This is a genomic window from Microbacterium sp. TPU 3598 (assembly GCF_002356155.1).
In the GTDB taxonomy this organism is placed as follows: domain Bacteria; phylum Actinomycetota; class Actinomycetes; order Actinomycetales; family Microbacteriaceae; genus Microbacterium; species Microbacterium maritypicum_A.
On sequence record NZ_AP017975.1, the window covers coordinates 1,759,963 to 1,875,305 of the forward strand.

The following is a 115,343-nucleotide window of genomic DNA, read 5'->3' on the forward strand; positions in this document are numbered from 1 at the left end:
TCGCGTGCGATGCCCTTGCGGCTGAGCAGCTCGGCGAAGCCCTCGCCGTCGACGTAGTCGCGCACGACCGGGTCGTTGAGTTCGGTGTGCCAGTCGACCTTCACCGCGCCCGGGATGTGGCCGGTTTCGTAGAGGAGCACGTCTTCGTCGGACTCGACGACCACGAGTCCAGGAGTCCCCAGCCGTTCCGCGAGCCACTCGGTGGTGACGAGCCGGCCGGGTTCGGCGTACTCGGCGAACTTGGGGGAGGAGGAATCGAACTCGATGGCCATGGGATCTCCGAAGCGTTTGAGCGGACGAGGGTGCGGCTGCAGACGGCGTAGTGTTGATCCGTCCCTTCGACGATAGATCCCCGCCGAGCACCCTGCGCCCGATTCGTAAGACTTCGACACAGGTGAGCACCTGATTCAGGACCGTGATGACCGACCCGACCAGCCGCACGGGAATCGTGCACCTCACCGAGCGCCAGCCGACCGTCAGCGGACCCGAGATGCTGGCGAGCCTGGTGCCGCCGCCGCAGTTCGACACCGCGACGTTCGACAGCTATCGCGCCGATCCCGCATATCCCTCGCAGGAGGAGGCGAAGGAGACGCTGATGCGCTTCGCCGGGCGCGGCACCCCCGCGAAGCGCGGAGGGCTGTTCAGCCGGGCGAAGAAGGAGCCCGAGCTGAAGCCCGGCGTCTACCTCGACGGTGGTTTCGGCGTCGGGAAGACGCACCTGCTCGCCTCGATCTATCACGCGATGCCCGCCCGCCGTAAGTACTTCGGCTCGTTCATCGAGTACACCGCCCTGGTCGGCGCACTCGGCTACAAGAACACCGTCGATCTGCTCAAAGGCGCCGACCTGCTGTGCATCGACGAGTTCGAGCTCGACGACCCGGGCGACACGATGGTGATGACCCGCCTTCTGGGAGAGCTCGTGCCGACGGGGACCCGGCTCGCCGCGACCTCGAACACCCCGCCGAACGCGCTCGGCGAGGGGCGCTTCGCCGCACAGGACTTCCTGCGCGAGATCCATGCGATGTCCGACAGCTTCCAGACGCTGCGCATCGATGGCGTCGACTTCCGCCAGCGCGCCCTCGACGGACACGCGGTGGTGCTCGACGACGACGCGTACGAGACGGCGATCGAAAGGGCCGGCGCTGCGGGCGCAGCGTCGGACGACCGGTTCGACGACCTGATCCGTCATCTCGCGCAGGTGCACCCCTCGCGCTACATCAGGCTGATCGACGGACTGGGAAGCGTGGGCCTGCGCGGCGTGCGCCAGCTCACCGATCAGTCGGAGGCGCTGCGCTTCGTCGCGTTCGTCGATCGTGTGTACGACGCGCAGATCCCGATCGTGGCCACCGGGCTCGGCCTCGACGCGGTCTTCTCCGACGAGATGCTCGCCGGCGGGTACCGCAAGAAGTACCTCCGCGCCATCTCCCGACTCAATGCCCTGACACATTCTGCGTAAGCCTGCAGGCGCGCGTAACGCGATGTTCACGGGCGGAGCCGCGCTGTAACAGCGGGGAAACAAACCTCACGCATTGATGAAACCGCAGGTCGTCACACTGAAGCTCTCAATTACTTCGGATGTGAGGTTTTCCTATGGATGCTCCCGGCAACATCTCGTGGGCGATCACCGCGACAGCGCTGGTGCTGCTCATGACGCCCGGCGTCGCCTTCTTCTATGGCGGTCTCGTCAAGGCGAAGAGCGTCGTCAGCATGATGATGATGAGCTTCGGCTCCATCGGACTCGTCGCCGTGCTCTGGATTCTCTTCGGTTTCTCGATGAGCGCGGTCGACAGCCCGACCGCCTTCGCTGGCAACCCCTTCGCGGACTTCGGGCTGTCGAGCCTGGCGGCCGGTGAGGGCTCGAACGTCGCGCTCCTGGGGGTGGCCTACGGTGCCACATTCGCGATCATCACGGTCGCGCTGATCTCCGGAGCGATCGCGGATCGTGCGAAGTTCGGCAGCTGGCTCATCTTCGCCGGCATCTTCGCGACCGTCGGCTACTTCCCGGTCGCCGCGTGGGTCTGGGGCGGTGGCTGGATCATGAACCTCGGCACCACGCTCTTCGGCGAGGACAGCGGCATCGGCGTGATCGACTACGCCGGCGGTACCGCCGTGCACATCAACGCGGGCGCCGCGGCTCTGGCACTCGCCCTGGTCCTCGGCAAGCGCATCGGGTTCCAGAAGGGCATCCTGAAGCCGCACAACGTGCCGCTCACGCTCCTCGGGGCCGCCCTGCTGTGGTTCGGCTGGTTCGGTTTCAACGCGGGAGCGGAATGGCTGGCCGAAGACATGGGCGGCGTCGGACTCATCGGTCTGAACACCCTGGGCGCCACGGCGGCCGCCATCCTCGGCTGGATCCTCGTCGAGAAGATCAAGGACGGCAAGCCCACCTCGGTCGGTGCAGCGTCCGGTGCCGTCGCCGGTCTGGTCGCGATCACCCCGGCCTGCGCCAACCTGACGCCGGGTTGGGCTCTGCTTCTCGGCGCACTCGCCGGTGTCGTGTGCGCCCTCGCGATCGAGTTGAAGTTCCGCCTCGGATTCGACGACTCGCTCGACGTGGTCGGCATCCACCTCGTCGGCGGTCTCATCGGAACGCTGTACCTCGGCTTCTTCGCCACCGAGACGGGACTGTTCGTCGGCGGCGACGCCCGCCAGCTCGCCGTACAGCTGATCGCGGCGCTCGGAGTGCTGATCTACTCCTTCATCGTCGCGTTCATCATCGGCTTCGCGATCGAGAAGACCATCGGCTTCCGCGTCACGAACGAAGACGAGATCGCCGGTGTCGACCAGGTCGTGCACGGCGAGGAGGGCTACGCACTCGCAGACGCGTGATCAGCGGTTAGGGTGACCGTGTGAGCAAGACCAACGGCATCCTGGCAACACTCGCGGAGATCCTGCTCAAGGCAGTGGGCTCCGGCCGGGCGTCTCGGACATCAGATCCGAGACGCCCGGACGCGCGTCTACGGACCCCACAGGAGCGCCCGACGCCCGCGGGTGGCGGCACCGACCCGGGACGGGCGCGCGGCACCGACACCGTCCGCATCGATCCGGATCGGATCACGCACCTGCAGGTCGGCTACGCACCGCAGCGGGACGGCGCACCGGACGCGGGAGAGATCGTCTGGACCTGGGTTCCCTACGAGGAGAACGACGGTCGCGGGAAGGATCGTCCCGTGCTCGTCATCGGACGGGAGTCCGCAGAGCGCGTGTACGCGGTGCGGATGACGAGCAAGCCCCATGACGGTGACCGCGACTATCTGTCGATCGGTACGGGCGACTGGGACTCTCAGGGTCGAGAGTCCTGGGTGGATGTCGAGCAGCTGTACAGCGTGCACGAGCGCGGGTTGCGGCGAGAGGCCGCCGTTCTCGATCGGGGGCGCTATGACCGGGTCGGAGCGGCTCTCACGCGGCGCTACGGGTGGTCCGTCGCGGGCTGAGCGTCGGGAACGCCTGCAGCACCATCTCCACGAGCTCCGCCAGCGGTCGGGTCAGCGGGTCGGTGGCGGGGAGTCCGGTGTCGAGCTCGATCTCGTCGATGGCGGCGGCGAGCTGCTCCGCCGTGAGGTTCTCATGGTTCACTGTGACGCCGATGACCTTCGTGTCGGCGAAAGCCTCGATCAGGGCGATCTCACTCGTGACCGTCGGCATCGCGACCATCGGGAAATCGCCCAGGACCGTCCGGCCCGGGGCGTGCTGCACGATGACCCCCGCAGGCTGACTGCCGCGGAGGATGTGCGCCGAGGTGATGTATGCGGGGTGGCTGAGCGCGCCCTGGCCCTCCACGATGATGACGTCCGGGTCTTCGCCTTCGAACGCCGCGACCACCTGGTTCTCGACCTCACCCGAGCAGAACTGGGGCACGAGGGCGTCGAGCGCGACGCCGTAGCGGCCGCCCTGGATGATCGTGGTCTGTCCGGTGCCGACCATCACGGCGTGGACGCCACGATCGTTGAGGGCCTTCACGAGGATCGTCGCGGTGGTGCGCTTGCCGATCGCGCCGTCGGTCCCGAGGATGGTGATGCGCGGACAGGTCACGTCGAAGATGCGGCCGGAGAACAGATGGAGATCCTTCTTGTCCCGGGGGCGACGGATATCGGTGATCGTGACCTGGGCGAGAAGGGCAGCCGCGACGAACTCGGCATCGTCGGTGAGGAACTCGTGCAGGCCGTTGATGATGTGCATCCCGCGGGCGATGCCGTCCAGCAGCACGGTGCGCTGGTCGGCGGAGAGCAGCCCATCAGCCGGTGCGACACCGCAGATCAGGTAGTCCGGCACGTGACCTGCATGAGCGATCGCCGTCGGGAGTCCGTCGAGGATCGGGATGTCGTTCGCGAGACCGTCCAGGAGCACCCCGGCGTCCGCACCCGCGTGGGTGCTGTCGATGACGCTGAGGATCTCGTACTTCTCCGAGTGTCGGACCAGACCGTTCGCGGTCTTGCCGTCCTGCTCGCCGAACTGGCCCTCGCAATACACGATGGCCGTGGTGCCGACGGGGAGGGCGGTGGGCGCCGCCCAGGCGTGCGCAGGGTCGAGAAAAGAGGGGACTGACGGGGTGGGCATGATGCTCCTCGGGCTCACACAGAGGAGGCGACGGAGAACGAAATGACCCAGGAGGCCCGTTGGTCGACGAGAAGTCTTCCCTGATGCCGGCGAGATACCGGCATGCTCAACGTAGCAGGGCTGCCTGGGACCGGGCCGCGAGTGCGCCGTCGAGAGACTCGAGTCGAGCTCCCCGGCCCGCAGGTCGATCGTCCTCTGAGGCGGGGAGGCAATCCGATCCGTGGCGGGCTTCGAACCAGTGGTGAGTCGCGGAAGCGGCGCCACACAAGGAGGAATCATGCGTTTCATCCCCACCAAGGTCCACGGAATTCTCGACTACATCGTCGGCGTCGCGTTGATCGCCGCTCCCTGGCTGTTCGGCTTCGCGAACGTGGGCGGAGCGGCGGTCATCATCCCGATCGTCCTCGGTGTCGGGCTGATCGTGTACAGCCTCTTCACGAAGTACGAATGGGGTCCCTTCGGTTTCATCCCGATGCCCGTCCACCTGGTGTTCGACATCGTCGCCAGCCTCTTCCTCGCCCTCTCGCCGTGGATCTTCGGGTTCGCGGGCGAGGCGCTGAACGTCTGGCTCCCGCACGTCGTCGTCGGCGTCGCCGTGATCGTCGTGGTGCTGTTCTCGCAGCCGCAGCCGGCGACCACCAGGGGGCATGCGGCCACGGCCTGATCCCCGCAGAGACGCGGTGCCGGGCGACTGGACTTCCCGAAGCGGTCGCCCGGCATCGTCATGTCCTGGCGCAGGTCACGAGGCATCGAGACCGCGGAGCGCGTTGCTCAGCCATCGCCCGTAGAGCAGCCACGGCTCACCCTCGCGGCGGAGGGCGTCGACGTGCGTCCGCAGATCGTCCGTCAACGTGAACCACTCTCCGCCTTCGCGGACCGAGGCGAACTCGCGGTGTCGCTGCTGCTCGACCGGGCGTCCGCCTCGCTCGAAGGCGAGGAGCTCGTCGTGTCGGATGCTCGCCAGCCGTTGTCGCGGTCGTCGGCTCGTGCCGATCTTCGCCCGACGGTCGAAACGGATGTAGTAGACGACGTCGATTCGGGGGAGCGGGAGATCGGCGTCGGGGACGTCCCCGTAGCGCCATCCGCAGGAGGCGCAGCGCCAGGAGTCGTCACCCCGGGCACCGCGCGTTCCTCCGCAGAGGGTGCACGGGCCCGGGAGAGCTTGTTCCTTCGACACCGTGGCAGGCTACGCGCCCCCTCGGACACCTGCCTCTTCTGCGGTGCGCGCCGCTCGCCTACTCTCGAACGGAGGACGAAGGGATCGGCGATGACGACGACGCGGAGGGCGCAGAGGACGCCGGCCGATCCGCGTGTCGCCGCGGTCGCTCGCGGGGCGGGCGCTCTCGTCTCGACTGCTCTCATCGCGATCGCTCTCGCCGCGTGCGCTCCGACGTCCCCCGCCTCGTCCTCTCCCGCGCCGCTCGCACCCTCGCCGTCCGCCGGATCGGGAAGCATCGTTCCGGGGCGCGCGTCCACGGTCGCGGCTGGACTGGAGGCCCCATGGTCCATCGCCTTCTTCGGGAGCACGGCGCTGATCAGCGAACGGGACACCGCCCGCATCGTCGAGGTTTCCGGCGACGGGAGGCTTCGCGAGCTCGGGATGATCGACGGCGTCGCGCCTCGAGGAGAGGGGGACTGCTCGGTATCGCGCTGCGGGACGATTGGCTGTACGCGTACTCGACGGCTGTCGGCGAGAACAGGGTGCAGCGCTTCGCGTTGTCGGGGGCGCCGGGTTCGTTCGAGCTCGGCGAATCCGAGACGATCCTCTCCGGGATCCCCGCCGCCGGGAATCACAACGGCGGACGCATCGCGTTCGGCCCCGACGACATGCTCTACGTGACGGTCGGCGACGCGGGCGACCGTGAGGGGGCTCAGGATCGGGACTCGCTGGCCGGGAAGATCCTCCGCATCACACCGGACGGGGACGTGCCGGAGGACAACCCCTTCCCGGGATCACCCGTCTACAGCCTGGGCCACCGCAATCCTCAGGGCCTGGCGTGGGACGACGAAGGCACGCTCTACGTGAGCGAGTTCGGCCAGGACACCTGGGACGAACTGAACGTGATCGAGGCCGGTGGGAACTACGGGTGGCCGACGGTCGAGGGCATCGCGGATCGTGACGGGTTCGTCGATCCGGTCCAGCAGTGGTCGCCGGACACCGCCAGTCCGAGCGGCATCACGATCGCGTCGGGATCGATCTTCATCGCGAATCTCCGTGGAGAGCGGCTCAGGGAGGTGCCGCTCTCCGACGTGCGCACCGCCGGAGAATACTTCGTCGAATCGCTCGGGAGGCTTCGCGACGTCGTGGTCGCGCCAGACGGGGCACTCTGGGTTCTCACGAACAACACGGACGGGCGGGGCGATCCCCGCGAGGGCGACGACCGAGTCCTGCGTATTCCGATCGAGTAGCGCCACGGAGGGCGGCGACGCGCGACGACGGGCGGCATCGAGACAATCCTCTTCGTCCGAGCGGGAGAGGTGCAGGCGCGGGGGCAGTGCGCCGATGGCTCCGCACACGCCTTGTCGACATCTGTGCGGAGCCATCGATGATCAGATGATGTCGCGCCCTTCGCGTTTCGCCTCCTTGGCGTCCTTCACGAAAGCCCGAATCACGACGGTGAGCACCCCGACGACGATGATCGGCCACACCAGTACGTACGCGGTCAACAGAATGGTCTCCATCAGGCGTCCTTCCCGGCGAGCGTGGCGTCGCCCTTCACATCGGCGCTTCGTGTGATATCCCCGGTGTCGAAGCTGCCGGTGCGCTCCTTGATCAGGTCGAAGTCGAATCTCCGCGTCCTGTTCATCATCGTGAGGGCGACGCAGACCAACGTGCTCACCGCGTATGCGACCAGCGACCCCGACAACACCGGGTACTGGTGCAGGAAGCCGATCGCGAACGGCGCCGACACCAGCGTGGCCAGCGTCCCGACCACAAGCGCCACCCGCAGACCGAAGAAGCCGAACGACATCAGGGCCAGGACCACCCCGATCCCGACGACGGAGAGGACGTCACTCGCGAGACCCCAGCCCCCCGACAGGGAGATCCACTCGAAACGCACGGGCAGGAACGCGGCGAGCGCGGCGATCACGGCGATGCTGAACGCGGAGTTCGTCACGCGGTCCCAGTAGAAGCTCGCGATGACCGGGAACACGAGCGCTCCCCACAGTGCACCGACGAACACCAGGAGGTCGAGGATGTTGAACTGCATCGATGCGAAGCCGAGTGCCGCTGCGGTTGCGCCGATCATGGTGAGTCTGCCGATGAGCAGCATCGTCTTCGGGTTGGCGTTCTTCTTGCCCGCGATGTTCTGCCCGTAGATGTCAGCCATCATGATCGACGAGAGAGCCGTCATGTCGGCATCCGCGGTCGACGACAACGAGCCGATGATCATGACGAAGAACACGCAGATCAGCAACGGGGGCAGGTATGTCGAGGCCATCTGCGGGATCAGATTGTTGACGTCGCCGTCCATCGGCTGGATCCCTGCGTACAGGGCGAGCACTCCCAGCATGCCGATCCCGATGATCGACGCGCCGTACCCGAATGTCGCGGTGACGAATGTCTTCTTGATGAGGTCCTCTCGCACGGCGAACAGTCGCTGCGCGATGGTCTGGTTGCCGATCGCGTAGGCGAGCACCGCGGCGATGTAGGGAGCGCCCTGGTTGAAGAACGCGTCGGAAGAGAAGAAGTCGCCCTGCTGCGGGGTGAGGTTCGCTGCGCCGGTGACGAACAGCTCGGGGCCGCCCGCGGCGAAGAAGATCACCGGAACGATGATCGCGACGGCGCCCAGCATGGCGATGACCTGCGCGAAGTCGGTGAGCACCGACGCCCTGAAGCCCGACCACAGCGTGTAGGCGAGCACGCCGATCGCGATGGCGACGATGCCCTGTGTGAAGGTGAACGGCGACAGCATCGAGACGAGCGCGCCTCCGGCGATCAGATTCGACGTGAGGCTGATCAGGCTGCCGAGCACATTGGAGCCGGCGAGCATGAGCTGGCTCGAACGTCCGTGGCGGGCGAACATGACCTCGGCGATGGTGTGCGCGTGGGGTGCGACCGTGCGGATGCGGCGCCCGAACGGATAGATGAGGAGGATCATCAGTGCACCCCAGAGGCCGTAGTGAATGGGGCCGGAGATGCCGTAGGTGTATCCGGATGTCGCGGAGGCGTACATCGAGGATGCCCAGATCCAGGTAGCGGTCATCGAGGCGGCGGAGATGCCGAACCCGATCTTGCCGCCACCGGTCATGTATCCGTCGGCGTTCTCCTTTCTGCGGGAGATGCGGATGGACATGTAGAGGCTGCCGCCGAAGAACAGCAGCATGAGCAGGATCACGACCGGTCCTGACAGTGTGTGGAAGTCTTCCACCGGGTACTCGCTTTCTCGTCTTGGTGCGGCGATGCCGCCTGTCGATGGAGAAGGAGTCCCGCTAAGTGGGGGAGTAGTGCGTCGTCTGGTGTTGAGGGTTCTGCGGGGAGTGGAGAAGGGTCGGCATGGCGAGAACGAACCTGGACCACTGAGGCGCATCACAGCACACAGACGAGTAGCCCGGGGTGCGGCTCCTTTCGAGGACGTCCGTTTCCGGGCGCACCGAACAGCGGTGCATCCTCGAACGGGATTCGGTGATCGCGTGGTCGCCGGTCGGCGTCTGACGCGTGAGATCGCGGCGAAGCCACGACCATCGCTCAGGGGGGGGTGAGAGCGTCTCTCGACCATAGCAAGTTCCCAGGAACGCCGCCGGGGGAGCGGGCAGGGGACGAAAAAGCCCCCGGGAGAACCGGGGGCGATGTGGTGGGCGATACCGGACTCGAACCGATGACCTCTTCCGTGTGAAGGAAGCGCGCTACCAACTGCGCCAATCGCCCATACCCGTGGGGTACGTCAACCGATACTACCGGACGCTCGGAGGCCTCGCGGACCACTCGGCGAGACACGCGCGAGATTCGCTGCCGGTTTGGCGGAGTGCGGATCTTCGGCTAATGTTTCATGAGTGCCCGGGACAACCGGGAACGAAATGCGGATGTAGCGCAGTTGGTAGCGCACAACCTTGCCAAGGTTGGGGTCGCGAGTTCGAGTCTCGTCATCCGCTCGAGTGCAGTAGGTCTTCTTCGGAAGGTCTGCCGCACGTGGGGTCAATCCACACGGTGGCGTGGCCGAGCGGCTAGGCACCGGCCTGCAAAGCCGTTTACACGGGTTCGAATCCCGTCGCCACCTCACGGAAAACTGAAAAGCCCCAACGGGCGCGATTGGCGCAGCGGTAGCGCGCTTCCCTGACACGGAAGAGGTCACTGGTTCGATCCCAGTATCGCGCACACTGAAACCCCCGGATCTCCGGGGGTTTTTTCGTGTCTCGAGAGTCTCTCGTACTCCGAGGATGTCGCGCCCATCGGTTTCCGAAGCAGGCCGTTCCTCGTCGGGGGAGTGCCGCCCGCCGCTGCGGGCGTGCCCGGATGGGCCCGGGCACGCCCGCAGCCGATCACGCCAGAAGCGTGTCGCCGATGAATCCGTCTTCCGCGCATCCGGGCGGGATCGCGAACACGGCTGAGCCGATCGGGACCGTCCACTCGTTGAGCAGGTCGAGCTCGTCGAGTCTGCGCTGCATCGGGATGAACTGCCGCGCGATGTCGGCCTGGAAGGAGACGAAGATCAGCCCCGACTCGGAGACCTCGGCGCCGATCGGACGCTCGTCGTAGTTGTACGCGCGCCGGAAGATGCGCTCCTCCCCGTCGCCGCGCGCCCGCCGGATATGTGCGAACTGCGGGATCACGGGGAACCCTATCGACGTCTTCGCCTCGAAGTCGGGTTCGTCGAACTCGTCCGTCCCAGTCAACGGCGCCCCGTTGGCGAGTGTTCGCCCCACAGAGGCATCGCGGCCGCCGCGGTCCAGGCGGTCCCACTTGTCGAGGTCCATGCGGATGCGACGGATCACCATCCCGGTACCGCCTGTCAGCCAGCCGTCCGCATTCCATACGACCTCGTCGAAGTCCGAGGTGCCCGGTTCGGGGTTGGTCGTGCCGTCCACCTGTCCGAAGAGGTTGCGCATCGTGGTCCCGGGGCGTTCCGTGCCGTACGCGCGCCGGAACCCCTGCTGCGTCCATCGGATGCTCGCGAAGCCGCGGGCGTCCTTCAGGAGCATCCGTGTCGCGTGGGCAACCGTCAACGGATCGTCCCCGGCGATCTGCAACAGCAGGTCTCCATCCGAGAATTCAGGTCGCAGTTGATCCACCCCGAAAGCCGGGAGCGGTGCGAGCCACGCAGGGCCGGAGCCCGCGGCGCGCGCGACGAGACCGGGTCCGAAGCCGAAGGTGATCGTGAGCCGCGCCGGCGAGAGCGCGAGCTCCGGCTCGGAATCGGCGAGGGCGGGGAGCCCCTGCGTCAGACGAGCCGCGTCGTCCGTCAGGATCCGCATCAGGCGAGTGAGCCCGTCGCGGTCCACATCCTCGCGGAGATCGAGCCCGAGGAAGACACCGTGGGCTTGCGCCGCGGTGTCGACACCGGCTTGGTGGGTGCCGAAGAACGGAACGGTCTGCTCGCCGTTCATCGGCGTGGAGACCGGCTTCGCACCGTTCTCCTGACTGTTCAGGGCGAGATCCACTCCGACAGCCGCGACCGCGCCGACGCCGGCGACGGCTCCCCCGAGGAGGAACTGTCGCCGGGTCGACCCGGCGCGGCGGGAGCGGGCGCCCTCGGCGGGCGCCGACATCACTGCCCCGAGCCGTCTTGCTCTTCGCCGCCCTCGTAGTTCTCGTTCGCGCCGGAGTAGTCCTTGACGGGAGCGGTGAACTCATACGTGGAGTCGTCGGAGAACGTGAGGGTGAAGGTCACGTCGCTGCCTGCCGTGAGAGGACCGGTCAGGTCCATCATCATGATGTGGTTGCCTCCCGGCTCCAGGGCGAGCTTCCCGCCGGCGGGAATGACGAACCCGCCGTCCTTCTCGCGCATCACCATCTCACCGGCCTCGTTCTCGACCGTCTCGTGCAGCTCGAGCATCTTCGACGCCTCGGATGTGACGGAGACGACGGTCACGTCGTCGTCACCGCTGTTGACGAGGGTGCCGAAACCGGCGGACATGCCCTCTTCCGCCGACTTCACCCACGCATCCTCGATCGTGACGGCGTCACCCGCGGGGCGGGATGCGGATTCGGTCGGGGAGCTCTCCGGGGTGCACCCGGTGAGCGCGAGGAGGGAGACCGCGATCACGGCCGCGAGGCGGGGAAGATTCTTGCTGGTGTTCACAGTGGTGCCTTTCACAGGTCATCTGCCGCGGAGCCGCCGTCTTCCGGCGGAGCGGCTGCCGTCCGAGGACGGCGGAGGAATCGGATGAGGACGAGGACGAAGACGGCTGCTGCCGCCCCGCCTGCGCCGATGAGCAGCACCCTGACGATGCCGCTGGAATCTGCTGCGTTCTGATCCGGCTGTTCTGCGGATGCCGCCGGGGTCTCCGCCGCGCCGCCGGATGCGGGGGCTGCCATCGGCTCGGCATCGCCCACGGTGAACGGGACGACGCCGGCGATCGGATGGCCGTCTTCCGACACGACCTGCCACCGCACCTGGTAGCCGGCGGTCGGCATGCCCGGCTCGAGCGGGGCTGTCACCGTGCGGCCGGCGACCGTGACGTCACCGGAGACCCAGTCCTTCCCCGAGGCGTCGACGACCAGGACGACAGCCCCGGTCAGTGACTCGTCGAGCACCAGGAGCTCACCGGAGAAGGTCATCGTGATGCTCTCCGGCGCGACCGCCAACTGCTCGTCGGCGGCCGGGGAGCTGGAGATCAATTGGTCGTGGGCAGACGCGGGCGTGGCGATCGCGAGGGTCGCGACCGTCGCCAACGCCAGCCCGGCCGCAATCCTGCGGACAGGGGACATGGGAATGGCCTCTCATCAGACGTCGCGTGAGCGACGTGCATGCATGCGTTCAGAACCCGTGCGCGACGAAAGGCGCACGGAGGTGACGCACCACAGGACCGGCGAAAGCCCAGGGCGCGGATCAGATCGCTGCGGAGAGGGGAGGAGCGCGGCCTCTGAGGGTCGCGAGGAGAACGAGATCGCCCGTGCGTGCGACGTCGAAGATGCCGCGGAGAGCGCGCGGGAGGCGGAGAGCCGGGAGGACCAGCACGTGATCGACCCGGCGGCGCAGCCATCGCCCCAGCTGCACGGCGAGGTTGCGTGCGGCGGTGATCAACCGCTCGCCTCGATACAGCGCGGACACTGTCAGCAGCGCCGCGAGCGCGTGGCCCAGCCACATCGATGCGTCGGCGGTGACAGCCTCAGGGAGGCCGGGCGTCGCGGGGATCACGAGAGGCGCACCGTGCACGTGCGGGACGGAGACACCGGAGGGCGTGACGGTTCCGAGCACGAAGAGGGTGTGGAACAGGAACTGGCTCACCGCGACCGAGAACGTCAAGCGGATGGGCGACAGTGAGCGGCCGGCGAGCAGCACGCAGATCATGAAGGAGAACACCCACGGCACCACGATGCCGAGCGCACCGGGCATCTGTCCGCCACCCGACACGTGCCCTGCGAGTGCGACGAAGATCGCCAGCGACGAGGCAGCGAAGCCGCGGATGACGGCTGGCTTCCTGGACTCGGTCACGGCTCCAGTCTGGCATGGACGGCGCGCGCGTCCTTCTCCGACCATCAGGTGACGGGCCCTCCGGTCACTCGCGGCGAGAGCGTGGGGTGCGCTTGACGACGTCGTACGCGGCGAGTGCCGCCTTGCGTGTGTCACCCAGGTCGACGATCGGCTCGGCGGGGGCGTCTGCGGCCCAGCGCGAGATGTAGAGGTTCTGTGGGTCGAACTTCTTTGCCTGGAGTTCGGGGTTGAACACACGGAAGTACGGAGCGGCGTCGGCGCCGGATCCGGCGACCCACTGCCAATTGAAGGGATTGCTGGCTTCATCGGCGTCGACGAGCGTGTCCCAGAACCACTCTTCACCCCGGCGCCAGTCGATGAGCAGGTTCTTCACGAGGAAGGAAGCCACGACCATCCGCACCCGGTTGTGCATGTAGCCGGTGTGCCAGAGCTCTCGCATGCCGGCGTCGACCAGAGGCACGCCGGTCTCACCGTGCTGCCAGGCATCGAGGTGGGTGGGGTCCAGCGGCGGCCAGGGGAAGGCGTCGAACTCCGGTCGAAGGTTCTCGCTCGCGAGGTCGGGGGAGTGGTACAACGTGTGCCAGGCGAACTCGCGCCAGCCCAGTTCGGAGAGGAAACCTCCCGCACCGTCGACACCCACTGCCTCGTGCCAGACCGTGAACGGGCTGATCTCGCCCCAGCGGAGGTGCGGTGACAACCGCGACGTGGCACCGGAAGCGGGTTCATCGCGTGCGCGGTCGTAGTGCCCCAGGTCTTCGTCGAGAAAATGGCGTAGACGCCGTCGCGCGGCGGGTTCACCGGGCTCCCAGGTCTCGCGCAGGCCGTCGGCCCAGTCGGGGGCGGTGGGCAGCAGGCTCCAGTCCTCGAGGGCCTCGGTTGCCGGAGTGCGTTGCGAGCCCTCGACCGTTCGCGGCTCCGGGAGCGGAGCGCGGGGCGCGGGGAGCGCGAGGCACGCCCGCCAGAAGGGAGTGAAGACGGAGTAGTGCGTGCCGCTGCCCGTCGTGACCGTCCACGGCTCATGCAGCAGAGAGCCGGCGAAGGAGGTGACCTCGAGTCCCTCGGCCCGGAGGGAGGCCTTCAGCGCGGAGTCGATCGCGCGCTCGGCACCTCCGTAACGGCGATTCCAGTAGACGGCACCCGCTCCGACCTCCGCAACAGTGTCACGCACGATGCGCTCGGCCGGGCCGCGACGGAGCACGAGTGCGCCACCGCGCTCGCGGAGCCGCTCGTCCAGCGACGCCAGAGAGTGGTGCAGCCACCAGCGCGCAGCGCCACCGAGCGCACGGATGCCCGGTGACTCCTCGTCGAGCACATACAGCGCGATGACCGCTTCGCCTCGTTCGATCGCGGCCCGCAGCGCAAGGTTGTCGGCGAGTCGGAGATCGTCGCGGAACCACACGATGGAGGGGGACGTCATGGGGACAATTCTCCTGGATGTCGGGCTCGGTCGTTCAACGACGACGGCGGTCGCGGCGGCGCGGGTTCTCGTCTCCGGTCGCCCACAGCGCCCACAGAACGAGAAGCGGCTGCAGGAAGAGCCTGCCGAATCGGCGAGCATCCGTGTCGAGTCCCGGGGTCGAGCGCTTCGTGCGCCACTGGTGGATGTTCCCCGGCAGCACGGCGACGAAGAACGCGGCGGTCGCCCAGCCGATGCGGCGCCGCTCTTTCGGCAGCGTGAGCAGGCCGGTGGCGAGAGCGACCTCCGTGGCACCGGAGGCGATCACGATCGTGTCCTTGTCCAGCTTGGTCAGGCGGGTCGCCCAGTCCGGCACCACCACCCGGAATCCGCGGGTGCTGAGGAAGTGGCCGACCCCGATCGCGCCGAGCGCGATCGCGAGGATCCATCGTGCGACTGCTCTGTCCATCCGTTCACGTTACGTGATGCTCGCGAGGCGGCGCGGACGTCGTGCGGCGCGGACGAGGACGGTCAGGAGGACCGGGTCATGCGAGTAACCTGGGTATCGACCCAGATGGAGAGTTTCTGTGCCTGAAAACGCCCGGCCGAATGACGGCTTCGCCCTGTTCACTGACCGAAACGTCGTCGCGATGCGCGTCAACGGCGACCTCAAGGATCTCGCCACGACCGTGACCGACACCGATGTGGTCGAAGCGGTCACGATCGACAGTGCGGACGGGCTGAACATCCTCCGTCACTCGGCAGCCCATGTGCTGGCGCAGGCGGTGCAGCGCATCAACCCGCAGGCGAACCTCGGCATCGGCCCGCCCGTCACCGACGGCTTCTACTACGACTTCGGGGTCGAGACCCCGTTCACGCCGGAGGACATCAAGGCGATCTCCAAGGAGATGCAGCGCATCGTCCGCGAGGGACAGCGCTTCGTCCGCCGTGTCGTGACCGACGACGAGGCCAGGGCCGAGCTCGCGGACGAGCCGTTCAAGCTCGAGCTCATCGGTCTCAAGGGCGGGAAGGAAGCCGCAGAGGGCGCCTCCGTCGAGGTCGGCGAAGGCGAGCTGACGATCTACGACAACACCACCCGTGATGGCGAGGTCGTCTGGAAGGACCTCTGCCGCGGCCCGCACCTGCCCAACACGCGCATGATCGGCAACGGTTGGGACCTCACGCGCATCGCAGCCGCGTATTGGCGCGGCAGCGAGAAGAACCCGCAGCTGCAGCGCATCTACGGCACGGCATGGCCGACCAAGGACGAGCTGCGTGCCTATCAGGAGCGCATCGCCGAGGCGGAGCGCCGCGACCACCGCAAGCTCGGTGCGGAGATGGACCTGTTCTCCTTCCCCGACGAGATCGGCTCGGGACTCGCGGTGTTCCATCCCAAGGGCGGCATCATCCGCTACGAGATCGAGGAGAATCTGCGCAAGCACCTGCTGCGCAACGGGTACGACCTCGTGAACAGCCCGCACATCACGAAGAAGGATCTCTTCATGACGTCGGGTCACCTGCAGACCTATGCCGACGGCATGTTCCCGCCGATGCACCTCGACGAGATCGTCGACGAGGAGGGGAACATCACCCGCCAGGGTCAGGACTACTACCTGAAGCCGATGAACTGCCCGTTCCACAACCTCGTCTTCCGTTCGCGCGGGCGCTCCTACCGCGAGCTGCCGCTGCGTCTGGCCGAGTTCGGGACGGTCTACCGCTACGAGAAGAGCGGCACGCTGTCGGGACTGACCCGAGTGCGCGGTCTGACGCAGGACGACGCCCACATCTACGTCGCGCAGGACCAGGTCAAGGAAGAACTCACCACCAACCTGAACCTCGTCCTCGACCTGCTCCGCGACTACGGCCTCAATGACTTCTACCTCGAGCTGTCGACGAACGAGGAGGGGAACCCGAAGTTCCTCGGCGAGCCGGAGCAGTGGTCGACGGCGATCGACACGCTGCGTGAGGTCGCGATCGAGTCCGGCCTCGAATTGGTCGCCGACCCCGGCGGCGCGGCCTTCTACGGGCCGAAGATCTCCGTCCAGGCGCGTGACGCGATCGGCCGCACCTGGCAGATGTCGACCATCCAGCTCGACTTCAACCAGCCGGAGCGCTTCGAACTGGAGTACACCGGACCCGACGGGCAGAAGCACCGGCCGGTGATGATCCATCGCGCACTCCTCGGCTCCGTCGAGCGCTTCTTCGCGATCCTCCTCGAGCACTATGCCGGCGACTTCCCGCTCTGGCTCGCACCCAGCCAGGTGGTCGGCGTCCCGGTCGCCGAGCAGTACGGCGACTACCTGGACGACGTCATCGGGCAGTTGCGCGCTGCGGGCGTCCGGGCAGACGTCGACCACTCGGATGACCGTATGCAGAAGAAGATCCGCACCCACACGACGGCGAAGGTGCCCGTCATCCTCATCGTCGGCGAACAGGATCGTGCCGCGGGGACGGTGTCGTTCCGCTTCCGCGACGGCACGCAGGAGAACGGCGTCCCGGTCGCGGACGCGGTGCGCCGGATCAACGCCGCCATCGCTTCGCACGCGCTCGTGCTGAAGGCAGGGGACCTGGCGTGACCGAAGGGGAGCAGCCGCTGGAGGACGCCGGACGTCTCGCCGGCGTACCGGACGAGTTCCAGCGGCTGTGGACCCCGCACCGGATGGCGTACATCCAGGCGGGGCCGGAGCCTCTGCGCGAGGAGTGCCCGTTCTGCGAGGCCCCGAAGTTCCCGGATGCCGAGCGGTTGGTCGTCGCCCGGGGCGAGACGGCCTACGTGCTGCTGAACCTCTTCCCCTACAACTCGGGACATCTCCTGGTCTGCCCCTACCGCCACATCGGCACCTACGACCAGGCGACGCCGGAAGAGGTCGCCGAGATCGGAGCGCTGACGCAGACGGCCATGCGGGTTCTCCGTGAGGTGTCCCGATGCGACGGCTTCAACCTGGGCATGAACCAGGGCGCGGTCGCCGGCGCCGGCGTCGACGCCCACCTGCACCAGCATGTGGTGCCGCGTTGGACGTCGGACGCGAACTTCTTCCCGATCATCGCGAAGACCAAGGCGCTTCCCCAGCTCCTCGGAGAGGTGCGCGAGGCTGTGGCAGCGGCCTGGCCGGAATCCGACCACTGAGGCCGACGGCTTCGTCCCTCACCGCCCACCCGTCCGGCGGGCATCCGTCGAGCGGGGGAGCGGCGAGAGCGAGTACGGGCCTCAGCGCACCTGGCGGGCGGTGAACTGCATCTGCGGGTTCGCGTAGAACTCCTGTGCCTCGACGAGCTGCAGCTCGCGCTCACCGGATTCGAGCGTGGCCTTGAGCAGGTCGTACACGCTCGATGCCGTGCGCTCGAGCGCGATCCTCGCGCTGCCCGTCTCGACGTAGTGGGCGGTGAACAGTGCCGCGGTCACATCTCCTGAGCCGTTCGCCTTCATCGGGAGGTGCGGGGTCTGCACGAGCCAGGCGCCCTCCCCGTCGGCGGCGAGCATCTCAATCGTGCCCTCTTCGCGGTCGGGGCGCTCGACACTCGTCACGAGCACGGTGCGCGGACCCATCGCGTGCGCGAGATCGACCGAGGCGAGCGTGGACTCGAGCGTGTCGGGCTCGGTGTCGGTGAGGAAGCCGAGCTCGAACTGGTTCGGCGTGATGATGTCGGCGACCGGAACGACGCGCTCGCGCAGCAGCACCGGGATGGCCGGCGCCACGAAGCAACCCGACTTCGCGTTGCCCATGACCGGGTCGCAGGCGTACACGGCGTTCGGGTTCGCGGACTTGACGCGCGCGACGGCGTCGATGATCACGTCGCCGATGCCCTCTCCGCCCTGGTAGCCGCTGAGGACGGCGTCGATCTGGCCGAAGACGCCGCGTTCCTCGATGCCCGTGATGACCTCGCGCACATCGTCGGGAGCGATCATCGGTCCGCGCCAGGCGCCGTAGCCGGTGTGATTCGAGAAGTTCACGGTGTAGACCGGGAGAACTTCGACGCCGATGCGCTGCAGAGGGAACACGGCGGCGGAGTTCCCCACGTGTCCGAAGGCCACGGCTGACTGGATGGAGAGGATCTTCATTCTCCGACTCTTTCGTTCAGGGCGGGCCGGTGCCCGCGACGGATGGTCATCGCCCGGCGGCGACGAGGTCTGCGACCAGTGATTCGGCCTCGTCGTCCGAGAGGTCGTGCACCGTCAGGCGCAGGTGATGCGACGGCCCGGCCTTCTCATCGAGCGCGAAGTCGTCTCCGGTGCGGGCGAGCCAACCGCGGCGCATGAGCCGGTCGGCGACGGTTCGCGCGGGCTGGCGGAACTCGATCCACAGGCTCATGCCGTCGGACACCGTCGCATCGACGCCGCTCTCACGCAGTCGCGCGGCGAACGCCGCGTTGCGCTGGGCGTAGTGCGCGGCGGCGGCGGCGACCTCGGCCATCACCGCATCGTCGGTCAACTGTGTGAGGGCGAGTCGCTGAAGGAGATGGCTCACCCAGGTGGTGCCGGGGCTCAGCCGCATCGCGAGGCGTTCCGCGGTCTCCAGATCGGTGGCGGCGATGGCCAGGCACATGTCCGGTCCCAGGAACTTCGACACCGAGCGCACGAGGGCGAAACGGCGGTGGTCGGGGCCGATGAGGGACTCGTAGGGTCGCTGCGACAGCATCGAGAAATGGTCGTCTTCGATGATCAGCACGTACGGGTGGTCGGCGAGCACGGCACGAAGGTCGGCGGCACGCGACGCGGTGAGGCTCGCGCCGGTCGGATTCTGAGCGCGCGGGGTGCAGATGATGGCGCGGACACCGGCCTCCAGCGCGGAACGCAGGCCGTCGACCGTCATCCCCTCGGCATCGACAGGCACGGGGACGGCCCGGTATCCGCCCAGGCGCACGGTGTGGATGCTCGCCAGGAAGCACGGGTCTTCCAGAGCCACCGCGTCGTCACGCATGAGCGCCTGGGCGAGCAGCCTCTCGACGGCGTCGACGGCGCCGCTGGTCACGGTGATGCGGAAGTCGACGTCGTCGAGGTCGGTCGAGATCCAGTGCCGGGACCACTCTTCGAGACCGCGGTCGATCACGGGCTCGCCGTAGAGGACGGAACGGGACGCGATGGTCATGAGCGCCGGCGCCGGGTCGGGGATGAGGCGCGGATCGGGGTTCCCCGTGCCGATGTCGCGGAGCACGGTATCGGGGCATAGCCCTCCTGAGCCACGGCCTCGATCCCGGCGACGACGGTTCCGGCGCGCCCACGGGAGATCACGAGGCCCGCCTGCGCGAGCTGTCGATAGGCGGCGACGGCAGTATTCCGATTGACGCCCAGGGTCGCAGCCAGCTCCCGCACCGGGGGGAGCACCGCGCCGGCCTGGAGGATTCCGCGGTCGCGCAGGGAACGCACGCTGTCGGCGATGTCCGATGCGGTGGTGCCTGTGATCTGGTCGCTCATGGTCCTCCTCAGCGATTCTAGGTCGAATCGGACAGTGCTATGTTTGATCTAGATCAAAACCGACTTCGGTGCATCCGACAGGAGTTCCCCATGGCAGAGCAGACAACCACCGGATCCGCGCGCGTCAAGCGCGGCCTCGCCGAGATGCTCAAGGGCGGCGTCATCATGGACGTCGTCACGGCAGAGCAGGCGAAGATCGCCGAAGACGCCGGCGCGGTCGCCGTGATGGCGCTCGAGCGCGTCCCGGCCGACATCCGCGCGCAGGGTGGGGTCTCCCGCATGAGCGACCCCGACATGATCGACAGCATCATCGATGCCGTCTCCATCCCCGTGATGGCGAAGGCGCGCATCGGTCACTTCGTCGAGGCGCAGGTGCTGCAGGAGCTCGGTGTCGACTACATCGACGAGTCCGAGGTGCTCTCGCCGGCCGACTACGTGAACCACATCGACAAGTACGGCTTCACGGTTCCGTTCGTGTGCGGAGCGACCAACCTCGGCGAGGCATTGCGTCGCATCAACGAGGGGGCGGCGATGATCCGCTCCAAGGGCGAGGCCGGCACCGGCGACGTCTCCGAGGCGATGAAGCACATCCGCAAGATCCGCGGCGAGATCGCCGCGCTCACGGCGCTGCCCAAGGACGAGCTCTTCGTCGCCGCGAAGGAGCTGCAGGCGCCGTACGAGCTCGTGGCGGAGATCGCCGAGACGGGCAAGCTCCCCGTCGTGCTGTTCGTCGCCGGCGGGGTCGCGACCCCGGCGGATGCCGCGATGATGATGCAGCTCGGTGCCGACGGCGTGTTCGTCGGATCGGGCATCTTCAAGTCGGGCAACCCGGCTGAGCGCGCGAAGGCGATCGTCAAGGCGACGACCTTCTTCGACGACGCCAAGGTCATCGCCGAGGTCTCGCGCGGACTGGGCGAGGCCATGGTCGGCATCAACGTCAGCGATCTCCCGGCCCCGCACCGCCTCGCCGAGCGTGGCTGGTAAGACCCGCGTCGGCGTCCTCGCGCTGCAGGGCGACGTGCGAGAGCACGCCGCCCTGCTCGCGCAGTTGGGTGCCGATGCGGTCCTGGTCCGTCGACCCGACGAGCTCTCCTCCGTCGATGGACTCGTGATCCCGGGCGGCGAGTCGAGCGTGATCGACAAGCTCTCCCGCATCTTCGGCATGCAGCAGCCGATCCGTGACGCGATCGCGGCGGGGATGCCGGTGTTGGGAACATGCGCGGGACTGATCATGCTCGCCGATGACGTCGTCGACGCGATCGACGGCCAGGAGTCATTCGGCGGACTCGACGTCGTCGTGCGCCGGAACGCCTTCGGCCGTCAGGTCGAGTCGTTCGAGGCTGTGCTCGATGTTCCCGCCTTCGAGGGCGAACCCGTTTCCGCGGTATTCATCCGCGGTCCCGTGGTCGAATCGGTCGGCCCGGGTGCAGAGGTGCTGGCTGAGCTGGACGACGGCCGCGTGGTCGCGGTGGAGCAGGGAAATCTGCTCGGGCTGAGCTTCCACCCCGAGATCACGGGGGAGAAGCGCTTTCACCAGCGCTTCCTCGCACGGGTGGAAGCACGTCGAGGAGTGACGGCACCGCCGCAGGTGTGATCAGATCAGTGTGGCGAGCCAGCGCAGAGCCGGATCCGCCTGTGCGCGCTGAAACTCGCGGAGGCCCGGAAGCTGAGGGATCTCGGGCTGCGCCTGCTGATACCAGAGGAACGACGCGAACGCCGAGATGACGGGGAGCAGTGCAGCCTGAGGTGGCGCGCCGTGCTCTTCGAAGATGGCCCAGGCCTCTTCGCAGGACGGCCCCCCGGACGCCTCGACGCTCGGCAGCAGACAGGGGAGATCGATCCACGCGGCACCTCGTCGCGCGTGTGGCCAGTCCAGGAGATGGGCGCGCCCGTCGCTGATCAGGATGTTGTCCGATCGCACGTCGTCGTGCACGATGACGTCGCCGTGCAGCGCGTCCTGGAAGCAGTCCTCCATCGAGAGGAGCGCGCGCACGCGGCTGGACAGGCCGTGGGGGAGAGCCTCCAGGAGCGGTGGATCCGCTGCGATCTCGTGCCATCGTGTGAAACCCGGGATCATGCCGTCCTCCGCGCGGGGCATCGCCGATGGCGCGGGGGTGGTCGACAGGGTGCGGAGGGCCCGTGCCACGGAATGCAGGTCCTTGGTCGTCCAGGGTCGGCCGGGATGGCGTCCGTCGATGGCCTCGATCACGAGCGCGGTACCGACGGCGGCGTCGATGGCGCCACGGAGACGCGGGGCGACAGATGGCGGCAGATGTGCGAGCGTGCGCAACTCCTCGCGAAGGAAGTGCAGAGAGTCCGCGTGCCAGTCTGCGCCGCAGGCCTTGACGAAAGCGTGACCGGCGGTGGTCGTCACGACGCCCGCATAGGACGCGCTGAAGCCGCCATGAGCGGGTTCGTCCCCACGAAGTCGCCACCGATCACACCGACGATCTGCGTGCGCAGCGAAGCGGGGAGGGCACTCCAGGCTGGTCGGAGGCGGTCCGCTCCCGGTTTCATGGTGCCGCCCGCTCCGTGTCGTGATCGTTCTGCCGGTGGGAGAGCAGCCAGCTGTAGAGCTCGGGGTTCGCGTACGTCTCGGTCCAGGAATCGTGACCGACGCCCGCATAGCGCGTGAACCGCACGTCGGCGTCGAGCGATCTGAGCTCCGCCACGATCTGCTCCGTCGCGGAGATCGGCACGACGTCGTCGGCGTCGCCGTGGAACGCCCACGTGGGCAGGGCGCGGATAGGGGCAGCGCTCTGCATCCACAGTCCTCCGCAGATCGGGGCGATCGCCGCGAACCGATCGGGGTAGCGCACGGCGAGGCTCCAGGTCCCGAACCCGCCCATGCTGAGTCCGGTCACGGCTACGCGGGCGGGATCGATGCGGTGCGCCGCGGCGACCTCGTCGAGCAGCACGGACAACGTCGTGAGCTCGGCGACCCACTGACTCGATTCGGGGCACTGCGGTGTGACGAGGATGAAGGGGAACTCGTGGCCGGCATCTGCCAGCCTCGGCGGCCCGTGCACCGCGGCGAGATCGACGTCGGATCCTCGTTCGCCCGCACCGTGCAGGAACAGCACGAGGGGCCAGAGCCTGTCCGGATCCGTTTCGTAGTCGTTCGGCAGATGCACCAGATACCGCAAGGAGTCGGCCGGTGACGGCTCGCCGTCATGCACGTCCGACGAATGGGATGCAGGGGTGATGTGTCGCGATCGGCGCATGCATCCATCCTGCTCCACTTGCGCGGTTCGTTAGACTGGACGACGCGCTGAGTGCGAGCTCACGCGGATACGACGAGCGGAGACTTATGTCCGGGCATTCCAAGTGGGCGACCACGAAGCACAAGAAGGCCATCATCGACTCCAGGCGCGCGAAGTCCTGGGCCAAGCTCATCAAGAACATCGAGGTCGCCGCGAAGCTCGGCGGGCCCGACCTTGCGGGCAACCCGACGCTCTTCGACGCGGTGCAGAAGGCCAAGAAGACCTCCGTCCCCAAGGACAACATCGACCGCGCGGTGAAGCGCGGTGCGGGCATCGGCGGCGAGGCCGTCGAGTACCTCTCGATCATGTATGAAGGCTACGGACCCAATGGTGTCGCTCTCATGATCGAGTGTCTGACCGACAACAAGAACCGCGCGGCCGCAGAGGTGCGCACGGCTCTCAGCCGCAACGGCGGCACGCTGGCGGACCCGGGCAGCGTCGCCTACAACTTCAGCCGCAAGGGCGTCATCGTCGTCGGCTCCGAGGGCACCACCGAGGACGACGTCATGATGGCGGCACTCGAGGCCGGCGCCGAGGAGATCGAGCCGCATGCCGAGGGTTTCGAGGTCATCACCGAAGCCACCGACCTGGTGGCCGTGCGCACCGCGCTCCAGGAGGCGGGTATCGACTACGAATCCGCCGACGTCGAGTTCGTTCCGAACCTCAAGGTCGAGATCGACGCCGACACCGCTCGCAAGATCTTCCGTCTGATCGACGCTCTGGAAGACAGCGAAGACGTGCAGAACGTGTTCACGAACTTCGACCTCACCCCCGAGGTGCAGGCCGAGCTGGAGAACGACGAGGCGTAGGCGCGCCGGACGGTCCATGTCGGTGCCGCGGCCTAGCCTGGGGAAGTGACCTCCTCTCTGCGCGTGCTCGGCATCGACCCCGGGCTCACCCGGTGCGGTGTCGGCGTCGTCGACGTCGACGGCTCGCGTCGAGGAACGCTGGTGCACGTGGGGGTGATCCGCTCGTCCCCGGATGCCGAGCCCGGCGATCGCCTCGCGATCGTCGCCGCCGGGATCCGTGCCGTGATTGCCGAGCATCGCCCGGATGCGGTGGCCGTCGAGCGTGTGTTCGCTCAGCAGAACACGCACTCGGTGATGGGCACGGCGCAGGCCAGCGGCGTCGCGCTGCTGATCGCCTCCGAGTCCGGGCTCCCCGCGGCGACGCACACCCCCAGCGAGGTGAAGGCGGCCGTCACCGGATACGGCGCGGCGGACAAGCGGCAGGTGCAGACGATGATCGCCCGCATCCTGCGGCTGGACGCGCTCCCGCAGCCGGCCGACGCGGCCGACGCCCTGGCGATCGCCCTGTGCCACGCCTGGCGACGCGGAGGCGCTGCATCCCCCGGCCAGGGAGCGCTGACTCCGGCGCAACAGGCCTGGGCCGATGCCGAGAAGCGTGTCGGTCGAACATACCTACGAGCGACGCCGTAGGCTGAGGGGATGATCTCCTCTCTGCACGGTGTCGTCCTGCACGCGACATCCGATCAGGTCGTCATCGACGTGGGCGGAGTCGGATTCGCCGTCGCCGTCCCCACTGATGTGGCGCACACGGCCGTGGTGGGGGAGAAGCTCCTGCTGCACACCAGTCTCATCGTCCGCGAGGACTCGCTGTCGCTGTTCGGCTTCGCCGACCGGGGTGAGCTGGAGATCTTCGGTCTGCTGATCGGTGTGACCGGCGTCGGTCCGAAGTCGGCGCTCGGTGTGCTCTCGCACCTCACGGGTGATCAGATCGCCGAAGCCGTCACGGCCGAAGACGACGCCCCGTTCCGGCGGGTGTCCGGGATCGGTCCCAAGACCGCCAAGCTCATCGTGCTGCAGCTCGCCGGCAAGGTGCAGGCCTTCGCCGCGCCGTCGAGGCCGGCCGCCACGGGAGGCACGGACGTCGTGACGCAGGTGGCCGCAGCGCTCGTCGGCCTCGGCTGGTCGGAGAAGGTGGCCGCGGAAGCCGCAGCCCAGACCGCGGCAGAGGCTACCGAGGCGGAGAGTGCATCGGTCGCCGCGCTGCTCCGACGCACTCTCGCCCTTCTCGGGCCGGCTCAGGGAGGCCAGGCGCGTGTCTGATCCGTTCGACGCCAGTGAGCCGTCCGACGAGACCGAACTCGCGATCGAGGGCGCCCTGCGCCCGACGAGCCTGGGGGAGTTCGTCGGACAGCAGAAGGTCCGCGGTCAGCTGCAGCTGCTCCTGGAAGCGGCCCGCATCCAGAGCCGTCCCGCTGATCACATCCTCCTGGCGGGCCCCCCGGGACTCGGCAAGACGACGCTCGCGATGATCGTGGCGCACGAGAGCGAGCGTCCGCTGCGTCTCTCGAGCGGCCCGGCGATCCAGCATGCCGGTGACCTCGCCGCCCTGCTGTCGAGCCTGGTCCCCGGCGAGGTCCTCTTCATCGATGAGATCCACCGCATGGCGCGCTCCGCAGAAGAGATGCTCTACCTCGCGATGGAGGATTACCGCATCGACATCATGGTGGGAAAGGGCGCGGGGGCCACGAGTATCCCGCTCGAGCTCTCGCCGTTCACCCTGGTCGGCGCGACGACGCGCTCCGGGCTGCTGCCCAACCCGCTCCGCGACCGCTTCGGATTCACCGGGCACCTCGAGTTCTACGAGGAGTCGGAGCTGGAGCAGGTGATCGCCCGGTCGGCTGCGGTCCTCGGTGTGGATCTGCCGACCGACTCGCTCTCCGAGATCGCCCGCCGTTCGCGGGGCACACCACGCATCGCGAACCGCCTGCTCCGCCGCGTGCGCGACTACGCCCTGGTGCACACGGGGGGAGTGGCCACGATCCGTGAGGTGCGCGCGGCTCTGGAGCTGTACGACGTCGACCCGATCGGTCTGGACCGCCTGGACCGCGCGGTCCTGGAAGCGCTCGTCCGGCGGTTCCGTGGCGGCCCGGTCGGGCTCAGCACGCTCGCGGTGGCCGTCGGCGAGGAGGCGGAGACCGTGGAGAGCGTGGTGGAGCCGTATCTCGTGCGGATCGGCTTCCTCGGGCGCACTCCTCGGGGCCGCGTGGCTATGCCCGAGGCGTACTCGCATCTGGGCGTCCCGCATCCGGACGGGATGCTTAAGTTGGATGACCTATAATCACTGAAGACTTCCCGGTTACCTTCGCGCGCCCAAAGGCTGGAGCGTGCACCTGAGAAAGGCGCTTCCCCCATGCCCATGGAATTCCTGCTCTTCGGCCTTCTCGCCGTCCTCCTCGTCTTCATGATCTTCAACACGCGCAAGCGCACGAAGCAGATGAAGGCCGAGCAGGAGGAGAAGGCCACCAAGACCGTTCCGGGCGCCAAGGTGCTCCTTCAGGGAGGCATCTACGGGACGATCGTCTCCTACGACCCCGAGGACCTCGACACGCCGGCACTCGTCGAGATCGCTCCCGGCACCATCATCGACGTCCACAGCCAGGCCATCCTGCGCGTCGTCGAGCCCAAGGACGCCATCGTCGACGCTCCGGCCGATGAGGTCGTCGACCCGTCGGTCGCCGACGAGTCGATCGCTCCGGCCGTCGAGACCCCCGAGGAGACCCGCGCCCGCCTCGAGCGCGACGCCGACGACAAGTAAGCCCGAGGCCGACACGGCCGCTCGGATCTCCGTCCTTCCAGAAAGCTGAACACACGTGGCTTCATCCTCTCCCGTCCGTCACGCCTGGCGGGTCCTTCTCGGCCTGCTCCTCGTGACGGGCGTGCTCTTCGGCATCAATGCGCTGGGCGTCTACGTCTTCAAGGACAGCAACGGGGAGGCTGCGAGCTCGTGGTCGCCTGAGCTCGCCCTCGACCTGCAGGGCGGCACGCAGATCGTTCTGAGCGCGGAGACCGAGGACGGCGCGGCGCCGTCCTCCGAGCAGCTCGACCAGGCGGCGGCGATCATCCGTCAGCGCGTCGACGCTTCCGGTGTCGCCGAGGCGGACATCACCACCGAGGGCGGCCAGAACATCGTCGTCCAGATCCCTGGCGAGGCGGACGCGCAGACCCGGGAGCGGATCCAGTCCAGTGCGCAGCTCGAGTTCCGGCCCGTGCTGTACACGACGGCGGCGACCAACGAGTTCGTCGGCGAGGACGGGAACTCCACGCCGTACCCCAGCCCGGACCCGGGACTCAACTCGACGCCGACGGCTGAGCCGACCGACGCGAGCGACCTCTCCTGGGTGACGGACAAGCTGGCAGCGGAGTTCCAGGCGTACGACTGCGCGAACCCCGACAACGACGCCGCGAAGGCGCCGAAGGACGAGCCGCTCATCGCGTGCTCGGCCGACGGGTCAGCGAAGTACCTCCTCGGACCGGCCGAGCTCGACGGCACTGCGATCACCGATGCCGCAGCCGGCCGCGACCCGAAGTCGGGTGCATGGCTCGTGCAGCTCACGATGAACGCCGATGGTGCCGATGCGTTCGGCAAGGTGAGCACGCGGCTGAACCAGAACCGCATCGACGGTCTCACCCCGCGTGACCAGTTCGCGTTCGTGCTCGACGGCAACGTGATCAGCGCCCCGCGCATGAACGGGCAGATCCTCGACGGGCGCCCCAGCATCTCGGGCAGCTTCACGCAGGAGTCGGCGACCACCCTGGCCGACCAGCTCAAGTTCGGTGCCCTTCCGCTCAGCTTCACGGTCCAGAGCTCGGACACGATCTCGGCGACGCTGGGCACCCAGCAGCTGCAGATCGGTCTGATCGCCGGGCTCATCGGTCTCGCGCTGGTGGCGATCTACTCCCTGATCGTCTATCGAGCGCTCGGGTCGGTGATCATCGCGTCGATCGCAGTGATGGCGATCCTGACCTACATCATCATCTGCATCCTGGCGTGGCGCATCGGCTTCCGGCTCTCGCTCGCGGGAGTCGCCGGTCTGATCGTCTCCATCGGCTTCACGGCCGACTCGTTCATCGTGTACTTCGAGCGAATACGAGACGAGCTCCGTGACGGCAAGTCCATCACCGCCGCGGTGGAGGACGGCTGGGGCCGCGCGAAGCGGACGATCTACATCTCCAAGTCGATCAACATCCTGGCCGCGCTCGTGCTCTACATCCTTGCCGACGCCACGGTGAAGGGATTCGCGTTCACGCTCGGACTCACGACGCTCATCGACGTGTTCATCTTCGTGATCTTCACGCACCCGGTCATGCAGCTGCTCGCTCGCACGCGTTTCTTCGGCGGCGGACACAAGCTCTCCGGTCTCGACCCCGAAGCGCTCGGTGCCGTGTACCGCAGCCGGTCGCAGTACCGCGAGGTCACCACTGCATCCGCAGGTCGGGGTGCGAAGAACGCCCGCTCGCGCGGTGAGGCGGATCGTCGACAGACCATCGCCGAACGTAAACGTGCCGAGGCCCTCGCGGGCGACAAACCCACCAACGCCGGAAGTGAGGGAGACGCCTGATGCCTTCCATGAATGAGTTCGGCAACAACCTCTATTCGGGCAAGACGTCTTTCCCGTTCGTCGGCAAGCGCCGGCTGTGGTTCATCATCGCGATCGCCCTCGTCGTCGGTTCGGCACTCGTACCGCTCATCCGTCCGATCCAGTTCTCGATCGAGTTCACCGGCGGATCGCAGTTCACGGTGCAGGCACCGGACAGCCTCGACCAGGAGACCGCCACCACCGCCGTGCAGTCGGTCGTACCGGGGGCCGCCACCAAGGTCGTCGTCGTCAGCGGCAAGGACGTGCGCGTCCAGACCGACCAGATGAGTGCGGCCGAGACCCAGCAGGTCGGCGAGGCTCTGGCAGAGGCCTATGGTGTGGATCCTTCCGACGTCACGTCGTCGTTCATCGGACCCGCGTGGGGTGAGAACGTCACGAAGCAGTCCCTGTGGGGCCTCGCGATCTTCCTGGCCCTCACGTTCCTGATCCTCGCGATCTACTTCCGCACGTGGAAGATGTCGGCCGCCGCCATCATCGGTCTTCTCGACGTGCTGGTGATCACGGTGGGCGTTTATGCGCTGGCCGGCTTCGAGATCTCGCCCGCGGCGGTGATCGGCTTCCTGACGATCCTGGCGTACTCGCTGTACGACACCACGGTCGTGTTCGACAAGATCCGGGAGAACACCACGGAAGACGGGGAGAAGTCCGCCCGGCTGTTCGGGGAGTCGGTGAACCTCGCGGTGAACCAGACGCTCGTGCGTTCCATCAACACCTCTGTGGTCGCAGCGCTGCCGGTCGGCGCGGTGCTCTTCATCGGCGCCTTCTGGCTCGGTGCGGAGTCGCTCACCGACATCTCGCTGTCGATCTTCGTCGGCATCCTGGTGGCGACCTACTCGACGCTCTTCGTGGCTGCTCCGCTCTACTCGCTGTTCCGCGAGAACGAGCCGCAGCTGAAAGCCCGCGACGCCCGCATCCGCGAGGCTCGCAGCAGGGCGGCCGTCGAGGTCTGATCGGGTTCCTCAGCGGGCCCGGTCCCGCACAGCACGCGTAGGATTGATCGATCAGGAGGTGAGTAGATGGCGGAACCGCAGACGTCATCGCAGGGCTCGAGTCTGCGACGGCTGGTTCCCCGCATCTTCTCCCGCGCGTCGAGGATCAACGATCTCGACAACCTGATCCGCACGGTCCGCGCGAATCACCCGAAGGGTGATTTCTCTGTCATCGAACGGGCCTACGCCGTCGCGAAGGAGAAGCACGAGGGGCAGAAGCGGCAGAGCGGCGAGCCGTACATCACGCATCCGCTCGCCGTCGCGCAGATCCTCGCGGAGCTCGGACTCGGCCCACGGGCGATCGCGGCCGCACTGCTGCACGACACCGTCGAGGACACGGGCTATGCCCTGACGGACCTCACCGCCGAGTTCGGCGACGAGGTGGCGATGCTCGTCGACGGCGTCACCAAGCTCGACAAGGTCAAGTACGGCGAGAGCGCCCAAGCCGAGACCGTGCGCAAGATGATCGTGGCGATGTCGAAGGACATCCGGGTGCTGCTGATCAAGCTCGCCGACCGCCTCCACAACGCGCGGACCTGGGGCTTCGTCCCGCCCGAGAAAGCGGCGAAGAAGGCCAAGGAGACTCTGGAGATCTATGCTCCGCTGGCGAATCGTCTCGGTATCCAGGCGATCAAGTCGGAGCTCGAGGATCTCTCCTTCGCGGTGCTGCATCCCAAGATCTACAACGAGATCCACAGTCTCATCGCGCAGCGCACTCCGCAGCGCGAGAAGTACCTCAACCAGGTCGTCGAGGAGATCGACGAGGATCTGCGCGACCTCCGCATCCGCGGCAAGGTCGTCGGGCGTCCGAAGCAGCTCTACTCGGTGTACCAGAAGATGGTCATCCGCGGGCGTGAGTTCGACGACATCTACGACCTGATCGGCATCCGCGTCCTGGTCGCCTCCGTGCGCGACTGCTACGCGGTGCTGGGCGCCATCCACGCGCGCTGGACCCCGTTGCCCGGCCGCTTCAAGGACTACATCGCGACGCCGAAGTTCAACCTCTACCAGTCGCTGCACACCACCGTCATCGGCCCCGCCGGCCGCACCGTCGAGATCCAGATCCGCACCCACGAGATGCACCAGCAGGCCGAGTACGGTGTGGCGGCGCATTGGATGTACAAGGAGCGGATGAACGGCGGTGGCAAGACCGAGGTCCGTGCCTCCGACACCGACATGGCGTGGCTCGCGCACATCTCCGACTGGCAGGCGGAGACCGCCGATCCGGGCGAGTTCCTCGAATCGCTCCGGTTCGAGATCGGCGCGAAGGAGGTCTACGTCTTCACGCCGAAGGGGCGGGTGATCGGACTCCCCGCCGGCGCCACTCCCGTGGACTTCGCGTATGCCGTGCACACCGAGATCGGGCACCGCACGATGGGCGCGAAGGTCAACGGACGCCTGGTGCCGTTGGAGTCCGAGCTCAAGAGCGGTGACGTCGTCGAGGTCTTCACCTCGAAGAACCCCGATGCCGGTCCCAGCCAGGACTGGCTCGGCTTCGTCGCGAGCACCCGCGCCCGCAACAAGATCCGCGGGTGGTTCACGAAGGAGCGCCGCGAAGAGGCGATCGAGCAGGGCAAGGAGGCCATCGCGCGCGCGATGCGCCGACAGAACCTGCCGTTGCAGCGCCTGATGAGCCATGACTCGTTCACCGAGGTGGCGCGGGGCATGCACTACGAAGACGTCTCGGCGCTCTACGCCGCTGTCGGTGAAGGCCACGTGTCCACGCAGTCGGTGCTGGAGAAGGTCACCGCTCTCGTCGCGGCGAACGATCCGACCACCGGTGCCATCGACCTTCCCGGCAGCGTCCAGACCCGGGAGCCGCGATCCGGTGACTCGGGCGTGCTCGTGCGCGGAGCCAACGACATCCTCGTGAAGCTCGCCAAGTGCTGTACCCCGGTCCCCGGGGACCAGATCGTCGGATTCGTGACCCGCGGCAGTGGTGTCTCCGTGCACAGAGCGGACTGCGTGAACGTGAAGGCCCTCGGTGCGGAGCAGGACCGCTTCGTCGAGGTGTCGTGGGCGCCCACCACCAAGAGCGTGTTCCGGGTGCAGATCCAGGTCGAGGCGCTCGACCGCTCCGGGCTGCTCTCCGACGTCACCCGCGTGCTGAGCGAGCACCACGTCAACATCCTGTCGGCGACGGTCACGACGACCGACGAGCGTCTGGCACTGAGTCGGTTCGTGTTCGAGATGGGCGATGCCGTGCACCTCGACCGTGTGCTCAACGCCGTACGCAGGATCGACGCCGTGTACGACGTCTACCGCGTCACCTCCTCCTGAGGGCGAGTCTCTCGAGCACCGCCGATCCCGCTCTCCTTCCCGGAACGCGGCTCATGCCGCGCAGTACGTCGGCTGCGGCCGCCGGGGCATCGGGGAACACCAGCGCGAGTCGTTCCATCCAGGTCAGCATTCGGGGGTCGCGATGGAGAGCCGTTGCGAGATCGAGCATCGTCCGTTCCGGCCGCGCCACTCGGACTCCGCCGAGCACCTGCACGTCAGACGCCGGGAGCACGGTGTCGTGGAACACGAGGCGTGCGCTGGTGCTCGCGCGGATCCGTCTCTCGACGCAGCGTCGCACATGGTGCACGACGGGCGGGGTGTCACCGGCGCCGTGGATCCAGGCAGCAGTCGGACCCGCGGCTGCGGTTCCCGGTTGCACGAGGGACCCGACTGCACCTGCCCTGACATCCGGTCCTTCGATGAGGTCAGCCGGGACGTAGACCTCGCCGACCTCGACCACATGGCCGTCGATCCGCGCGGCGCTGAGTTCGGACAGGCTCAGCCGATCGCCGGGGACATACAGGAAGACGGGGTGCATCACGTCAGTCTGACGTAGTGCACCCCGTCTCTTCAGCAGTGCTGAGCGACCTGTGGAGAACGGGTCAGCTCCCGAGGGCGCTGAGCCACGCGCGGCGTGCCTCGAGGGCATCCGTTGCCGCCTTGGCCGCCTTCTTGTCGCCCGACTTCTCTGCCGCGGCGACTTCGGCCTCGAGCTTCTCGATGGCCTCGAGCAGCTGCGAGCTCATGTCGTTCGCGCGAGCCTTGGTCTCGGGGTTGTTCTTCTTCCAGTCCACGTCTTCGCGGCCCTTGAGCCCCTGTTCGATGGCGCGGAGCTTGTCGTCGAGCGCACGTTCCTTCTCCCGAGGGAAGATGCGACCGATCTCGTCCCACTGCCGCTGGATGCGGGTGAGGAGAGCGCGGGCACGCTTGATGTTCGACTCGTCGGCCACGGCCTTCGCCTCTTCGAGGAGCGCCTCGCGGGCTTCGATCTTCGGGGCGGAATCCGCTTCCTCTGCGGCGGCCTGCTCGGCGCGGGCGGCGTAGAGCGCGTCGCCGGCAGCCTTGAAGCGCGCCCAGAGAGCGTCGTCGGCCTTGCGGCCGGCGCGGCCCGATGCCTTCCACTCGTCGAGCAGGTTCCGGTACGCGGGAATGCCGTCCGTGCCACGCGGGGCGAGTGCCTCGGCACGCTCGACCAGACGGGTCTTCGCGTCGCGGGCGACCTTGTGCGCGTCGTCGAGCTCGGAGTAGAACGCGCGGCGCTGCTTGTCGACGACGGCGCGAGCGTCGCGGAATCGCTTCCAGAGCTGCTGGGAGATGCCCTTCGACAGGCGCGGCCCGTTCTGCTGCTGCGCCTGCCAGGCATCGAACAGTTCGCCGAGCTCGGCCGTGACCTGCTTCCACTGCACCTTGCTGAGATCGCGGGCGGCGATGGCCTCGGCACGTTCGACGAGGACCGTGCGCTCGGCGATCGCCTTGTCGACGAGCTCCTTGGCGTGCTGTGCCTCCTGCTCGGTCGCCTCGGAGAGGGACGAGGTCAAGGCGTTGAGTCGATCGCGCAGGCCGGCGAGGTCGCCGACGGCCGCGGCATCGGTCGCTTCGTCGATCAGGTGCGAGGCCTGCTTGGCGAGATCGCTCGCCGACGCTCCGCCGGCCTGATGACGCTGTTCGAGAGCGTGCACCTTGAAGGCGATGTCATCGAACTTGCGGACGAAGTAGGCGAGGGCCTCGTCGGGAGTCCCATCGGGGTACTGGCCGACGACGCGCCAGGCCTCGCCCTCCTTGACCTCGACGGTCCCGTCTTCGGATACGCGACCCCATTCCGCTGATGTCGAGGATGCCGCAGGCACCGGGGCGACGGGCGCGACGGCGGCCGGCGTCGGCGCCTTGCGCGGCATCGGTACGGCAGGGGGGCCGGGGACGGGGGGAGTCGGCTTCGTGGGCTCGTTGGCAGACACGTGATTCTCCTTGCGCGGTCGGGCCGCGGGAGGCGGAAAGGACGAGGCTCAGCCTAGTACGCCGGAGCGTCGCGGGTGAGGTCCCAGGACTTCGATGATCGTTACCGTTCTGTGAGGAGAACTTTCGACGCAGGACACATTCTCCGTCATCTCCGGGAAACACGATGCTCCTATCGTCGCGAGCACGACAGTCTTCCGGTCGACAGGAGCAGTATGAAGGACACGACTTCCCCGCCGCACGAGATCCTGGTCGTCGGCGCGGGGATGGCGGCGCACCGTTTCGTGGAGCGCCTGCTTCGCGACCCGGGTGCGGCGGTGCGGGTCACGGTCATCGGCGATGAGGGACATGGCCCGTACGACCGATCCGCTCTCGTGGGTGTCCTCACCGGCCGGGAGGTCGAGGATCTCCAGCTCGACCGAACGGTGTTCCGCGACGACCGTGTGCGGTTGATCCGTGACGACCGCGTGCTCCGCATCGACCGGTCGGCGCGGGTGGTGCGCACACGATCCCGACGCTCCTATTCCTACGACGTGCTCGTGCTGGCCACCGGGTCGTTCGCGGCGCGGGTGGCGGTGTCAGGGGCTCGCCTCCCCGGCTGCTTCGTCCTGCGCACCATCGAGGACGCGGAGTCGGTGCGGGATTTCGTCGATTCGCGATCGCGTGCCCTCGGCCGTCCGCTGCGAGGCGTTGTCATCGGTGGCGGGCAGCACGGAATCGACACCGTTGTAGCACTCGACGACGCCGGCGTCGGCGCGACGATCGTGCAGTACGCGGATCGTCTCCTTCCCTCGCTGCTGGACGAAGCTGCAGCAGACGTCCTGCGCGGCGCCCTCGAAGAACGGGGCATCGCTGTCCGCACTCGGACCAGGACGACGCGGCTCGATCCGGACGACTCGGGAGCCGTCACGGCGCTCGAGTTCCAGGACGGTACCTTCCAACGCGCCGACCTCGTCGTCTTCACCGTCGGCGTGCGACCTCGGGACGAACTCGCGCGCAATGCCGGACTCGACGTGCACCCGCAGGGAGGAGTGATCGTCGACGATCACTGCACGACATCGGATCCGCGCATCCTCGCGATCGGTGAGGCGGCCTGCGTCGACGGACGCTGCGTCGACGCCGCCGCTTCCGCATATGCCATGGCGGAGGTGGCGGCCGCGCGTCTGCTCGGGGGAGGGGAACGCTTCGGCGGGCACCGACGAGACGTGCACCGCACCATCGCGGGCGTCGATCTCGCGTGCTTCGGCGAGCCAGCGACGCGCGACGCCGATCCCGACGCCGTCGAGGTCGTCACGCATCGCTCGCGAGGCACCGGTGTCTACCGAAAGCTCGTGCTCACCGACGATGCGCAGACGCTCCTCGGCGGAATTCTCATGGGCGATACGAGCGGTCTTGGCGTTCTTCGTCGGCTCGTCGGTGGACCGGCGCGTGGCGAGCTCGCTGCCGAACTGCGCCGGGCAGCGCATCCCGACGACTCCCGTGCGGTCTGCGTGCACATCGGCATGTCGTCGCAGGAGCTCCTGGCGGTGCTCCGCGCGGACGAGGTGTTCACGTTCAGCGCGGTCGGAGCCCGCTTCGGGCGGGACCCGGAGTGCGAGCGCTGCACCCTGGCTGTGGTACGCGCGCTCGCGGAACTGGCGACGGAGCGCTCTCCGCTCAGCACGCGCGGCGCACAGGAGGGGCTCGATTCGCACACGGGCCCGGTCCGATCGGAGGGGAGCCGAGTGCGGCTGTCGACGGTGACGGGGACGGAGCTCACGCCGGGGCATCTCGTCGACATCGGGCGTCTTGCGCAGGACCTGGGCCTGACGTTGCGGATCGTCGACTCCCGGATCGAACTGCAGGGCGTCTCCCACGACCAGCAGGCGCGGTTGCGGCATGGCCTCACCGCCGCGGGCCTCGCGTCCTCACCCCCTCTGCCGGCCGGAGCCGACCCGAACTCCGCGTCACCGACGCGGCGCGCACACGGCGCGGTATCGGCGGATCCGAGTTCATCCGAGTCCCCGCATCGCGGTGACGGCACGACGGTCGCGATCGGCTGGAGGGATCGGGGTCGGAGCGCCGATCCGCGGCGGGGCGTCTCCCTTCGCGCCGAGAATCCCGCGTGATGACCGGGCGTTCGGGGGCACGCCCGGTGCTCGCAGGATGCAGGATCATCATCTCGGCCCAGGCGAGGGCGGCAGGAGCATCTGCGGCCGGGAATCGTTCCGCCGGAGCGGATGAACTCGACCGCGCACTCGGAGCAGAGGGCGCGGACGTGATGCGCGTCGTGACATCCCGTCCGGTGACCACCCCGACGGGCGTGCTGCACCGTGCGGTGCATCGCGTGGGGTCCGGGGGCGCCGACGCCGTGATCTTCACCGCGTCGTCCGCGTCATGGATCGACGCGGCGACGAGGAGCGGCGCGCTCGAAGCGCATCGCCGTCGTGCCGAAGCGGGCCGGTTGCTCCTGGTCTCGGATGACGAGCGCGAGGCTCGCCGCCTTCAGGACGCCGGCCTGAACGCACGATACGTCGAGCGGGAGAGACCGACGGGTCTCGTCGGATGCGTCGTCGCACACTACGGAAGCGGTGCAGGATCGGTGCGCACCGATGCCGGAAGCCTCGAGGTGCGCAGCGGGGGCGTCGTGCTGGACGGGCGCTTCCTTCCGCTGTCCCGTGGCGCAGCGGACCTGATCGAGGCCCTGTTCCTCGCCCGCGGACGCGTGCTCTCGCGGAGGGAGCTCGGTCGTGAGCTTCCCGGCGGCGAGCGCAGCGGACGGGCGGTGGAGGTGGCCGTCGCCCGGTTGCGGGAGTCGTTGGGTGGCGTCGACCTGGTCCAGACCGTCGTCAAGCGGGGCTATCGCCTCGCCGTATCGGAGCCGTGAGCCGAGGGCATCGGTGGTAGGGGCGATCAACCGCGTCGGCGGTCACTCCGCCGGTGCGTCCGAGGGGACGGGGGCCGGCGTCTCCGCGGGTGTCTCGGTCGGAGCGGTGGTCGGCTCGACGGAGGGAGTGGGGGTGGGCTCCGGTTCGGGCGCGGTGACCTGGGCGTGCACGACCTGGCTGCCGATCGCTGCGACGACGATGAGGCTGCCGACGACGGCGGCGATCGTGTTGTCACGGACACGGCGGCGGATCTGCCCTTCGTGCCACTGGGTGCGTGCGGTGTGCAGTCGTGCGCGCTCCGCCGATGTGCGCGCCTGTGCGTTCTTGGAACCGCGTGCGGCCATGCCCTGCTCTCCCATCCGAACGCCGCTCCACGACGTCGCCTGAGAGCCTACCCGGATGCGGAGGTTCACCGAAGTGTCGGGGGCCGACGTTAGCCTGGAGGGATGACGTCCCCTGCTGCGCTGCTCTCCGGGCAGACGCCCCTCGCCGTGCGCATGCGTCCGGTGTCCCTCGCGGAGGTCGCGGGCCAGCGTCATCTGCTGCGTGCGGGATCGCCGATCGTCGCACTCGCCGACCCCGAAGCGACAGCCCCCGGGGCCGTGTCGATCATCCTGTGGGGACCGCCGGGAACCGGGAAGACGACTCTCGCTCAGGCCATCGCACGATCGTCCGGTCGGCGATTCGTCGAACTCTCCGCCATCACGGCGGGGGTGAAAGACGTGCGCGAGGTCATGCAGGAAGCCGTCACGCAGCGCGACCTCTACGGGCAGACGACCATCCTCTTCCTCGACGAGATCCACCGCTTCACCAAGGCGCAGCAGGATGCCCTTCTCCCCGGAGTCGAGAACGGCTGGGTGATCCTGATCGCCGCGACGACAGAGAACCCGTCGTTCTCCGTCATCTCACCGCTGCTCTCGCGTTCGCTGCTGTTGACGCTGCAGCCGCTCACCGACGACGACATCGGCCTCCTCGTCGATCGTGCGGTCACCGACCCCCGCGGTCTGAACGCATCCGTCGCTCTCAGCGACGAAGCGAGGTCGGCTCTGGTGCGGCTGGCCTCGGGTGACGCGCGGCGCGCCCTGACCGGGCTGGAGGCCGGCGCCGCGGTCGCACTGTCCCACGCGACGGCCGCGGACGCGGACGACGAGGGGAACGGTGCGTCGGTGCCCGGTGCGTCGGTGCCCGAGGTCTCGGCCGATGACATCTCCCAGGCGGTCGACAAGGCCCTGCTGCGTTACGACCGGCAAGGCGACGAGCACTACGACGTCATCAGCGCCTTCATCAAGTCGATCAGAGGGTCCGACCCCGATGCCGCGTTGCACTACCTCGCCCGCATGATCGAGGCAGGGGAGGACCCGCGCTTCATCGCCCGGCGCCTGGTGATCTCGGCGTCGGAAGACGTCGGTCTCGCCGACCCGCAGGCCCTGGCCATCGCCGTGGCGGCAGCAGATGCCGTGGCGTTCATCGGCATGCCGGAAGGTCGCATCCCCCTCGCGGAAGCGACCGTCTACCTGGCGACCACCGCCAAATCGAACGCCGCGTACGTGGGGATCGACGCGGCGATCGCCGACATCCGCGCCGGCGGTTTTGGCCGGGTTCCGCTGCATCTCCGCGATGCGCACTACCCGGGCGCCAAACGTCTGGGCCACGGCCGCGGCTACGTCTATTCGCACGACAGCGAGTTCGGCGTCGTGCCCCAGCAGTATCTGCCGGACGAACTCGACGGTCGGCACTACTACGAGCCGAAGAACCTCGGTGCGGAGCGCGACATCGGTGCGCGCCTCGAGCGGATCCGCCGCATCCTCGGGGACCGCTGACCCTGCCGATCCGGTGGGGAAAAGCGATCTGTTAGACTTGAGCGGCTCGAAACCGAGTTTTCGGGCATCTCCTCGTTCACACCACACCTTGCTGGCGCCCCGGCGTGCGCTCCAAGGCAGAACGCGGACGATACGTCCGTGAGTCGTGAAAGACGCGACCACGTCATCGGAAGGAAAACTTCGTGACCACGAAGTCCCAGGACCGCCGCAAGGTGCGTCTCAGCCGCGCCCTCGGCGTCGCTCTCACCCCGAAGGCCGCCCGCTACCTCGAGAAGCGTCCGTACGCTCCGGGTGAGCACGGCCGCACCAAGCGCAAGGCAGACAGCGACTACGCCGTCCGTCTGCGTGAGAAGCAGCGTCTTCGCGAGCAGTACGGCATCCGCGAGAAGCAGATGCGCAACACCTTCAACGAGGCTCGTCGTCAGGACGGCCTGACCGGTGAGAACCTGGTCGAGCTCCTCGAGATGCGTCTCGACGCTCTCGTCGTGCGTTCGGGCTTCGCCCGCACCACCGCACAGGCTCGCCAGCTCGTCGTGCACCGCCACATCCTGGTCGACGGCCAGCTCGTCGACCGCCCGTCGTTCCGCGTGAAGCCGGGTCAGCTCATCCACGTCAAGGCCAAGAGCGAGGGCACCGAGCCCTTCCAAGTGGCGGCAGCCGGCGGTCACGCCGAGGTCCTGCCCCCCGTTCCGGGCTACCTCGAGGTCGAGCTCGACAAGCTCCAGTCGCGTCTGGTTCGTCGTCCGAAGCGCGCCGAGGTCCCCGTGACCTGTGAAGTGCAGCTCGTCGTCGAGTACTACGCGGCTCGCTGATCCAGCGATCGAGCAATCAGGCAGGAGGCGTCGGGATTCCCGACGCCTCCTGTCGTTTCCGCATACGATGGTGACACCGCGCCTTCGCGGGTCAAGGGCAAGGATGACGACATGAAGAACGTGCTGTGGTTCCTGATCGGTGTGATCGGCGGCTTCGTCGCGGCTCACTTCATGAACAAGGACCCGCGCGGTCATGACATCCTCGCCGAGGTCGACGCCCGGATCAACGGGTTCACCGCGATCCTCAGCGACGCCTACCGCGAGCAGGAGGCACGGCTCACGGAGCCGGGCGACAACTGAACCACCGCAGCGGCGCCTCGGCGCGGCATCTTCACGCAAGGACACCCGGAACCTTATGAAAACTGCGGAAATCGCGCAGCGCTATCTCGACTTCTTCGAGAAGAACGACCACCTCATCGTCCCCTCGGCCTCCCTGGTCAGTGACGACCCGTCCCTGCTGTTCACGGTCGCCGGAATGGTGCCGATGATCCCGTACCTCACAGGTGTCGTCCCTGCTCCGCACTCGCGTATCGCCGACGTGCAGAAGTGCATCCGCACGAACGACATCGAAGAGGTCGGCCGCACTGCCCGTCATGGCACGTTCTTCCAGATGCTCGGCAACTGGTCGTTCGGCGACTACTTCAAGGAAGGCGCGATCCGCTATGCCTGGGAGCTGTTGACGAGCTCCGAGTCCGACGGCGGTCTCGGCTTCGACGAGAAGGACCTGTGGGTCACCGTCTACGAGACCGACGACGAGGCCGAGGCGATCTGGCGCGACATCATCGGGCTCAAGCCGGAGCGCATCCAGCGCCTGGGCCGGGCGGACAACTACTGGAACACCGGCCAGCCCGGACCGGGTGGTCCCGACTCGGAGATCTTCTTCGATCGCGGTCCCGCCTACGGCAAGGACGGCGGCCCGGCTGTCGACGACTCGCGGTTCCTGGAGATCTGGAACCTCGTGTTCATGCAGGACTTCATCGAGAACATCCGCAGCAAGACGGAGTTCGACATCGTCGGCGAGCTGCCGATGAAGAACATCGACACCGGCATGGGCCTCGAACGCGTCGCCTTCCTCAAGCAGGGTGTCGACAACATGTACGAGTCCGATCAGGTGCGGCCGGTGCTGGACCGTGCGGTCGAGCTCTCCGGACGGCCCTACGGCGCGCAGCACGAGGACGACGTGCGGTTCCGTGTCGTCGCGGACCACGTGCGCTCCTCGCTCATGCTCCTCTCCGACGGCGTGCGTCCGTCCAACGAGGGACGCGGGTACATCCTGCGCCGTCTGATGCGTCGCACGGTCCGCTCGATGCGCCTGCTCGGTGTCGACGAGCCGGTGTTCCCCGAGCTGTTCGCCGCATCCCGCGATGTGATGAAGACCACCTATCCGGAACTCGAGAGGGACTGGTCTGTGCTCTCGGCATCGGCGTTCGCCGAGGAGGAGACCTTCCGTCGCACCCTCGTCGCCGGGTCGACGATCCTCGACCTGGCTCTGGACGAGACCAGGAAGGGCGGCGGGAAGACCCTGAGCGGTCCCGAGGCCTTCCTGCTGCACGACACCTACGGCTTCCCGATCGACCTCACGCTCGAGGTCGCCGAGGAAGCAGGACTCGACGTCGATCGTGCCGCTTTCGACAACCTCATGCAGGAACAGCGCCAGCGCGCGAAGGACGACGCCCGCAATCGCAAGCGTCAGCTCGCCGACGTGTCCGTCTATCGCGAACTGCGCGCGCTGGGAGAGACCGGATTCGACGGCTACACCGCGCTCGAGGTCGAATCCCGTGTGCTCGGTCTCCTCGTCGACGGTGTCCCCGTGCGCAGCGCCGCCGAGGGCCAGATCGCCGAGGTCGTGCTCGCCGAGACGACGCTCTACGCGGAGTCAGGTGGGCAGGTGGCCGACAAGGGCACGATCGTGGGCCCGGGATACACGCTCGAGGTGCTCGATGTGCAGAAGCCGGTTCCCGGTCTGATCAGTCACACCGTCGAGGTCACGCGCGGCAGCGTCGCCGTCGACGACATCGCGACCACGGTGGTGGACGCGGCGAACCGTCGTGCCGCCCGCCAGGCGCACTCGGCCACCCACCTCGTGCATGCTGCTCTGCGCGACACGCTCGGTCCGACCGCGACGCAGGCGGGCTCGTTGAACCGTGCCGGCTACATGCGCTTCGACTTCGCCTGGTCGCAGGCGCTCTCGACGGATACGCGGAGCGAGATCGAGGAGATCACGAACCGTGCAGTGCAGGACGCCCTGGAGGTGACCACGCGCATCGTCTCCCTCGATGAGGCGAAGGAAGCCGGAGCCATGGCGCTGTTCGGCGAGAAGTACGGCGATGTCGTGCGCATGGTCGACATCGGCGGCCCCTGGTCGCGCGAACTCTGTGCCGGCACGCACGTCAGCACGAGTGCCGAGATCGGTCTGGTGAGCCTGGTCGGAGAGTCCTCCGTCGGAGCATCCAATCGTCGCATCGAGGCTCTCGTCGGTGCCGATGCCTTCCGGGAGCTCGCTGCGGAGCGGGCGATCGTCTCGCAGCTGACCAGTTCCCTGAAGACGCCGCGCGAACAGCTTCCGGAGCGGATCGCCGACCTCGCCGCGAGTCTGAAAGCGGCGGAGAAGCGCATCGCGCAGTTCGAGGCGAAGGAGAGGGCCGGTCAGGTTCCCGCCATCGTCGAGGCCGCGACCCGCGTTGGAGCGTTCCGCCTGGCTGCCCAGAACCTGGGCGAGGTGGCGTCCGCGGACGATGTGCGCGATCTCGTGAACGGCGTGCGCGATCGGCTCGGTTCCGATGCCGCGGTCGTGGCATTGGGAGCTGTGGTCAACGGCCGTCCGGTCGTGGTCGTCGCCACCAACGATGCCGCTCGGTCTGCGGGAGCGAAGGCCGGCGCGTTGGCGAAGCGCGCTGCCGGTGTGCTCGGCGGCGGCGGTGGCGGTCGTGACGACGTCGCGCAGGGCGGTGGCGCGGATGCCGCGGCGCTTCCCGCGGCGCTCGAGGCCATCTCACAGGAGCTGCACGCCGCGTGAGCGGGTTCCGCCGCGGCGTGCGGCTCGGCATCGACGTCGGCAGGGCGAGGGTCGGTGTCGCGCGCTGCGATCCCGATGGCATGCTCGCCGTCCCGGTCGAGACGGTCCCTCGGGACGACGCATCGATCGACCGCCTCGTGCAGATCGCAGGGGAGTACGACCCGTTGGAGTTCGTGGTCGGCCTCCCTGTGAACATGCAGGGTGCCGACACGCCATCGACCACGGATGCGCGAGAGTTCGCCGCTGCGCTTCAGGTGCGCAGCGGGATCCCCGTGCGCCTCGTGGACGAGCGCCTCAGCACCGTGAGCGCGCACGCCGCTTTGCGCAGTTCCGGGAGATCTCAGAAGAACTCTCGTAGCATTGTGGATCAGGTCGCCGCCGTGGTGCTTCTGCAGCAGGCGATCGACATGGAGAAGAGCACCGGAAACCCGGCCGGCGCCACCATCTCGCCTGACGAGGAGCACGCCTGACGATGTCTGAACGTGACAGCGCCACCCCCCGGCACGATCCTGATTCCCGCCTGGGGGATCTGTTCGAGAATCTGCCGGACCCGACGCAGCAGATCCCGACCGTCGACAACAGTGCTCCGGCGCCCGGTTCGCGCCGCGCCGCCCGAGAGGCAGCCGCCGGAGAGGGAACCGCGACTCCGGTGGGAGGCACGGCCCGCACGCCGGCCGAGCCGTCCCCTGTGCCGGTACGTGGGTCCGCGGACGACGCCGTCACCGCGGATGCGGCGCCGACGCCGACGCCCGTTCGCGCTTCGGCCGACGCCGCAGAGACTCCCACGCGTGCTCTCCCGCAGGCGGTGCCCGCGGCGGGCACCGGTCGCACCTCGGCAGCGGCCGAAACGCCCGAACCGGTGATCGGAGGCGGGCTCGACGATCTGTTCGCCCCGCACGACGACCATGTTCCCGCGGCGCCGAAGAAGAAGCGCCGCAAGGGCTGCCTGATCGCGCTGATCATCGTGCTCGCCGTGCTCGGCGGCATCGCGGCGGGTGGCGCCTGGGCCTGGAACACCTACGGCGACAAGATCAGCGATGCCATGGGCTGGGGCGAGTCGAAGGACTGGGAGCCCGGTCTCGCGAACGGCGAAGCCCTCGTCACGATCAAGCAGGGCGACACCGGGGGGCCGGTGTCGACGGCGCTCTATGAGGCCGGCGTCACGAAGACCGAGGACGTGTTCTACGACTACATCGTCGAAGAGAACCTCGCGGTCACGTTCTATCCGGGCGTCTACCGCCTGCAGAAGAAGATGACGGCAGAGGCCGCCCTCGCCGCGCTCAAGGACGACGCGAACAAGATGGCGAATGCCGTCTCGGTCTCCGAGGGAGGCACGATCGTCTCCTCGTTGCCCGGCATGGCCGAGACTCTCGGGCTTCCGCTCGCCGACTTCGAGGCTGCGGTCCAGGACCCCTCGGCCTACGGCGTGGATGCGCCGAGCCTGGAGGGCTGGCTGTTCCCCGCAGTGTACGAATTCGATCCCGGGGTCACCGCACCTCAGGTGATCCAGCGGATGGTCGACCGCACCAGAGAGTCGCTCGACGCGGCAGGTGTGCCGGCGGCTGATGCCGAACGGATCCTGACGATCGCCTCGATCATCCAGCGCGAGGGCCGTCTCGACGACTTCGCGAAGGTGTCCCGCGTCATTCAGAACCGCCTCGACATCGACATGAAGCTGCAGATGGATTCGACCGCCCAGTACGGCTACGGGTCGCTGCACGAAGGCGTCGTGTCGAGCTCGAAGGAAGCGCTCGAGGACGACAACGAGTGGAACACCTACGTGCGCACCGGCCTGCCGGCGACACCGATCGCCAGCCCGAGCGACGCGGCCATCAAGGCGGCGATGCAGCCTGCTGACGGCCCGTGGCTGTACTTCGTCACGATCAACCTCGCCACGGGGGAGACGCAGTTCTCCGAGACCATGGCGGAGCACGAGCAGGGAATCGAGAAGTGGCGTGAGTGGTGCCGTGCGAACCCCGACGGCGGCTGCTGAGACGGTGACGCGCTCACGGTTGGCGGTCTGGGGCGATCCGATCGCGCACTCCAAGTCCCCGGAGCTGCATGCGGCCGCCTATCGTGTGCTCGGCCTGGACTGGGAGTACGGACGGCGTCGGGTCTCGGCGGAGGGATTCGCCTCGGCGATCGCCGAACTGGACGACACCTGGCGTGGTCTCTCCCTCACGATGCCGTTGAAGGAAGAGGCGTTCCGCGCGGCGGCGACACGGGATCGTCACGCGCAGCTCACGGGCGCCGTCAACACGCTCCTCCTGGGAGACGAGCCGGCCGGGTTCAACACCGATGTCGGAGGGATCGTCGATGCCCTCGCCGAGGCGCACATCGCCGAGGTCGAACGGGTCCGGATACTCGGGGCCGGGGCCACGGCGGCGTCGGCTCTCGTCGCCGCAGCCGAGATCGGGGCCGCGCGCGTCGACGTGCGTGCTCGGCGCGCTGCTGCCGCGGCGGCGCTGGTGGATCTCGGGGAGCGGCTCGGCCTCGTCGTGGAAGTACGCGCGTTCGATGCGCCTGCTCCGGCCGTCGAGCTGACCGTGGCCACGCTGCCCAGCGGCACCGCTCTCCCCGCGGAGATCGCCTCGGTGCTGTCGTCGAGTGGCGGGTCGCTCTTCGACGCCGCCTACGCCCCGTGGCCGTCAGCTCTCGCGATGACCTGGAGCGAGGGTCCGGCCATCTCCGGACTCGGCATGCTGCTGCATCAGGCCGTGCGCCAGATCCGTATCTTCCGGCACGGCGATCCGACGATGGAGCTCCGCGACGAGGCCGCGGTGATCACCGCGATGCGCGCCGCGCTCTGACCGAACCGCTCGCTCGACGAAACGCGGCGCTGCGGGGGTGCGAACCCGTGGGAGACTGGAGCAATGCTCCGCGTGCTCACGGCCGGCGAATCGCACGGCCCAGAACTCATCGCCGTCATGGAGGGTCTTCCCTCCGGCGTCCCTGTGTCCTCCGAGGCCATCCAGGCCGACCTCGCCCGTCGCAAGTTGGGCTATGGCCGCGGCTCGCGGATGAAGTTCGAGCAGGATGAGCTGACGATCTCCGGCGGTGTGCGCCACGGCCGGAGCCTCGGCAGTCCGATCGCGCTGCGCATCGGCAACACCGAATGGCCCAAGTGGATCGAGGTCATGAACCCCGAGCCCGTCGAGCTCACGGACAAGTCTCGCGGACGCAGCGCGCCTCTCACCCGTCCGCGTCCAGGGCACGCCGATCTGGTGGGCATGCAGAAATACGACTTCGACGAGGCGCGTCCGATCCTCGAGCGTGCGAGCGCCCGCGAGACGGCCGCTCGTGTCGCGTTGGGAGCGATCGCCCGCTCCTTCCTCGGTGAGCTCGGGATCCGTCTCGTCAGCCACACGTTGTCGATCGGCCCGGTGCGCGTACCCGAGGGTTCTGCGCTGCCCACGCCGGATGACGTCGAGGCGCTGGACGCCGATCCGCTCCGGTGCTTCGACGCGGCGACCTCCGCGCTGATGGTGGCCGAGGTCGACGACGCCAAGAAGGACGGCGACACGCTCGGCGGGATCGTCGAGGTCCTCGCGTACGGGCTGCCTCCGGGACTCGGCTCCCACGTGCACTGGGACCGGCGCCTCGACGCGCGTCTGGCCCAGGCCCTGATGAGCATCCAGGCGATCAAGGGTGTCGAGGTCGGCGACGGCTTCGAGACCACCCGTCGTCGCGGCTCGGCCGCGCACGACGAGCTCTTCGCGACCGCCGACGGCATCACGCGCGGATCCGACCGTGCCGGCGGCACCGAGGGCGGCATGTCGACGGGCACCGTCCTGCGCGTGCGTGCCGGCATGAAGCCGATCGCGACGGTGCCGCACGCGCTGCGGACGATCGACATCGCGACAGGAGACGACGCCACCGCCCACCACCAGCGCTCCGACGTGTGCGCGGTACCAGCCGCCGGTGTGGTTGCCGAGGCGATGGTCGCGGTCGAGCTCGCGAACGCCGTGCTGGAGAAGTTCGGCGGCGACAGCATCCGGGAGACGCGACGGAACCTCGACGGGTACCTGGCGGGCATCCCTGCCGAGCTGCGCACGACCCCCGCGTCCGAGGCGGCGCTCATCGCGCATGACGAGCGCGGCTGATCCGCTGACGCTGGTGCTGGTCGGCCCGATGGCCGCCGGCAAGACCAGCGTCGGCAGACGCGTCGCTCGTCGGCTCGGCGTCGCGTTCATCGACACCGACAAGCGCATCGTGGCCGCCCACGGACCCATCGCCGGCATCTTCGAGGCCCACGGCGAGGCGCACTTCCGTGCCCTCGAGCGGGCCGCGGTGGCAGAGGCCCTCGCCGAGGGCGGGGTGATCTCCCTCGGTGGCGGGGCGGTGACGGAAGCGGCGACCCGGGAGCTGCTGGCAGAGTACCCGGTCGTGTTCCTGACCGTGAGCCCCGACGCGGTGGCCGATCGGCTCCGTGGGAGCAATCGTCCGCTGCTGGCGGGGGAGGACCCCCTGGAGCGCTGGAAGAAGATCTTCGAGGAACGTCGGGGGTGGTACGCCGAGGTGTCATCGGCGACCTTCGACACCTCACGTCGTCCGATGCAGAAGATCGCGGACGAGATCGTGGCATGGAGGAGAGAGCAGCGATGAGCACGACGACCATCAGCGTCACCGGTAGCGACGCCTACGACATCACGATCGGGCGGGGGATCCTCGAACGGGTCTCGGCTGCGCTGGCTCCGGGGGTGCGCAAGATCCTGGTCGTGCACCCCCGACGCTGGCCGCCCGGGCCGCCGAGCTGCGCGATCGCCTGCTCGCCGACACCTCGGACGGGCCGCGTGAGGTGCTGCTCGCCGAGATCCCGGATGCGGAGCAGGGCAAGCGCATCGAGGTCGCGGCCTTCTGCTGGCAGGTGATGGGGCAGGCCGACTTCACGCGCAGTGACGCCGTCATCGGCTACGGCGGCGGCTCGGTCACCGATCTCGCCGGCTTCGTGGCGGCGACGTGGCTGCGCGGTGTGCAGCTGATCCAGGTGCCGACCACGGTCCTCGGCCTCGTCGACGCGGCGGTCGGCGGCAAGACCGGGGTGAACACCGCGGAGGGCAAGAACCTCGTCGGTGCGTTCTGGGCGCCGCGCGCCGTCGTGGGCGACCTCGACGAGCTCGCGAGCCTCAGCCCGAACGAGGCGACCGCCGGTTTCGCCGAGGTGGTGAAGGCCGGATTCATCTGGGCGCCGGAGATCCTCGACATCGTCGAGGCGGATCCCGCTCGTGCCGTTGACCCCACGACGGACGAGTTCCGGCGTGCCATCGAACTTGCGATCGCGATGAAAGCCGAGGTCGTCTCGGACGACTTCCGGGAGGCGGGCCTGCGGGAGATCCTCAACTACGGCCACACCCTCGGGCACGCCATCGAGCACGCAGAGCGATACCGCTGGCGTCACGGCGCCGCGATCTCGGTCGGCATGCTGTACGCGGCCGAGCTCTCGCGTCTCGCCGGACGCCTCTCCGACGCCGCGGCGGAGCGTCACCGCACCATCCTCGAGTCGCTGGGGCTTCCGACCTCGTACCGCGCAGGAGCATGGCCGCAGCTGCTCGCCACGATGCAGCGCGACAAGAAGAGCCGCGGCGGAATGCTGCGCTTCATCCTTCTCGACGACATCGCGAAGCCGACGGTGCTGCAGGCCCCGGACGAATCGCTGATGTTCGCCGCCTACCAGGAGGTCGGCGCGTGAGCCGACGCATCCTCCTGGTCAACGGACCCAACCTGAACCTGCTCGGTTCGCGCGAACCAGAGGTGTACGGCACGGCCACGCTCGCCGACGTGGAGCGCATCACCATCGCCGCCGCCGCAGAACACGGCTTCGAGGTGCGTGCGGTGCAGAGCAACCACGAGGGGGTGCTGATCGACGCGATCCACGCCGCCCGTGAGGACTGCGCCGCGATCGTGATCAATCCCGGCGGACTCACGCACACGTCGGTGGTGCTGCGCGACGCTCTCACCGGAGTCTCGCTGCCGTTCGCCGAGGTGCACATCTCCGATGTGTACGCCCGGGAGGAATTCCGGCACCACTCCTACCTCGACGACGTCGCGGCCGTGCGCGTCGTCGGACGCGGTGTCGACGGCTACGCGGATGCCGTGCGGCAGCTCGCAGCACTCATCCCTTAGAATCGACTGTCGGTCTCGTCCGACCCCGCAGACTCACGAACGGAACTCGCAGCGCATGGCATCTACCGCAGACATCAAGAACGGCGTCGTCCTCAGCATCGACGGGCAGCTCTGGAGCGTCATCGAGTTCCAGCACGTCAAGCCCGGCAAGGGTGGCGCCTTCGTGCGCACCAAGCTGAAGAACGTCGTCTCGGGCAAGGTCGTCGACCGTACGTACAACGCCGGCGCCAAGATCGAGATCGAGAACGTCGACCGCCGCGACTACACGTACCTGTACACCGACGGCGACGGTTACGTCTTCATGGACCAGACAGACTTCGACCAGATCACGGTCGGCGCCGCGACGGTCGGCGACGCGAAGAACTTCCTGCTCGAGAACCAGGCCGTCACGATCGCCCTGAACAACGGCAACCCGCTCTACATCGACCTCCCGGCGTCCGTGGTCCTCGAGATCACCTACACGGAGCCCGGCCTGCAGGGCGACCGCTCGTCGGCCGGCACCAAGCCCGCCACGCTCGAGACCGGCTATGAGATCCAGGTGCCGCTCTTCGTCGAGGCCGGCACCAAGGTCAAGGTCGACACCCGCACGGGTGACTACCTCGGCCGCGAGAAGTAAGGCGTGAGCGCCCGGACGAAGGCGCGCAAGCGCGCTCTCGACATCCTGTTCTCCGCCGATGTGCGCGGGGACGACCTCGCGGTCACGCTGGCCGCCGAGGCGAAGCGCGCCGCGAGCGAGCCCGCCCGCGAGGCGTCCTGGCTCTACGCCCGCGAGATCGTCGACGGCATCATCGACTCGCGCGATGAGATCGACGAGCAGATCACGACGCACAGCCGCGACTGGAAGCTGGAGCGGATGCCCGCGGTCGACCGCGCGCTGCTCCGGATCGGCGTGTGGGAGATCCTCTACAACGACGACGTTCCGACGGCTGTCGCGATCGATGAGGCCGTGGAACTCGCCAAGGAGTTCTCGACCGATGACTCCGGCGCCTTCGTGCACGGCGTCCTCGCGCGAGTCGCCCGCGCCGCCTGATCCGTCCGACGGGGAGGCACTGTCGGCGGTGTCGGAGAGGATGGGGGCATGCCCCTGCCGAACGACCCGTCCCGTCCCGATGGCGCGTCATCCGCAGACTGGCGTTCGATCCTCGGAGCGCCGCGCGAAGATGCGGTGACGCAGCTCGCGCTCGGGGTCGAGCTCCGCGTGCGCGACGGTCGCGGAGCGAACCCCTGGGCCTCCCGCCCGCAGCGGACCGCTACTGCGCGCGACGTCGCCAAGCGCACGGGGGAGATCCTGCTCGGCATCCGTCCGCTCGAGAAGAGCGCGGCGACCGGTGCCTGGGTGCAGGGTGCGGCAACCTGGGACGCGGTGAGACGTTCCCCGACGCAGTACGGACGCGACCGCTCCCGATGGTTCGCCGATCTGCTCAGCATCGCGCGCGACACGCTGCTGTCCGGCACGGCGGGCGACTGGCTGGTCGCCGATCTGATCGAGTCCGGCCTGCTGTGGGGGCATCTGCGTGCGGCGGCCGACGTCGACGTCCCGCTGATCGCCACGCAGAAGAGCACGACCGTCGTTCTCGCTGATCGCGCCACGATCGGCGCGACGGTCGGCCGTGACGACGCGGGCGGACTCCTCGTGCGCCCTGACATCACGATCGACGGCCGCGATGCAGACCCCGCCGACGTGCAGACGATCGGGCACAGAGGGCTCTACGAGGTCGCTCAACACGGCACGAAGCTGCGCGTGACGCTCGCCGAGGCACCGATCGCCGAGCCGGTGCACGCACTGCTCGCCGCAAGGACGGGCCTCGAGGTGCCCGCGCGTGACGAAGCCGCGTTCTTCCGTGACGCCTACCCGCTGCTTGCCCGGCGGGTCGAGGTGCGTCCGGTCGGTCGCGTCGAGCTGCCGGTGCTGCCCGCACCCCGACCGGTGCTCGAACTGTCGTTCCTGCGCGGCGACACGGTGAAGTACACGTTCGAATGGGACTATCGCGGGTTCGGGCGCGTCCCGTTCGCTCCCGGAGGAGACGCCGTGCGCGACGCGGTCGCGGAGGAGATGCTCCGACACGCGCTCCAGGCCGTCTGGATGGAGCAGCTGGGCGAAGAACTCACTTCGGCGGGTTCCTTCCACGACGTCGCCGCCGCCGAGTTCGTCACTCGCATGGTGCCGGCGCTCGAGGCAGAGGGCGTCATGGTCTCCGTATCCGGTCGTCGCAAGAGCTATCACGAGCTCACGGGCGAGCCGCAGATCACCGTATCCACCGTCGAGAGCAGCGACCCCGACTGGTTCGACCTGGGAGTCCTGGTAAAGATCGACGGGCGCACCATCCCGTTCGAACCGCTGTTCACGGCGCTCAGCAAGGGCCGCAAGAAGCTCCTCCTCGTGGATGGCAGCTACTTCTCCCTGAACCATCGAGCGCTCGATCGTCTCCGGGAGCTGATCGACGAGTCCGGCGAGCTCGAAGAATGGGAGACCGGCCCGCGGATCAGCCGCTATCAGACCGATCTCTGGGAGGAGTTCGAGGATCTCGCTGATGAGGCGGTTCCCGCGGTCACGTGGCGCGCGACCGCCGACGGCCTGCGCACAGCCACCTCCGTGCCTGCGGTGTCGATGCCGTCGGGCATCACCGCCACGCTCCGGCCGTACCAGAAGGAGGGCCTGGACTGGCTCGCCTTCCTGTGGAGTCATCGTCTGGGCGGTATCCTCGCCGACGACATGGGGCTCGGAAAGACGCTCCAGCTCCTGGCTCTCATCGCGCATGCCCGAGAGACGGGGGAGCAGCGGCCGTTCCTCGTGGTCGTCCCGACGTCGGTGCTCGCCACCTGGCGGAGCGAGGCCGAGCGCTTCGCGCCTGCGCTCCGGGTGCTGCTCCGGGGGAGCACACAGGGTCGCTCGCTCGATGACAGCATCGGTGACGCCGATCTCGTCATCACGACCTACGCGGTCGCCCGTCTCGACGAGGCCGAGTACGCCCGTGTCGAGTGGGCGGGACTCATCCTCGACGAGGCGCAGTTCGTGAAGAACCCGGCGACCAAGCTGCATCGTGCTGTGGCCTCGTTCCGTGCGGACGTGACGTTCGCGGTCACCGGCACCCCGATGGAGAACAGCCTCAGCGAGCTGTGGGCGCTGCTGAAGCTCACCGCTCCCGGCCTGTTCGCCTCTGCGCGGAAGTTCCGCGAACACTACATCCAGCCGATCGAGCAGGGAAAGGTCCCGGAGAACGAGGAGGGCGGCGCCTATCGGCAGCGACGCCTCGAGCAGCTGCGGCGGCGCATCCGGCCCCTGCTGCTGCGACGGACGAAGGAGCTCGTGGCCCCCGACCTCCCGGAGAAGCAGGAGCAGATCCTCGAGGTCGAGCTCAGCTCGTCTCATCGCGCGCTCTACGACGTGGTCCTGCAGCGCGAACGGCAGAAGGTTCTCGGACTGCTGGAAGACCTCGATCGCAACCGCTTCATCGTCTTCCGCTCGCTCACACTGATGCGCATGCTCAGCCTGGCCCCCGGGCTCATCGACCCCGAAGATGCGAAGATCGGTTCGCGCAAGCTCGACGTGCTGATCGAGCGGGTGATCGAGCTCCAGGCGGAGGGCCATCGGGCGCTCGTGTTCAGCCAGTTCACCTCGTTCCTCGACCTGGCTGCGGCGCGCCTCGATGCCGCCGGCATTCCTTATGCGCATCTCGACGGGTCGACACGTCACCGGCAGAAGGTCGTCGAGAGCTTCACCTCGGGGGAGCAGCCGGTGTTCCTCATCAGCCTGAAGGCCGGCGGCTTCGGCCTCACGTTGACCGAGGCCGATTACGTCTTCCTGCTCGATCCGTGGTGGAACCCCGCAGCCGAGGCGCAGGCCGTCGATCGCACACACCGCATCGGTCAGGACAGCCAGGTGTTCGTGTACCGCATGATCTCCACCGGCACGATCGAGGAGAAGGTGCTCGACCTGCAACGCCGCAAGGCCCGGTTGTTCACCGCCGTGCTCGACGACGAGGCGCTGTTCGCGCAATCGCTCTCCGCCGACGACATCCGCGGGCTGTTCGAGGGCTGAGCGGAATACTCACGGCCGGGTCGACCGGGCGTTCAGGGAGCCGTCGGTAGAATCGTACGGTTCACTTTCGGGAGGAATGCAATGCGGATCACGGGACTCGGCCACGCCGGGATGTTCATCGAGACGGTCGGCGGGAACATCATCTGCGACCCGGTCCTCGGACCGTCGTTCTACGGATCCTGGTTCCCGTTCCCCGACAACCGAGGCCTGGACTGGGAGCGTTTCGGGCGTGAAGCAGATTTCCTCTGGATCTCGCACCGGCACCGTGACCACTTCGACCCGCGGCTCCTCGAACGCTACATCCGCAAGGACATCGAGGTGCTGCTCCCGGAGTACCCGACCGATGACCTCGAGAAGGACATCCGGGCACTCGGCTACACGAACATCACGTACGTCCCGGCCGGGCAGGTGATCCAGCGCGGCGAGCTCAAGATGATGATCACGCCGCTGCGAGCCCCCAGCGACGGTCCGATCGGCGACTCCTCGCTGAGCGTCGACGACGGCACCGGCTCGATGCTGAACCAGAACGACTCCCACCCGCTCGATCTCGAGAAGCTGCTCGATTTCGGCAAGCCCGACGCCTACTTCACCCAGGTGTCCGGCGCGATCTGGTGGCCCATGGTCTACGACCTGCCTCTCGATGCCAAGCAGAACTTCGCCCGTCTCAAGCGCGAAGCGCAGAACAAGCGCGCCATGTACTACATCGAGAAGGTCGACGCTCCGCACGTCTTCCCGATGGCGGGCCCGCCCATGTTCCTGCGTGACGACCTGTTCGACTTCAACGGCCTCGGTAAGAACGGCGAGTCGATCTTCACCGACCAGAAGCAGTTCCTCGCGCACATGAAGGAGCTGGCGCCGCAGTACGACGGGCAGCTCTTCATCCCCGGCACGGTCGTCACGGTCGAGGACGGATCCGTCACGAGCGAGCAGACGCTCTACACCGAGGCCGAGATCTCCCACATCTTCGACGAGAAGTGGGACTACCTCGAGGAGCAGCGGGCGAGTCGACAGCAGGAGATCCGCGACGAGGAGGCTTCTCGTGCCGCGATCATCCCGCCCGCCGAGATGCTCGAGGCGATCAAGAACTGGTGGGAGCCGCTGCTGAAGAAGTCCCGCACGATCCGACTCGGCGTCGGCGGGTGCGTGCGCTTCCGCATCGGCGAGCTCGACATGGTGGTCGATTTCCCCCGCGCGAAGGTCCGGGAGTACGCCGGGGAGGAGTGCATCTACTGGTACACCATCCCCGCAGACCTGGTCTCGACGAACATCGTCGATCACGAGATCGACTGGTCGAACTCGATCTTCCTCTCGATGCAGTTCTCCGTGGGGCGCAGCGGCAAGTTCAACGAGTTCCTCACCACGTTCCTCAAGTGCCTCTCCGTGGATCGGATCGAGTACGTCGAGAACTGGTACCAGGAGCAGACCGACCAGACCGAGGATGCCGAGATCGGCGACTGGGTCGTGCAGCGCCGGTGCCCGCACCTGCGTGCCGACCTCACCCGCACGGGCACGGTCGACGAGGACGGCATCCTCACGTGCAGCATGCACGACTGGAAGTGGGACCTGAAGACGGGGCGCTGTCTGTCGACCGCCGGTCACCCGATCCGTTCCTCCAAGATCGATGAGGTCACCGACCCCGTGCTGCAGGAGGCCAGCTGATCCGCCGGAGTCCCCGCGCTCCGATAGACTGACATCACAAGCAACCTTTAACACCGTCCTGTGAGGCGGAGAAGGGAGCGGCCGATGAGCATGCGCACCGTGCTGCACGAAGCCGACATCTCACGAGCGCTGACCCGTATCGCGCACGAGATCCTCGAGTCCAATCGAGGAGCCGAGAATCTGGTCCTGCTGGGCATCCCGACCCGCGGTGTCACCCTCGCCCATCGCCTCGGGCTGCTGATCAGCGAGATCGCGCAGCAGTCCGTCCCGGTCGGCGCTCTCGACGTCACGCTCTTCCGCGACGACCTCGCCCAGCACCCGACACGCTCCCCGCAACCCACCGAGATCCCGGTCGGCGGCATCGACGGCAAGACCGTCGTGCTCATCGACGATGTGCTCTTCTCCGGTCGCAGCATCCGGGCAGCGTTGGACGCGATCCAGTCGATCGGGCGCCCCTCGGTCGTGCGCCTCGCGATCCTCGTCGACCGCGGGCACCGTGACCTCCCGATCCGTCCCGATTTCGTCGGCAAGAACATCCCCTCCGCCCGCACCGAGCGGGTCAACGTGCGCCTCTTCGAGAACGACGGCGCGGAGGAGGTGACGATCGGCGAATGAGACACCTCCTCGACACCCGCACCCTCGACAGGGCCACCGCCCTGCGCATCCTCGACGTCGCCGAAGACATGTCCGACACGCAGTCGCGTGAGGTCAAGAAGCTTCCGACGCTGCGTGGCAAGACCGTCGTGAACCTCTTCTTCGAGGATTCGACGCGCACGCGCATCTCGTTCGAGGCGGCCGCCAAACGCCTCTCCGCCGATGTGATCAACTTCGCGGCGAAGGGATCCAGCGTCTCCAAGGGCGAGAGCCTGAAGGACACGGCGCAGACCCTGGAGGCGATCGGTGCTGACGCGGTCGTGGTCCGGCACCCGGGTTCCGGCGCGCCGCAGACGCTCGCCACCAGCGGTTGGATCTCGGCCGGTGTCGTGAACGCCGGCGACGGCACCCACGAGCACCCGACGCAGGCGCTGCTCGACGCCTTCACGATCCGCAAGCGCCGGTTCGGCGCCGACAGTCGCGGTCGTGACCTGAGCGGTCTGCGCGTGGTGATCGTCGGTGACGTGCTGCACTCTCGGGTCGCGCGCTCCAACGTCTGGCTGCTCACCACGCTCGGCGCCGATGTCACGCTCGTCTCGCCGCCCACGCTGGTTCCGCAGAACGTGTCGCTCTGGCCGGTGCGGGTCGTCTACGACCTCGATGAGGCGTTGGCGGAAGAGCCGGACGCGGTGATGATGCTGCGCATCCAGCTGGAACGGATGAATGCCGCGTATTTCCCGACTGAGCGGGAGTATTCCCGACGCTGGGGCCTGGACGCACGGCGTGTGGCCGGTCTTCCGGCAGGTAGCATTGTCATGCACCCCGGACCCATGAACCGGGGACTGGAGATCTCCTCGGAAGCTGCCGATTCCCCCCGCTCGACGGTGCTGGAACAGGTCACGAACGGGGTATCCGTCCGCATGGCGGTGCTGTACCTGCTGCTGGCAGGAGAACGAGACGACGAACGAGGGGGAGACCTGTGAGCGAGACCCTCGTCATCACCGGTGCACGACTGCTCGGTGCCGAGAGCGCCGACATCATCATCGAGGACGGCCGGATCGCCGAGATCGGGAGCGGACTGCAGCGCTCGGGTGCTCGGGTCATCGACGCAGCGGGTCTCGTCGCCCTGCCCGGACTGGTCGACCTGCACACGCATCTGCGCGAGCCCGGCTACGAAGCGTCCGAGACGATCCTCACCGGAACGCGCGCCGCCGCGGCCGGCGGTTTCACCGCTGTCTTCGCGATGCCCAACACCTCGCCGGTCGCCGACACCGCTGGTGTCGTGGAGCAGGAGCTCGCGCTCGGTGAAGCGGCGGGCTACGCCACGGTGCAGCCCATCGGCGCTGTCACCGTCGGGCAGAAGGGCGAGCGGCTCGCCGAGCTGGGCGCGATGGCCACCTCCCGCGCGCAGGTCCGTGTCTTCAGCGACGACGGCTTCTGCGTGTTCGACCCGCTCATCATGCGTCGCGCGCTGGAATACGTGAAGTCGTTCGGCGGCGTGATCGCCCAGCATGCGCAGGACCCTCGCCTCACGGAGGGCGCGCAGATGAACGAGGGCACGGTGTCGGCCGAGCTGGGTCTCGCCGGCTGGCCCGCGGTCGCCGAGGAGTCGATCATCGCCCGCGACGTGCTGCTGGCCGAGCACGTCGGCTCGCGACTGCACGTGTGCCATCTCTCGACCGCGGGCTCGGTGGACATCATCCGCTGGGCCAAGAAGCGCGGCATCGACGTCACGGCCGAGGTCACCCCTCACCACCTCCTGCTGACCGACGAACTCGTGCGCGGGTACGATGCGCGCTACAAGGTCAATCCTCCGCTGCGTCGCGAGGAGGATGTGCTCGCGGTGCGCGAGGGTCTCGCCGACGGAACCATCGACATCGTCGCGACCGATCATGCCCCGCATCCCAGCGAGCACAAGGCCTGCGAGTGGCAGGCAGCGGCGAACGGCATGGTGGGTCTCGAGAGCGCGCTGCGCGTCGTGCACCAGTCGATGGTGCAGACCGGCCTGCTCGACTGGGCCGACATCGCGCGTGTGATGAGCGCGGCGCCCGCTCGCATCGGACGTCTCTCCGGACACGGCACGCCGCTCGAAGTCGGACAGCCGGCACAGCTCACGCTGTACGACGCCGCGGTCGACGGTGTCTTCACGGAGGCCGACCTCCACGGCCGGAGCGTGAACTCGCCGTACCTCGGCCGCGCGCTTCCCGGACGAGTGGAGTACACGATCCACGGCGGCGTGCTCACGGTCGACGGCGGCAGCGTCGTCGAGGAGCTCCGCGCATGAGCGCTCGGGACCTCGCCGTCGCGATCACGATCGCCGTCGCGCTCCTGGTGCTGCTGGTGATGCTTCTCGCCTGGCGACGACGAGTCCGCCGCGATTCCGTGTTCACGGCCCCGCTGGGTGTGCCTGAGCACGCGGAGGTCGCCCGCCGCGACGAGGTGCTGTACGTGTCGACGACACGGCACGAGCAGCCGCTCGAGCGTCTCGCGGTGTCACCTCTCGCGTACCGGGCCCGCGGCGAGCTCGCACTCACGGATCGCGGCATCGCCCTCTGCCTCGACGGTACCCCGACGGTCTTCCTCGCGAACGACCGGCTCGTCGCCGTCGACCGCGCTACGGTCACCATCGACCGCGTCGTGGAGCCCGGCGGCCTCGTGCGCATCGCCTGGAACATCGACGACGACACCATCGTCGACAGCTACCTGCGCCTCGCCACCGGCGATCCCCAGAACCTCATCTCCGACCTGCAGCGGCTCGTCCCCGCCGCCCCCGACACAGGAGCACAGTCATGACACTCTCGACAACCTCCGGGCAGGCCCCCGCGGCCTCGCTTCCCGATCCCGCCGTCCTCGTCCTGGAAGACGGCACACGTCACATCGGACGCGCCTACGGCGCCCGCGGCCGCACCCTCGGCGAGGTCGTCTTCGCGACCGGCATGTCCGGATACCAGGAGACGATCACCGATCCGTCCTACGCGGGCCAGATCGTCCTGCAGACGGCGCCGCACATCGGCAACACGGGCATGAATGACGAAGACGCCGAATCACGTCGCATCTGGGTCGCCGGCTACATCGTGCGTGACCCCTCCCGCGTCGTGTCGAACTGGCGCGCGAACGCCTCGCTCGACGACGTGCTCGTCGAAGACGGCGTCGTGGGGATCAGCGGTATCGACACCCGATCGATCACCCGCCACATCCGGTCGGCCGGCTCCATGCGCGGCGGGATCTTCTCCGGTGCCGATGCGGCGCTCGATGCCGAGGAGCAGGTGCGCATCGTCCGCGAAGCACCGGAGATGGCCGGGCGCAACCTGTCCGCCGAGGTCTCGGTCGACGTGGCCACCGTGACGACGGCGATGGGGGAGCGGATCGGAAACCTCGCCGTGCTCGACCTCGGTGTGAAGCAGGCGACGATCGACAACCTCGCCGCCCGCGGTTTCGAGGTGCACGTCCTTCCGCAGAACGTGACGATCGACGAGATCCGTGCGGTCGACCCGGTCGCCGTCTTCTACTCGAACGGCCCCGGAGACCCCGCGGCCTCCGGCGACCATGTCGAGCTGCTGCGTGCGGTGCTCGATGACGGGCTGCCGTTCTTCGGGATCTGCTTCGGCAACCAGCTCCTCGGTCGTGCGCTGGGCCTCGGCACCTACAAGCTGCCGTTCGGTCACCGCGGCATCAACCAGCCGGTGCTGGACAAGCAGACCGGCAAGGTCGAGATCACCGCGCACAACCACGGTTTCGCGGTCGAGGCTCCGATCGAGGGCACCTTCGACAGCCCGAACGGCTACGGCAAGGTCGAGGTCAGCCACGTCGGCCTCAACGACAACGTCGTCGAGGGGCTTCGCGCCCTCGACATCCCGGCATTCTCGGTGCAGTACCACCCCGAGGCGGCGGCCGGCCCCCACGACGCCAACTACCTCTTCGACAGGTTCCGCGACCTGGTCATCGCAAGCCAGAAGGACTCCAAGTAATGCCCAAGCGCGACGACATCAACTCCGTCCTCGTCATCGGCTCCGGCCCGATCGTCATCGGTCAGGCCTGCGAGTTCGACTATTCCGGCACCCAGGCGTGCCGTGTGCTGCGCGAGGAGGGCGTCCGGGTCATCCTGGTCAACTCCAACCCGGCGACCATCATGACCGATCCCGACTTCGCCGACGCGACGTACATCGAGCCGATCACCTGGCAGGTCATCGAGACGATCATCGCGAAGGAGCGTCCTGACGCGATCCTGCCCACACTGGGTGGTCAGACCGCGCTGAACGCGGCGATCGAGCTGCACAACCACGGCATCCTCGAGAAGTACGACGTCGAGCTGATCGGCGCCAACTTCGAGGCGATCAACAAGGGCGAGGACCGCCAGATCTTCAAGCAGCTGGTGCTCGACGCCGGTGCCGACGTGGCGGACTCCCGCATCGCGCACACCATGGACGAAGTGCTGGCGGCTGCCGACGAGCTGGGCTACCCGATGGTGGTCCGCCCGAGCTTCACGATGGGGGGCCTGGGGTCGGGCTTCGCCTACGACGAGGAAGACCTGCGCCGCATCGCCGGCGCCGGTCTGCGAGACTCGCCGACCACCGAGGTGCTCCTGGAGGAGTCCATCCTCGGCTGGAAGGAGTACGAGCTCGAGCTCATGCGCGACACGGCCGACAACACGGTCGTCGTCTGCTCCATCGAGAACGTCGACCCGGTCGGCGTGCACACGGGCGACTCGATCACGGTCGCCCCGGCGCTCACCCTCACCGACCGCGAGTACCAGAAGATGCGTGACATCGGGATCGACATCATCCGCGCCGTCGGCGTCGACACCGGAGGCTGCAACATCCAGTTCGCGGTCGACCCGACGAACGGCCGCATCATCGTGATCGAGATGAACCCGCGCGTCTCGCGGTCCAGCGCCCTCGCCTCGAAGGCCACCGGATTCCCGATCGCGAAGCTCGCGGCCAAGCTCGCGCTCGGCTACCGCCTCGACGAGATCCCGAACGACATCACGGGCGTGACGCCGGCGAGCTTCGAGCCCACGCTCGACTATGTGGTCGTCAAGGTGCCGCGGTTCGCATTCGAGAAGTTCCCCGCCGCCGACGCGACGCTGACCACGACCATGAAGTCGGTAGGCGAGGCCATGGCCATCGGCCGCAACTACGCGACCGCGCTGCAGAAGGCGCTCCGCTCGCTCGAGAAGCGCGGATCGAGCTTCCACTGGGGCGTGGAGGACCGCTCCGTCGAGGAGCTGCTCGAGATCTCGAAGATCCCCACCGACGGTCGGATCGTCACCCTGCAGCAGGCGCTGCGCAAGGGCGCGACCGTGGAGCAGGCCTTCGATGCGACGGCGATCGACCCGTGGTTCCTCGACCAGATCGTGCTGATCAACGAGGTCGCCGAGGTCGTGCACCAGGCATCCGAACTGGATGCGGCGACGCTCCGCTACGCCAAGGAACACGGCTTCTCCGACGCGCAGCTCGCCGAGCTCCGCGGAACCTCTGAGGCCGAGGTCCGCGGCGTGCGCCACGGTCTCGGCATCCGCCCGGTGTACAAGACGGTCGACACGTGCGCCGGTGAGTTCCCCGCTCTCACGCCGTACCACTACTCGAGCTACGACTTCGAGACCGAGGTCGAGCCGTCCGAACGCACCAAGGTCGTCATCATCGGATCGGGCCCGAACCGCATCGGGCAGGGCGTCGAGTTCGACTACTCATGCGTGCACGCATCGTTCGCGCTGTCCGATGCCGGCTTCGAGACCGTCATGGTCAACTGCAACCCGGAGACGGTCTCGACCGACTACGACACCTCCGACCGCCTGTACTTCGAGCCGCTCACGCTCGAAGACGTGCTGGAGGTGCTCGATGCGGAGGCCGCGAGCGGCACCATCCTCGGTGTCGTCTGCCAGCTCGGCGGTCAGACCCCCCTGGGACTCGCGAAGGGCATCGAGGCCGCCGGCTATACGGTGCTCGGCACGAGCCCCGAGGCGATCGACCTCGCGGAGGAGCGCGAGCTCTTCTCGCGGCTGCTCGACGAGGCCGGTCTCGTCGCACCGCGCAACGGCACGGCGATCGACGTCGAGGGTGCCGTGCGTATCGCCGAGGAGATCGGGTACCCGGTGCTGGTGCGTCCGAGCTTCGTGCTCGGCGGACGCGGCATGGAGATCGTGTACGACACCGCGTCGCTGCGCGACTACTTCGTGCGCACCGCGGGCGAGGTCGTCATCGAGGAGGGCAAGCCCCTCCTGGTCGACCGCTTCCTCGACGACGCGATCGAGCTCGACGTCGATGCGCTCTACGATGGCACCGACCTGTACATCGGTGGCGTCATGGAGCACCTCGAAGAGGCCGGCATCCACTCCGGCGACTCCAGCTGCACGCTGCCGCCGGTATCGCTCGGCCGGACCGATGTCGACCGCGTGCGCGAGGCCACGCTGGCCATCGCCGAGGGCGTGGGCGTGCGCGGACTCCTGAACGTGCAGTTCGCCATCAGCGCCGGCGTGCTCTACGTGATCGAGGCCAACCCGCGCGCCAGCCGCACCGTGCCGTTCGTGTCGAAGGCACTCGGCATCCCGATGGCCAAGGCTGCGAGCCGCATCATGACGGGCTCGACGGTCGCCGAGCTGCGCGCCGAAGGGATGCTTCCCGAGCAGGACGGTTCGCGCGTTCCGCTCGACGCACCCGTGTCGGTCAAGGAGGCCGTGCTCCCGTTCAAGCGCTTCCGCACCGCCGACGGCAAGACCGTCGATTCCGTGCTCGGCCCGGAGATGCGTTCCACGGGTGAGGTCATGGGCATCGACCGCGACTTCCCGACCGCGTTCGCCAAGAGCCAGGCCGCGGCCTACGGCGGCATGCCCACCTCGGGAACCGTGTTCATCTCGGTGGCCGACTCGGACAAGCGCGCCGTCATCCTCCCCGCCCACCGTCTGCAGCAGCTCGGCTTCACGATCGTCGCGACGGAGGGCACCGCCGAGATCCTCTCGCGCAACGGCATCGCCGTCACGGTCGTCGAGAAGTACAGCGAGACGCAGGAGTCGGGCGCGAAGAACATCGTGGATCTCATCAACGAGGGCTCGATCGACATCGTCGTGAACACTCCGTCCGGTGGTGCCGCGCGAGCGGACGGCTACGAGATCCGCGCTGCCGCCGTCGCCGCCGACAAGGCGCTGTTCACCACGATGGCTGTGCTCGGCGCGGCCGTGAGCGGGATGGACGCGGCCCACGAGGGCTTCCAGGTCAAGAGCCTGCAGGAGTACGCGCTGGACCGGAAGGCGGCACTGTGAGCGAACGCTTCGGCGAACGCACACGGTCCGCGCTGAGTGCGCGGGGGCCGCTCTGTGTCGGCGTCGACCCCCACGCGGCGCTGCTCGCCGCGTGGGGGCTGACCGACGACGCGCACGGTGTCCGTGAGTTCGGCCTCCGCACCGTCGAGGCGGCGGCCGGTCGGGTGGGCTTCGTGAAGCCTCAGGTCTCGTTCTTCGAGCGCTTCGGTTCCGCAGGCTTCGCAGCTCTCGAAGAGGTGCTCGCGGCGGCACGTGCCGCAGATCTGCTCGTGATCGCCGATGCGAAGCGTGGCGACATCGGATCGACCATGGACGACTACGCGAAGGCGTGGTTGACGCCGGGATCCTCGCTCGAAGCCGACGCGCTCACGGTGAATCCCTTCCTCGGCGTCGGTGCCCTCGACGGGTCCTTCGCCCTCGCCGAAGAGCACGGCAAGGGCGTGTTCGTGCTCGCCGCCACCAGCAACCCCGAGGCAGCGGGCATCCAGCGTTCGATCACTGCGAGCGATGAGACGGTGTCTGCCGCGATCATCGCGGAGGTCTCCGCACGCAATGCCGCAGCCTCAGGCACAGGCGAGTGGGGGAGCTTCGGCTTCGTCGTCGGCGCGACCGTGGACTGGGCGGCCGCAGGCCTTTCGCCGTTCGGCCCGGTCGCCCCCATCCTCGCTCCGGGGTTCGGCGCGCAGGGCGCGACTCCCGCTGATCTCCGCCTTCGCTTCGGCTCGATGGCGGATGCCGTGATCGCGAGCGAGAGCCGCAGCATCCTCTCCGCCGGTCCCGCCGACCTGGCGACCGCCATCACCGCGCGTGCGGCCGAGTACTTGGAGGTGGCGCGTGCCTGACGCGCAGCGTACGGTTCCCGAGGTCGACAGGGCCGCGGCCGCCCGCCGTGCCGTGGAACGGCGCCGCGCCAGGGCATCGGTCAAACGCGACCTGACGATGCGCGTGGTGACCCCGCAGACCGTCCTGCACCGCGCGACGGCCGATGCCGACTCGGTGGAGGGGTCGATGCGCATCACCGACTTCCTGCTGGCGCTCCCCGCGATCGGTGCGGGCAAGCGTGACCGCGTGCTCGATGAGCTGCACATCTCCCCGGTCAAGCGTCTCGGCGGTCTCGGCGCGCGCCAGCGCCGGGTGCTGGAGGCCTGGCTCGATTCGCGCTTCCCGGTGCCGACCCCGCGCGACGCACGGAGCCGCCTGTTGGTGCTCGCCGGCCCCACCGCTGTGGGGAAGGGGACCGTCGCCGCGCATATCCGCGAGCACAACCCGGAGATCCACCTGTCGGTATCGGCCACGACCCGGCCGCCCCGCCCCGGTGAGATCGACGGCGTGCACTACTACTTCGTGGACGACGCCGAGTTCGACCGGCTGATCGCCGACGACGAGCTGCTCGAGTACGCCGTGGTGCACAACCGCTCCCGCTACGGCACGCCACGCGCGCCGATCGACGCCGCACTGGCCGAGGGCAAGACCGTGCTCCTCGAGATCGACCTCCAGGGCGCCCGTCAGGTGCGTCGTGCAGAGCCGTCGGCGACGCTGATATTCCTGCTGCCCCCGAGTTGGGATGAACTGGTGCATCGACTGGTCGGGCGAGGCACGGAAGACGCCGAGGAACGGGCCAGACGACTGCGCACCGCGAAGGTCGAACTCGCCGCCCAGAACGAGTTCGACCACCTCGTCGTGAACGAGGACGTCGCCACCGCGGCTCGCGAGGTCGTAGAATTGTCCACAAGCTCTGCGCGCTGAGCGTCTTCGCGCGCCTTTCGCACCGTCTTCGCGACGATCCCGTCGCCTGATCAGGAGGTCTCACCATGGCCGGACACAACAACGGAATCATCGATCCCCCATCGACAACCTGCTCGACCGCGTCGACTCGAAGTACGAGCTCGTCATCTACGCCGCCAAGCGTGCGCGTCAGATCAACGACTACTACTCCGACCTGCACGAGGGAAACCTCTTCGACAACGTCGGCCCGCTCGTGGACTCGTCCGTCGAGGACAAGCCGCTCACGATCGCCCTGCACGAGATCAACGAGGACAAGCTCCGTCTGCGTCACGCAGAGTGATATTCGAGACCGCGCCTCCCGTCTGTCGGAGGCGCGGTCCAGAATGGGTGCAACACCCTCCTTCCGTCCGTCCCGTTCTGGAGTACCGATGAGCGCCCTGCGTCTGTTCACGTCCGAGTCCGTCACCGAAGGGCACCCGGACAAGATCTGCGACCAGATCTCGGACAGCATCCTCGACGGCCTCATCGCGAAGGACACGGGCTCGCGCGTCGCAGTCGAGACGCTCGTCACGACGGGCCTCGTCCATGTGGCAGGTGAGATCCGGACCGAGGCATACGTCGACATCCCCACGATCGTCCGTCAGGTCGTGAACGGCATCGGATACACCTCGAGCGACACCGGCTTCGACGGCTCCTCGTGCGGCGTCAGCATCTCGGTCGGCGAGCAGTCGACCGACATCGCCCATGGCGTCGACAGCGCGCAGGAGCACCGCGACGGGTCCTCGGTGGACCCGCTCGACGGCCTCGGTGCCGGCGATCAGGGCATCATGTTCGGCTTCGCGACCAACGAGACGCCTCAGCTCATGCCGATGGCCGCGTGGACCGCTCACCGTCTGTCGGAGCGTCTCGCCGAGGTGCGTCGCAGCGGGGAGCTGCCCTTCCTGCGCCCCGACGGCAAGACCCAGGTCACCCTCGGGTACGACGGCTTCACTCCGAAGACCGTCGATGCCGTCGTGGTCTCCACGCAGCACCACCCCGACATCTCGCAGGAAGAGCTTCAGGCTCAGGTCCGTGCGCACGTGATCGACCCGGTGCTCGCGACGACAGGTCTCGATCTCGACGACGTCACCCTCTACATCAACCCCGCGGGTCCCTTCGTCACCGGTGGCCCCAAGGGCGACGCGGGTCTGACCGGTCGCAAGATCATCATCGACACCTACGGCGGAGCATCGCGTCACGGCGGTGGGGCGTTCAGCGGCAAAGACCCGTCCAAGGTCGACCGTTCCGGTGCATACGCCACGCGCTGGGTGGCGAAGAACGCCGTCGCCGCAGGCTTGGCGGAGCGTCTCGAGGTACAGGTCGCCTATGCCATCGGCGTCGCCCGTCCCGTCGGTCTCTACGTCGAGTCCTTCGGGACCGGCACGGTGTCGGATGAAGTCATCACGCGGGCGATCAACGAGGTGTTCGACCTGCGCCCGCAGGCGATCATCGAGCAGCTCGACCTGCTGCGTCCGATCTACGCCCAGACGGCCGCCTACGGGCACTTCGGCCGCGAGCTCCCCGACTTCACCTGGGAGCGCACCGACCGCGCCGAAGAGCTGCGTCGCGCTGCCGGGCTCTGATGGGACCGCGGTCCTGATGCCTCCGGAGAGCCGGCGCATCGCGCGCGTGCTCCTCGATTCGCCCCTGCCGCAGCTCGATCGGCTCTTCGACTACGCGTTGCCTCCCGAGTGGGGCGAGGTGCCGCGTGGTGTTCGCGTGCAGGTCCCGCTGCGCTCCGCCGGGCGTGTGATCGACGGCTATGTCGTCGACGTCGACACCGAGGACGACGCCGACCGGGCGCTCTCGGAAGTCGAGAGCGTGGTGTCGCTGGTGCCGGTGCTTCCGGAGCGCCTGCACACGCTCGCACGCCGCGTGGCGGATCGCGCCGCGGGTTCGGCCTCCGATGTGCTTCGGCTCGTCATCCCCAAGCGCCAGGTGCGCGTCGAGAAGGCCTGGACCGCCGACACGCCGGCCGAGGCGCCGACGGCGGATGCGCTCATCGCGGCAGAAGAGACCGTCGGTCTCTACGAGGGCCTCGATGTCGTGCTCGATGCGGGTGGACGGGCGGCCGTCGAGGCGATTCCGCAACTCGTCGACGGGGTTCAGGGATGGTCCCGGTTGCTGGCGGCCTCGGCGGCGCGGATGCTCGCCGCGGGGAAGTCGTCGATCATCGTGGTCCCCGACAGCCGTGACCTTGATCGACTTCTCGCCGCGCTCGAGGTCCTCGTGCCCGTCGCAGCGATCGTGCGCCATGACTCCCGTCAGACCAACCCCGATCGCTATCGCGGCTTCCTGCGCACGCTCGAGGACGCGCCGTGCGTCGTGGTGGGAAACCGTTCGGCGGTCTACTCGCCGGTCGTCGCCGGCATGGTGGCGATCTGGGACGACGGCGATCCTCTCCTGGGGGAGCCGCTGGCCCCGTACGTCAATGCGCGTGATGCTGCGCTGCTGCGTCAGGAGCTCGAGGGATCGGCGCTGCTCTTCGCCGGGCACACCCGGACGACCGATGTGGAACGTCTGGTCGCCCTCGGCTGGTTGCAGGACGTCAGAGCAACGCGCCGCGTGTTGCCCCGCGTCGTGCTCAGCACGCCCCAGGAGATGGAACAGCCCACCGCCCAGCGGATGCCGTCTTCCGCGTTTCTCGCCGCCCGTTCCGCCGCAGCAGAGGGACCGGTGCTCGTGCAGGTCTCGCGACCGGGTTTCTCCCCGTCGCTGGTGTGTGCGGAATGCCGGGCCCCGGCTCGATGCGCGCACTGCGGCGGTCCGCTCGGGGCGAAGCATCGCGGTGCCGTGCCGGTGTGCGCCTGGTGCGGTCGATCGGCCAGCGCATGGTCGTGCCCGTCGTGCTCCTCCACCAAGCTGCGGTTGGCCTCATCCGGGAGCGAGCGCACCGCCGACGAACTGGGTCGGGCGTTCCCGGGCGTGCGCGTGATCGTCGCCGACAGTGCGCACCCGGTGGAGCGGGTTCCCTCCAAGCCCGCGCTCGTGGTGGCGACCCGTGGTGCCGAGCCGATCGCCGACGGCGGATATCGTGCCGTCGTCCTGCTCGACGGCCCACGGATGCTCCAGGCGCCCGATCTGCGCGTCGCCGAGTCCTGCCTGCGCTGGTGGTCGAACGCGGCGGCCCTCGCCGCACCCGGCGCACCGATCCATCTGGTCGGAGTGAACGGCGCGGCCGCGAAGGCACTCGCGACCTGGAATCAGGCGGGCCACGCCCGCATGGAGCTCGACAGCAGGGCTCCGCTGCACATGCCGCCGACGACACGGGTGGCCCTGGTCCAGGGGTCGGCTCCCGCGGTCTCCGGCGCTCTCGCCGCGCTGACCGAGCTCGCGCTGCCTCCCGACGCGGTGCTGGGGCCCGTCCCGGTCGAATCCGACGACGTCCCTCCACGGGTGCGGGCGCTCGTTCGGTTCGACTACGGCGCCGGAGCGCGGGTGGCGACCGCACTGCGCGCCGCGGTCGTGGCCGAAGCAGTGAGCGGGCGTCGCCGAAAGGGACGTGCGACCAAGAGCACGCTCTCCGTCCGCCTCGATATCCTCGAACCAGAGCTCTGACCCTTCCGGAGAACCTTCATGCGCCTCGTCTTCGCCGGCACCCCCGCTGCGGCCGTGCCCACCCTTCGTCGCCTCGCGGTGTCCCACGACATCGCAGCGGTCGTCACCCGACCGGACGCACCTCTCGGGCGTCGTCGGGTGCTGACTCCGTCGCCCGTGGCTCAAGCGGCCGTCGAACTGGGCCTCCCCGTGATCAAGGCCGCTCGGCTCGATGACGCCGCGACCGACGCGATCTCGGCCCTGCGGGCGGACCTCGGTGTGATCGTGGCTTACGGCGGGCTCGTGCGCGAGCCGCTGCTCTCGGCGCCGACCGCTGGCTGGATCAACCTGCACTTCTCCGTGCTGCCCGCCTGGCGGGGCGCGGCTCCGGTGCAGCGCGCACTGATCGCCGGCGACGAGGTTCTCGGTGCCAGCGTCTTCCAGCTCGTCGCGGAGCTGGATGCCGGCGACGTCTTCGCGAGCCGCACGGTCGACCTTCCCGCGACGGCGACGGCGGGAGAGGCGCTCGAGGCGCTCGCGCTGGACGGCGCCGAACTCACGGCCGACGTGGTCTCGGGGATCGCGGACGGTACAGCGGTAGCGGTGCCTCAGCAGGGCGAGCCGACCTTCGCCGCCAAGCTGACGCTCGCCGACGGACTGCTCGACTGGAACCAGCCGCTCGATGTCGTGTTCGCCCGGTTCCGTGGGGTGACCCCGGAACCGGGCGCGCACACCACCGTCGCCGGGCAGCCGCTGAAGGTGCTGGAAGCGGTCCCTGCGCCGGAGGCCGAAGCGCTGGCCCCAGGACGTCTTCGTGGAGCCAAGACGGCGCTCCACATCGGCACGTCCACCGGGCCGCTGGCCGTCACCAGGGTTCAGCCCGCGGGCAAGGGCGCGATGAACGCCGTCGACTGGTGGCGCGGTCTGCGCGGGGGCGATGAATTGGTGGCGGGATCATGAGCGAAGACGGACGACCCCGGCGGCCGCAGCCGTCGAACGGACGGCCGCGTGGCGGGCGGGGAGCGACAGAGGCTCGTCGCGACGTTCAGCGTGGCCCCGTCCGTGCCGTGCAACCCGCGCGACGGGTGGCTTACGACGTGCTGCGCGCGGTGTCCGAGACGGATGCCTATGCGAACCTCGTCCTTCCTCCGGCGATCGCCGATGCGCGGCTCTCTCCGCAGGACGCGGCCCTCGCGACCGAGCTGACCTACGGCACGCTGCGACGACTCGGCACGTATGATGCGATCATCGCCGCTGCGGCGGATCGTTCGACCGACAGCATCGATCCGGCCGTGCTCGATGCGCTGCGCCTCGCGGTGCACCAGCTGCGCGCCACCCGCGTCGCCTCGCATGCGGCTGTCAACGAGTCGGTGAACCTCGTGGCCACAGAGTCCGGCCGTGGCGCATCGAGCTTCGCGAACGCGGTGCTCCGACGTATCACGCGCGAATCGAGCGAGGACTGGCAGGAACGCATCGAGAGCGGGGCACGCTCCGACGACGAGCGCCTCGCTCTGCGTTCCGCACACCCGGTCTGGGTGATCCGCGCCTTGCGTCGCGCTCTGGCGGCCGAGGGGCGCGGAGAGGAACTGGACGCTCTTCTCGATGCCGACAACGCCTCGCCCGAGGTCACCCTCGTCGCCCTCCCCGGCCTGGCGGAGCCCGATGAGCCCCGACTTCCCTACGCGCCGACCGCCTTCGCGTCTCCCGGAGGCGATCCGCGTCGGCCGGTGGAAGCCTCGGGCGGTACCGTGCGCGTGCAGGACGAGGGGTCCCAGCTCGTCGCGCTCGCGCTCGCGGGCGCCGCGCCCATCAAGACGGGGGAGCGCTGGCTCGACCTGTGCGCCGGTCCCGGCGGCAAGACGGCACTCCTCGCCGCGATCGCGCGTCAGCACGAGGCGACGCTGGAGGCGAACGAGATCGTCCCGGTCCGCGCGCGACTCGTCCGCAAGGCGCTCAGGGCGGTTCCCGGCGACGTCGTGGTGCACGAGCAGGACGGGCGCACCCTCGCCGCATCGCGGCCGGGCGAGTTCGACCGCATCCTCGTGGACGCCCCCTGCACGGGCCTCGGTGCGCTGCGCCGCCGTCCGGAAGCGCGGTGGCGCAAGTCTCCGGCCGACGTCGCCGAGCTCGTTCCGCTCCAGGTGGAGCTGCTCTCCTCCGCGGTCGATGCTCTGGCCCCGGGCGGGATCGTCGCGTACGTCACGTGCTCTCCTCACCTCGCCGAGACGACGGGCGTCGTCAAGGAGGTCCTGCGCGACCGCACCGACGTCGTCGAACTCGATGCGCGCGCGGCGATCGCCGATGTCGCTCGCTCACCGATCGATCTGGCCGAGGAGGGGCGGGAGGGATCGGGTAGCGCCCAGCTGTGGCCGCACCGACACGGGACGGACGCGATGTTCCTCGCACTCCTGCAACGCTCATCGACCGGGAACCACTCATCTGGGAAGGAAGACTAGGACCGTGGAACTGCCCCGCGCCCCGCGCATCAACCCGAGTATCCTCGCTGCCGATTTCGTGAACATGCAGGCGGACCTCGCCCGGATCGCGACAGCCGACTTCGCGCACGTGGATGTCATGGACAACCATTTCGTCCCCAACCTGACGTTCGGCCCGCAGATGGTGGAACGCATCCAGGCAACCAGTCCGATTCCGCTCGATGTGCATCTGATGATCACCGACCCGGAGCGCTGGGCTCCCGGATACGCCGAGATCGGCGCGGCGAGCGTGACCTTCCATCTCGAAGCGTCGAGCGATCCCGTGGCCCTCGCACGCCGGTTGCGTGACATCGGCTCGCGGGCGGGGGTCGCGGTCAAGCCGGCGACTCCCGTGGAATCGCTGTACGACGTGCTCGACGAGTTCGATCAGATCCTCGTGATGACGGTCGAGCCCGGCTTCGGGGGACAGGGCTTCATGCCCGAGACGATGCCGAAGCTCCGTGCCCTCGCCGACGAGGCGCGTCGGCGAGGATCCCGCGTCTGGCTCCAGGTCGACGGCGGTATCTCCGACCGTACGATCGAGATCGCCGCCGATGCGGGCGCCGACACGTTCGTCGCCGGCTCGGCCGTATACGGCGCCGATGACATCGAGGCGGCCGTCACCCGGCTGAGAGACCTCGCCAGAGCCGCTAGCCTGGAACCGTGAAGACTTTCGACGAGCTGTTCGCCGAGCTCAGCGTCAAGGCCGAGACCCGTCCTGAGGGATCGGGGACGGTCGCCGAACTCGACGGCGGCGTGCACACGATCGGCAAGAAGATCGTGGAAGAGGCCGCCGAGGTGTGGATGGCGTCTGAGTACGAGTCCGACGAAGCCGCCGCCGAGGAGATCTCCCAGCTGCTGTACCACGTCCAGGTGATGATGCTCGCGAAGGGCCTCAGCCTGCAGGACGTCTACCGACATCTGTGATGCGCTCCGTTCCGATCTCCTCGAACTGAAAGCCATCCATGCTGCGCATCGCTGTTCCCAACAAGGGCTCGCTCTCCGAGACCGCCGCCGACATGCTCGCCGAGGCGGGCTACGCCGGTCGCCGCGACCCCAAGACCCTGCACGTCATCGACGCCGAGAACGACGTCGAGTTCTTCTTCCTCCGCCCCAAGGACATCGCCACCTATGTCGGCTCCGGCGCGATCGATGTGGGCATCACCGGACGTGATCTGCTGCTCGACGCCCGTATGCCGGGTGCGCGGGAGATCGAGGCGCTCGGTTTCGCCGGCTCGACGTTCCGCTTCGCCGCTCCGACCGGACGCTACACCGACGTGAGCGAGCTCGACGGTCTGCGCATCGCCACGTCGTATCCCGGCCTTGTGGACGCGTTCCTCGACGAACGCGACATCGCCGTCGATCTGGTGCCGCTCGACGGAGCCGTGGAGTCCGCGGTCCGCCTCGGCGTCGCCGACGCGGTCGCCGATGTCGTCGAGACCGGGACGACCCTGCGTCAGGCCGGGCTCGAGGTCTTCGGTCCGGTCATCCTGGAATCCGAGGCGGTACTCATCGCGGGACCGGTGGATGCCGAGGGAGCGGACACGCTTCTTCGTCGCCTCCGCGGCGTGATGGTCGCACGTCGCTTCGTGATGATCGACTACGACCTGCCGGTCGCCCTCCTCGATGACGCCGTGAAGATCGCCGGCGGCGTCGAATCGCCGACCGTCTCGCCGCTGCGCGACCCCGAGTGGGTCGCGGTGCGGGTCATGGTGGCGCGCTCCCGCGTGAACCCCGTGATGGATGCGCTGTACGCGCTGGGTGCGCGGGCCATCCTGGTCACCGCGATCCACAACGCGAGGCTCTGATGACGCTCGCCAGTCGGGTGATCCCGTGCCTCGACGTGGCTGATGGCCGCGTCGTCAAGGGAGTCAACTTCGAGAACCTGCGCGACATGGGCGACCCGGTCGAGCTCGCCCGGCATTACGCCGCCCAGGGCGCGGACGAGATCACCTTCCTCGACGTCACCGCCACGGTCGACGCCCGTGCGACGACCTACGATGTCGTGCAGCGCACCGCCGAGCAGGTGTTCGTCCCGCTGACCGTGGGCGGGGGCGTGCGCAGCGTCGACGATGTCGCACGTCTCCTCGCGGTGGGCGCGGACAAGGTGGGGGTCAACTCCGCTGCGATCGCGCGCCCTGAGCTCATCGGCGAGATCGCTGACCGGTTCGGTGCCCAGGTGCTCGTGCTGTCGCTGGACGTGAAGCGTGCTCCGACAACGCGCTCGGGCTTCGTCGTGACGACACACGGCGGCCGGACCCAGACCACCCTCGATGCGCTCGACTGGGCGCGGGAGGCTGCGGAACGCGGCGCGGGTGAGCTGCTGGTGAACTCGATCGACGCCGACGGCACGCGTGACGGCTTCGACCTGGAGCTCGTCCGCCTGATGCGCGAGGCGGCCTCCGTACCGGTCATCGCTTCGGGCGGGGCGGGGCGGGCTTCCGACTTCGCTCCCGCGATCAAAGCGGGCGCGGATGCCGTCCTGGCGGCGAGCGTGTTCCACACCGGCGCGCTCACGGTCGGAGATGTCAAGGACGCGCTTCGCGCGGAAGGAGTGCTCGTACGATGAGCGATGCAGACGGGCAGGCGGCTTCGGTGGAGGAGCGCATCGCACAGGTCGTCTTCAACGCCGACGGCCTGGCCCCCGTGATCGTGCAGCAGTGGGACACGCGCGAGGTGCTCATGCTCGCCTGGGCCGATGCGGAGGCGCTTCGACGCACCCTGACATCAGGGCGGGCGACGTACTGGTCGCGCTCCCGCCAGGAGTACTGGCGCAAGGGGGACACGTCAGGGAACATCCAGGTCGTGCACGAGGCGCGTCTGGACTGCGACGGGGACGCGATCCTTCTCCTCGTCGCGCAGACGGGACCGGCCTGTCACACCGGCACACGCACGTGCTTCGACACGAACGATCTCGAGGCGATCGTCGGGACGGACCAGTCGTGAGCTTCGCGCAGCGCGGTCGCGCCCTCTCCGTCTCCGGATTCCTTCTCGCCGGTGCGATCGGCATCATCTCGTCGACCCAGACCTGGCTGACGGTCGAGCGCGCGGATGCGGGCGAGGCGATCCTGGTCCCCGGTGCCTCCGCCATGGTGCTGCTCGCTCCGCTCAGTCTCGCGGTTCTGGCCCTCGGCGCGGCGCTGTCGATCTCCGGCAAGGTCGTGCGCCTGATCTTCGGTGTCCTCGCGGCGGCGACGGCGCTGTTCCTCGGCTGGTCGACTCTCCAGCTGCTGATCACCGAACCCTTCGACGCGGTCGCGGCGACGGTGACCGAGGTCACCGGTCTCGCCGGGGGACTCGCCGTCCACGAGGTCGTGGCGAGCATCGTGCCGTCCGCCTGGCCGTACATCGCCCTCGTGGGCTGGGCGATCCTGCTCGTCGCGTCCCTGGTCGTCCTGATCACGTGGCGGGGATGGAAGGCCGGAGGGCGGCGCTACCGGACCGAACACGTCGAGGTCGCGCATGACCGTCCCGTCGACGCCGTGGATTCCTGGGACGAGCTGTCCCGGGGCACCGATCCGACGCGCTGACCCCGATAGACTGATTCCGAACCGCACGTCGTCCCCCCGGAGGAGAACATGACCAACCCGATCGCCGACCCCGGCCACGGACACTCGCCTGCCGCCTGGACCGCCGTCGTGATCATGCTGGTCGGCGTCGCCGCCGGCACCGTCGCCTTCTGCTTCGAGCAGCCCGCCCTCGTCGTGGCCTCGGTCGCGCTCATCCCGATCGGTGCGATCGTCGGCTGGGCGCTCGCGAAGGCCGGTTACGGCGTGAAGGGTCCGAAGTACGCTCCGAAGGCGCACTAATGGTGCTCGCCGACCTGACGGCCGGCGCTGTCGCAGACGCTGAGCGTCGCTCCCTGTCGCGCCCGCTGGCCACTGTCGAGCGAGACGCTCTCGCACGCCCCGCGGCCAAGGACGCCCTGTCGTTCCTCGCACCGTCGGATCGGGTGAAGATCATCGCGGAGGTCAAACGCGCGAGCCCCTCGCGAGGAGCTCTCGCCGACATCCCCGATCCCGCGCTGCAGGCTTCCCTGTACGAGGCGGGCGGCGCCTCCGCGATCAGCGTCCTCACGGAGGAGCGTCGTTTCGGCGGAAGCCTCGCCGACCTCGAGGCCGTCACGGCCCGGGTCTCGCTGCCGGTGCTGCGCAAGGACTTCATCGCCACCCGCTACCAGGTGCTCGAAGCACGTGCGGCGGGTGCCGACCTCGTTCTGCTGATCGTCGCGGGCCTCGAGCCCGCGGTGCTCCGTGATCTCTTCGGCTTCATCGGCGAGCTGGGCATGACCCCTCTCGTGGAGACGCATTCCGCGGATGAGCTCGAGGCCGCGATCGATCTCGGCGCGCCGCTGATCGGCGTGAACGCGCGAGACCTCAAGACCCTCGAACTCGACCGCGACCTCTTCGGGCGCCTGGTCGATCGAATCCCCGACACGGCGGTGAAGATCGCGGAGTCCGCGGTGCTGACGCCCGCCGATGTCGTGCACTACCGCTCCGCCGGCGCCGATGTCGTCTTGATCGGCGAGGCGCTCGTGACCGGCGACCCGGTCGCCACCCTCAAGAGTTTCCTGGAGGCATGATGAGCCTGCGCGACCAGCACGGCCCCTTCTTCGGCGAGTTCGGCGGGCGCTACATGCCTGAGTCGCTCATCGCCGCGATCGATGAGCTGACGGTGGCCTATGAGGCGGCGATCGTCGATCCGGAGTTCCGAGCCGAGCTCGCGCACCTGCTCAGCTCGTACGCCGGCCGCCCTTCCGCCATCACCGAGGTACCGCGGTTCGCCGAGCACGCCGGGGGTGCGCGCATCTTCCTCAAGCGCGAAGACCTCAACCACACCGGCTCGCACAAGATCAACAACGTGCTCGGTCAGGCGCTGCTGACCAAGCGTCTGGGCAAGACCCGCGTGATCGCCGAGACCGGTGCCGGTCAGCACGGCGTCGCGACGGCGACCGCAGCGGCGCTGTTCGGTCTGGAGTGCACCATCTACATGGGCGAGGTCGATACCGAGCGTCAGGCGCTCAACGTCGCCCGCATGCGCCTTCTGGGCGCGGAGGTCGTTCCGGTCACCTCGGGTTCGCGAACGCTCAAGGACGCGATCAACGACGCCTACCGCGACTGGGTGGCGTCGGTCGAGACCACCAACTACATCTTCGGTACCGCGGCGGGACCGCACCCGTTCCCCGCGATGGTCCGTGATTTCCAGAAGATCATCGGCGAAGAGGCGCGTGCCCAGCTGCTCGACGAGGTCGGTCGTCTGCCGGACGCCGTCATGGCGTGCGTCGGCGGCGGATCCAACGCGATCGGCATGTTCGACGCGTTCCTCGATGACGAGGGCGTCAAGCTCTACGGCGTCGAGGCGGCGGGCGACGGCGTCGACACCGAGAAGCACGCGGCGTCGATCGAGCGGGGCCGCCCCGGTGTGCTGCACGGTGCGAAGACCTACGTCCTCCAGGACGCCGACGGCCAGACCGTCGAGTCGCACTCGATCTCCGCCGGACTCGACTACCCGGGCGTCGGTCCGGAGCACTCGTGGCTCGCCGACATCGGTCGTGCCGAGTACATCCCGGCCACCGACGACGAGGCGATGCAGGCGCTGCGTCTGCTCAGCCGGACAGAGGGGATCATCCCCGCCATCGAGTCGGCGCACGCTCTCGCCGGTGCCCTGCGCATCGGCCGCGAGCTCGGCCCCGACGGACTGATCGCCGTGTGTCTGTCCGGCCGCGGCGACAAGGACATGGACACCGCGGCGCGCTACTTCCAGCTCTACGACGAGGCCGCTCTGGCCCACGATGTCGCCGCGGAGAGCGAAGAGGAAGAACTGGCCGCGAAGGGGGAGCCGCAGCTATGAGCCGCGTCGAACAGGCGATCCAGCGCGCACAGGACGCCGGGCGCAGTGCCTTCGTCGGCTATCTGCCCGTGGGTTTCCCCGACCTCGAGACGAGCATCCAGGCGGCCATCGCCCTCGCCGAGAACGGTGTCGACATCATCGAGCTGGGCCCGCCGTACAGCGACCCGGTGATGGACGGCGCGATCATCCAGGAGGCGACCACCAAGGCCCTGGCGGCAGGTTTCCGGATGGCCGACCTCTTCACGGCGATCCGCGCGATCACGGCGGCGACCGATGTGCCCGTCCTCGTGATGACGTACTGGAACCCGGTCATGCAGTACGGCATCGACCGTTACGCGGACGACCTGCTCGCTGCGGGCGGCGCCGGATTGATCACGCCCGACATCACACCCGACGCGGCCGGGGAGTGGATCGCCGCGAGCGAGCGGACGGGCCTGGACCGGGTATTCCTCGCCGCTCCGACCTCTTCCGACGAGCGTCTCGACCTTGTGGTGAAGTCGTCCACCGGGTTCGTCTACACGGTCTCGACCATGGGCATCACCGGGGAGCGCGCTGAGCTCGATCGCGCCGCCCGCACCCTGGTCGGGCGTCTTCGCGCGCACGGCGCTCACCGTGCATGCGTCGGCATCGGCATCTCCACCGCCGAGCAGATCGCCGGAGTGTCGGAGTATGCCGACGGCGCGATCGTCGGCACCGCGCTCGTCCGCGCCCTGCGTGACGGCGGCGTGCCCGCCCTTGCGGAAGTCACCCGAAACCTGGCCTCCGGCACCTCGTCGGCACGCCCCGATCACGAGAACTAGAATCGCACTCATGTCACTCGCGCTCCACAGCACCTTCACGAACGTGCTCGCCAGCATCCCGAGCCCCACGGTCTCGTACTTCGACCTCGGGCCCATTCGGATCCACTTCTACGCGCTGTGCATCATCGCCGGCATCATCGTGGCGACCTTCCTGACGAATCACCGTCTCACCAAGCGCGGCGCGGAGCCGTGGGTCGTCATCGACATCTCGATCCTGGCCGTGCCCCTGGCGATCATCGGTGCGCGCATCTTCCACGTCCTGACCCACCCGAACGACTACTTCGGGGAGGGGATCAACACCTGGAACCCCTTCCAGCCCGGCTCGGTGTGGGCGATCTGGGAGGGCGGAATCGCGATCTTCGGCGCCCTCATCGGCGGTGCGATCGGTGCGTACCTCGGGTGCCGTTGGACCGGTATCCGCTTCTGGACGTTCGCCGACGCCCTGGCCCCGGGCCTGCTGTTGGCGCAGGCCATGGGCCGCTTCGGCAACTGGTTCAACAACGAGCTCTTCGGTCTTCCCACGGACCTGCCCTGGGGGCTGGAGATCCCGTCCACGAACTCGGCCTTCCCCCCGGGGCTGCCCGAGGGCACGCTGTTCCACCCGACCTTCCTCTACGAGGTTCTCTGGAACGGACTGGGAGTCATCGTCCTGCTCTGGCTCGGCCGCAAGCTCTTCTTCCAGTGGGGCCGTCTGTTCGCCATCTACCTGATCTGGTACAGCGCAGGCCGCATCGTCTGGGAGTCGATCCGCATCGATCCGAGCGAGATCATCCTCGGCCTGCGCAGCAACGTCCTTGCCGCGATCATCGGCGTCCTCGTCGGTCTCGCGATCCTCATCGTCCAGACACGTCGACACCCCGGACTCGAGCCTTCGCCGTACCAGCCGGGCCGCGAACGGACGGACGTGGACGCTGATGTACAATCGCAGAACAATCCCTCTGACTTCGTGGACGTGAGCGAGCCTCCGACCGAAGAAGTCACCGCAGGAGCCACCGCCACAAGCACTGCTCCCACGAGCGAGGACGGCTCTCGATAACGCCGCCTCGTGGCGGGAGAACCATTGCACTGAACGAGCGGGCCGACGTCGTCCCCGGGTTTCACTCGAAGATCTGAGGACGGTAACTGGTGTACTTCCAGCCCCCTTACGGCGCCTCCGGCGCATACCCCCCGAAGCAGGGCATGTACAACCCGGCGTTCGAGAAGGACGCCTGCGGCCTCGCCATGGTCGCGACCCTGCGCGGCGAAGCCGGGCACGACATCATCGCGTTGGCCCTCGAGGCCCTGCGCAACCTGGAGCACCGCGGAGCCATCGGCTCGGATGCGGGCACCGGGGACGGCGCCGGCATCCTGACGCAGATGCCCGATGCGTTCCTCCGCGCCGTCGTCGGCTTCGAACTGCCGCCCGTGGGGGAGTACGCGGCCGGACTGGCGTTCCTGCCCCGCGATTCGAGCGAGCGCCGCCAGCAGAAGGCCGGGATCGAGAAGATCGCCCGCTCCGAGGGCCTCCGGGTCCTCGGCTGGCGCGACGTCCCCACCGCCAACGAGAACCTCGGCAAGCTCGCCGATGAGGCCCGTCCTGCCTTCGAGCAGCTCTTCGTGAGCGCCGGCGGGGCGACCCACACCGATGCGCCGCTCACGGGCATCGCCCTCGACCGTGTCGCCTACCGGCTGCGCAAGCGCGCCGGTCACGAACTCGGCGCCTACTTCGTCTCGCTCTCGGCGCGCACGCTCGGCTACAAGGGCATGGTCACGACGCTCCAGCTCGAGCCGTTCTACCCCGACCTGCAGGATGAGCGCTTCGCGTCCGAACTCGCCGTGGTGCACTCCCGGTACTCCACGAACACGTTCCCCTCGTGGCCGCTCGCGCAGCCGCTGCGCATGCTCGCCCACAACGGTGAGATCAACACGGTCGGAGGCAACCGCAACTGGATGCGCGCCCGCCAGTCTCAACTCGAATCCGAACTGCTGGGCGACATCACCCCGCTCCTGCCCATCTGCACCGACGGTGCCAGCGACTCGGCCTCGTTCGACGAGGTGCTAGAGCTGCTGACCCTCACCGGCCGCAGCCTGCCGCACGCCATCATGATGATGGTTCCTGAGGCCTACGAGAAGCAGGCCGACATCACACCGGAGCTGCGCTCGTTCTACGAGTACCACTCCAACCAGATGGAACCGTGGGACGGCCCTGCCGCTCTGATCTTCACCGACGGCACGCTCGTCGGTGCCACGCTCGACCGCAACGGCCTGCGTCCTGGACGCTGGACCGAGACGACCGACGGGCTCGTGGTCATCGGTTCCGAGACCGGCGTGCTGCAGTTCGAGCCGGAGCGCATCAAGCGCCGTGGTCGCCTGCAGCCCGGGAAGATGTTCCTCGTCGACACCGCGCAGCGCCGCATCGTCGAGGACAGCGAGATCAAGCACGACCTCGCCACGATGCATCCGTGGCAGGAGTGGCTGGACGCCGGTGCCGTGCGTCTTGCCGAGCTGCCGGAGCGCGAGCACATCGTGCACCCGCCGGCATCGATCACTCGCCGTCAGCGCACCTTCGGCTACACCGAGGAGGAGGTCCGCATCCTCCTCACCCCCATGGGGCAGACCGGCGTCGAGCCGCTCGGCGCCATGGGATCGGACACGCCGATCGCTGTGCTGAGCAAGCGTCCGCGGCTGTTGTTCGACTACTTCACGCAGCAGTTCGCGCAGGTGACCAACCCGCCTCTCGACTCGATCCGCGAAGAGGTCGTGACGAGCCTCAAGCTGGGCCTCGGCCCGGAGAGCAACCTGCTGTCGTGGGGGCCGGAGCACACCCGCACGGTCTCGCTCGACTTCCCGGTGATCGACAACGACGAGCTCGCGAAGATCCGCCACATCGACAAGGCCATGCCCGGCCGGTCGAGCGCGACCATCCGAGGTCTGTACCACTTCGATGCCGGGCCCCAGACGCTGCAGGACCGGCTCTCCGAGATGTGCGCAGAGGTGGACGAGGCGATCGAGAACGGCGCCGAGTTCATCATCCTGTCGGACCGCGACTCCAACAAGGACCTCACCCCGATCCCGTCTCTCCTCATGGTGTCGGCGATCCATCACCATCTCATCCGGCGCGAGAACCGCATGAAGGTCGGTCTCATCGTCGAAGCGGGTGACGTCCGCGAGGTGCACCACGTCGCGACGCTGATCGGCTACGGCGCCTCCGCCGTCAACCCGTACCTCGCTATGGAGACGGTCGAGCACCTCGTGCGCACCGGCTACATCAACGGCATCACGCCCGAGAAGGCGGTCAAGAACCTGATCTACGCGCTCGGCAAGGGCGTGCTCAAGATCATGTCGAAGATGGGCATCTCCACGGTGTCGTCGTACGCGGGCGCTCAGGTGTTCGAGGCGGTCGGCCTCAGCCAGGAGTTCATCGACGCGTACTTCACGCGCACCGAGTCCAAGCTCGGCGGTATCGGCATCGAGGAGATCTTCGCCGAGAACCAGGCGCGCCACGACTACGCGTATCCCGAGGATGCGGCCGCACGTGCGCACGAGCGTCTGTGGACCGGCGGCGAGTACCAGTGGCGTCGGGACGGTTCTCCGCACCTGTTCAATCCGGAGACGGTGTTCAAGCTGCAGCACTCGACGCGCACACGGCGGTACGACATCTTCCGCGAGTACACGAAGCTCGTCGACGAGCAGGCCGCAGAGCTGAAGACCCTGCGCGGACTCTTCACCCTGCGCACCGGCACACGCAAGCCCGTGCCGCTCGACGAGGTCGAACCGGTCTCCGCGATCGTCAAGCGGTTCTCCACGGGGGCGATGAGCTACGGCTCGATCTCCCGGGAAGCGCACGAGACCCTCGCGATCGCGATGAACAGCATCGGGGCCAAGTCGAACACGGGCGAGGGCGGCGAGGACCCCGATCGGCTGGTCGACCCCGAGCGCCGCAGCTCGATCAAGCAGGTCGCCTCCGGACGCTTCGGCGTCACGAGCCTCTACCTCACCGAGGCGGACGACATCCAGATCAAGCTCGCGCAGGGTGCCAAGCCCGGCGAGGGAGGTCAGCTGCCCCCGACCAAGGTGTACCCCTGGGTGGCACGTACACGTCACGCGACCGCCGGGGTGGGCCTGATCTCGCCGCCGCCGCATCACGACATCTACTCGATCGAAGACCTCAAGCAGTTGATCTTCGACCTGAAGAGAGCGAATCCCGAGGCACGCATCCACACCAAGCTGGTGAGCCAGTCGGGCATCGGTGCGGTGTCGGCGGGTGTCGCGAAGGCACTGAGCGACGTCATCCTGGTCTCCGGTCACGACGGGGGAACGGGTGCCAGCCCGCTGAACTCGCTCAAGCACGCGGGTACGCCGTGGGAGCTCGGTCTCGCCGAGACGCAGCAGACGCTCATGCTCAACGGCATGCGCGACCGTGTGGTCGTGCAGGTCGACGGGCAGCTCAAGACCGGTCGCGATGTGATCATCGGAGCCCTGCTGGGAGCCGAGGAGTTCGGCTTCGCCACGGCTCCGCTCGTGGTCAGCGGCTGCATCATGATGCGCGTATGCCACCTCGACACCTGCCCGGTGGGCGTCGCGACCCAGAACCCGGTGCTGCGCGAGCGGTTCACGGGCAAGCCCGAGTTCGTCGTGAACTTCATGGAGTTCATCGCGGAGGAGGTGCGCGAGCTCCTCGCCGAACTCGGATACCGCTCGATCGACGAGATCGTCGGCCGTGCCGACCTCATCGAGGTGAACGCCGCTGTCGAGCACTGGAAGGCCGAGGGGCTCGACCTCACTCCGGTGCTCGAAGGACCGGTGTTCCCTGCGGGTGAGCCGCGTCGCAGCGGGCGCACACAGGATCACGAGCTCGAGAAGCACTTCGACGTGCAGCTCATCGACATCGCGAAGGGGGCGCTCCTCAACGGCGAACCCGTCGTGGTGGAGCTGCCCATCGCCAACACCGAGCGCGCCGTGGGCACGATGCTGGGTCACCAGGTGACCTCGCGGCACGGGGCGGCGGGTCTGCCGCAGGGCACGATCGACGTCACGCTGCACGGCACCGCCGGACAGTCGCTCGGCGCGTTCCTGCCGCCGGGGATCGTGCTCCGCCTCGAGGGCGATGCGAACGACTACGTCGGCAAGGGGCTCTCCGGCGGCGACATCACGATCCGCCCGCCGCGCGGCTCCGCGATCGCTCCGCACGAGAACGTGATCGCCGGCAACGTGATCGGCTACGGCGCGACCTCGGGGACGATGTTCATCTCGGGCGTCGTCGGCGAGCGCTTCCTCGTGCGCAACTCCGGTGCGACCGCTGTCGTCGAGGGCGTGGGTGACCACGCTCTGGAGTACATGACGGGTGGTCTGGCCGTGATCCTCGGGTCGACCGGGCGCAACTTCGGCGCCGGCATGTCCGGGGGAGTGGCGTATGTGCACGCGCTCGACACGAGCAAGGTGAACGCGCAATCCCTCGGGAGTGGAGAGCTGCTGCTCGAACCGCTCGATCGAGCGGACCTCGAGGTGCTGCGCAGCCTGCTGGTCGCGCATGTCGAGCGCACGGCGTCGCCGTTGGCCTCGTCCTTCCTCGAGAGCTTCGAGGAGACCGCTGCAGAGTTCGTGAAGGTGCTGCCTCGTGACTTCGCCGCTGTGCGGAGCATGCGCGAGGAGGCGCTGGCCGAGGGGATCGACCCCGACGGCGACATCGTGTGGAACCGCATCCTGGAGGTGACCGGTGGCTGATCCCAAAGGCTTTCTGAAGGTGACCGAGCGGGAACTCCCCGCACGACGTCCGGTGCCGGTGCGCATCATGGACTGGAAAGAGGTCTACGAGCCCGGTGACAAGCAGGTGCTCCGTCGTCAGGCCGGCCGTTGCATGGACTGCGGTGTGCCGTTCTGCCACCAGGGGTGCCCGCTCGGCAACCTGATCCCCGAGTGGAACGACCTGACGTGGCGCGGTGAGGGTCGCGCGGCGATCGAGCGTCTGCACGCCACCAACAACTTCCCTGAGTTCACGGGACGGCTGTGCCCTGCGCCGTGCGAGAGCTCGTGCGTGCTCGGCATCAACCAGCCGGCCGTGACCATCAAGCAGATCGAGGTCTCGATCATCGACGAGGCGTTCGCGAAGGGCTGGGTCGAACCCGAGCCGCCGGAGCGCCTGACGGGCAAGACCGTCGCTGTCGTCGGATCGGGACCGGCGGGTCTCGCCGCCGCGCAGCAGCTCACCCGCGCCGGGCACACCGTCGCGGTCTTCGAGCGTGACGACCGCATCGGAGGTCTGCTCCGCTACGGCATCCCCGACTTCAAGATGGAGAAGACCCAGCTCGAGTCGCGTCTTCGTCAGATGCAGGAGGAGGGCACCCGCTTCCGTGCCGGTGTCGAGATCGGCAAGGACATCTCCTGGCCCGATCTGCGCGCGCGGTACGACGCGGTCGTCATCGCCACCGGATCCACGGTTCCTCGCGATCTCGCGATCCCCGGCCGTGACCTCGACGGGGTGCATTTCGCCATGGAGTACCTCGTGGAGTCGAACCACGCGGTCGCGGGAGACAAGGTCGCCGATCAGATCAGCGCCGAGGGCAAGCACGTCATCGTGATCGGCGGCGGTGACACCGGAGCGGACTGCATCGGCACCGCTCACCGTCAGGGCGCACTCAGCGTCACCAACCTCGCGATCGGCAAGCAGCCGGGGGACACGCGTCCCGACCACCAGCCGTGGCCGATGATGCCGACCGTGTTCGAGGTCTCGTCTGCGCACGAGGAGGGCGGCGAGCGGGTGTTCCTCGCGTCGACCGTCGAGTTCCTCGGAAACGAGGTCGGCGAGGTCCGAGCCCTGCGTGTCGCCGAGACCGAGTACGTCGATGGACGCCGTGTGCCCAAGAGCGGCACCGAGAGGGAGATCCCGGCCGACCTCATCCTGATCGCGATGGGATTCACCGGTCCCGAGCAGGGCGGATACACCGAGGACACGCTTCCGCAGGTGACCGACCGGGGTGCGTTCCGTCGCGACTCCTCGTACGAGTCGACGGTTCCCGGCGTGTTCGTGGCCGGCGACGCCGGACGCGGTCAGTCGCTCATCGTCTGGGCCATCGCCGAAGGGCGTGCGGCGGCGGCGAACGTCGACCGGTTCCTGATGGGCACCACCGTGCTGCCCGAGCCGGTGCGCCCGAGTGATGTCGCGATCGGTCTCCAGCCCGCGTAGGCTGAGGCCGGCACCGTCGCCTGATTTACCTTCCCCCACTTCTACCCTGGAGAAATCTTTGAGACGCGCGAAAATCGTCGCCACCCTGGGCCCCGCCACCTCCACCTATGAGACGGTGCGCGCACTGATCGATGCGGGGGTGGATGTCGCTCGACTGAACCTCAGCCACGGCGACTACTCCGTGCACGAGAACAACTACGCCAACGTGCGTCGTGCCGCAGAAGACGCCGGCCGTGCCGTCGCCATCCTCGTCGACCTGCAGGGCCCGAAGATCCGTCTCGGCAAGTTCGAGAACGGCCCCTACGAACTCGCCAAGGGCGACATCTTCAAGATCACCACCGAGGACATCATCGGCAACAAGGACATCAGCGGGACGACCTTCAAGGGTCTGCCGCATGACGTCAAGCCGGGAGACTTCCTCCTGATCGACGACGGCAAGGTCCGGGTCGAGGTCGTCGAGACCGACGGCGTCACCGTCACGACCAAGGTCATCGTCGCCGGTGCCGTGTCCAACAACAAGGGCATCAACCTGCCCGGCGTCGCCGTCAACGTCCCCGCGCTGAGCGAGAAGGACGAAGACGACCTGCGCTGGGGTCTGCGCATCGGTGCCGACCTGATCGCCCTGTCGTTCGTGCGCAACGCCGCCGACGTCGAGCGTGTGCACGAGATCATGGCGGAAGAGGGCGTCCGCGTCCCTGTCATCGCCAAGGTCGAGAAGCCGCAGGCCGTCGACGCGCTCGAAGAGATCGTCGACGCGTTCGACGCGATCATGGTCGCTCGTGGCGACCTCGGTGTGGAACTTCCGCTCGAGGCCGTGCCGATCGTGCAGAAGCGCGCCGTCGAGATCGCGCGTCGTATGGCCAAGCCGGTCATCGTCGCGACGCAGATGCTCGAGTCGATGATCAGCAGCCCGGTGCCGACCCGCGCCGAGACCTCGGATGTCGCGAACGCCGTGCTCGACGGCGCGGACGCGGTCATGCTGTCGGGTGAGACCAGCGTCGGCGACTACCCGGTGGTCGTCGTCGAGACCATGGCGCGGATCATCGCGTCCACGGAAGAGCACGGCTTGGAGCGCATCGCGCCCCTCACGACCAAGCCCCGCACCCAGGGTGGTGCCATCACGCTTGCTGCTCTCGAGGTCGCCGAGTTCGTCGACGCGAAGTTCCTCTGCGTGTTCACGCAGTCGGGCGACTCCGCGCGTCGTCTGTCGCGCCTGCGCTCGCGCATCCCGATGATCGCGTTCACGCCCGAGCCGGGCATCCGTCGCCGTATGGCGCTGACCTGGGGCATCCGTTCGACCCTGGTCGACATGGTGCAGCACACCGACCTGATGTATCACCAGGTCGACGAGTATCTGCTCGGCAACGGTCTCGCCGAGGAAGGGGACAAGGTCGTCGTGATCTCCGGCTCCCCTCCCGGAATCGTCGGATCGACGAACGACCTTCGTGTGCACAAGGTCGGCGATGCGATCCGCGGTGCAGCTCCGATCTACAAGGCCGGCGTCTGACGCACAGCATCCAGAGGGGGCGGGACTTCGGTCCCGCCCCCTCTGTCATGCGCATCGGGTAGTTTTCACTCATGGAGCCGTGGTGTCGTCGGAGGAGCCTGTCATCGGCGTGCTGAAGAACGCGGGGTGGTGGATCGCCGACTACGTGTACGCCGGGTACTGGCAGGTGCGCGCGATGTTCGGCCGCACCGATCCGGCATCCTTCGCATCCGGGAGTGCGGCGCACATCATCGTCCTTCCGGGCGTCTATGAGACGTGGCGGTTCCTGCAGCCGCTCGTCGCCGCCATGCACGACCGCGGGCATCCGGTCCACATCGTCGATACGCTTCACCGGAATCAGCGACCGGTGGCGGACATGGCGCGGGCTGTGGAGGCGTTCCTGACGGAGAACGGGCTCGACGATGTGATCCTCGTCGCCCACAGCAAAGGGGGTCTCGCGGGAAAGGTCGTGATGACGGGTCCCGCGGGCGAGCGAGTGCGTTCGATGCTCGCGATCGCGACCCCGTTCGGGGGTTCGCGCTATGCCCGGCTCATGCTGTCGCGGACTCTGCGGGAGTTCTCACCGGAAGACCCGTCGATCGTGAGCCTCGCGCAGCAGCTCACGGTGAACGAGCGGATCGTGTCGGTCTATGCGGCGTTCGACCCCCATATCCCGGAGGGGAGCGAACTCGCCGGAGCCAAGAACGTCCGCCTCGACACGGGCGGGCACTTCCGGATCCTCGCCCACCCGCGCGTTCTGGCAGAGCTCGCGATTCTGGCGGAGTAGCTCCCCGTCGAGAAGCAGAAGGTCACCGGCAGCCGTCCGACGGAGGTCGGTCTCCGTCCAGCGTCGGGAGCCAGAGCAGCAGGTCGGGCAGGGCGGCATAGGCGGCGAGGCCGTGGGTGACGTCAGGATAGCGGTGGAACGTCACCTCGGCGTTCTGCGTGCACAGCAGCTTCACGTAGCCCTCGGTCGCGCTCGGCAGCACGAGTTCGTCGGCTTCTCCCTGGCCGACGAAGACGGGCACTCTGAGGGGACTGTTCCCCGCACTGTTCTCCCGCAGCATCGTCTGCCACGGCTCGGTCGTGGCGGGGTCGCTCCGAACATACCCGCCGACCAGCGGGTCGGCGATCGCGTGGATCTCCTCGTTCTGCGTGAGCAGGCACAGCGCGGCCATGTCCGGCGTCGCCTTCAGCCCGGCGGGCGTGAGGATGTCTGTGATCTCCGTGGCGCCGTACTGCTCGGCGTAGGCGGCCTCGTAGGCCGGGACGGCGAAGGAGGCGATCGTGACGCCGGAGAGGTTCACGATGTCGTCGGTCATCAGAGCGTTCAGGTTCGCTGCGGGGGCCGCCACAGCGACACCTTCGATCGTGAGCTCGTGCGCGTACTCCGCTGCACGTTCCGCAGCGAAGAGCACAGCCTGCCCGCCTTGCGAGTGTCCCCACAGCACGACCCGGTCGCTCACGTGTGCGTCGTCGATCCGTCGCGCCGCCCGGACGATGTCGAGCACACTGTTGGACTCGGGCACGCCGAGCAGATACGACGACGCGCCTTCGACGCCGAGCCCCGGATAGTCAGTGGCCACGACCGCGTAGCCCTCGGCGAGCAGCTCATGCATCCCCTCGATGTACTGGAACGGATCCAGGCCGCGTGAAGGCGCACACGTCGATGCCGCACCGGTGGTGGGATGGCCCCAGGAGATCACGGTGCGTCCGCCCTCGGGAGCAGGCCCATCCGGGACGATCACCACGCCGGAGACCGGGATGTCCGCCCCCACGAGATCGCGAGAGTGGTAGATCACGCGCCACGCGACGGTGCCCACGGGTGCGCTCTCGATCGACTCGATGCGGATGATCTCGCCCGGATCTTCCCGGGGCGGGGGAGAGGGGAGGGTGTAGAACGCGGGATCCGCTCGGGCTTCGTCCTGCTCGGCGAGCGTTCTCCGTGTCACCTCGGCGGCGAGGAGCATGAGAGCCACGGCGAGGACGACGCCGATGACGATGAGGACACGGCGCCGACGTCGCGGACGTGCAGCGTGTGCGGCAGGCAGCTCGTCGCCTCTGTGCATAAGGACTTTCTAGCGCACGGGGCCGTTTCGAGGGAGAGGACCGGCGGGCGCGGAGGAGACGACGGAGGTAGTCTCATCGAGGGTGCCGGCGGTGGGACTCGAACCCACACGCCCTTTCGGACAAAGCATTTTGAGTGCTCCGCGTCTGCCATTCCGCCACGCCGGCTCGTGTGTCGCGTCTACGACTTTAGCGCAGACGAGGCGCGTGAACGTCCGCGCCGAGCGCCTAGGGCCTGTGGACAGGGGCACTCCACTAGGATGGTTGTGTGACAGAGCAAGAAGAGCAGGCTGAGCAGCCCACGTCATCCGCACCCCGACGCGTCGTCGTCGCCGAAGATGAGTCGCTGATCCGTCTCGACATCGTCGAGATCCTCCGCGACAACGGCTTCGATGTGGTCGGTGAGGCCGGTGACGGAGAGACCGCTGTCGCTCTGGCGACCGAGCTGCGTCCCGACCTGGTCATCATGGACGTCAAGATGCCTCAGCTCGACGGCATCAGTGCCGCCGAGAAGCTGCACAAGGGCAACATCGCCCCCGTCGTCCTCCTCACGGCATTCAGCCAGAAGGAACTCGTCGAGCGTGCCAGCGAGGCGGGTGCTCTCGCGTACGTCGTGAAGCCGTTCACCCCGAACGACCTCCTGCCCGCGATCGAGATCGCGCTGGCCCGCCACGAGCAGATCATCACGCTCGAGGCCGAGGTCGCCGACATGGTCGAGCGCTTCGAGACCCGCAAGCTCGTCGACCGTGCCAAGGGCCTCCTCAACGAGAAGATGGGCCTGAGCGAGCCCGAGGCGTTCCGATGGATCCAGAAGGCGTCCATGGACCGCCGTCTGACGATGCAGGACGTCGCCAAAGCGATCATCGAACAGCTCGCTCCCAAGAAGTAGCGGTGGACGCCGGGATCCTCCGGCTCGATACCGAGCACATCCTGCGGCCCGTACGGCGGGGCGATGGCGCTGCGCTCTCGCGCGCCTATCTCGCGAACCGCGAGCATCTCGCACCGTGGGAACCCACCCGCAGCGAGGCGTTCTTCTCCGTCGACTCGCAAGAGCAGCATGTGCAGAAATGCGTGGATGATGCGGCCAGTGGCCGCAGCATCCGCTTCGTCATCGAATCCGATGACGGAGAGATCCGCGGACGGATGAACATCAACAACATCGTCCGTGGCGCGTTCTGGAGCGCCGACCTCGGATACTGGGTCGACAGGTCGAGGCTGCACCGTGGGCTCGCGAGCCGCGGGGTCGCGCAGATCATCGAGTACTCGCGCGCAGAACTGCGCCTCCATCGGCTGCAGGCGGCGACGCTGCTGCACAACCTCGGGTCACAACGGGTGCTGCTCGGAAACGGCTTCGAGCGCATCGGTATGGCGCCGAGATACCTCCGCATCGCGGGGGAGTGGCAGGACCACCTGCTGTTCCAGCGACTGCTGGAGGAACCGCTCAGCGCTCGGCGGGAAGGTCCTTGATCATGTTGGTGATGCGGATCGTCGAGCAGCGACGCCCCTGATCGTCCGTGACCACGATCTCGTGAACGGTGATGCTCCTGCCCAGGTGCACGGGCGTGCACACTCCCGTGACGACACCCGAGGTCGCCGACCGCGTGTGCGTCGCGTTGATGTCGACACCGACGGCGAGTCGGCCGGCACCGGCGTGCAGGTTCGCCGCCATCGATCCGAGGGATTCCCCGAGCACCACGTAGGCGCCGCCGTGCATGAGTCCCACCGGCTGGGTGTTGCCTTCGACGGGCATGGTCGCGACGCAGCGCTCGACGCTGAACTCGACGAACTCCATGCCCATCTTCTCGGCCAGAGCACCCATTCCACGGGCCGTGGCCCAGTCGAGTCCCTCGCTCATCGCGACGTCGCTCATGCATCCTCCTCAGCGGGTGTCTGTCGTCCTCGTTAGGCTGACAGGGTGACGGACTCCGCAAAGCCTACCCTCATGGTCGTCGACGGCCACTCGCTCGCCTATCGTGCCTTCTTCGCCCTCCCGGTCGACAACTTCACGACCAAGGACAATCAGCACACCAACGGCATCTACGGCTTCCTGTCGATGCTGGTGAACCTCATCAAGGCCGAGCAGCCGACGCATCTGGCGATCGCCTTCGACACCTCGCGTCATTCGTTCCGCACGGATGAGTACCCGGAATACAAGGCGACGCGGTCGGAGTCGCCGCAGGAGTTCAAGGGTCAGATCCCTCTCCTTCAGGATTGCCTCGCCGCGATGTCCATCCCGGTCCTGACGAAAGAGGGGATCGAGGCCGATGACATCCTCGCGACCCTCGCGTCGCAGGGCGCGGAGCAGGGCTTCGAAGTGCTCGTCGTCTCCGGCGACCGCGACACCATCCAGCTCGTCAACGACGATGTCACTCTGCTGTACCCGTCGGTGCAGGGTGTCTCCCAGCTCAAGCGCTACGACCCGTCCACCGTTCAGGAGCGATACGGGGTGCGACCAGAGCAGTACCCCGACATCGCGGCACTCGTCGGGGAGACGAGCGACAACCTCCCCGGCGTGCCGAAGGTCGGCGAGAAGACCGCGGTCAAGTGGCTCACGCAGTTCGGCTCGCTCGATGAGCTGATCGCCCGTGCCGATGAGATCAAGGGCGTGGTCGGCGGCAACCTCCGCGAACACATCGAGGACGTCCGTCGCAACCGCAAGCTCAACCGCCTGCTCACCGACGTCGAGCTTCCGGTCGGCCCCGCCGATCTCGCGGTGGCACCGATCGATCCGCAGGCTGTGCGTGACATCTTCGCGCGCCTCGAGTTCCGCACCCTGTTGCCTCGCGTCTTCGAGGCCGTGGGCGCAGGCGAGGTCGCCGACGACCCCGCATCCGTCGTCGTCCTTCCCGTCCCCGCTGAGGTGACGCCGACCGACCTCGCCACGTGGGCCGCGGCTCAGGAAGGCGACGTCTCTCTGCGCATCACGACCCAAGGCGGGGTCCCCGTGCGCATCGGTGCCGCCACGCTGACCGAGCTCCGCGAGACCGACTGGGCAGACGCCGCCGCCGAAGCGTTGCGCGGATGGATCGAGTCCGATGCGCCGAAGGTGCTCCACGACGCGAAGCCGCAGGTGAAGGCGCTGATCCGCCAGGGCATCCGCCTCGGCGGGCTCGCCTACGACACGAGCCTGGCTGGCTGGCTGCTGCGCCCCAGCTTCCCCGACAAGACGCTCTCCGATCTGGTCGAGCGCTACCTCGGCGAGAAGCTTCCCGAGGCCGATCCGACGCAGCTCGTCCCCGAGACGGAGGGGGCCACCCCGTCGCAGGAGGCATGGTTCGCGCTTCGCGTCGCCGATGCGCTTCGCGAAGACATCCCCGAGCCGGTCGCCGCGGTCCTGGTCGACATCGAGCTCCCGACACTGCTCACCCTCGCCGATATGGAGGTCGCGGGCGTGGCGGTTTCTCACGACGTGCTGTCGACATTCTCCGGTGAGCTCGCCACCCGAGCCGAAGGGCTTGCGCAGGAGGCGTTCTCCGTCGTGGGACGGGAGTTCAACCTCGGCTCGCCCAAGCAGCTCCAAGAGGTCCTGTTCGAAGACCTCCAGCTTCCCAAGACCCGCAAGACCAAGACCGGCTACTCGACGGATGCCGCGGTGCTGGCCGACCTGCAGGAGAGCAATCCCCATCCCTTCCTGAGCCTTCTGCTGCAGCATCGCGAAGCCACAAAGCTGCGCCAGATCATCGAGTCGCTCGACACGGCCATCGGCGACGACCACCGTGTGCACACGACCTATGTGCAGACCGGAAGCCAGACCGGTCGTCTCTCCAGCACCGATCCGAACCTGCAGAACATCCCGGTGCGCACCGAGGAATCTCGCCGCATCCGCAGTGCTTTCGAAGTCGGCGAGGGGTACGAGTCTCTGCTCACGGCTGACTACTCGCAGATCGAGATGCGCATCATGGCGCACCTGTCCGGTGACGAAGGATTGATCGAAGCGTTCAACAGCGGAGAAGACCTTCACCGCTTCGTCGGCGCGCGGGTGTTCGGCGTCGAGCCGAGCGACGTCACTGCGGCCATGCGCACCAAGGTGAAGGCCATGTCGTACGGTCTCGTCTACGGCCTCTCCGCCTTCGGTCTCTCCAAGCAGCTGCGTATCGAGCAGTCCGAGGCCAAGCAGCTCATGGTCGAGTACTTCGCACGTTTCGGCGCCGTGCGCGACTATCTGCGGGCCTCGGTGATGAAGGCGAAGGAGGTCGGTTACACCGAGACGATCTTCGGTCGCCGTCGTCCGTTCCCTGACCTGGCGAGTCCGAACCGGGTGCTGCGTGAGAACGCCGAGCGTGCGGCGCTCAACGCTCCGATCCAGGGCAGTGCGGCCGACATCATGAAGATCGCGCTCCTGCACATCCACGACGATCTCCGGTCCGAGCAGCTCTCCTCTCGTGTGCTGCTGCAGATCCACGACGAACTCGTGGTCGAGGTCGCTCCGGGGGAGTGGGATGCCACGGAGCGGATCGTGCGCGCCCGGATGGGGGATGCGGCCGAGCTCTCGGTGCCGCTCGACGTGCAGGTCGGACGCGGCCGCGACTGGAACGAAGCGGCGCACTGAGACCCGGCGGCGAGAGGGGGTCGGGGATTAGGCTGACAACTATGACTTCAGCTCCCCGCACTCCCTCCGCCATCGACGCCGTCGCCGATGAATGGGTCGACACGATCGCGGTACTGGCGCCCACTCTCGGGACCTACATCGGCCGCGACGAGGTGAACGATCGCTTCGGTGACCTGAGTCCCGCGGGGCATGAAGAGATCGCCGCTGCGACCCGCGCGACGCTCGACAGGCTCTCGGCCCTCGAGCCCGTCGACGCGATCGACGAGGTGACCAAGACCGACCTGGGCGCGGAGCTGCGTCTCGATCTCGAGTTGCACGACGCGAAGTGGCATCTGCGCGATCTCAACGTCATCGCCTCGGCGGCGCAGGATGTGCGCGCGGCCTTCGATCTGATGCCGACCGCGACCGTCGAGAACTGGGACGTGATCGCGACGAGGCTCGCCGCTGTTCCCGACGCCCTCCGTGGCTACGTCGAGACGCTGCGCACCGGTATCGCCGAGGGGGTGACGCCGGCACGTCGTCAAGTGATCGAGGTCGCGACGCAGATCGACCGTTACACCGCGGATGACGGATTCTTCGCCGCGTTCGTCGCGGAGGCCGACCCCGAAGAAGGCCAGCTGCCCGCCTCGCTCGCGCGTACTCTCGCCGACAACTCCGCCGCCGCACGCGTCGCGTACGACGAGCTGCGCCGCTTCCTCGCGGAGGAACTCGCCCCCACCGCCGGAGAGGTCGACGCCGTCGGACGCGACCTGTACGCGCTCAACTCCCGTCGCTTCCTCGGGGCGACGATCGACCTCGACGAAACTTACGAGTGGGGCCGCGAAGAGCTCGCGCGCATGGTGGCGGAGCAGACCGCGATCGCGAATGAGATCCTGCCGGGGGCCTCCGTCGAAGAGGCCGTGGCCCACCTCGAAGCCGACCCTGCCCGCAAGCTCGTGGGCACCGACGCTCTCCAGAAGTGGATGCAGGAGACGAGCGATCGCGCGGTCGCCGAACTCGGAGCCTCCCACTTCGACATCCCCGAGGCGATCCGCACGCTCGAGTGCATGATCGCGCCCACCCAGGAAGGTGGCATCTACTACACGGGCCCGACCGACGACTTCTCGCGTCCCGGTCGTATGTGGTGGTCCGTTCCCGAGGGCGTCACGGAGTTCGACACCTGGCGAGAGCTCACCACCGTCTTTCATGAGGGCGTGCCGGGCCACCACCTGCAGATCGCCCAGGCCGTGTACAACCGGGCCGAGCTCAACTCCTGGCGCCGGCTGTTGGCCGGCACCTCGGGCCACGCCGAGGGGTGGGCCCTGTACGCCGAGCGTCTGATGGAGCAGCTCGGCTACCTCGACGATCCCGCCGATCGACTCGGCATGCTCGACGGGCAGCGTATGCGGGCGGCCCGTGTGGTGCTCGACATCGGCGTACACCTGGGCAAGCCACGTCTCGATGGCACGGGAGTGTGGGATGCGGAGTATGCGCTCGACTTCATGCGCCAGAACGTGAACATGTCGGATCAGTTCGTGCAGTTCGAGGTGAACCGCTACCTCGGCTGGCCGGGGCAGGCTCCGTCGTACAAGGTCGGTCAGCGCATCTGGGAGCAGGTGCGTGACGGCGTCCGTGCGGCGGAGGGCGACGCCTTCTCCTTCAAGGGCTTCCACAAGCGCGCGCTCGACATGGGTGGGGTCGGCCTCGACACGCTGCGCAGCGCGCTGCTTCCGCGCTGACGGGAATGCGATTCGATCGCCGCGTGTTCATTCACCTGAATAGAGAGGGATGACATGGGCATCGAATTCGGGCTGGACACCTTCGGGGACATCACGAGGGACACAGACGGAGAGCTCCTCACCGGAGCGCAGACCATCCGCAACGTCGTGGAGCAGGCAGAGCTCGCTGACACGGTGGGCGTGGACTTCTTCGGGGTGGGGGAGCACCACCGCGCCGAGTTCGCGGTGTCCGCGCCGGAGATGGTGCTGGCCGCGATCGCGGCTCGCACGGAACACATCCGACTGGGCACCGCGGTGACCGTGTTGTCCTCCGACGATCCGGTACGCGTGTTCGAACGCTTCTCGACGCTGGACGCGCTTTCGGACGGTCGCGCCGAGGTCGTTCTCGGGCGCGGATCCTTCATCGAGTCTTTCCCACTGTTCGGCTACGACCTCCGCGACTACGACGCACTGTTCGAGCAGAAGCTGGAGCTCTTCGTCGAGCTGCTCAAGGAAGAGCCCGTGACGTGGTCGGGCACGATGCGGGCGTCGCTCGACAACGCGAACGTGTTCCCCAAGACCGAGAAGGGCCTACGTACCTGGGTCGGTGTCGGTGGAAGCCCGGAGTCCGTCGTGCGCGTCGCGCGTCACGGCCTGGGGCTGATGCTCGCGATCATCGGGGGACCGGCGGCGCGGTTCAAGCCCTTCGTCGACCTTTACCACCGCTCGGTGGCGTCGTTCGGCACGACCTCGCACCCCGTCTCCGTTCATTCCCCGGGCCACATCGCCGAGACCGACGCGGAGGCCTGGGACGCGGCGTACTCCGGATTCGAGGCGATGAACAACACCATCGGCCGCGAGCGCGGCTGGCCGGCATACAGCCGCGCGCGTTTCCAGAACGATGTCGGTCCGGAAGGGGCGATCTACGCGGGCTCACCGGATCGAGTCGCCGCGAAGATCGCCGACACGATCACGACCTTGGGTCTCGGCCGCTTCGACCTGAAGTACGCCACAGGCACACTGTCGCACGAGTCGATGATGCGCAGCATCGAGCTGTACGGCACCGAAGTGATCCCTCGGGTGAAGCGGATCCTCGGCGCGCAGGACTGACGATATCGCGTGCGGGGCGTCCGGCGCTCGGCTCTACGATGAGGAGCATGGCCAACACCGCCCTGCCGAGCCGCTCATCGCTGGCCGAGCGCCTGGACGTCCTGCCGTTCACGCGTCGACACCTCCGGCTGCTCACCGGATCCGGGCTCGGATGGGCCCTGGACGCGATGGATGTCGGTCTGATCTCCTTCATCCTCGCGGCCCTCACGCAGCAGTGGGGACTGACCAAGGGCGAGGCAGGGTGGATCGCCTCGGTCGGTTTCATCGGGATGGCCATCGGCGCGACGCTCGGCGGTCTGCTGGCCGATCGCTTCGGTCGCCGCCAGGTGTTCGCCCTCACCCTGCTCGTGTACGGCATCGCGACCGGGGCCAGCGCGCTCGTCGGCGGAATCGCGGCACTCCTCGTGCTGCGATTCCTCGTCGGACTCGGTCTCGGTGCCGAGCTCCCGGTCGCGTCGACGTACGTGAGCGAGTTCGCTCCTGCCCGAATCCGCGGTCGTCTGATCGTCGTGTTGGAGGCCTTCTGGGCGCTCGGATGGACGGCAGCCGCCGTCATCGGGTTCCTGGTCATCCCGGCGTCCGACGACGGTTGGCGCTGGGCCTTCGCGCTCGGCGCGATTCCTGCCGTGTATGCACTGTTCGTGCGGTGGCGGATGCCCGAGTCTCCGCGATGGCTCGCCTCGCGTGGACGCATCGCGGAAGCTGATCGCATCGTCTCGGCCTTCGAGGCTGATGCCGGTGTGGGGACGGCCCCGGCCATTCGGAAGGAGCCGGCGTCCCGCGCGATCGCGGTCACGGCTCGGGCCCGCCTCGCCACGCTCTGGAACCCCGAGTTCCGCCTGCGCACCCTCTGCCTCTGGGTGGTGTGGCTGGGCGTGAACTTCGCCTACTACGGCGCGTTCATCTGGATTCCGAGCATCCTCGTGGACGCCGGGTTCGATCTCGTCCGCTCGTTCGGATTCACACTGATCATCACGCTCGCGCAGCTTCCGGGATACGCGGTCGCCGCGTGGCTGATCGAGGTCTGGGGGCGACGGCTCACCCTGTCGGTGTTCCTTCTGGGGTCGGCCGTCTCGGCTGTGATCTTCGGCACGGCCACGACTGAGGGGGCGATCATCGCTGCGGGCATGGCTCTGTCTTTCTTCAACCTCGGTGCCTGGGGCGCGCTGTACGCCGTCACGCCCGAGATCTATCCGACGTCGTTGCGGGGAACGGGCACGGGCTGGGCCGCCGGGGTCGGCCGCATCGCATCGATCGTGGCGCCGCTTTCCGTACCGGTCCTTCTGATCGCCGGTGGGGCTCCGCTGCTGTTCGCCGTGTTCGGCGTGTGCCTCCTCGGTGCGGCCGCCGCGGCATGGGGGCTCGTCGATCGGGGTGGTCAGGCTCTCGACGACCGTTGACGCCGCGCGTCGTGAGCCGCAATAGGCTGGGACGATGGCAGATGTGCGGTTCGTGGCGATCGGCGACTCGTTCACCGAGGGGGTCGGTGACGTTCTTCCGGATGGGCGGGAGCGCGGCTGGGCCGATCTCGCGGCCCAAGGCTGGGCGGACGCGGCGGGCCACTCCATCCAGTACGCGAACCTCGCGATAAGGGGCAAGCTCGCCTGGCCGATCGTCGAGCAGCAGCTCGAACCCGCGCTCGCTCTGCGCCCGACGCATCTCTCCTTCAACGGCGGTGGCAACGATATGCTGCGCCCGCGCACCGATGTCGAGCACATCGCCGATGCATTCAGTCGCGTGCTGCGGCGGTGCGATGAGGAGGGCGTCACCATGATCCTGCTCTCGGGTGCCAATCCCAGCGGGCAGCTCCCGATGGGCTCCCTCGTCCAGCGGCGCGGCGATCTGCTCTCCGACGCGGTGCTCCGGCGGATCGAAGACCGCCCTGACGTGGTCCGAGCACTCAATTGGCCGGATCGTGAGCTCTCCCGCGGTGCGTATTGGGCGGATGACCGCCTGCACATGAACGCGGCGGGTCACCACCGTGTCGCTGCCCGCGTGCTGCACGCGCTCGGCTTCGAGCCCCCGGCGACATGGTGGGCCCCGAATGATCGACTGGGTACCGGGCCATCGGGGCTCGCCTACTACCGGGAGTTCGTCGGTCCCTGGGTCCGCCGACGCGTGACGCGCACCTCGTCGGGCGATGGCCGTACGGCGAAGTACCCGTCCTGGGTCGAACGAGTGCCCTCGTGATGCGAAGCGGTTCCTCGGTTGCGGGGGATCGGTGAGCGACTTCGAATTGGCGCGTATACCCGCCGGTGTCCTGACGCTGCACGATGCGCGTCGTGACGAGCGGCGTGATGTGACACTCGAGCCGTTCCGGATCGGTGTGTATCCGGTGACGGAGGAGCAGCTCACCGAGGTGCTGGGCATCCCGGTGCGCCACCCGCGTCGCCCCGCCGCCGACCTCAGTTGGTTGCGCGCGATCCACTTCTGCAACGCCGCATCCGAATGGGAGGGCCTGGATCGGGTCTATCTGTTCGATGGCGAGGAGGTGACCTGGGACACGACCGCCGACGGGTACCGGCTCCCCACCGAAGCGGAGTGGGAGTTCGCCTGCCGCGCCGGGTCGACAGGTCCGCACTATGCGCCTCTTGCCGATGCGGCATGGACGAGTGCGGACGGGGTGTCCTCTCCGCAGGACATCGGTGGCAAGCTGCCGAACCTCAACGGTCTCTTCGACACGCTCGGCAACGTCTGGGAGTGGTGCTGGGACCTGTTGGATCCCGCCCGTTATGACGACTACCGCGTCTTCCGCGGCGGCGGGTTCGCGGACGACGCGTGGAGCGTGCGGGCATCGGTGCGTCGCGGGGGCGCGCCGCGCATGCATCACGAGGATGTCGGGCTCCGACTGGCGCGGGGTGCGTTCGACACGGTCGACAATGCACAGGGCTGGTCCGCGCGCGCGGACCGCGAACGTGCTGTCCGGAATGGACCGTTGCCTTCCGGATGGACGCCTCGTCGGAGCTGAGACGCCGGTACCGCGCGGCGGCCGTGTCCGCATCACTCCACGTTTTGTCCTGTCATCCCGCGGATGGAAAGCTGGAGACATGGCACCTTCCTACGCGCTCATCGTCTCCCAAGGCCGAGTGGCCGATCGCACCGACGGAGCGCTCGTGGGGGCGCGACGCGTGGGTGACGCGGTCTCGGCATTGCTGGAGATCGAACCGCACGTCGTCGGCACCCCGACACCGGGCCTGGTCGATGACTGGTCCGTCGCGCTTCCCGAAGCGGAGGCGACTCTGAGCGGATTGCGCGCAGCGGTGCACGACGCCATCTCTACGGGCGCGACACCCCTCCTGATCACGAACACCTGCGCGGCGAGCCTCGGCACTCTTCCCGCTGCTGCCGAGCACCATCCCGACGCCGTCGTGCTCTGGATCGACGCACACGGCGATTTCAACACTCCGGATACGACGGATTCGGGCTATCTCGGCGGTATGGTCCTGGCCGCGGCGTGCGGACTCTGGGACAGTGGGCACGGCGACGGCATCGATCCGACGCAGGTGATCGTGGTCGGCGGTCGCGACATCGACGTCGCTGAGGGTGAGTTGCTCGCAGAAGCGGGGGTCACCGTTCTCGCTCCTTCCGAGAGCACGCCGGAGCGCGTCCTCGAACTCGTCGCCGGACGTCCCGTGTGGATCCACGTCGATTGGGACGTGCTCGAACCCGGGTACATCCCCGCCGCCTACCGGGTCGGAGGCGGGTTGCTGCCTCACCACGTGGCGGCGATTTTCGCGGCGCTGCCGTCCGATTCGGTCCGGGGGATCGAACTCGCGGAGTTCGAAGCCGGCGACGAGGAGGTGCCGGAGCGCGTCAGCGTCGAGCTCATCGTGGAGACGCTGCAGCACCTGCTCCGATAGGGTGCGCTCAGCGCCGACGTTCCGGATCGAGGCCCATGCGGATGCGCGTCTGCTTGCGTTCGATGAGGATGAACACCGTGCCGATGATCCAGAGGGGGATCGGCATTAGGAACGCGATCCGGAAGGCCTCGAGCGAGTATGTCTCGGGAGTGCCGGCGCCCTGCAGGTCGAGTGCGAGGCCGATGAGGAAGATGGCGATGAGCGCGGCGATGAACCCTCCCGCGTTCGTCACACCGGTGGCGGTGCTCAGACGGTGGGTGGGGTTGTGCGTCCGCGCATGGTCGAACGCGATCATGGAGGCGGGCCCTCCGGTCGCGAGGGCGATCGCCAGCACATAGAGGAGCCAGATGGGCGCGGTGTCGGGCACAGCGATGACAGCGACCCACGCTGCCATCTGCACCCCGACGGCGGGGAGCACCAGCGCGAGCGACCGGTGATTCGGAAGCCGCCGGGAGAGGTCGCCGATGAGGGGTCCCAGAAGCATGCCGGCCACGACATATACGGAGATGATTCCCGCGGCGTGGGCTGTGTCGAGCCCTTCCGCCGCGGTGAGGAAGGGCATTCCCCAGAGCAGCACGAACGCGGTACCCGCGAACGGGGTCGTGAAGTGCGACCAGAAGGCCAGCCGCGTGCCCGGGTGTGCCCAGGCGGCACGTATGCCGACACCGGTATCTATGGCGGAGGTGACGACGCGGACGACACCGGTATCGGTGTTCACCGTGACGTCGGCGCCGCGCTCTGCGGGATGGTTGCGAATCACCAGCGCCACGAGGATGGTGAACAGCACACCGAGGCCCGCGATGCTGCCGAAGGTGATGGTCCAGTTGGTGGCGTGTAGGAGTGCGGCCAGTGGGACCAGGGCGATCAGCTGGCCGGCTTGACCGATGATGCCGGTGAACTGGACCATGAGCGGCCCGCGTTGGGCGGGAAACCAGGTCGCGACGAGTCGTAGCACCGCGGGGAAGATCGCGGCATCACCGGCACCGAGCAGGACGCGCGCGAAGATCGCGATGCCGATGCTGGGGGAGAGGGCCATGGTCAGCTGGCCCGCGGCCATCAGCAGCATGCCGACGGTCATGATCGGGCGCGAGCCGAAGCGATCGAGGAGCACTCCGATCGGGATCTGCATTCCGCCGTACACGGCGAGTTGGACCACGGCGAAAAGAGCGAGCGTCGATGCATCCGCCTGGAAGCGGTCGGCCGCTTCGACGCCGACAGCGCCGAGCGATGTGCGGTTCGTGATGGCCAACACGTAAGCGGCGACTCCGACCGACCAGATCACCCAGGCTCTCCACCCCGGTGTCGAGACGGGGGAGGGGGAGACCTGCGGCACGCCTCAACGCTACTCCTCCGGCGGCGCGCATTCGGCGACCTCCGCTCGATGTCGGTCGGGGTCGCTACGGTGGCGCCATGACCAGTTCCCCTTTGCACCACTCTCTCGACTACGTCGAGCTCGTCGTCACCGATATGGAGGCGTCGAAGAGCTTTTTCGGTGACGCCTTCGGCTGGAGCTTCAACGACTACGGCCCCGGATACGCCGGGATCGTGTCGCCACGAGGCGACGGCAACGAAGCCGGTGGTCTGATGCTGGCCGACGAGCCGCGTCCTGTCGGAGGTCCGCTCGTACTGCTCTATTCGGAAGACCTCGACGCCACGAAGGCGGCTATCGAGAAGGCCGGCGGAACGATCCTCCAAGAGCCGTACGCGTTCCCCGGCGGGCGACGCCTGCACTTCGCCGACCCGACGGGCACGGAGCTCGGAGTCTGGTCGACACAGTAGGAGTCAGCCGTGGCTTCGCCGGTGTCGCGCGTGCGACGATTGCCGGTATGCCGGACATCGTGGCGGGCGACATCCCCGACGACATCGAGAGATGCGTGGACGTCTGGTTTCACGCGCTCCGGCACCGTGACGGGGATGTCGACTCCCGCTCGATCGCCGATCGCATGCGAAAGCTGTTCGATGGCCGTGTCCTCCGGTTCGCGCTCACGGGGGAGCCTCTGGCGGGTTTCGCTCTCACCACGCCGAAGACACACGACGAGACGACGGCCGTGTTGGAGCGGATCGCCGTGATGCCGTCATCCGCCGGGCAGGGACATGGTCGTGCCCTGCTGCGCGATGCGATTCAGTATTCGACGGGTGCCGGCTTCTTCAGCCTCGAACTCGCGGTGCGGCGAGGGAACGCCGCCATCCAGCTCTACGAATCGGAGGGGTTCGCGGCGGTCTCGGAGCCTGTCCCGCACCCGCTCGGCGGCGAGCCCATGATCACCTACCGCCGTGATCTCGTCGATCGGCACAGCGGAGCGATCGCGGGTACCTCAGGACTCAGCGTTCCGCGGGTACAGGGCCCCGAGATCGTTCTCCGACCTTTCGAGGAATCTGACATCGATGCCGTGTTGGAGGCGTCCTTCGATCGTTCGATCACCGACGTCACCACCGTTCCCATCGTCGCTGATCCCGGGCTCGCCGGCGCGTGGCTGGTCCGGCAGCGCGAGCGGGCAGCGAAGGGCATCGGCTACTCGTTCGCGATCGAGGCGAACGATGAATGCGTGGGGCAGATCGGGCTGTGGCTTCGTGACCGGGACCAGGGTCGAGCGACCGTCGGCTACTGGATCCGACCCACGCGACGCGGCGAGGGATACGCCTACAGCGCGCTGCGAACCCTCACGGAATGGGCGTGGCACCTCGCCGATCTGCATCGTCTGCAGCTGCACATCGACCCGACGAACGGGCCCTCACTCCGGACTGCTGAGAAGGCGGGCTATGCGCGCGAAGGGTTGCTTCATTCCTGGCAGAAGATCGGCGATGAGCGCCGGGACATGCTCGTGTACAGCCGACTCCGGTCACCGTCGCCGATTGCTGATCCGGCGGCTGAGGAACCGGCTTAGTCGACGATGCGGTGGCCGAGATCTTCGAGGATCATCGTCACGAGTTGATCGGTGGTCGTCTCCGGGCCGACCCGTCGCTCATCGAACCAGGGGAGTGGTTGCCACCCGTCGTGCCATCGGCGGATCTCGTCCTCCCCGAAAGCGTTCGCGAGAGGTCTTCCGGTATGGCGCCGAATCGTCTCTTCGAGGCCGACGTCGAACTGATAGATTCCTGTCGTTCCGCGATGGTCGAGGTACAAGCTCTCGAAGGCTTCGGCGTAGTCGCGCAGATTGAAGATCCCGTCGAGGATGACGTCGTAACCGAGGTCCAGCGCCTGCCGGGCGGCGCCGACGATCAGGATGCTCGCCGCTCGAGAGCGTCTCAACCGGTTGGGGTCGTGCAGCAGCTCACGGCGGAAGTGGTCTTGAGAGATGACGGCGACCCGTTGACCTAGTGCCGGCCGCAGTGCCCTCGCCGTCGTCGTCTTCCCCGATGCGGCCCCGCCGCGCAGGATGACGAGACGCGTGGAGCCACTGCCCGTAAGAGTCATCGAACCATCCTTGCAGCGCCCGCCAGGCGGGTCGAGCCGTGCGATCAATCGAGCGCGAACGGCATTCCCAGCGCGGCCCTGAGTCTCGACGCGAATGTCTCGCGACGGCCGGGATCCACCCACTCCGCGTCGCCGTGTCGTTGGTGCAGCCGATCGTCCGGAAAGCGGGGGAACACATGCACATGCAGGTGCTAGACGTCCTGGTCTCCTGCGGGCTCATTGTGCTGCCGGATGGAGGTCCCCTCGCATCCGTAGGATGACCGGATGCCGATCGCCACCCTCTGCGTCAGATCCCACACCGCGAAACCGTCCTCCGGTGACAGGTCGTAGATGTTCTCCACGTGCGTCCGCGGGATGACGAGGACCGCTCCGGGGTTCCCCGGCCACCACTTCGGCGCGATCCGAGCGAATGCACGGTCGGTGACGGCGACCACGTCGGACGGCATGCTGAGTTCGTCGTACAGACCCTGTTGGAATCTGCAGAACGGACACGCATATCCAGGCGGCTCGTGGGTGGCTGGGTGCACGCACCGATCATCGCACGGGGAGTGCTGGTAACGGGAGCTGCATCTGTCACCGGTGGAGCTGATGATCTTCTCAGCTGACATAATGTGCATTATCGGCTATCTTTCGCGATCCGAGAGCGGTGATCGATAGGCTCGCCTCGTGAACGGAAGCAACGTCGACATCGACTGGGAATCTGCGCGACGCGCGAATCAGGAGAACTGGGAGGATCGCGTCCCGGTGCACACGGAAGCCTATGGGCTCGCTGCGTTCGACGATCCCGCGCATCTCAGCGACGTCGTTCGCGACGACCTCGCGACGATGACCTCGTTCCTTCCTGCGGACGGTCTGTCCGGCCTCGATCTCTGTCACCTGCAATGCCACATCGGCACCGACACGGTCTCCCTGGCTCGCGCCGGTGCGACGGTGACCGGCGTCGATTTCTCGCCGTCTGCGCTCCGTGCGGCGACCGACCTCGCCGCGCGTCTGGGTATCGATGCGACGTGGGTGCAGACCGATGTGCTCGATGCACGGGCTGCAGTCACCGGTGACTTCGATGTCGTGTACACGAGTATCGGGACGATCAGCTGGCTCGACGACCTGGATCGGTGGGCGGCGCAGATCGTGCAGCTGCTGCGTCCGGGGGGGATGTTCTTCATCCGCGACGGTCATCCCGCCCTGTACGCGCTGGATGAGGACGCGGACACCTTGACCACGCGCTATTCCTACTTCGCGACCGGTCGCGCGCAGCAATGGGACGACGACAGCACATATGCCGGCGACGGTCGTATCGACCACGCCCGCACTTACGAGTGGCCGCACCCGTTGTCCGAGATCCTCGGTGCGCTGCTGCGTGCAGGGCTCAGGCTCGTCCACTTCGATGAAGGTCGTACGCTGCCGTGGCGATTCAGCGATCGCATGGTCGAGGTGTCCGGCGGCTACGCCTGGCCCGAAGCCGAGCGGGACCTGATCCCCTGCACGTACACGATAATCGCGCGCGTCGACGAAGGCGGAGCCGCCGGAGACGCGTGATGGTCGGAGTGCGGGCGCGGGCACGCGCTCCGACCATTCTCACGCTCCGACGTACTGCGCGAGGTGCTCCCCCGTGAGTGTCGATTTTTGGGATACCAAATCCCTCGGCGTCCCCTCGAAGACGATCTTGCCGCCGTCGTGTCCGGCTCCCGGACCGATGTCGATGATCCAGTCCGCGTGCGCCATGACTGCCTGATGGTGCTCGATCACGATCACGGTCTTGCCGGCATCCACGAGTCGATCCAGCAGTCCCAGGATCTTGTCCACATCGGCGAGGTGAAGGCCGGTCGTGGGCTCGTCGAGCACGTAGACGTCGCCTTTCTCCCCCATCTGGATCGCGAGCTTGATGCGTTGGCGTTCGCCACCGGACAGCGTCGACAGCGGCTGCCCGAGTGACAGGTAGCCGAGTCCCACGTCTTCCATCCGCCCGAGGATCGCCGTGGCGGCGGGCAGCTTGGCCTCCCCGTCGCTGAAGAACACCCGTGCCTCGGAGACCGGCAGATCGAGCACCTCGGTGATGTCCTTGCCTGCGAGCTTGTACTCCAGCACCCCGGCCTGGAAGCGCTTGCCTCCGCAGTCCTCACAGGGAGTCTCGATCGTGTCCATGAAGCCGAGCTCCGTGATGATCACACCCGCGCCCTTGCACGAGGGGCAGGCGCCTTCGGAGTTCGCGCTGAACAGAGCCGGCTTCACGCCGTTCGCCTTCGCGAAAGCCTTGCGGATCGGCTCGAGGAGTCCCGTGTACGTCGCCGGGTTGCTTCGCCGAGAGCCCTTGATCGCGGCCTGGTCGATCGCCACGACTCCGTCGCGCTTGGACACCGACCCGTGGATGAGCGAGCTCTTGCCCGAGCCCGCCACGCCCGTCACGACGGTGAGGACCCCCGTCGGGATGTCGACATCGACGTCCTGGAGGTTGTTCGCGGTGGCCCCGCGCACTTCGATCGATCCGGTTCCGGAGCGCACTGCCTCCTTGAGCTGGGCCCGATCCTCGAGGTGGTCACCGGTCTTGGTGCCGCTGGCCTTCAGCCCCTCGACCGTGCCCTCGAAGCAGATCTCCCCACCGGCGCTGCCCGCACCAGGCCCCAGATCGACGACGTGGTCGCCGATCGCGATGGTCTCTGGCTTGTGCTCGACGACCAGCACGGTGTTGCCTTTGTCCCGCAGCTTCAGCAGCAGGCCGTTCATGCGCTGGATGTCGTGCGGGTGCAGACCGATCGTCGGCTCGTCGAACACGTAGGTGATGTCGGTGAGCGATGACCCGAGGTGCCGCAGCATCTTGATGCGCTGCGCCTCTCCCCCGGACAACGTGCCCGACGGACGCTCCAGACTGAGGTATCCGAGGCCGAGCGTCACGAAGGCGTCAAGATTGGCGCTGAGCGCCTGCAGCAGCGGGCCGGCTCCGGGGAGATCGAGTCCCCGGACCCAATCGGCCAGGTCTGTCACCTGCATGCGGCACGCATCGGCGATGCTCACACCCTCGATCTTCGACGACCGCGCCCCCTCGGTGAGCCGCGTCCCATCGCACTCCGGGCAGACGGCGAACGTGGCCACGCGCTCCACGAAGGCCCGGATGTGCGGCTGCAGCGCGTCGAGGTCCTTCGAAAGCATCGACTTCGTGATCTTCGGGATGAGACCCTCGTACGTCATGTTGATCCCGGAGATCTTCACCTTCGTGACCTCGCCGTAGAGGAAGAGGTGCCGCTGCTTGTCGGTGAACTGGGAGATCGGCTTATCCGCGGGATAGAAGCCCGACTGGGAGAACCCCTTCACCATCCATCCGTCGGCCGTGTAGCCGGGCACCATGATGGCACCGTCGTCGAGAGACTTCGACTCGTCGACGATCTGGGCGAGATCGAGGTCGGATACCGCTCCCCTGCCCTCGCATCGCGGACACATGCCGCCGAGGTAGATCGCATCCTTCACGATCTTCTTCTCTCCACCCGGGCCTGTCATGACACCGCTGGCCTTCTGCGTCGGGATGTTGAACGAGAAGGCGGTCGGTCCGCCGATATAGGGCTGCCCCAGCTTGCTGAACAGGATGCGGAGCATCGCGTTGGCGTCGGTGACGGTGCCGACGGTCGATCGGGGGTTCGCTCCCAGACGCTCCTGGTCGACGATGATCGCCGTGGTCAGACCCTCGAGGATGTCGACATCTGGACGGGGCACCGACGGCATGAACCCCTGGACGAAGGCGCTGTAGGTCTCGTCGATCATGCGCCGCGACTCCGCCGCGATCGTGTCGAAGACGAGCGAGCTCTTCCCCGAACCAGACACGCCGGTGAACACGGTCAGACGGCGCTTCGGGATATCGACGCTGACGTCCTTGAGATTGTTCTCGCGCGCACCCTGTACGCGGATCAGGTCGTGGGTGTCTGCGGGGTGCTCGTCCGTGGTCATCGGCGTCTTTCGTGGGATCGGTGGAGAAGGTCAGGCGGCCTGGTTGATACGCAGCAGGTTGCCTGCAGGATCGCGGAACGCGCAGTCGCGCACACCGTAGGGCTGATCGATGGGCTCCTGCACGACATCGGCTCCACGTTCGACGAGACGCTCGAAGAGGGCGTCGACGTCATCGCTGGCCAGCGTGAGGGCCGCGTAGCTGCCCTTGGCGATCAGCTCGAGAATCGTCTGACGCTCGGCGTCCGTGATGCCCGGATCGGTTGCCGGCGGGTGCAGCACGATCGATGTCTGCGGCTGACCCTCGGGCCCGACGGTGAGCCACCGCAGGCCGTCGTACCCGACATCGTTGCGCACCTCGAAGCCGAGGGCGTCGCGATAGAACGCGAGGGCCGCTTCGGCATCGGTGTGCGGGAGGAATGCGTAGTGGATGCTGATGTTCATGGTGTTCACGTTAGGTGCGCGTCGGTGCGCGGCGCTTCTCGATTCCTGATCGGTCTGGTCACGTGCTTGGCCTGGAACGAGGGGATTCCCTCGACGCTGGCAGCGCGTTCACGGTACACGCTGGGTGCGACACCGACCAGCTCGGAGAATCTCGTGCTGAACGTGCCGAGTGAGGAGCATCCCACCTCGAAGCACACCTCCGTCACCGTCAGGTCTCCGCGTCGCAGGAGTGCCATCGCCCGCTCGATACGTCGGGTCATCAGATACGAGTAGGGAGACTCGCCGTAGGCCTCTCTGAACTGCCGGCTCAGGTGCCCCGCCGACATATGCACACCGCGGGCGAGCGCCTCGACATCGAGTGGTCGCGCGTACTCCCGGTCGATGCGGTCTCGCACTCTCCTCATCACGGTGAGTTCGCGGAGGCGAACTTCGTCGACGTCGGTCACGACTTGATCTTGCCATGTCCCCGGAAGTCGCGGCATGACGGAACGAAACGCGGAAGACGGCTTCTCCCCCGCTCCGGCCCGGCGGAGCGCTACCCTGAGGGTGCATCCTCACAGGATCTTCTCAGAAAGGGGTCCCCACCATGTCTGAACCACTCACGGAGGCCAAGTCGTTGTTCAAGTCGATCCGCGTCACGCTGGCCGTCGCCGGTGTGCTGGCGCTGCTCGCCGGAATCGTCCTCCTCGTCTGGCCGGTGAAGTCCGCGGTCATCGTGACGGCGATCTTCGCCACCTACCTCATCATCGCCGGTCTCGTCTACGTCGGACTCGGCATCTTCTCGAGCGCGAAGGGCGGGTGGGCGCGCGTCGGTCACATCGTCCTCGGCCTGCTCTACATCGCTGCCGGTGTCATCGCGTACTTCAACCTGAATGCCGCCGCCGCCACGCTCGCCTTCGTGGTCGTGATCTTCATCGGCGTCAGCTGGATCGTCGATGGGATCGTCGCGCTCACACTGCTGGGCAGCGACGGCTCGCGCGTCTGGACCGTCCTCTACGCGATCCTGAGCATCGTCGCGGGAATCATCGTGTTGTTCTCGCCGCTCATCGCCGGCTTCGCGTTCTGGCTGCTGCTGGGCATCTCGCTGGTCGTGCTCGGAATCATCCAGATCGTGCGCGCCATCACGCTCGGTCGAGACGAGAAGGAATACGTCTCCGCCGTGCAGGGTGGAGCGACGAGCTGATCCTCTCGGTCTGAAAACAGAACGGCCCCGTCCCGCAGCGTGCAGGACGGGGCCGATCTGTGCGCCCTGGCTACTCGGCGGCGAAGGCGCTCACGTCACCGACGAGGCGCGTGTTGTCCGCCGGTACCGGGTCGATGACGGCCTTGGCGACCTCGGCTGCGAACTCCGAGACGTTGTAGAGCTTGCCGGCCGATTCCCGGCGCTCGGCGATGGCGCCCGGGTTCGCGCGCTCGAGCAGAGTCGCCGTGATCGTTCCTTCGATCATGTCGCCCGAGACGACGGTGAACCCGATCCCCTTCTCGGTCAGTCCGGGGATGAGCTCGCGGAGCGCGTCTTCCCCCGCCCGCTTCGAGAGTGCCACCGGTTCGTACTCCGGCATGGTCGGCGTGGTCCGGATGAAGTGCGCCTGGTGGCTGGTGACGAACACGACGCGCGCGCCGTCTCCGAGCAGGGGCGTCGCCGCGTTCAGGACGTTGAGCTGGGCGTCACGGTTCAGCGCGAGGGCGTAGTCCTCGGCCATGCCGGATTCCATGCCGCCGGAGGCGTTGAGTACGAGGACGTCGAGCCGCCCGTATTCGGCGCGGATCGCCTCGAACATCTCGGCGACGGATGCCTGGTCGGTCAGGTCCGCGCCGACGACGAGAGCGCGACGGCCGAGCTCGCGGAGCTGGGCGGCGAGCTTCTCTGCACGCGGTGCCTTGTTGCGGAAGTTGATGACGACGTCGGCGCCTGCCTCGGCGAGGTAGCGCACGGTGTCGGCGCCGATGCCCCGCGATGAACCGGTGACAAGAGCGACCTTGCCGTCAAGGGATCCTGCGGGAAGAACGTCGGTCACGGTGACTCCTCATGATGCGTGAAAAAGCCGTGATCGCACGGCCCTCTCACACTATCAAGCGCGCGCTGTGGCACCCTGATCCGTCGGTGCCCGCGTGATACGTTGACCACAAAGGAGGCCGCATGGACAACTTCACGACATTCGTCACGTTCATCGACCAATGGGCATGGATCGGCTGGCTGGTCCTGATCGCCGTCTTCCTCGTCATCGAGATGCTGTCGCTGGACTTCACCTTCCTGATGCTGAGCTTCGGCAGCGTCGTGGGGCTGGTCACGGACCTGATCGGTGTTCCGGTCTGGCTGCAGGTCATCATCGCCGCGGCCGCCGCCGCGCTGTTCATCCTCTTCCTGCGTCCCCCGCTCCTCAAGCGACTGCGCCGCGGAGAAGATCCGACCAAGTCGAATGTCGACGCCCTCGTCGACCTGCGCGGTATCGCGCTGCACGACATCACTCAGATCTCCGGCCAGGTCAAGCTCGCCAACGGCGACACCTGGACCGCTCGCACCGCCACGCCCGTGCCGATCCCGCAGGGCGCTCCGATCGCCGTGACCGCGATCAACGGTGCGACCGCCATCGTCCGTCCCGTCAACGACTAGGAGAACCCGTGAACGACGCATCGTTCATCCCCACAGCGATCCTGTGGATCCTCGTGATCGCGGTGATCATCTTCGTGGTGGTCACCGTCGCCCGTGCGATCCGCATCATCCCCCAGGCGACGGCCGGGGTCGTCGAGCGCCTCGGGCGCTATCACAAGACGCTGACCCCCGGTCTGAACGTCCTCGTCCCGTTCATCGATCGCCTGCGCCCCCTGATCGACATGCGCGAGCAGGTCGTCTCCTTCCCGCCGCAGCCGGTCATCACCGAGGACAACCTCGTCGTGTCGATCGACACGGTCGTCTACTTCCAGGTCACCGACGCGCGCGCAGCCACCTATGAGATCGCGAACTACCTCGGTGCGGTCGAACAGCTGACCACCACCACTCTTCGCAACGTCGTCGGTGGCCTCAACCTCGAAGAGGCACTCACCAGCCGCGACAACATCAATGGGCAGCTGCGCGTTGTGCTCGACGAGGCCACCGGCAAATGGGGAATCCGCGTCGGCCGCGTCGAGCTGAAGGCGATCGACCCGCCCATCTCGATCCAGGACTCCATGGAGAAGCAGATGCGCGCCGAGCGTGACCGACGCGCCGCGATCCTCACGGCCGAGGGAACCAAGCAGTCGGCGATCCTCGAGGCCGAGGGTGCCCGTCAGGCCGAGATCCTCCGGGCAGAGGGCGATAAGCAGGCAGCTGTGCTTCGCGCACAGGGTGAGGCCGAGGCGATTCAGAACGTCTTCAGCGCCATCCACCAGGGCGAGCCGGATGACAAGCTGCTCGCCTACCAGTACCTGCAGATGCTGCCGAAGATCAGCGAGGGGCAGTCCAACAAGCTGTGGATCATCCCGAGCGAACTCACCGAGGCGCTCAAAGGCATCGGCAGTGCGTTCACCCCGAAGCCGGGCCAGGGCCCGACGAACACGCTTCCGGGCGCGTGACGCACCCGTACTTCTCGAAGACGCGGCATCCCCGAGTCCTCGCCCACCGCGGTCTGATCACCGCGGCAGGCGAGGACTCCGGCGTCTGGGAGAACTCTGCCGCGGCTTTCGCCGCCGCGCACGCGGCGGGCGTCGACTACATCGAGACCGACTGCCAGGTCACCGCAGACGGCGATGTGGTGCTGTTCCACGACACGACCCTGACCCGCCTGATCGGCGACAGCCGAAGGGTCCAGGATGTGCGCACACGCGAACTGCGGACGCTCTTCTCCGACCACGGCGGACTCCTGACGGTGTCGGAGGCGCTGGCTTCGTTCCCGGACGTGCGTTTCAACATCGATGTGAAGACGGCCGCAGCCGTCGAGCCCCTCGGCCCGATCCTGGTCGATCACACCCACCGCGTCCTCCTGACCAGCTTCTCCGACGCGAACCGCCGTGCCGCCCTCGCCTCGGTGCTGCGAGCCGGCGCCGCTCTCCGTCCCGCGACGTCGGGAGGGAGCCGGACGATCGCCTCCCTGCGGGGAGCCTCGGCACTCCACCTCTCCCCCGCCCGCCTGCTCCGCGAGATCGACGCGTTGCAGATTCCCGAGCGCTACGGCGCGCTGAAGGTCCTGACCCCCGCGCTCCTGCGTGCGGCGCACCGGCACGGCGTCGAGGTTCATGTGTGGACCGTCAACGACCCCGAGCACATGCGGCGACTCGTCGGCCTCGGAGCTGACGGCATCGTCTCCGATCGCGCGGATCTCGCTCTCAAGACGCTCTCTCCCCACTGACTCCCGACTCGCCCCATAACCTCCGGCGCTGGGATTAACCTGTGAGTTCCGCCGAGAAGGCGGGCGCGTGGATGAAGCGCACAGGCTGGAGCGTTATACCTGACAGCGACGAGAGGACCACACAATGGCAGATCGCAGCCTGCGCGGCATCCGACTCGGCGCCCAGAGCCTACAGAGCGAAGAGGGCGTCGTTTTCATGGAGCGCCGTGAGACCACCTACACCTGTGACACTTGCGGCCACGTCACGAACCTGATGTTCGCGGCGGATGCAGAGCCGCCCCAGACCTGGGAGTGCCGCGCGTGCGGCGCCGAGGCGCGCTTGAACGTCGACGGTCAGGCCGTCACGCTCGAGGCCAGCGACGAGAAGGCCGCCCGCACCCATTGGGACATGCTCCTGGAGCGCCGTACCCGCGCCGAGCTCGAAGAGCTCCTCGAAGAGCGCCTCGCCTTCATCCGCGCCCGGCGCGGTGCCGGCGAAGACCCGACCCGCGAGAAGATCGGCGCCTAGCGCCTCCTGGCGCGCCACCACCCGACGAGGAGCGCGCCGAGACCGCCCCACAGCAGAATCGCCTGCACCCAGGGGCCCAGTACGACACCCGCCGTGAGGCCGGACCGGAGCTCGACATCTTCGAGCATCGCTCCGGCCTCATCTGCGTCCAGGCTGGTGACCGTCGAGCCGTCCGCACGGATGACCTGGCTGGTGCCGACCGTGGAGACGTTCACCACGCTGCGGCCCGTCTCGATCGCCCGCATCCGCGCGAAGGCGAGCTGCTGGAGGTTCTCGTCCGTACCGCGGAAGTCGGCGTTGTTGGTCTGGAACACCAGCACCTCGGCACCGGAGTTCAGTCCCTGCCAGATCACGTCGTCGTAGATCACGTCGAAACAGATGGCGAGACCGACGCGCACGTCGCCCACATCCATGATCGGGGGGTTCGACCCCGGCGTGTACTCCCTCTGGATGAGCCCGATCAGATCGGGCGCGAGCGCGTTGAAGAAGGCGCGGTCGGGTACATACTCCCCGAACGGGACAGGGTGACGCTTGTCGTGCAGCTGCGTCGCGGTGCCATCGGCGTTCCAGAGCATGGAGGTGTTGAAGAAGCGGTCGTCGCGCCCGGTGGCCGCATTCGCCAGCAACGGGGCATCGATCCGATTGGCGACGAGCGTCATCCGTCGAGCGAGGGCGTCAATCTGGAAGGGGTCGCCGTCCAGTGAGCCTTCGGGCCAGACGAGGAGATCGACATCCTCGCCGTAAAGAGGCGCTGTGGCTTCGGTCTGCGCCTGGATGACGGCGAACGCTTCGCGGTCATCGAAGTAGCCGGTGGGACCGTTCCCCTGCACCGCCGCGATGCGCAGGGAACCGCTCGGGGACGTCGGGAAGAGCGGGGTGAACAGCAGTACCGCGAGGACGGCGGCGGGCGCGATCAGAAGGAGCGGACCACGCCATGCACGCAGTCGGAGGACTTCGATCAGCATCGCGACGACGAGCACCATCAGGAAACTGAGACCGCTGACGCCGACCCAGGACGTGACGGATGCCAGAGGGCTCTCCGCCTGACTCATGCCGATCCGTGCCCAGGGGAAGCCCCCGTAGGGCCAGGAGCCGATGAACAGCTCCCGAGCGACCCAAAGGGCGGCGATGACAGTGGGAAGCCCCAGGAGACGTCCTGCGGTCCCGGGGAAGGCCTTCGGCATCCAACGGTAGGCGAGGGCGATCGGAACCAGGGCGACGGCGGTCAGTACGCCTTCCACCACGCTGAGGGCGGCCCAGGGAACAGGTCCCAGGTATCGCGACGTCCAGGAGACGAGAAGCGCGAAGAACAGGATGCCGTAGACGAGACCGACGAGCAGAGCCCCACCGAACCGGCGCCCGATCAGCGCGACGAGCAGAAGCGCGGTCGCGGGGAAGGCGAGAATCCAGATCGCGGCCTCAGGATAGGCCAGGTCCATCACCAGGGCGGCGAGTGCGGCAGCGAGCACAGCGGCCCAGAGTGGCAGGAGGGCGCGCTGCGGCGCTGGTTTCTCGGTCATTCCGTCCATCTCACATCGACGAGTAGGCGACGATGCCGCGACGCACCCCGTCGAGCGCGGCACGAGCCGTACGCGCGAGAGCCGCATCCTCGGCCACGATCGACAGCTGGTCGAGCAGGTCGATCGTCTGCTTGGCCCAGCGCACGAAGTCCCCGGCCGCCATATCCGCATCGACCAGCACCCGGTCGAGCATCCCGCCCCACGCCCAGGAGTGCATCGCGCCGGCCAGGCCTGCGGCCAGGGGCTCGCTTCCGGGGAGGTGATGATCCTGCTCGAGGTCGTCGAGCTCGGCCCAGAGCGTGGTCGTCTTCTCATACGCCGCACGGAAGGGCCCTCGCGGTAGACCCCTCTCCCCCGTGTTCGCCTCGTCGCGGCGGGGTTCGTACATCAGACAGCACGCCATGGCTGCGAGGGACGGAGCATCGAGGCCGGCCCAGAGGCCTTGACGCAAGGACTCCGCGACGAGCAGGTCACGTTCGCCGTAGATGCGACGCATGGTCCGTCCGGCCTCGGTCAGCGTGGTCTCCCCGTCCTCATCACGTAGATAGTCGAGCGTCTCCAGGACCTCGACGACGCGGTCGAAGACCCGCGCGACGGTCCCGGTGCGTGTCTCGATCTGACGACGGATGCGATCCGTCTGACGCTTCAGCTTCCAGTAGCGCTCCGCCCAGCGTGCGTGCGCTTCGCGGTCGGGACAGCGATGGCACGGGTGACGCTGCATCTGCGTCCGCAGGGTCTGGATGCGCTTCATGCGCTTGTCACGCGACGCGCGCGGGGCGTTCGATTCCTGGCGGTTCTTCTTCTCGAGGTCGCTCAGCTCGCGTCGGATCGCCGCGTACTCGGGGAAGTCGCCGTGTTCGCAGGCCATCGCGCTCTGATAGCCGGCCAGCGATTCCTCGGCCTCACGCACCTGCCGCGCCAGCCCGACGACGGCACGGTCGGCCTGGAACTGGGCGAACGACGATTCCAGGATCTCTCGGGCCCTGGACTTGCCGAACAGGTCGATCAGGTTGACGGCCATGTTGTACGTCGGCCGGAAGCTGGAGTTCAACGGGTAGGTGCGGCGGGAGGCGAGTGCGGCAACCGCCTGCGGATCCATGCCCTCGGTCCACTGCACGACGGCGTGACCCTCGACATCGATCCCTCGGCGTCCTGCGCGACCGGTGAGCTGGGTGTACTCCCCCGAGGTGATGGCCACCCGGGCCTCGCCGTTGAACTTCTCCATCTTCTCGAGCACAACGGTGCGTGCCGGCATGTTGATCCCGAGCGCGAGCGTCTCGGTGGCGAAGACGACCTTGACCAGCTTGCGCTGATAGAGCTCTTCGACGACCTCTTTGAAGGCGGGCAGCAGCCCCGCGTGATGCGACGCCACTCCGCGCTTCAGATTGTCGAGCCATTCCCAGTAGCCGAGGACGCCGAGGTCCTCCTCCTGGAGCGTGCGCGTGCGCTCTTCGACGATGGCCCGGATCTCGGCACGTTCCTCATTCGAGGTGAGCCGGATCCCCGAGCGGCGCACCTGTTGCACCGCGGCATCACACCCCACGCGGCTGAAGATGAAGAAGATCGCCGGCAGCAGATTCGCCCGCTCCAGAAGCCGCACGACGTCGGGGCGGTCCATCCGCTCGATCCGGCGGGCATTGGCGGCACGCACCGGACGACGCCCTCCCCGCGGAGGCCGCTTCGCCTGACGGCCGGCATGACGGTCGCTGCGATAGGACTGCGCCTGGCGGTTGTTCTCGTAGGTCGTGCCCGTCGACGAGCGGATCCGCATCAACTCCTGGTTCACCTGCGCCGTGGCGAGACCAGCGCGGTCGTCGAACAGCGGCAGGAGGTCGTCGCGGACGAGCACGTGCTGCTCGAGCGGCACGGGACGGATCTCGGAGACGATCACCTCGGTGTCGCCGCGCACGGTGTCGAGCCAGTCGCCGAACTCCTCCGCGTTCGACACCGTGGCACTCAACGACACGAGGCGGACACGGGCGGGGAGGTGGATGATGACCTCCTCCCACACCGCGCCCCGGAACCGATCGGCGAGGTAGTGGACTTCGTCCATGATGACGTAGCGGAGGTCGCGGAGGGCAGAGGAATCGGCGTAGATCATGTTGCGAAGGACCTCGGTCGTCATCACGACGATCCGTGCGTTGCCGTTGATGTTCGTGTCGCCCGTAAGGAGTCCCACGTCGTCGGCACCATAGACGTCGACCAGTTCTCGGAACTTCTGGTTCGAGAGGGCCTTCATCGGCGTCGTGTAGAACGCCTTGTCACTCGGGGTCTGCATCGCGAGGTGGATAGCGAATTCGCCGACGATCGTCTTCCCGGCGCCCGTCGGCGCCGCGACCAACACGCTCCGGCCGCTCTCGAGCGCGTGACAGCCGGCGACCTGGAAGGGATCGAGCTGGAACTTCTGCAGTGCGGCGAACGCCGTCGACTGCGGGTGCTCCACTGCTTCCTGCGCGCGGGCGTACCTCTCGGAAGGCGAACTCATGCCGGATCCGGCAGAAGCCCTGATGCCTCGTCGCGTTTGCGCTTTCGTCGGTCGAAGATCAGTGAGAGACCTGCGGCGGCGAAGAAGAGGACGATCAGGATGCCCGCGAGCATCAGCATGCTGACGACGTCAGCCGCCGGCGTCGCGAGCGCGGCGAACACCGTGGCGATGATGATCGCGACACGCCATCCCTTGAGGATCGCCCGTCCGGACATGACGCCTGCGAGGTTGAGTGCCACCAGGAACACGGGCAATACGAACGAGATGCCGATCACGATCATCAGTTTGAAGATGAAGTCGTAGTACTCCTGGGCGGAGTA

Annotated in this window: 104 protein-coding genes, 5 tRNA genes and 5 pseudogenes (2 of these 114 only partly in view); 82 read left to right on the top strand and 32 right to left on the bottom strand. The window is 67.8% G+C overall.

The features are described from left to right. A pseudogene (locus tag MST3598_RS08340) lies at positions 1-272 on the bottom strand (sulfurtransferase) (it extends 621 nt beyond the left edge of the window). Between the two features lie 146 nt (positions 273-418). On the opposite strand from MST3598_RS08340, the gene zapE reads away from it, so the two are divergent. The 3 genes from zapE to MST3598_RS08355 all read left to right on the top strand — a co-directional run bounded on the left by zapE (position 419) and on the right by MST3598_RS08355 (position 3,434). After that, positions 419-1,456: a cell division protein ZapE gene (gene zapE, locus MST3598_RS08345; protein ID WP_029259286.1), complete on the top strand. Its 1,038-nt coding sequence runs from the start codon at positions 419-421 to the stop codon at positions 1,454-1,456. Between the two features lie 134 nt (positions 1,457-1,590). After that, the gene (locus tag MST3598_RS08350; RefSeq protein ID WP_021200663.1) at positions 1,591-2,829 is read left to right on the top strand and encodes an ammonium transporter; all 1,239 of its coding nucleotides are present in this window, start codon (positions 1,591-1,593) and stop codon (positions 2,827-2,829) included. 20 nt (positions 2,830-2,849) lie between these two features. After that, positions 2,850-3,434: a type II toxin-antitoxin system PemK/MazF family toxin gene (locus MST3598_RS08355; protein WP_021200662.1), complete on the top strand. Its 585-nt coding sequence runs from the start codon at positions 2,850-2,852 to the stop codon at positions 3,432-3,434. Here MST3598_RS08355 and MST3598_RS08360 read toward each other — a convergent pair. Beyond that, positions 3,400-4,557: a DUF1611 domain-containing protein gene (locus tag MST3598_RS08360; RefSeq protein WP_021200661.1), complete on the bottom strand. Its 1,158-nt coding sequence runs from the start codon at positions 4,555-4,557 to the stop codon at positions 3,400-3,402. The genes MST3598_RS08355 and MST3598_RS08360 overlap by 35 nt on opposite strands. 277 nt (positions 4,558-4,834) lie before the next feature. On the opposite strand from MST3598_RS08360, the gene MST3598_RS08365 reads away from it, so the two are divergent. Beyond that, a complete protein-coding gene (locus MST3598_RS08365; RefSeq protein ID WP_021200660.1) occupies positions 4,835-5,221 on the top strand; it encodes an SPW repeat domain-containing protein in 387 nt (128 codons plus the stop codon). Positions 5,222-5,296: 75 nt separating this feature from the next. Here MST3598_RS08365 and MST3598_RS08370 read toward each other — a convergent pair whose 3' ends face one another. Then, on the bottom strand, positions 5,297-5,734 hold the full coding sequence (locus MST3598_RS08370) for a GIY-YIG nuclease family protein (protein WP_096359528.1): 438 nt from the start codon (positions 5,732-5,734) through the stop codon (positions 5,297-5,299). A 90-nt stretch (positions 5,735-5,824) separates the two neighbouring features. Between MST3598_RS08370 and MST3598_RS08375 the strand changes: the two are divergent. Next, a pseudogene (locus tag MST3598_RS08375) lies at positions 5,825-6,966 on the top strand (PQQ-dependent sugar dehydrogenase). 141 nt (positions 6,967-7,107) lie between these two features. Here MST3598_RS08375 and MST3598_RS18660 read toward each other — a convergent pair. The 3 genes from MST3598_RS18660 to MST3598_RS08390 form a co-directional block, all read right to left on the bottom strand. Further along, complete coding sequence (locus MST3598_RS18660; protein ID WP_029259283.1) at positions 7,108-7,239, bottom strand: putative transporter small subunit; 132 nt, start codon at positions 7,237-7,239, stop codon at positions 7,108-7,110. Beyond that, positions 7,239-8,885: a sodium:solute symporter family protein gene (locus tag MST3598_RS08385; protein WP_046398999.1), complete on the bottom strand. Its 1,647-nt coding sequence runs from the start codon at positions 8,883-8,885 to the stop codon at positions 7,239-7,241. The genes MST3598_RS18660 and MST3598_RS08385 overlap by 1 nt, the downstream gene beginning before the upstream one ends. 466 nt (positions 8,886-9,351) lie before the next feature. Further along, positions 9,352-9,427: transfer RNA gene (locus MST3598_RS08390), tRNA-Val, on the bottom strand. Between the two features lie 151 nt (positions 9,428-9,578). Here MST3598_RS08390 and MST3598_RS08395 point away from each other — a divergent pair. From MST3598_RS08395 to MST3598_RS08405, 3 genes are all read left to right on the top strand, one after another. Beyond that, positions 9,579-9,651: transfer RNA gene (locus MST3598_RS08395), tRNA-Gly, on the top strand. Between the two features lie 54 nt (positions 9,652-9,705). Beyond that, positions 9,706-9,776, top strand: a tRNA-Cys gene (locus MST3598_RS08400). A 26-nt stretch (positions 9,777-9,802) separates the two neighbouring features. Then, positions 9,803-9,874 (top strand) — tRNA-Val (locus MST3598_RS08405). Between the two features lie 164 nt (positions 9,875-10,038). Here the strand turns inward: MST3598_RS08405 and MST3598_RS08410 are convergent. The 6 genes from MST3598_RS08410 to MST3598_RS08435 form a co-directional block, all read right to left on the bottom strand. Then, positions 10,039-11,265 (bottom strand): Dyp-type peroxidase, encoded by a 1,227-nt coding sequence (locus MST3598_RS08410; RefSeq protein WP_029259281.1) that lies wholly within the window; start codon positions 11,263-11,265, stop codon positions 10,039-10,041. Next, positions 11,265-11,798, bottom strand: coding sequence for a copper chaperone PCu(A)C (locus MST3598_RS08415; protein WP_029259280.1), 534 nt, complete (start codon positions 11,796-11,798; stop codon positions 11,265-11,267). Before MST3598_RS08415 ends, MST3598_RS08410 begins: the two co-directional genes overlap by 1 nt. An 11-nt stretch (positions 11,799-11,809) precedes the next feature. Then, positions 11,810-12,427, bottom strand: a complete 618-nt coding sequence (locus MST3598_RS08420) for a copper resistance CopC family protein (RefSeq protein ID WP_029259279.1) — start codon at positions 12,425-12,427, stop codon at positions 11,810-11,812. Positions 12,428-12,548: 121 nt separating this feature from the next. Continuing rightward, entirely contained in the window at positions 12,549-13,154 is a 606-nt protein-coding gene (locus MST3598_RS08425) for a hypothetical protein (protein WP_051671033.1), read from the bottom strand. 64 nt (positions 13,155-13,218) lie between these two features. Further along, a complete protein-coding gene (locus tag MST3598_RS08430; RefSeq protein WP_029259277.1) occupies positions 13,219-14,571 on the bottom strand; it encodes a cryptochrome/photolyase family protein in 1,353 nt (450 codons plus the stop codon). A 34-nt stretch (positions 14,572-14,605) separates the two neighbouring features. After that, complete coding sequence (locus MST3598_RS08435) at positions 14,606-15,019, bottom strand: DoxX family protein (RefSeq protein WP_021200650.1); 414 nt, start codon at positions 15,017-15,019, stop codon at positions 14,606-14,608. Between the two features lie 181 nt (positions 15,020-15,200). Between MST3598_RS08435 and thrS the strand changes: the two genes are divergently transcribed. Then, positions 15,201-17,126 carry a threonine--tRNA ligase gene (gene thrS / locus MST3598_RS08440; protein ID WP_231494447.1) on the top strand — a complete coding sequence of 642 codons (1,926 nt, stop codon included), beginning with the start codon at positions 15,201-15,203 and terminating at the stop codon, positions 17,124-17,126. Beyond that, a complete protein-coding gene (locus tag MST3598_RS08445; RefSeq protein ID WP_021200648.1) occupies positions 17,123-17,677 on the top strand; it encodes an HIT family protein in 555 nt (184 codons plus the stop codon). The genes thrS and MST3598_RS08445 overlap by 4 nt, the downstream gene beginning before the upstream one ends. An 81-nt stretch (positions 17,678-17,758) precedes the next feature. Here the strand turns inward: MST3598_RS08445 and pdxY are convergent, their stop codons facing one another. Next, positions 17,759-18,610, bottom strand: coding sequence for a pyridoxal kinase PdxY (pdxY, locus tag MST3598_RS08450; RefSeq protein WP_029259275.1), 852 nt, complete (start codon positions 18,608-18,610; stop codon positions 17,759-17,761). A 46-nt stretch (positions 18,611-18,656) separates the two neighbouring features. Continuing rightward, positions 18,657-19,963, bottom strand: a pseudogene (locus tag MST3598_RS08455) (aminotransferase class I/II-fold pyridoxal phosphate-dependent enzyme). Between the two features lie 90 nt (positions 19,964-20,053). Between MST3598_RS08455 and pdxS the strand changes: the two are divergent. Both pdxS and pdxT read left to right on the top strand, forming a co-directional pair. Beyond that, entirely contained in the window at positions 20,054-20,947 is an 894-nt protein-coding gene (gene pdxS / locus MST3598_RS08460; RefSeq protein ID WP_021200645.1) for a pyridoxal 5'-phosphate synthase lyase subunit PdxS, read from the top strand. Next, complete coding sequence (gene pdxT / locus MST3598_RS08465; RefSeq protein ID WP_029259273.1) at positions 20,937-21,557, top strand: pyridoxal 5'-phosphate synthase glutaminase subunit PdxT; 621 nt, start codon at positions 20,937-20,939, stop codon at positions 21,555-21,557. Before pdxS ends, pdxT begins: the two co-directional genes overlap by 11 nt. Here pdxT and MST3598_RS08470 read toward each other — a convergent pair whose 3' ends face one another. Both MST3598_RS08470 and MST3598_RS08475 read right to left on the bottom strand, forming a co-directional pair. Next, positions 21,558-22,337: an aminoglycoside phosphotransferase family protein gene (locus MST3598_RS08470; RefSeq protein WP_231924916.1), complete on the bottom strand. Its 780-nt coding sequence runs from the start codon at positions 22,335-22,337 to the stop codon at positions 21,558-21,560. Positions 22,338-22,476: 139 nt separating this feature from the next. Beyond that, positions 22,477-23,187, bottom strand: coding sequence for an alpha/beta hydrolase-fold protein (locus MST3598_RS08475; protein ID WP_029259271.1), 711 nt, complete (start codon positions 23,185-23,187; stop codon positions 22,477-22,479). A gap of 86 nt (positions 23,188-23,273) precedes the next feature. Between MST3598_RS08475 and MST3598_RS08480 the strand changes: the two genes are divergently transcribed. The 8 genes from MST3598_RS08480 to MST3598_RS08515 all read left to right on the top strand — a co-directional run bounded on the left by MST3598_RS08480 (position 23,274) and on the right by MST3598_RS08515 (position 31,902). After that, positions 23,274-24,035 (top strand): YebC/PmpR family DNA-binding transcriptional regulator, encoded by a 762-nt coding sequence (locus tag MST3598_RS08480; protein WP_021200641.1) that lies wholly within the window; start codon positions 23,274-23,276, stop codon positions 24,033-24,035. A gap of 45 nt (positions 24,036-24,080) precedes the next feature. Next, the gene (gene ruvC, locus MST3598_RS08485; RefSeq protein ID WP_021200640.1) at positions 24,081-24,665 is read left to right on the top strand and encodes a crossover junction endodeoxyribonuclease RuvC; all 585 of its coding nucleotides are present in this window, start codon (positions 24,081-24,083) and stop codon (positions 24,663-24,665) included. Between the two features lie 9 nt (positions 24,666-24,674). Then, a complete protein-coding gene (gene ruvA, locus MST3598_RS08490) occupies positions 24,675-25,295 on the top strand; it encodes a Holliday junction branch migration protein RuvA (RefSeq protein ID WP_029259270.1) in 621 nt (206 codons plus the stop codon). Next, positions 25,288-26,313, top strand: a complete 1,026-nt coding sequence (gene ruvB, locus MST3598_RS08495) for a Holliday junction branch migration DNA helicase RuvB (RefSeq protein ID WP_021200638.1) — start codon at positions 25,288-25,290, stop codon at positions 26,311-26,313. The genes ruvA and ruvB overlap by 8 nt, the downstream gene beginning before the upstream one ends. A 78-nt stretch (positions 26,314-26,391) precedes the next feature. After that, positions 26,392-26,790, top strand: coding sequence for a preprotein translocase subunit YajC (locus tag MST3598_RS08500; RefSeq protein ID WP_021200637.1), 399 nt, complete (start codon positions 26,392-26,394; stop codon positions 26,788-26,790). 55 nt (positions 26,791-26,845) lie between these two features. Then, positions 26,846-28,594, top strand: a complete 1,749-nt coding sequence (secD, locus tag MST3598_RS08505) for a protein translocase subunit SecD (protein ID WP_021200636.1) — start codon at positions 26,846-26,848, stop codon at positions 28,592-28,594. After that, positions 28,594-29,583 carry a protein translocase subunit SecF gene (gene secF, locus MST3598_RS08510; RefSeq protein ID WP_021200635.1) on the top strand — a complete coding sequence of 330 codons (990 nt, stop codon included), beginning with the start codon at positions 28,594-28,596 and terminating at the stop codon, positions 29,581-29,583. The genes secD and secF overlap by 1 nt, the downstream gene beginning before the upstream one ends. Before the next feature lie 66 nt (positions 29,584-29,649). Then, positions 29,650-31,902 (top strand): RelA/SpoT family protein, encoded by a 2,253-nt coding sequence (locus MST3598_RS08515; protein WP_029259269.1) that lies wholly within the window; start codon positions 29,650-29,652, stop codon positions 31,900-31,902. Here the strand turns inward: MST3598_RS08515 and MST3598_RS08520 are convergent. Both MST3598_RS08520 and MST3598_RS08525 read right to left on the bottom strand, forming a co-directional pair. Next, positions 31,889-32,440 (bottom strand): type IV toxin-antitoxin system AbiEi family antitoxin, encoded by a 552-nt coding sequence (locus tag MST3598_RS08520; protein WP_051671031.1) that lies wholly within the window; start codon positions 32,438-32,440, stop codon positions 31,889-31,891. The two genes, MST3598_RS08515 and MST3598_RS08520, sit on opposite strands and share 14 nt — an antisense overlap. A 64-nt stretch (positions 32,441-32,504) precedes the next feature. Continuing rightward, positions 32,505-33,857 (bottom strand): DUF349 domain-containing protein, encoded by a 1,353-nt coding sequence (locus MST3598_RS08525; protein ID WP_021200632.1) that lies wholly within the window; start codon positions 33,855-33,857, stop codon positions 32,505-32,507. A gap of 213 nt (positions 33,858-34,070) precedes the next feature. Between MST3598_RS08525 and MST3598_RS08530 the strand changes: the two genes are divergently transcribed. Both MST3598_RS08530 and MST3598_RS08535 read left to right on the top strand, forming a co-directional pair. After that, the gene (locus MST3598_RS08530; RefSeq protein ID WP_051671029.1) at positions 34,071-35,963 is read left to right on the top strand and encodes an NAD(P)/FAD-dependent oxidoreductase; all 1,893 of its coding nucleotides are present in this window, start codon (positions 34,071-34,073) and stop codon (positions 35,961-35,963) included. Continuing rightward, entirely contained in the window at positions 35,963-36,721 is a 759-nt protein-coding gene (locus MST3598_RS08535) for a winged helix-turn-helix domain-containing protein (RefSeq protein ID WP_051667852.1), read from the top strand. Before MST3598_RS08530 ends, MST3598_RS08535 begins: the two co-directional genes overlap by 1 nt. Before the next feature lie 42 nt (positions 36,722-36,763). On the opposite strand, the gene MST3598_RS08540 is transcribed toward MST3598_RS08535, so the two are convergent. Further along, positions 36,764-37,066 (bottom strand): hypothetical protein, encoded by a 303-nt coding sequence (locus tag MST3598_RS08540; protein WP_029259264.1) that lies wholly within the window; start codon positions 37,064-37,066, stop codon positions 36,764-36,766. A gap of 102 nt (positions 37,067-37,168) precedes the next feature. Between MST3598_RS08540 and MST3598_RS08545 the strand changes: the two genes are divergently transcribed. The 43 genes and pseudogenes from MST3598_RS08545 to MST3598_RS08755 all read left to right on the top strand — a co-directional run bounded on the left by MST3598_RS08545 (position 37,169) and on the right by MST3598_RS08755 (position 85,900). Continuing rightward, complete coding sequence (locus MST3598_RS08545) at positions 37,169-38,542, top strand: replication-associated recombination protein A (protein WP_029259263.1); 1,374 nt, start codon at positions 37,169-37,171, stop codon at positions 38,540-38,542. Between the two features lie 182 nt (positions 38,543-38,724). Continuing rightward, positions 38,725-39,354, top strand: coding sequence for a 30S ribosomal protein S4 (rpsD, locus tag MST3598_RS08550; protein WP_017830546.1), 630 nt, complete (start codon positions 38,725-38,727; stop codon positions 39,352-39,354). Between the two features lie 111 nt (positions 39,355-39,465). After that, on the top strand, positions 39,466-39,654 hold the full coding sequence (locus MST3598_RS08555) for a hypothetical protein (protein WP_021200628.1): 189 nt from the start codon (positions 39,466-39,468) through the stop codon (positions 39,652-39,654). 55 nt (positions 39,655-39,709) lie between these two features. Then, positions 39,710-42,370 (top strand): alanine--tRNA ligase, encoded by a 2,661-nt coding sequence (alaS, locus tag MST3598_RS08560; protein WP_029259262.1) that lies wholly within the window; start codon positions 39,710-39,712, stop codon positions 42,368-42,370. Continuing rightward, a complete protein-coding gene (gene ruvX / locus MST3598_RS08565) occupies positions 42,367-42,840 on the top strand; it encodes a Holliday junction resolvase RuvX (RefSeq protein WP_021200626.1) in 474 nt (157 codons plus the stop codon). The genes alaS and ruvX overlap by 4 nt, the downstream gene beginning before the upstream one ends. Before the next feature lie 2 nt (positions 42,841-42,842). Next, on the top strand, positions 42,843-44,363 hold the full coding sequence (gene mltG / locus MST3598_RS08570) for an endolytic transglycosylase MltG (RefSeq protein ID WP_051667853.1): 1,521 nt from the start codon (positions 42,843-42,845) through the stop codon (positions 44,361-44,363). After that, positions 44,338-45,180, top strand: a complete 843-nt coding sequence (locus MST3598_RS08575) for a shikimate dehydrogenase (RefSeq protein WP_051667866.1) — start codon at positions 44,338-44,340, stop codon at positions 45,178-45,180. The genes mltG and MST3598_RS08575 overlap by 26 nt, the downstream gene beginning before the upstream one ends. 63 nt (positions 45,181-45,243) lie before the next feature. Beyond that, positions 45,244-46,473 (top strand): chorismate synthase, encoded by a 1,230-nt coding sequence (gene aroC / locus MST3598_RS08580; RefSeq protein ID WP_021200623.1) that lies wholly within the window; start codon positions 45,244-45,246, stop codon positions 46,471-46,473. Then, positions 46,457-46,975, top strand: coding sequence for a shikimate kinase (locus tag MST3598_RS08585; RefSeq protein WP_029259259.1), 519 nt, complete (start codon positions 46,457-46,459; stop codon positions 46,973-46,975). Before aroC ends, MST3598_RS08585 begins: the two co-directional genes overlap by 17 nt. After that, a pseudogene (aroB, locus tag MST3598_RS08590) lies at positions 46,972-48,059 on the top strand (3-dehydroquinate synthase). Before MST3598_RS08585 ends, aroB begins: the two are co-directional and overlap by 4 nt. Then, entirely contained in the window at positions 48,056-48,493 is a 438-nt protein-coding gene (gene aroQ, locus MST3598_RS08595) for a type II 3-dehydroquinate dehydratase (RefSeq protein ID WP_029259258.1), read from the top strand. Before aroB ends, aroQ begins: the two are co-directional and overlap by 4 nt. A 55-nt stretch (positions 48,494-48,548) precedes the next feature. After that, complete coding sequence (gene efp / locus MST3598_RS08600; RefSeq protein ID WP_021200619.1) at positions 48,549-49,109, top strand: elongation factor P; 561 nt, start codon at positions 48,549-48,551, stop codon at positions 49,107-49,109. Positions 49,110-49,112: 3 nt separating this feature from the next. Next, a complete protein-coding gene (nusB, locus tag MST3598_RS08605; RefSeq protein ID WP_021200618.1) occupies positions 49,113-49,523 on the top strand; it encodes a transcription antitermination factor NusB in 411 nt (136 codons plus the stop codon). A 48-nt stretch (positions 49,524-49,571) separates the two neighbouring features. Next, a complete protein-coding gene (locus tag MST3598_RS08610; RefSeq protein ID WP_029259257.1) occupies positions 49,572-52,532 on the top strand; it encodes a DEAD/DEAH box helicase in 2,961 nt (986 codons plus the stop codon). A gap of 81 nt (positions 52,533-52,613) precedes the next feature. Continuing rightward, entirely contained in the window at positions 52,614-54,191 is a 1,578-nt protein-coding gene (locus MST3598_RS08615) for a Rieske 2Fe-2S domain-containing protein (RefSeq protein ID WP_029259256.1), read from the top strand. 84 nt (positions 54,192-54,275) lie between these two features. Next, complete coding sequence (gene pyrR, locus MST3598_RS08620; RefSeq protein WP_029259255.1) at positions 54,276-54,806, top strand: bifunctional pyr operon transcriptional regulator/uracil phosphoribosyltransferase PyrR; 531 nt, start codon at positions 54,276-54,278, stop codon at positions 54,804-54,806. Next, positions 54,803-55,768: an aspartate carbamoyltransferase catalytic subunit gene (locus tag MST3598_RS08625; protein ID WP_021200614.1), complete on the top strand. Its 966-nt coding sequence runs from the start codon at positions 54,803-54,805 to the stop codon at positions 55,766-55,768. Before pyrR ends, MST3598_RS08625 begins: the two co-directional genes overlap by 4 nt. Continuing rightward, complete coding sequence (locus tag MST3598_RS08630; protein WP_029259254.1) at positions 55,765-57,069, top strand: dihydroorotase; 1,305 nt, start codon at positions 55,765-55,767, stop codon at positions 57,067-57,069. The genes MST3598_RS08625 and MST3598_RS08630 overlap by 4 nt, the downstream gene beginning before the upstream one ends. Beyond that, positions 57,066-57,578 (top strand): PH-like domain-containing protein, encoded by a 513-nt coding sequence (locus MST3598_RS08635; protein WP_021200612.1) that lies wholly within the window; start codon positions 57,066-57,068, stop codon positions 57,576-57,578. Before MST3598_RS08630 ends, MST3598_RS08635 begins: the two co-directional genes overlap by 4 nt. After that, positions 57,575-58,753 (top strand): glutamine-hydrolyzing carbamoyl-phosphate synthase small subunit, encoded by a 1,179-nt coding sequence (carA, locus tag MST3598_RS08640; protein WP_029259253.1) that lies wholly within the window; start codon positions 57,575-57,577, stop codon positions 58,751-58,753. The genes MST3598_RS08635 and carA overlap by 4 nt, the downstream gene beginning before the upstream one ends. Continuing rightward, positions 58,753-62,040 carry a carbamoyl-phosphate synthase large subunit gene (carB, locus tag MST3598_RS08645; RefSeq protein ID WP_029259252.1) on the top strand — a complete coding sequence of 1,096 codons (3,288 nt, stop codon included), beginning with the start codon at positions 58,753-58,755 and terminating at the stop codon, positions 62,038-62,040. Before carA ends, carB begins: the two co-directional genes overlap by 1 nt. Next, complete coding sequence (pyrF, locus tag MST3598_RS08650; RefSeq protein ID WP_029259251.1) at positions 62,037-62,882, top strand: orotidine-5'-phosphate decarboxylase; 846 nt, start codon at positions 62,037-62,039, stop codon at positions 62,880-62,882. The genes carB and pyrF overlap by 4 nt, the downstream gene beginning before the upstream one ends. Further along, a complete protein-coding gene (gene gmk / locus MST3598_RS08655) occupies positions 62,875-63,786 on the top strand; it encodes a guanylate kinase (protein WP_021200608.1) in 912 nt (303 codons plus the stop codon). The genes pyrF and gmk overlap by 8 nt, the downstream gene beginning before the upstream one ends. 65 nt (positions 63,787-63,851) lie before the next feature. Then, positions 63,852-64,105 (top strand): annotated as a pseudogene (gene rpoZ, locus MST3598_RS08660) (DNA-directed RNA polymerase subunit omega). Positions 64,106-64,193: 88 nt separating this feature from the next. Next, positions 64,194-65,387, top strand: a complete 1,194-nt coding sequence (metK, locus tag MST3598_RS08665) for a methionine adenosyltransferase (RefSeq protein ID WP_029259250.1) — start codon at positions 64,194-64,196, stop codon at positions 65,385-65,387. 16 nt (positions 65,388-65,403) lie between these two features. After that, complete coding sequence (locus tag MST3598_RS08670) at positions 65,404-67,362, top strand: hypothetical protein (RefSeq protein WP_029259249.1); 1,959 nt, start codon at positions 65,404-65,406, stop codon at positions 67,360-67,362. Between the two features lie 18 nt (positions 67,363-67,380). Continuing rightward, the gene (locus MST3598_RS08675) at positions 67,381-68,301 is read left to right on the top strand and encodes a methionyl-tRNA formyltransferase (RefSeq protein ID WP_029259248.1); all 921 of its coding nucleotides are present in this window, start codon (positions 67,381-67,383) and stop codon (positions 68,299-68,301) included. Next, positions 68,298-69,797, top strand: a complete 1,500-nt coding sequence (locus tag MST3598_RS08680) for a transcription antitermination factor NusB (RefSeq protein ID WP_029259247.1) — start codon at positions 68,298-68,300, stop codon at positions 69,795-69,797. The genes MST3598_RS08675 and MST3598_RS08680 overlap by 4 nt, the downstream gene beginning before the upstream one ends. A 4-nt stretch (positions 69,798-69,801) precedes the next feature. Then, complete coding sequence (gene rpe / locus MST3598_RS08685; RefSeq protein WP_021200603.1) at positions 69,802-70,482, top strand: ribulose-phosphate 3-epimerase; 681 nt, start codon at positions 69,802-69,804, stop codon at positions 70,480-70,482. Continuing rightward, the gene (locus tag MST3598_RS08690; RefSeq protein ID WP_017202142.1) at positions 70,479-70,742 is read left to right on the top strand and encodes a phosphoribosyl-ATP diphosphatase; all 264 of its coding nucleotides are present in this window, start codon (positions 70,479-70,481) and stop codon (positions 70,740-70,742) included. Before rpe ends, MST3598_RS08690 begins: the two co-directional genes overlap by 4 nt. Positions 70,743-70,780: 38 nt before the next feature. Next, positions 70,781-71,623: an ATP phosphoribosyltransferase gene (gene hisG / locus MST3598_RS08695; RefSeq protein ID WP_021200602.1), complete on the top strand. Its 843-nt coding sequence runs from the start codon at positions 70,781-70,783 to the stop codon at positions 71,621-71,623. Further along, positions 71,623-72,384: an imidazole glycerol phosphate synthase subunit HisF gene (gene hisF, locus MST3598_RS08700; protein ID WP_021200601.1), complete on the top strand. Its 762-nt coding sequence runs from the start codon at positions 71,623-71,625 to the stop codon at positions 72,382-72,384. Before hisG ends, hisF begins: the two co-directional genes overlap by 1 nt. After that, positions 72,381-72,761 carry a phosphoribosyl-AMP cyclohydrolase gene (gene hisI, locus MST3598_RS08705; RefSeq protein WP_029259246.1) on the top strand — a complete coding sequence of 127 codons (381 nt, stop codon included), beginning with the start codon at positions 72,381-72,383 and terminating at the stop codon, positions 72,759-72,761. Before hisF ends, hisI begins: the two co-directional genes overlap by 4 nt. After that, positions 72,758-73,345, top strand: coding sequence for a Trp biosynthesis-associated membrane protein (locus MST3598_RS08710; protein ID WP_029259245.1), 588 nt, complete (start codon positions 72,758-72,760; stop codon positions 73,343-73,345). Before hisI ends, MST3598_RS08710 begins: the two co-directional genes overlap by 4 nt. A 48-nt stretch (positions 73,346-73,393) precedes the next feature. Beyond that, positions 73,394-73,624: an HGxxPAAW family protein gene (locus MST3598_RS08715; protein WP_021200598.1), complete on the top strand. Its 231-nt coding sequence runs from the start codon at positions 73,394-73,396 to the stop codon at positions 73,622-73,624. A 2-nt stretch (positions 73,625-73,626) separates the two neighbouring features. Continuing rightward, complete coding sequence (trpC, locus tag MST3598_RS08720; RefSeq protein WP_029259244.1) at positions 73,627-74,397, top strand: indole-3-glycerol phosphate synthase TrpC; 771 nt, start codon at positions 73,627-73,629, stop codon at positions 74,395-74,397. Beyond that, positions 74,397-75,665, top strand: a complete 1,269-nt coding sequence (gene trpB / locus MST3598_RS08725) for a tryptophan synthase subunit beta (protein ID WP_021200596.1) — start codon at positions 74,397-74,399, stop codon at positions 75,663-75,665. Before trpC ends, trpB begins: the two co-directional genes overlap by 1 nt. Next, positions 75,662-76,465 carry a tryptophan synthase subunit alpha gene (gene trpA, locus MST3598_RS08730; protein ID WP_029259243.1) on the top strand — a complete coding sequence of 268 codons (804 nt, stop codon included), beginning with the start codon at positions 75,662-75,664 and terminating at the stop codon, positions 76,463-76,465. Before trpB ends, trpA begins: the two co-directional genes overlap by 4 nt. A 10-nt stretch (positions 76,466-76,475) precedes the next feature. Beyond that, positions 76,476-77,501, top strand: coding sequence for a prolipoprotein diacylglyceryl transferase (lgt, locus tag MST3598_RS08735; RefSeq protein ID WP_021200594.1), 1,026 nt, complete (start codon positions 76,476-76,478; stop codon positions 77,499-77,501). 143 nt (positions 77,502-77,644) lie between these two features. After that, positions 77,645-82,168 carry a glutamate synthase large subunit gene (gltB, locus tag MST3598_RS08740; protein WP_096359530.1) on the top strand — a complete coding sequence of 1,508 codons (4,524 nt, stop codon included), beginning with the start codon at positions 77,645-77,647 and terminating at the stop codon, positions 82,166-82,168. Further along, positions 82,161-83,627 (top strand): glutamate synthase subunit beta, encoded by a 1,467-nt coding sequence (locus MST3598_RS08745; protein WP_021200592.1) that lies wholly within the window; start codon positions 82,161-82,163, stop codon positions 83,625-83,627. The genes gltB and MST3598_RS08745 overlap by 8 nt, the downstream gene beginning before the upstream one ends. 58 nt (positions 83,628-83,685) lie before the next feature. Next, positions 83,686-85,134 (top strand): pyruvate kinase, encoded by a 1,449-nt coding sequence (pyk, locus tag MST3598_RS08750; RefSeq protein ID WP_021200591.1) that lies wholly within the window; start codon positions 83,686-83,688, stop codon positions 85,132-85,134. Between the two features lie 79 nt (positions 85,135-85,213). Beyond that, a complete protein-coding gene (locus MST3598_RS08755; protein WP_029259241.1) occupies positions 85,214-85,900 on the top strand; it encodes an esterase/lipase family protein in 687 nt (228 codons plus the stop codon). A gap of 22 nt (positions 85,901-85,922) precedes the next feature. Here MST3598_RS08755 and MST3598_RS08760 read toward each other — a convergent pair whose 3' ends face one another. Next, positions 85,923-87,182 carry an alpha/beta fold hydrolase gene (locus MST3598_RS08760; protein WP_029259240.1) on the bottom strand — a complete coding sequence of 420 codons (1,260 nt, stop codon included), beginning with the start codon at positions 87,180-87,182 and terminating at the stop codon, positions 85,923-85,925. A gap of 83 nt (positions 87,183-87,265) precedes the next feature. Then, positions 87,266-87,348, bottom strand: a tRNA-Leu gene (locus MST3598_RS08765). Positions 87,349-87,448: 100 nt separating this feature from the next. Here MST3598_RS08765 and MST3598_RS08770 point away from each other — a divergent pair. Next, the gene (locus tag MST3598_RS08770; protein WP_017830602.1) at positions 87,449-88,069 is read left to right on the top strand and encodes an ANTAR domain-containing response regulator; all 621 of its coding nucleotides are present in this window, start codon (positions 87,449-87,451) and stop codon (positions 88,067-88,069) included. A 2-nt stretch (positions 88,070-88,071) separates the two neighbouring features. After that, positions 88,072-88,647, top strand: a complete 576-nt coding sequence (locus MST3598_RS08775; protein WP_231494443.1) for a GNAT family N-acetyltransferase — start codon at positions 88,072-88,074, stop codon at positions 88,645-88,647. Here the strand turns inward: MST3598_RS08775 and MST3598_RS08780 are convergent. Continuing rightward, positions 88,622-89,050 carry a hotdog fold thioesterase gene (locus MST3598_RS08780; protein ID WP_021200587.1) on the bottom strand — a complete coding sequence of 143 codons (429 nt, stop codon included), beginning with the start codon at positions 89,048-89,050 and terminating at the stop codon, positions 88,622-88,624. The genes MST3598_RS08775 and MST3598_RS08780 overlap by 26 nt on opposite strands. A gap of 45 nt (positions 89,051-89,095) precedes the next feature. On the opposite strand from MST3598_RS08780, the gene polA reads away from it, so the two are divergent. The 7 genes from polA (at position 89,096) to MST3598_RS08815 (ending at position 98,396) form a co-directional block, all read left to right on the top strand. Continuing rightward, a complete protein-coding gene (polA, locus tag MST3598_RS08785; RefSeq protein WP_029259238.1) occupies positions 89,096-91,729 on the top strand; it encodes a DNA polymerase I in 2,634 nt (877 codons plus the stop codon). A gap of 41 nt (positions 91,730-91,770) precedes the next feature. Further along, a complete protein-coding gene (locus MST3598_RS08790; protein WP_029259237.1) occupies positions 91,771-93,447 on the top strand; it encodes a DUF885 domain-containing protein in 1,677 nt (558 codons plus the stop codon). Positions 93,448-93,501: 54 nt separating this feature from the next. Then, positions 93,502-94,536, top strand: a complete 1,035-nt coding sequence (locus MST3598_RS08795) for an LLM class flavin-dependent oxidoreductase (RefSeq protein ID WP_029259236.1) — start codon at positions 93,502-93,504, stop codon at positions 94,534-94,536. 47 nt (positions 94,537-94,583) lie between these two features. After that, complete coding sequence (locus tag MST3598_RS08800) at positions 94,584-95,936, top strand: MFS transporter (protein WP_029259235.1); 1,353 nt, start codon at positions 94,584-94,586, stop codon at positions 95,934-95,936. 34 nt (positions 95,937-95,970) lie between these two features. After that, positions 95,971-96,726 (top strand): SGNH/GDSL hydrolase family protein, encoded by a 756-nt coding sequence (locus tag MST3598_RS08805; RefSeq protein ID WP_029259234.1) that lies wholly within the window; start codon positions 95,971-95,973, stop codon positions 96,724-96,726. A 31-nt stretch (positions 96,727-96,757) separates the two neighbouring features. After that, positions 96,758-97,504 (top strand): formylglycine-generating enzyme family protein, encoded by a 747-nt coding sequence (locus MST3598_RS08810; RefSeq protein ID WP_029259233.1) that lies wholly within the window; start codon positions 96,758-96,760, stop codon positions 97,502-97,504. A 79-nt stretch (positions 97,505-97,583) separates the two neighbouring features. After that, entirely contained in the window at positions 97,584-98,396 is an 813-nt protein-coding gene (locus tag MST3598_RS08815; protein ID WP_029259232.1) for an arginase family protein, read from the top strand. A 7-nt stretch (positions 98,397-98,403) separates the two neighbouring features. Here MST3598_RS08815 and MST3598_RS08820 read toward each other — a convergent pair whose 3' ends face one another. Then, entirely contained in the window at positions 98,404-99,729 is a 1,326-nt protein-coding gene (locus MST3598_RS08820; protein ID WP_029259231.1) for an MFS transporter, read from the bottom strand. Positions 99,730-99,806: 77 nt separating this feature from the next. Between MST3598_RS08820 and MST3598_RS08825 the strand changes: the two genes are divergently transcribed. Both MST3598_RS08825 and MST3598_RS08830 read left to right on the top strand, forming a co-directional pair. Continuing rightward, entirely contained in the window at positions 99,807-100,175 is a 369-nt protein-coding gene (locus tag MST3598_RS08825; RefSeq protein ID WP_029259230.1) for a VOC family protein, read from the top strand. 47 nt (positions 100,176-100,222) lie between these two features. Then, positions 100,223-101,281 carry a GNAT family N-acetyltransferase gene (locus tag MST3598_RS08830; RefSeq protein ID WP_081860112.1) on the top strand — a complete coding sequence of 353 codons (1,059 nt, stop codon included), beginning with the start codon at positions 100,223-100,225 and terminating at the stop codon, positions 101,279-101,281. Here the strand turns inward: MST3598_RS08830 and MST3598_RS08835 are convergent. After that, complete coding sequence (locus MST3598_RS08835) at positions 101,278-101,811, bottom strand: AAA family ATPase (protein WP_029259228.1); 534 nt, start codon at positions 101,809-101,811, stop codon at positions 101,278-101,280. The two genes, MST3598_RS08830 and MST3598_RS08835, sit on opposite strands and share 4 nt — an antisense overlap. 191 nt (positions 101,812-102,002) lie before the next feature. Continuing rightward, positions 102,003-102,257 (bottom strand): HIT family protein, encoded by a 255-nt coding sequence (locus tag MST3598_RS08840; RefSeq protein ID WP_096359532.1) that lies wholly within the window; start codon positions 102,255-102,257, stop codon positions 102,003-102,005. A gap of 220 nt (positions 102,258-102,477) precedes the next feature. Between MST3598_RS08840 and MST3598_RS08845 the strand changes: the two genes are divergently transcribed. After that, complete coding sequence (locus MST3598_RS08845; protein WP_021200574.1) at positions 102,478-103,347, top strand: class I SAM-dependent methyltransferase; 870 nt, start codon at positions 102,478-102,480, stop codon at positions 103,345-103,347. 39 nt (positions 103,348-103,386) lie between these two features. On the opposite strand, the gene MST3598_RS08850 is transcribed toward MST3598_RS08845, so the two are convergent. From MST3598_RS08850 to MST3598_RS08860, 3 genes are read right to left on the bottom strand one after another with little or no spacing between them, the layout of a single operon-like run. Continuing rightward, entirely contained in the window at positions 103,387-105,744 is a 2,358-nt protein-coding gene (locus tag MST3598_RS08850) for an ATP-binding cassette domain-containing protein (protein ID WP_029259227.1), read from the bottom strand. Between the two features lie 30 nt (positions 105,745-105,774). After that, complete coding sequence (locus MST3598_RS08855) at positions 105,775-106,185, bottom strand: VOC family protein (protein WP_029259226.1); 411 nt, start codon at positions 106,183-106,185, stop codon at positions 105,775-105,777. Positions 106,186-106,190: 5 nt separating this feature from the next. Then, positions 106,191-106,667, bottom strand: coding sequence for a helix-turn-helix transcriptional regulator (locus tag MST3598_RS08860; protein ID WP_046398982.1), 477 nt, complete (start codon positions 106,665-106,667; stop codon positions 106,191-106,193). Between the two features lie 104 nt (positions 106,668-106,771). On the opposite strand from MST3598_RS08860, the gene MST3598_RS08865 reads away from it, so the two are divergent. Further along, the gene (locus MST3598_RS08865) at positions 106,772-107,368 is read left to right on the top strand and encodes an HdeD family acid-resistance protein (RefSeq protein ID WP_021200570.1); all 597 of its coding nucleotides are present in this window, start codon (positions 106,772-106,774) and stop codon (positions 107,366-107,368) included. A gap of 70 nt (positions 107,369-107,438) precedes the next feature. On the opposite strand, the gene MST3598_RS08870 is transcribed toward MST3598_RS08865, so the two are convergent. Continuing rightward, on the bottom strand, positions 107,439-108,203 hold the full coding sequence (locus MST3598_RS08870) for an SDR family oxidoreductase (protein ID WP_021200569.1): 765 nt from the start codon (positions 108,201-108,203) through the stop codon (positions 107,439-107,441). 122 nt (positions 108,204-108,325) lie between these two features. Between MST3598_RS08870 and MST3598_RS08875 the strand changes: the two genes are divergently transcribed. The 4 genes from MST3598_RS08875 to MST3598_RS08890 all read left to right on the top strand — a co-directional run bounded on the left by MST3598_RS08875 (position 108,326) and on the right by MST3598_RS08890 (position 111,018). Then, positions 108,326-108,799, top strand: a complete 474-nt coding sequence (locus MST3598_RS08875) for an NfeD family protein (RefSeq protein ID WP_021200568.1) — start codon at positions 108,326-108,328, stop codon at positions 108,797-108,799. Between the two features lie 8 nt (positions 108,800-108,807). Further along, entirely contained in the window at positions 108,808-109,737 is a 930-nt protein-coding gene (locus tag MST3598_RS08880) for an SPFH domain-containing protein (RefSeq protein ID WP_021200567.1), read from the top strand. Next, positions 109,734-110,510 carry a glycerophosphodiester phosphodiesterase family protein gene (locus MST3598_RS08885; protein ID WP_029259225.1) on the top strand — a complete coding sequence of 259 codons (777 nt, stop codon included), beginning with the start codon at positions 109,734-109,736 and terminating at the stop codon, positions 110,508-110,510. Before MST3598_RS08880 ends, MST3598_RS08885 begins: the two co-directional genes overlap by 4 nt. 124 nt (positions 110,511-110,634) lie before the next feature. Continuing rightward, complete coding sequence (locus tag MST3598_RS08890) at positions 110,635-111,018, top strand: RNA polymerase-binding protein RbpA (protein WP_021200565.1); 384 nt, start codon at positions 110,635-110,637, stop codon at positions 111,016-111,018. Here the strand turns inward: MST3598_RS08890 and lnt are convergent. The 3 genes in view from lnt to tatC are tightly spaced (at most 1 nt apart) and all read right to left on the bottom strand, a layout consistent with a single transcriptional unit that may run on beyond the window. Then, a complete protein-coding gene (lnt, locus tag MST3598_RS08895) occupies positions 111,015-112,547 on the bottom strand; it encodes an apolipoprotein N-acyltransferase (RefSeq protein ID WP_029259224.1) in 1,533 nt (510 codons plus the stop codon). The genes MST3598_RS08890 and lnt overlap by 4 nt on opposite strands. 1 nt (position 112,548) lies before the next feature. After that, positions 112,549-115,023, bottom strand: a complete 2,475-nt coding sequence (locus MST3598_RS08900) for a DEAD/DEAH box helicase (RefSeq protein ID WP_096359534.1) — start codon at positions 115,021-115,023, stop codon at positions 112,549-112,551. Then, a protein-coding gene (tatC, locus tag MST3598_RS08905; protein ID WP_029259222.1) for a twin-arginine translocase subunit TatC crosses the window boundary here: on the bottom strand, positions 115,020-115,343 show its final stretch. The gene runs 435 nt beyond the window's last position; 324 of the gene's 759 nt are visible here — the last part of the coding sequence; its start codon lies beyond the right edge, outside the window; the stop codon is at positions 115,020-115,022. Before tatC ends, MST3598_RS08900 begins: the two co-directional genes overlap by 4 nt.

Excerpts from the sequence above, each read along its gene's own strand:
- zapE (WP_029259286.1), top strand. The coding sequence starts at position 419 with ATGACCGACCCGACCAGCCGCACGGGAATCGTGCACCTCACCGAGCGC.
- MST3598_RS08350 (WP_021200663.1), top strand. The coding sequence starts at position 1,591 with ATGGATGCTCCCGGCAACATCTCGTGGGCGATCACCGCGACAGCGCTG.
- MST3598_RS08360 (WP_021200661.1), bottom strand. The coding sequence starts at position 4,557 with ATGCCCACCCCGTCAGTCCCCTCTTTTCTCGACCCTGCGCACGCCTGG.
- MST3598_RS08365 (WP_021200660.1), top strand. The coding sequence starts at position 4,835 with ATGCGTTTCATCCCCACCAAGGTCCACGGAATTCTCGACTACATCGTC.
- MST3598_RS18660 (WP_029259283.1), bottom strand. The coding sequence starts at position 7,239 with ATGGAGACCATTCTGTTGACCGCGTACGTACTGGTGTGGCCGATCATC.
- MST3598_RS08385 (WP_046398999.1), bottom strand. The coding sequence starts at position 8,885 with ATGCTGCTGTTCTTCGGCGGCAGCCTCTACATGTCCATCCGCATCTCC.
- MST3598_RS08410 (WP_029259281.1), bottom strand. The coding sequence starts at position 11,265 with ATGTCGGCGCCCGCCGAGGGCGCCCGCTCCCGCCGCGCCGGGTCGACC.
- MST3598_RS08420 (WP_029259279.1), bottom strand. The coding sequence starts at position 12,427 with ATGTCCCCTGTCCGCAGGATTGCGGCCGGGCTGGCGTTGGCGACGGTC.
- MST3598_RS08430 (WP_029259277.1), bottom strand. The coding sequence starts at position 14,571 with ATGACGTCCCCCTCCATCGTGTGGTTCCGCGACGATCTCCGACTCGCC.
- MST3598_RS08435 (WP_021200650.1), bottom strand. The coding sequence starts at position 15,019 with ATGGACAGAGCAGTCGCACGATGGATCCTCGCGATCGCGCTCGGCGCG.
- thrS (WP_231494447.1), top strand. The coding sequence starts at position 15,201 with ATGCGCGTCAACGGCGACCTCAAGGATCTCGCCACGACCGTGACCGAC.
- pdxY (WP_029259275.1), bottom strand. The coding sequence starts at position 18,610 with ATGAAGATCCTCTCCATCCAGTCAGCCGTGGCCTTCGGACACGTGGGG.
- pdxS (WP_021200645.1), top strand. The coding sequence starts at position 20,054 with ATGGCAGAGCAGACAACCACCGGATCCGCGCGCGTCAAGCGCGGCCTC.
- MST3598_RS08475 (WP_029259271.1), bottom strand. The coding sequence starts at position 23,187 with ATGCGCCGATCGCGACACATCACCCCTGCATCCCATTCGTCGGACGTG.
- MST3598_RS08480 (WP_021200641.1), top strand. The coding sequence starts at position 23,274 with ATGTCCGGGCATTCCAAGTGGGCGACCACGAAGCACAAGAAGGCCATC.
- ruvA (WP_029259270.1), top strand. The coding sequence starts at position 24,675 with ATGATCTCCTCTCTGCACGGTGTCGTCCTGCACGCGACATCCGATCAG.
- MST3598_RS08500 (WP_021200637.1), top strand. The coding sequence starts at position 26,392 with ATGGAATTCCTGCTCTTCGGCCTTCTCGCCGTCCTCCTCGTCTTCATG.
- secF (WP_021200635.1), top strand. The coding sequence starts at position 28,594 with ATGCCTTCCATGAATGAGTTCGGCAACAACCTCTATTCGGGCAAGACG.
- MST3598_RS08515 (WP_029259269.1), top strand. The coding sequence starts at position 29,650 with ATGGCGGAACCGCAGACGTCATCGCAGGGCTCGAGTCTGCGACGGCTG.
- MST3598_RS08520 (WP_051671031.1), bottom strand. The coding sequence starts at position 32,440 with ATGCACCCCGTCTTCCTGTATGTCCCCGGCGATCGGCTGAGCCTGTCC.
- MST3598_RS08530 (WP_051671029.1), top strand. The coding sequence starts at position 34,071 with ATGAAGGACACGACTTCCCCGCCGCACGAGATCCTGGTCGTCGGCGCG.
- MST3598_RS08535 (WP_051667852.1), top strand. The coding sequence starts at position 35,963 with ATGACCGGGCGTTCGGGGGCACGCCCGGTGCTCGCAGGATGCAGGATC.
- MST3598_RS08540 (WP_029259264.1), bottom strand. The coding sequence starts at position 37,066 with ATGGCCGCACGCGGTTCCAAGAACGCACAGGCGCGCACATCGGCGGAG.
- MST3598_RS08545 (WP_029259263.1), top strand. The coding sequence starts at position 37,169 with ATGACGTCCCCTGCTGCGCTGCTCTCCGGGCAGACGCCCCTCGCCGTG.
- MST3598_RS08555 (WP_021200628.1), top strand. The coding sequence starts at position 39,466 with ATGAAGAACGTGCTGTGGTTCCTGATCGGTGTGATCGGCGGCTTCGTC.
- alaS (WP_029259262.1), top strand. The coding sequence starts at position 39,710 with ATGAAAACTGCGGAAATCGCGCAGCGCTATCTCGACTTCTTCGAGAAG.
- mltG (WP_051667853.1), top strand. The coding sequence starts at position 42,843 with ATGTCTGAACGTGACAGCGCCACCCCCCGGCACGATCCTGATTCCCGC.
- aroC (WP_021200623.1), top strand. The coding sequence starts at position 45,244 with ATGCTCCGCGTGCTCACGGCCGGCGAATCGCACGGCCCAGAACTCATC.
- MST3598_RS08585 (WP_029259259.1), top strand. The coding sequence starts at position 46,457 with ATGACGAGCGCGGCTGATCCGCTGACGCTGGTGCTGGTCGGCCCGATG.
- efp (WP_021200619.1), top strand. The coding sequence starts at position 48,549 with ATGGCATCTACCGCAGACATCAAGAACGGCGTCGTCCTCAGCATCGAC.
- MST3598_RS08610 (WP_029259257.1), top strand. The coding sequence starts at position 49,572 with ATGCCCCTGCCGAACGACCCGTCCCGTCCCGATGGCGCGTCATCCGCA.
- MST3598_RS08615 (WP_029259256.1), top strand. The coding sequence starts at position 52,614 with ATGCGGATCACGGGACTCGGCCACGCCGGGATGTTCATCGAGACGGTC.
- pyrR (WP_029259255.1), top strand. The coding sequence starts at position 54,276 with ATGAGCATGCGCACCGTGCTGCACGAAGCCGACATCTCACGAGCGCTG.
- MST3598_RS08625 (WP_021200614.1), top strand. The coding sequence starts at position 54,803 with ATGAGACACCTCCTCGACACCCGCACCCTCGACAGGGCCACCGCCCTG.
- MST3598_RS08635 (WP_021200612.1), top strand. The coding sequence starts at position 57,066 with ATGAGCGCTCGGGACCTCGCCGTCGCGATCACGATCGCCGTCGCGCTC.
- carA (WP_029259253.1), top strand. The coding sequence starts at position 57,575 with ATGACACTCTCGACAACCTCCGGGCAGGCCCCCGCGGCCTCGCTTCCC.
- carB (WP_029259252.1), top strand. The coding sequence starts at position 58,753 with ATGCCCAAGCGCGACGACATCAACTCCGTCCTCGTCATCGGCTCCGGC.
- metK (WP_029259250.1), top strand. The coding sequence starts at position 64,194 with ATGAGCGCCCTGCGTCTGTTCACGTCCGAGTCCGTCACCGAAGGGCAC.
- MST3598_RS08670 (WP_029259249.1), top strand. The coding sequence starts at position 65,404 with ATGCCTCCGGAGAGCCGGCGCATCGCGCGCGTGCTCCTCGATTCGCCC.
- MST3598_RS08675 (WP_029259248.1), top strand. The coding sequence starts at position 67,381 with ATGCGCCTCGTCTTCGCCGGCACCCCCGCTGCGGCCGTGCCCACCCTT.
- MST3598_RS08680 (WP_029259247.1), top strand. The coding sequence starts at position 68,298 with ATGAGCGAAGACGGACGACCCCGGCGGCCGCAGCCGTCGAACGGACGG.
- hisG (WP_021200602.1), top strand. The coding sequence starts at position 70,781 with ATGCTGCGCATCGCTGTTCCCAACAAGGGCTCGCTCTCCGAGACCGCC.
- hisF (WP_021200601.1), top strand. The coding sequence starts at position 71,623 with ATGACGCTCGCCAGTCGGGTGATCCCGTGCCTCGACGTGGCTGATGGC.
- hisI (WP_029259246.1), top strand. The coding sequence starts at position 72,381 with ATGAGCGATGCAGACGGGCAGGCGGCTTCGGTGGAGGAGCGCATCGCA.
- MST3598_RS08715 (WP_021200598.1), top strand. The coding sequence starts at position 73,394 with ATGACCAACCCGATCGCCGACCCCGGCCACGGACACTCGCCTGCCGCC.
- trpB (WP_021200596.1), top strand. The coding sequence starts at position 74,397 with ATGAGCCTGCGCGACCAGCACGGCCCCTTCTTCGGCGAGTTCGGCGGG.
- trpA (WP_029259243.1), top strand. The coding sequence starts at position 75,662 with ATGAGCCGCGTCGAACAGGCGATCCAGCGCGCACAGGACGCCGGGCGC.
- lgt (WP_021200594.1), top strand. The coding sequence starts at position 76,476 with ATGTCACTCGCGCTCCACAGCACCTTCACGAACGTGCTCGCCAGCATC.
- gltB (WP_096359530.1), top strand. The coding sequence starts at position 77,645 with ATGTACAACCCGGCGTTCGAGAAGGACGCCTGCGGCCTCGCCATGGTC.
- MST3598_RS08760 (WP_029259240.1), bottom strand. The coding sequence starts at position 87,182 with ATGCACAGAGGCGACGAGCTGCCTGCCGCACACGCTGCACGTCCGCGA.
- MST3598_RS08780 (WP_021200587.1), bottom strand. The coding sequence starts at position 89,050 with ATGAGCGACGTCGCGATGAGCGAGGGACTCGACTGGGCCACGGCCCGT.
- MST3598_RS08790 (WP_029259237.1), top strand. The coding sequence starts at position 91,771 with ATGACTTCAGCTCCCCGCACTCCCTCCGCCATCGACGCCGTCGCCGAT.
- MST3598_RS08795 (WP_029259236.1), top strand. The coding sequence starts at position 93,502 with ATGGGCATCGAATTCGGGCTGGACACCTTCGGGGACATCACGAGGGAC.
- MST3598_RS08800 (WP_029259235.1), top strand. The coding sequence starts at position 94,584 with ATGGCCAACACCGCCCTGCCGAGCCGCTCATCGCTGGCCGAGCGCCTG.
- MST3598_RS08805 (WP_029259234.1), top strand. The coding sequence starts at position 95,971 with ATGGCAGATGTGCGGTTCGTGGCGATCGGCGACTCGTTCACCGAGGGG.
- MST3598_RS08815 (WP_029259232.1), top strand. The coding sequence starts at position 97,584 with ATGGCACCTTCCTACGCGCTCATCGTCTCCCAAGGCCGAGTGGCCGAT.
- MST3598_RS08825 (WP_029259230.1), top strand. The coding sequence starts at position 99,807 with ATGACCAGTTCCCCTTTGCACCACTCTCTCGACTACGTCGAGCTCGTC.
- MST3598_RS08830 (WP_081860112.1), top strand. The coding sequence starts at position 100,223 with ATGCCGGACATCGTGGCGGGCGACATCCCCGACGACATCGAGAGATGC.
- MST3598_RS08835 (WP_029259228.1), bottom strand. The coding sequence starts at position 101,811 with ATGACTCTTACGGGCAGTGGCTCCACGCGTCTCGTCATCCTGCGCGGC.
- MST3598_RS08840 (WP_096359532.1), bottom strand. The coding sequence starts at position 102,257 with ATGCCGTCCGACGTGGTCGCCGTCACCGACCGTGCATTCGCTCGGATC.
- MST3598_RS08850 (WP_029259227.1), bottom strand. The coding sequence starts at position 105,744 with ATGACCACGGACGAGCACCCCGCAGACACCCACGACCTGATCCGCGTA.
- MST3598_RS08855 (WP_029259226.1), bottom strand. The coding sequence starts at position 106,185 with ATGAACATCAGCATCCACTACGCATTCCTCCCGCACACCGATGCCGAA.
- MST3598_RS08860 (WP_046398982.1), bottom strand. The coding sequence starts at position 106,667 with ATGCCGCGACTTCCGGGGACATGGCAAGATCAAGTCGTGACCGACGTC.
- MST3598_RS08865 (WP_021200570.1), top strand. The coding sequence starts at position 106,772 with ATGTCTGAACCACTCACGGAGGCCAAGTCGTTGTTCAAGTCGATCCGC.
- MST3598_RS08875 (WP_021200568.1), top strand. The coding sequence starts at position 108,326 with ATGGACAACTTCACGACATTCGTCACGTTCATCGACCAATGGGCATGG.
- MST3598_RS08890 (WP_021200565.1), top strand. The coding sequence starts at position 110,635 with ATGGCAGATCGCAGCCTGCGCGGCATCCGACTCGGCGCCCAGAGCCTA.
- lnt (WP_029259224.1), bottom strand. The coding sequence starts at position 112,547 with ATGGACGGAATGACCGAGAAACCAGCGCCGCAGCGCGCCCTCCTGCCA.
- MST3598_RS08900 (WP_096359534.1), bottom strand. The coding sequence starts at position 115,023 with ATGAGTTCGCCTTCCGAGAGGTACGCCCGCGCGCAGGAAGCAGTGGAG.